Here is a 115343-nt window from a genome sequence, read left to right on the forward strand (position 1 = left end):
GAGTCGGGCAGTACAACGTGAAAATTGGCCCGGAAACGCTATCGCAGCTGCCGCCTGAACAGGTTATTGCCGAAGCCAGGCGTCGACTTGAGGCGAATGAGAAAACGGTGTTCCTGATCGGCGGTGCGAAAGAGGTGCCATACGATGAGATTATTAAAGCGCTTAACCTGTTGCATAGCGCAGGGGTTAAATCGGTTGGCTTGATGACTAAGCCGATCTAATCGCTCGCAATACGCACCCCCGCCAATATGGCGACGGTGGGACAAACGTGTCCCGCGGCCGACGTCATCGAACGGGAACAGGCGAACAGTTTTTGGGAACCGATAGTGTCAAAGGCAACCGAACAAAACGACAAGCTTAAACGAGCGATCATAGTTTCAGTCGCGCTGCACATCGTCTTGATAGCGCTGCTGATCTGGAGTTCGTTTGACGAGCATCTGGATGCTTCTGCCGGCGGCGGCGGGGGCTCTTCTATAGATGCGGTTATGGTCGATCCGGGGGCGGTTGTGAAGAATTATGACCGTCAACAGCAGCAGCAGGCCAGCGCCCGCCGTGCCGCCGAGCAGCGTGAAAAGCAGGCTCAGCAGCAGGCGGAAGAGTTGCGCGAAAAACAGGCCGCCGAGCAGGAACGGCTAAAACAGCTGGAACAGGAGCGTCTGCAGGCGCAGGAAGCGGCTAAAGAGGCCAAAGAGCAGCAGAAACAGGCGGAAGAAGCCGCGGTGAAAGCCGCCGCAGCGGCCAAAGCGAAAGCGGACGCTCAGGCGAAAGAGGCGCAGGAAGCTGCCGCCAAAGCCGCCGCTGATGCAAAAGCGAAGGCCGATGCTCAGGCGAAAGCAGCCGAAGCCGCTGCGGCGAAAGCGGCGGCGGATGCGAAGAAACAGGCAGAAGCAGAAGCCGCGAAAGCGGCCGCGGACGCGCAGAAGAAAGCCGAAGCGGATGCAGCGAAGAAAGCTCAGCAGGAAGCCGAGAAGAAAGCGCAGCAGCAGGCAGAGAAAAAAGCGCAGCAAGAAGCGGCGAAACAGGCTGCGGCTGAAAAGGCTGCTGCCGAAAAAGCGGCAGAAAAAGCCGCCGCGCAGAAAGCCGCTGCTGAGAAAGCAGCAGCCGAGAAAGCCGCCGCAGCGGAAAAAGCCGCCGCTGAGAAAGCTGCGGCAGCCAAAGCCGCAGCAGCAGAGAAGGCCGCCGCAGACAAAGCGGCGAAAGCCGCAGCCGCTAAGGCAGCAGCCGCGAAGAAAGCCGCTGCGGCCAAAGAGGCCAACGGCGTGGACGATCTGCTCGGCGACCTGAGCTCCGGTAAGAATGCGCCTAAAACTGGCGGTGGGGCGAAAGGGAGCAATGCATCTGCTGCCGGGAGTGGTAATACTAAAAATAATGGCGCATCAGGAGCTGATATCAGCAATTATGCCGGGCAGATCAAATCTGCTATTGAAAGTAAGTTTTACGACGCAGCGTCTTACTCAGGCAAGACCTGTACCTTGCGTATTAAACTTGCTCCGGATGGCATGTTGCTAAATATACAGTCTGAAGGTGGGGATCCTGCGCTTTGTCAGGCCGCTCTTGCAGCAGCCCGACAGGCTAAGTTCCCAAAACCGCCTAGTCAGGCGGTATATGAAGTATTCAAAAATGCGCCGTTGGACTTCAAACCTCAGTGATATTTTTCCCCGTGCGAGCGGGGAAAAACAATCTATGGTAGTCACAGGGTTTTAGTAGTTTTGTGTATTTGGGTTTGTTAACATTCTGCTAAATTATCGTGGGCTTTCCGCCTGGATAAGGGAGATATGATGAAGCAGGCATTACGAGTAGCATTTGGTTTTTTAATGCTGTGGGCGGCAGTGCTGCACGCAGAAGTACGCATCGAGATTACCCAAGGGGTTGACTCGGCACGTCCAATCGGCGTAGTGCCGTTCCAGTGGGCGGGGCAGGGTGCTGCACCTGAAGATGTGGGCGGTATCGTGGCGGCTGACCTGCGCAACAGCGGCAAGTTTAATCCGCTCGATCGCTCTCGCCTGCCTCAGCAGCCGGGTAGCGCTCAGGAAGTACAGCCTGCGGCATGGTCTGCGCTGGGTATTGACGCCGTTGTGGTGGGTCAGGTGACGCAAAACCCTGACGGCTCCTATAACGTGGCCTACCAGCTGGTTGATACCGGCGGCGCGCCGGGTACCGTGCTTGCACAGAACTCATTTAAAGTGACTAAGCAGTATCTGCGCTATGCCGCGCACGCTGCCAGCGACGCGGTATTTGAAAAGCTGACCGGCATCAAGGGCGCCTTCCGTACCCGTATCGCTTACGTGGTGCAGAAGAACGGCGGCCAGTTCCCGTACGAACTGCGCGTATCCGACTACGATGGTTATAACCAGTTCCTCGTTCACCGTTCCACCCAGCCGCTGATGTCTCCGGCCTGGTCTCCGGATGGTGCGAAACTGGCCTACGTAACCTTTGAAAGCGGTCGTTCTGCGCTGGTTGTGCAGACTCTGGCTAACGGCTCCGTTCGTCAGATTGCTTCGTTCCCGCAGCACAACGGCGCCCCGGCGTTCTCGCCGGACGGCAGCAAACTGGCCTTCGCTCTGTCGAAAACCGGTAGCCTGAACCTGTACGTGATGGACCTCGGATCCGGTCAGATTCGCCAGGTGACCAATGGTCGTAGCAATAACACCGAACCAAGCTGGTTCCCTGATAGCCAGAATCTGGCCTTTACTTCCGACCAGGCGGGACGTCCGCAGGTATATAAAGTCAATATTAATGGCGGCACGCCGCAGCGTATTACCTGGGAAGGTTCACAAAACCAGGATGCTGACGTGAGCGCTGATGGTAAAACTATGGTAATGGTAAGCTCGGCCGGTGGTCAGCAGCACATTGCCAAACAAGATCTGGAAGCGGGTGGTGTGCAGGTTCTGTCATCAACGTTTTTAGATGAAACGCCAAGTCTGGCACCTAACGGCACTATGGTAATCTACAGCTCTTCTCAGGGGATGGGATCCGTGCTGAATCTGGTTTCTACAGATGGGCGTTTCAAAGCGCGTCTTCCGGCAACTGATGGACAGGTAAAATCGCCTGCCTGGTCGCCGTATCTGTGATAATAAATAATTGATTATTAAAGGAATCAAAGAAATGCAACTGAACAAAGTGCTGAAAGGGCTGTTGATCGCTCTGCCGGTTATGGCAATCGCGGCGTGTTCTTCTAACAAGAACGCCAGCAACGACCAGAGCGGTGAAGGCATGCTGGGTGCCGGCACTGGTATGGACGGTAACGCTAACGGCGGCAACATGTCTTCCGAAGAGCAGGCTCGTCTGCAGATGCAACAGCTGCAGCAGAACAATATCGTTTACTTCGATCTGGACAAATACGATATCCGTTCTGACTTCGCTGCAATGCTGGACGCGCACGCTAACTTCCTGCGTAGCAACCCGTCTTACAAAGTGACCGTAGAAGGTCATGCGGATGAGCGCGGTACGCCGGAATACAACATCGCTCTGGGTGAGCGTCGTGCTAACGCCGTTAAGATGTATCTGCAGGGCAAAGGTGTTTCTGCTGACCAGATCTCCATCGTTTCTTACGGTAAAGAAAAACCTGCAGTACTGGGCCACGACGAAGCGGCTTACGCCAAAAACCGTCGCGCCGTACTGGTTTACTAAGAGAATTGCATGAGCAGTAACTTCAGACATCATCTATTGAGTCTGTCGTTACTGGTTGGCATAGCGGCCCCCTGGGCCGCTTTTGCTCAGGCGCCAATCAGTAGTGTCGGCTCAGGCTCGGTCGAAGACCGCGTCACTCAACTCGAGCGTATTTCCAATGCGCACAGCCAGCTTTTAACCCAACTCCAGCAACAACTCTCCGATAATCAGTCCGATATTGATTCCCTGCGCGGCCAAATTCAGGAAAGCCAGTATCAGCTGAATCAGGTTGTTGAACGCCAGAAGCAGATCCTGCTGCAGATCGACGGTCTGAGCAGCGGTGGCGGCGCGACGGGCGCGCAAAGCCCGTCGTCAGCCAGTGAGCAAGGCGCTGCGGCAAGCGCGCCAGCGGCTTCATCAGGCGCTCCGGCGTCGACCGGCGATGCAAACACCGATTACAACGCGGCTATCGCGCTGGTGAAGGATGCTTCCCGCCAGGACGACGCGATGGCGGCTTTCCAGAACTTCGTCAAAAAGTACCCCGATTCAACGTATCAGCCGAACGCCAACTACTGGCTCGGTCAGCTGAATTACAATAAGGGTAAAAAAGACGATGCGGCGTACTATTTCGCTTCCGTGGTGAAAAACTACCCTAAATCTCCGAAAGCGCCCGATGCGATGTTTAAAGTCGGCGTAATCATGCAGGACAAAGGCGATACCGCAAAAGCCAAAGCGGTTTATCAGCAGGTGGTCAGTAAATTTCCTGGTACCGACGGAGCCAAACAAGCGCAAAAACGCCTTAACGCGCTCGGATGATTATGGCATGACCAGAAATCGCATCATTTCTGGTCTTGTCGCATGAATCCTAAGCAGTTAAGCAATCTTTATCTAAATTGTTGTTGCGCTGAATTCTGAAATCAGTAATATATGCCGCCGTTGCCAAGGGATATCGAACAAGCCCAAAGCGACGAAAATAGTGGGTCGTTAGCTCAGTTGGTAGAGCAGTTGACTTTTAATCAATTGGTCGCAGGTTCGAATCCTGCACGACCCACCAATCGTTCTGGTGGAACGCGATAGTAAAACGTGAAGGATAACGTTGCGTCAGCAACGGCACGTAGGGCGAGGCGAAGCCGAGTCATCCTGCACGAGCCACCGTGAAAAGATGTATCCAGCGCAGTATCGGGTGATTAGCTCAGCTGGGAGAGCACCTCCCTTACAAGGAGGGGGTCGGCGGTTCGATCCCGTCATCACCCACCACTCGGGTCGTTAGCTCAGTTGGTAGAGCAGTTGACTTTTAATCAATTGGTCGCAGGTTCGAATCCTGCACGACCCACCAATTTAACATTGTACTCAGATGTTAAACGTGAAGGATAACGTTGCGTCAGCAACGGCCCATAGGGCGAGCGAAAGCGAGTCATCCTGCACGACCCACCAATAATACATTGGTGACGAGTAAAGACAATTCAGGAAGTACCCGAGCGGGTCGTTAGCTCAGTTGGTAGAGCAGTTGACTTTTAATCAATTGGTCGCAGGTTCGAATCCTGCACGACCCACCAATCCTCAGCTGAGGGCGGGTAGTAAGCGTGAAGGATAACGTTGCGTTAGCAACGGCCCGTAGGGCGAGGCAAAGCCGAGTCATCCTGCACGACGCACCATCCTGAATCGTTCCAGTTAGCAGTAAACCCGCAAGGGGTCGTTAGCTCAGTTGGTAGAGCAGTTGACTTTTAATCAATTGGTCGCAGGTTCGAATCCTGCACGACCCACCAATGTAAAAAAGCGCCCTAAAGGCGCTTTTTTGCTATCTGCCATTTCCTCGAAAATCACAACAATCCGCAATACTTTAATGCTGCGTTATTCTACCGTCGCGCTGTGTTTACCGTGGCTACAATTGGCACAGGCCAGTAGCCCGGACAGATGCGCAGCATCGCCTCCGGGAAATGGTCCCTGAGGGAAAAATTCCTCACGACATTTTCTGCACAATCGGCTATCTTGTTTAGCATATAAAACACCATTACCGAATAATGCCGTTTTTCGGGCGTTATTGCGGTTTTAAAGTTAAGCCAGTGAAACGAGACTGCAAGATGAGCGTAATGTTTGATCCGGAAGCGGCAATTTATCCCTTTCCCCCCAAGCCCATGCCGTTAAACCGCGATGAGAAGCACTTCTATCGTGAAAAAATTAAACGCCTGCTGCGTGAACGCGATGCGGCAATGGTGGCCCATTACTACACCGACCCCGAAATTCAGCAACTGGCTGAAGAGACCGGTGGCTGCATCTCCGACTCTCTGGAAATGGCGCGCTTCGGCGCCCGACATTCCGCCTCTACGCTGCTGGTCGCCGGCGTACGGTTTATGGGAGAAACGGCAAAAATCCTCAGCCCGGAAAAAACCATCCTGATGCCCACGCTGCAGGCGGAGTGTTCGTTGGATCTTGGCTGCCCGATCGAGGCGTTCAGCGCTTTTTGCGACGCTCACCCGGACCGCACCGTTGTGGTCTATGCCAATACCTCTGCGGCGGTTAAGGCTCGCGCCGACTGGGTTGTGACCTCCAGTATCGCAGTGGAACTCATTGAGCATCTGGATAGCATGGGGGAAAAAATCCTCTGGGCGCCGGACCGCCATCTGGGCAGCTACGTGCAAAAACAGACCGGCGCCGACGTGCTGTGCTGGCATGGGGCCTGTATTGTTCATGATGAATTCAAAACTCAAGCGCTGGCAAGAATGAAAGCGTTATATCCGCAGGCTGCGGTTCTGGTTCACCCGGAATCACCGCAGGCGATCGTCGATATGGCCGATGCGGTAGGTTCAACCAGCCAGTTAATCAGTGCGGCAAAAACGCTCCCGCACCAGCAGCTGATTGTCGCCACCGACCGGGGGATTTTTTACAAAATGCAGCAGGCGGTGCCGGAAAAAGAGCTGCTGGAAGCCCCTACGGCAGGCGAAGGAGCGACCTGCCGCAGCTGCGCGCACTGTCCGTGGATGGCGATGAATGGCCTGCAGGCCATTGCTGAAGCGCTGGAGAACGGGGGCGCTGAACATGAAATTCATGTTGATGAACAGCTGCGTACCGGGGCGCTGGTTCCGCTAAACAGAATGCTCGATTTTGCGGCTACACTTCGGGGATAGTTCATTACTGCGTCACAGTACGCTCTGGGGATAAGATGGATTTTTTTAGTACGCAGAATATTTTAGTTCACATACCCATTGGCGCCGGGGGCTATGATCTGTCGTGGATTGAAGCCGTCGGTACTATCGCAGGCCTGCTGTGCATCTGGCTGGCGAGCCTGGAGAAGATCGTCAACTATGCCTTTGGGTTAATCAACGTCACGCTGTTTGCCATTATCTTTTTTCAGATCCAGCTGTACGCCAGCCTTCTGCTCCAGGTCTTCTTCTTTGTTGCCAACGTCTACGGCTGGTATGCCTGGTCACGACAGACCAGCGATAACCAGGCTGAGCTGCAAATCCGCTGGCTACCGCTGCCGAAAGCGTTAGGCTGGCTGGCGGCCTGCGTGGTGGCGATTGGCCTGATGACGCTATTTATCGATCCGGTTTTTGCGTACCTGACCAGGATTGCCGTTGCGCTGATGCACGCCCTGGGCCTGCAGGTCGTTATGCCGGCGCTGCAGCCAGACGCATTCCCGTTCTGGGACTCCTGCATGATGGTACTCTCGATTGCGGCGATGATTCTGATGACCCGAAAATACGTTGAAAACTGGCTGCTGTGGGTGATCATCAACGTCATTAGCATCGTTATTTTCGCCCTCCAGGGGGTTTATGCGATGTCGCTAGAATATTTGATTCTGACATTCATCGCCCTCAACGGCAGCCGCATGTGGATTAATAGCGCGCGTGAGCGAGGCTCTCGCGCGTTTTCCCGCTAGTGGTGATGGTGATGGCCATGTCCGGCGTGCGTCATGTTGAGACGGCACTCCGGGCCGCTGCAGGGCTGATACTCCATCTGCACCGTTACGTGTCCAATTTCGTACTTATGCTGTAAGAAATGTTGGATCCGTTCCAGCAGGCCATCGTGATCGTGCGGCGGCACCACCTGCACGTGTAGCGTCATCACCGTTTTTTCGCCGACCAGCCAGGCGTGGACGTGATGTACATCGCGCACCTCCGGTATTGAGCGACGCAGATCGCGCTTTAGTGCCTCAACATCAAGCGAGCGCGGCGCCCCCTCCAGCAGCTCGTTGACGCTCTCCTGCAGCAAACGCCAGGCGCTGCGCAAAACCAGGCACGATACCAGCACGGACAGGATGGGGTCGATAGGCGTCCAGCCGGTCGTAAGGATCACGATAGCGGCAATAATCGCCCCGACCGAGCCGAGTAAATCCCCCAGCACATGCAGAGCGGCGGCCCGCACATTGAGATTACGTTCTTCACTGCCGCGATGCAGGATCCAAAAGGCCAGAATATTGGCCAGCAGGCCGGCAACCGCAATAACCATCATCGTTTTACCGGCCACCGGCTGCGGATGATGAAAGCGCTGAATGGCCTCCCAGACAATGAGGATCGTAATGACCACTAAAGCAATGGCATTGAGAAAAGCCGCCAGCGTGGTCAGCCGCAGCCAGCCAAAGGTATGTTGCGCATTCGGCGGTCGACTGGCGAAACGCACTGCCAGAAAGGCGAACAGCAGCGCTGCCGCGTCCGTCAACATATGCCCGGCATCGGCCAGCAGCGCCAGTGAACCTGAAATGAGTCCGCCTGCGACCTCAACCAACATGAACCCGGCAGTAACGCAGAACGCCAGCAGTAGCCGACGGGCATTTTTATCTTCGGTGGGTTGCGCAGAATTATGCGAGTGTGATTGCCCCATGGTGCCTTCCCTACATTATTATTTTGATGATTACTTTATGACATGATTCCCTTTCTGGGGTGAATAAAATGAAAAAAAGGAGAGCCTTAGCTCTCCTCCCTGGTGTCCGGCACTCAGCTTACTGGGTGGTACCGTCGGTTTTCGTCGCTTCGTCCTGACCGACTTTTTTATCAGTATCCGGACAGCGGCCATCTTTGCACATTGAGTTTTTGTGCACTTCGTCGCTCGACATGCCGTCATGGTTCATGGTCGAGCCGTCAGGGTGGAGCATGGTGCCGTTGGTATCGGTGGAACCGGAGTTGATTTTACCGTTGTCGACGTTGTTTGGCGCCACGTTTTCACGCGCATCGGGGGCGACCTGGCCCGCGTCGGCCGCTGCGTTCGCTTGCCCATTATTCGACTGCGCCCCGGTATCGGCGGCCAGTGCCGCGCCGCTGGCCAGACCAAGGGTTGCTGCGAGGAGAAGACTGGTTAGCTTATTCATTTTCATTGGATGCTCCTGTTATGTCGATTTGTCGAATTACCTCTTCCAACAGTGCATTTGCCGGAGGTTTGACTCGTTGTGGTTAAAGCTTCGGTGATAGCGAGCGGCATTAATATATAATGCTGAATGCTAAAGAAAATTAAGTTCTAACAGTTAAAAATTATAGCTTGTGGCCACTATTCCGCGACTTTATGGCGTTTTTTAGCCTATTTCCAGGAATATTCTGCCGCTACTGTAAAATCACGTTTACACTTTTTGCATGAAGAGATAGATTGGAGGGATTGCATTTCACTGGATAAGTATGGCAACGCTGGAAATAAGATGAATTATCAGAACGACGATTTACGTATTAAAGAGATCAACGAATTATTACCTCCCGTTGCGCTCCTGGAAAAGTTCCCCGCTACCGAAAATGCTGCCAATACCGTTGCGCATGCTCGTAAAGCGATCCATCAGATCCTGAAAGGGAATGACGATCGCCTGCTGGTGGTCATTGGGCCCTGCTCCATTCACGATCCGGCGGCGGCAAAAGAGTATGCTGAACGTCTGCTTAAGCTTCGTGAAGAGCTAAAAGGCGAGCTGGAAATCGTGATGCGCGTTTATTTTGAGAAACCGCGTACCACCGTCGGCTGGAAAGGGCTGATCAACGATCCGCATATGGATAACAGCTTCCGCATCAACGATGGCCTGCGTATCGCGCGCAAGCTGCTGCTTGATATCAACGACAGCGGGCTGCCCGCGGCGGGGGAATTCCTCGATATGATCACGCCGCAGTATCTTGCCGATCTGATGAGCTGGGGCGCGATTGGCGCGCGGACCACGGAGTCGCAGGTGCATCGTGAGCTCTCTTCCGGCTTGTCCTGCCCGGTTGGATTTAAAAACGGCACCGACGGAACCATCAAAGTGGCTATCGACGCCATTAACGCCGCCGGCGCGCCGCACTGTTTCCTGTCGGTGACCAAATGGGGGCATTCGGCAATTGTGAACACCAGCGGTAATAGCGATTGCCATATTATCCTGCGCGGCGGAAAAGAGCCGAACTACAGCGCGCAGCACGTTGCCGAAGTGAAGGTCGGTCTGGCGAAAGCAGGTCTGCCCGCTCAAATTATGATTGATTTCAGCCACGCCAACTCCAGCAAACAGTTTAAAAAGCAGATGGATGTCGGCGCTGACGTATGTCAGCAGGTTGCCGGCGGCGAGCGGTCGATTATGGGCGTGATGATTGAAAGCCACCTGGTGGAAGGCAATCAGAGTCTTGAAAGCGGCGAGCCGCTGACCTACGGTAAAAGTATTACCGATGCCTGCATCGGCTGGGAAGATACCGATACACTTCTTCGCCAGCTGGCCGAGGCGGTAAAAGCGCGTCGCGGTTAAGTCTGCAGCGAGCGGCGCAAAAAAAAGCGTGGATTGCTCCACGCTTTTTTTACATCCTGCGAGGATTACTTCGCTTTGCCCTGGTTGGCAACGGCAGCCGCTTTCGCGGCGATCTCGTCGGCGTTACCCAGATAGTAGTGCTTGATCGGCTTGAAGTTTTCGTCAAACTCATACACCAGCGGTACGCCGGTCGGGATGTTCAGTTCAAGGATCTCTGCTTCGCCCATATTGTCGAGGTATTTCACCAGCGCACGCAGGGAGTTGCCGTGAGCGGCGATAATCACGCGCTCACCGCTTTTCAGACGCGGCAGAATCGTTTCGTTCCAGTATGGCACAACGCGGTCGATGGTCAGCGCCAGACTCTCGGTCGTCGGCAGTTCTGCATCGGTCAGTTTGGCGTAGCGCGGATCGTGGCCCGGATAGCGCTCATCGTCTTTGGTCAGCTCCGGCGGCGTTACCGCAAAGCCGCGACGCCACTGTTTAACCTGTTCGTCACCGTATTTTTCAGCGGTTTCCGCTTTGTTCAGGCCCTGCAGCGCACCGTAGTGGCGTTCGTTCAGTTTCCAGGATTTCTCAACCGGCAGCCAGGCCTGATCCAGTTCATCCAGCACGTTCCACAGGGTGTGGATGGCACGTTTCAGCACAGAGGTATAAGCAAAGTCGAAGCTGAAGCCTTCTTCTTTCAGCAGCTTACCGGCCGCTTTTGCTTCACCAACGCCTTTTTCAGACAGGTCAACGTCATACCAACCGGTGAAACGGTTTTCGTTATTCCATTGGCTTTCGCCGTGACGAACGAGTACCAGCTTAGTTACAGCCATACACTTACTCCTCAATACACGTCATCTTTCGCGCCGCCTCGTCGTTGGCTACTTTCACTCACCCTGGTCACATAGTTCACTATGTTCCCGGGGATTTGCTCATTTGCCGCCTTGATGCGACCCGAAATCTGTAGTGTGTATATTTATTGATTGATAACTATTCTCATTATATTGCCGCGATTTACCTCACGGCAATGCTTATCCCTAACCATAGCGAAAATAGTGGCTCAGTGTAAGGTGCTTGTAAAACAGAGGTTATGTTTTTGTCTGTAAGTGACGTAATTTTCAGCAAAATGATAAAAAGCCCTCCATCGGGAGGGCCAGAGGCTATCGAGCGATAAACTGATATTCCGTCAGGCTGACGTACTCTTCGCCGGGGCGCAGTACACAATCCGGCTGCGGCCATTCCGGATGATTCGGAGAATCTGGAAGGAACTCGCTCTCCAGAGCCAGGCCCTGCCAGTCATCGTACGCCTGCGCTGTGCGCGACGGCGTGCCGCCAAGATAGTTGCCGGAGTAAAACTGCAACGCGGGGGCGGATGTATAAACCGTCATCTGTAGCTTTTCGTCCTGCGACCAGACGTGAGCGGCCGGAGTATCGGCATTCCCCAGCGCCTGTAGCAGGAAGGCATGGTCATAACCTTTTACTTTTTGCTGATCTTCGTCACGCAGGAAGTCGTCCGCCAGGGTTTTCGGCGTGCGGAAATCGAAGCTGGTCAGGGTGACGTTTTGCAGATCTCCCCCCGGAATACCGTCGCTTTCGACGGGCAGATAAACATCGGCAAAAATTTGCAGCTTATGGTTGCGCACGTCGCTCTGCACGCCATCGAGGTTGAAATAGACGTGGTTTGTCAGATTCACCGGGCACGGCTGGTCCACGGTGGCGCGATACTCAATAGCGATCCGGTTATCGTCGGTCAGGCGGTAGTGCGCGGTTGCCGTCAGATTACCGGGATAGCCCTGATCGCCATCGCGGGAGGAGAGAGAAAACAGCGCGTGGCGAGCGTCAGCGCTAACAATTTGCCAGCGGCGCTTATCAAAACCTTCCGGTCCGCCGTGGAGCTGATGGCCAGCCTCGTTGGAGGGCGTCAGATTGATGAGCTGGCCATCCAGGGTAAAGCGGCTGTTGGCAATACGGTTAGCGTAACGGCCTACGGAAGCGCCAAGGTAAGCGGCCTGGCGCGTATAGTCGCCGGGGGTCGCGCAGCCGAGCAGCGCTTCTCGTTCGCTACCGTCCGCCAGGGGCACGCGCGCGGAGAGCAGCGTCGCGCCCCAGTCCATCACGGTGACCGTCATGCCTGCGTCGTTACGCAGGGTAAGAAGATTCCATGGCTGGCCGTCCGGCGCCAGCTCCGTTGTTTGCTTTAGCATTGCCCGGCTCCCTGCGACGGTTTGCAGACGTAGAAGGTCTCTTTAATGCCCGTTTTCGCTTCATACTCTCTGGCAACGGCCTGCTGCACGGTATCAACCAGCTCCTCCGGCACCAGCGCGACGATACAGCCGCCGAAGCCGCCGCCGGTCATGCGAACGCCGCCTTTGTTGCCGATGGTCGCTTTGACGATCTCTACCAGGGTATCAATCTGCGGTACGGTGATTTCAAAATCATCGCGCATGGAGGCGTGAGATTCCGCCATCAGTTCGCCCATCCGCTGCAGGTCGCCTTTTTCCAGCGCCGATGCGGCTTCTACGGTGCGGGCGTTTTCAGTCAGCACGTGGCGAACGCGTTTGGCGACCACCGGATCAAGCTCGTGAGCCACGGCGTTAAACTCTTGCAGCGTGACGTCGCGCAGAGCCGGACGCTGGAAGAAGCGCGCGCCGGTTTCGCACTGCTCGCGACGGGTGTTGTATTCGCTGCCCACCAGGGTGCGCTTAAAGTTACTGTTGATAATCACTACCGCGACGCCTTTCGGCATCGACACCGCTTTCGTCCCTAAGGAGCGGCAGTCGATCAGCAGAGCGTGATCTTTTTTACCAAGCGCGGAGATCAGCTGGTCCATAATGCCGCAGTTGCAGCCGACGAACTGATTTTCCGCTTCCTGGCCGTTCAGGGCAATTTGCGCGCCATCGAGCGGCAGGTGGTACAGCTGCTGGAACACCGTGCCGACGGCGACCTCCAGCGAAGCCGAGGAGCTTAACCCGGCGCCTTGCGGCACGTTACCGCTGATTGTCAGATCCGCGCCGCCGAAAGCATTATTCCGCTGCTGGAGATGCTTCACCACGCCGCGGACATAGTTTGACCACTGCTGGGTATCGTGGCTGGTAATCGGCGAGTCGAGAGAGAATTCATCGGTCTGATTGTCGTAATCGGCGGCAATCACCCGCACGGTACGATCGTCGCGCGGCGCACAGGCGATAACCGTCTGGTAATCGATGGCGCAGGGCAGCACGAACCCATCGTTATAATCGGTATGTTCGCCGATCAGGTTAACGCGGCCTGGGGCCTGGATAACATGGCTGGCCGGGTAGCCAAATTTCTCAGCAAACAGGGCTTGGGTTTTCTCTTTCAGACTCATGGTTATACTCCGGATTCGCGAAAATGGACGTCGCTCACAGCGCGCAGACGCTCGGCGGCCTGCTCGGCCGTCAGGTCACGCTGGGTTTCAGCCAGCATTTCATAGCCGACCATAAATTTACGCACCGTGGCGGAACGCAGCAGCGGCGGGTAAAAATGGGCGTGCAGCTGCCAGTGATTATTCTCTTCATCGTTAAACGGCGCGCCGTGCCAGCCCATGGAGTAGGGGAATGAGCACTGGAACAGGTTGTCGTAACGACTGGTCAGCTTTTTCAGCGCCAGCGCGAGATCGCTGCGCTGGTCGTCGGTTAAATCAGTCAGGCGCTGGACGTGCGCTTTTGGCAGCAGCAGCGTTTCAAAAGGCCACGCGGCCCAATAAGGAACCACGGCGAGCCAGTGGTCAGTGTCAACGATAGTACGACTACCGTCGGCTAATTCGCGCTGCACGTAATCCACCAGCATCGGCGCGCCGTGCTCGGTGAAGTACGCTTTTTGCAGACGATCTTCGCGTTCCGCTTCATTAGGCAGAAAGCTGTTGGCCCACACCTGCCCATGGGGGTGCGGGTTGGAGCAGCCCATTGCCGTCCCTTTATTTTCAAAGACCTGCACCCAGGGGTAGCTCTTTCCAAGGTCGGCGGTCTGCTCCTGCCACGTTTTAACCACGCCTTCCAGCGCCTCAACGCTCAGTTCCGGCAGCGTTTTGCTGTGATCTGGCGAGAAGCAGATGACCCGGCTGGTGCCGCGGGCGCTCTGACAGCGCATCAGCGGATCGTCGCTTTCCGGGGCATCAGGGGTATCGGTCATCAAAGCCGCAAAGTCATTGGTAAAAACAAACGTGCCGGTGTAGTTCGGGTTTTTGTCGCCGGTGACGCGGGTATTGCCCGGGCACAGGAAACAGTCCGGATCGTGCGCGGGCAAGGTCTGCTTTGCCGGCGTTTCCTGCGCCCCCTGCCAGGGGCGCTTGGCGCGATGCGGAGAAACCAGAATCCACTGCCCGGTTAACGGGTTATAACGACGATGTGGATGGTCGACGGGGTTAAATACGCTCATGAAGGTTCCTTAGTCTGGATAACCCTGCGGATGACGGGACTGCCAGTGCCAGGTGTCCTGCGCCATTTCGTCAAGGTTGCGCGTCACGCGCCAGTTCAGCTCGCGGTCGGCCTTTTCAGCGTCCGCCCAGTAGGCCGGGAGGTCGCCTTCGCGGCGCGGCGCGAAGTGGTAGTTAATCGGTTTGCCGCAGGCTTTGCTAAAGGCATTGACCACGTCGAGTACGCTACTGCCGACGCCTGCGCCAAGGTTATAGATATGCACGCCGGCTTTGTCGGCCAGTTTTTCCATCGCCGCGACGTGGCCGTCGGCAAGGTCCATGACGTGGATGTAGTCACGTACGCCGGTGCCGTCTTCGGTTGGGTAGTCGTTGCCAAATACCGCCAGCGATTCACGGCGCCCAACCGCGACCTGCGCGATATACGGCATCAGGTTGTTCGGAATGCCCTGCGGGTCTTCGCCCATATCGCCCGATGGATGGGCGCCGACCGGGTTGAAGTAGCGCAGCAGTGCGATGCTCCAGTCCGGCTGCGCTTTTTGCAGGTCAGTCAGGATCTGCTCAACCATCAGCTTGCTTTTGCCGTACGGGCTCTGCGGAGTACCGGTCGGGAAGCTCTCGACATAAGGAATTTTGGGCTGGTCGCCGTAGACGGTGGCGGAGGAGCTGAAAATAAAGTTTTTCACGCCCGCAGCGCGCATAGCGGAAACGAGTTTTAGCGTTCCGGTTACGTTGTTGTCGTAATATTCAAGCGGTTTGGCGACGGATTCCCCGACGGCTTTCAGGCCGGCAAAATGGATCACCGCTTCAATGGCGTGATCGTGAAGAATTTCCGTCATCAGCGCTTCATTACGAATATCGCCTTCAACAAAGGTGGCGCTTTTGCCGCCGAGACGTTCAATGATTGGCAATACGCTGCGCTTACTGTTGCAGAGATTGTCGAGAATAATCACGTCGTGTCCCTGCAGTAGCAGTTGAACGCAGGTGTGACTTCCAATGTAACCGCTACCACCTGTAACCAGTACTTTCATGATTCGCTCCAATAGGCTTATCGTGTGAGAAGAAGATAGCATACCAAAGAAGGTAAAAGTGTGACACAGGGCAAATTGGTGGAATCGTTTACACTAAAATTTCCAGCCGTAGCTTTTAAGATTTTTTGATTATAGAACAGGGGGTTAATTTATGGTCAGGCTATTATTCTGAAAAAATAAGGGATCCGCAGACCCCTTTACAGGCTTATTTTTCCAGCGGGCCGACCCGGTAGGTGTAACCGTCTCCACTGCTCACAAATGCCAGGCGATGGGTGATGCAGTCGGGAGCGTCTTCTGCATGGTGGGAGACAAACAGCAGCTGCGTCGCCCCTTCGCTAATGAGCACATCAACAAAGCGGCGCACCAGCTGGCGGTTGAGCGGATCCAGCCCCTGCAGCGGTTCATCGAGGATCAGCAGGGTAGGGTGCTTGACCAGCGCGCGGACGATCAGCGCCAGCCGCTGCTGCCCCCAGGAGAGGCTATGGAACGGCGCATCGGCGGTGCGTTTATCAATCCCCAGAATATCCAGCCAGTTCTGCACCAGCTTATGCTGTTTGTCGGAAACGGCCTGATAGATGCCAATCGAATCGAAATAGCCCGAGAGAATCACGTTACGTACGTTGGTGCTGACGCGGTATTCAAGGTGCAGGCTGCTGCTGACGTAACCGATATGCTTCTTAATATCCCAGATCGTTTCCCCGCTGCCGCGGCGGCGGCCAAACAGGGTCAGGTCGTTACTATAGCCCTGGGGATGGTCGCCGGTGACCAGGCTGAGTAGCGTCGATTTACCGGCGCCGTTGGGGCCGACTATCTGCCAGTGTTCGCCGGGATTTACCGTCCAGTTCAGATGATTAATGATGGGGCGGTCATTGTAGGAAACCCTGCCGTCGTTGAGCACGATGAGCGGCGCATCGTCGTCCAGCCCAAGACGCGCGGCCGGGGCGTCGGGCTCCGGCAGCGTCATGCCATCAAGCCTTTCGCTGTGGGCCAGCTGGGCAATGAGCGCCTGCTGCAGCAGGGCCTGCTTTTCGCCGGTTTCGCTCAGAACACACTCCGCCAGCACGCCGGCAAACTGAACGAACTCCGGGATTTCATCGAAACGATTAAGAACCAGCACCAGGGCGATCCCTTCGCCGTTGAGCGTGGCCAGCAGCGCCGCAAGCTGCTGGCGTGAGGCGACATCAAGACCGTCGAACGGCTCATCAAGGATAAGCAGGTCGGGGTCGCCCATCAGCGCCTGGCACAGCAGAGTCTTACGCGTTTCTCCGGTAGAGAGATATTTAAAGCGGCGCTCAAGCAGGTGGCTGATAGCGAACTGTTCTGCAAGGCGGGCGCAGCGGGAGGGGTCTTTAATCTCATCCTGGATAATTTCCGCTGTCGTGCGTCCGGTATCTTCTTCTCCGGGGCTGAGCAAGTCCGTGTTGTTGCGCTGCCACTCATCGCTGACCAGCTTCTGCAGCTGTTCAAAAGAGAGGCGGGTAACGCGTGCGAACGTATTCTCGCGCTGTCCGCTGAGCAGTGTCAGCTCTCCGGATAGCGCCCGCGCAAGGGCCGACTTCCCGCTGCCGTTGCTGCCGACGAAAGCCCAGCTCTCGCCAGCCTGCACGCAGAGTTGTTCAATATTTAACGTTTTGGTGTCGCTCAGGCGAAACGTACCTTGCGAAATTTGCAATGATGACATTGTGTATCCCACTTTTTGCAGCGATTTATTTCAGGGATACGTCTTCACGCCCACAATGTCAATGGCGTTAGCATAACGTGGCGAGAATGATGCGATCGGCATTGAAATATGCTATCGCTTCCGCGCCTTCGGCCAGATCGCGCGTCTGTTCCACCGGCAGGGTGGCGCAAAGGCTTTGACCATCCGGGAGCGCCATCAGTACTTCGCACTGCTCCGGCCCGCGTTCGATGCGGCTGATTCGGCCGGACAGCTGATTATCAGCCTGTACCGCCTGCGCGGCATCCAGGGTGATGCCAACCCACGGCGCCTTCAGCAGCACTAATACTTCCTGGCCTTCATCCAGACCAAGACGATCGGCGCTCTGGGCAGTAATCGCGACTTTGAGACGGGTTTGCCCGTCGGCCAGCAGGACCTCTACGTGCTGCTGAACCTGCTGATGGTCGCGGCCGGTAATCGTGCCGAACCACTGGTTGCGCGCGCTGGTCTGCAGAGAGAATCGCGAAATGGCGGCCAGCAGGCTGTCGAGGGGAAGGGCGTCATCATCGCTCAGGACATCGAACGCTTTCTGCTGAATCTGCGCCAGCAGGTCGTAGAGCTGAATCAGCCGCTGCCCGTAACGGGTGAGGACCGCGCCGCCGCCGCCTTTGCCGCCGGTCGCCCGGTCAACCAGGGTCTGCTCGCTGAGCTGATTCATTTCATTAATGGCATCCCATGCGCTTTTATAGCTGATGCCGGCATTTTTGGCCCCCTGGCTAATGGAGCCTGTCAGGTCAATTTGCTTCAGCAGGGCGATACGACGGGGATCGGCGAACAGGCGCTGCTGTAATTTAAGGGTAAGGAGAATTTCGGCCTGCATAATCATGTCCTGATGAAAAAAAGGTATTGTGACCGATAGCGGTCATCTTGCAAGATGCTTCTGCGGCGGCAGTGCGTGAGGCACCGCACAAATGGGGCGTGTTTTTCCGGCGGAATTCGTTACAATAAAGTATTCGTACTTTCTGGAGCCAACCATGTTAGAGCTATTGAAAAGTCTGGTTTTTGCCGTAGTCATGGTCCCTGTGGTGATGGCTGTCATCCTGGGGTTGATTTACGGGCTGGGCGAAGTGTTTAACCTCTTCTCCGGAGCCGGCCATAAAGACAGCAGGCCGCAAAACCACTGATTTCCCCCGCGCCCGGTTTGACCGGGCGTTTTTATTTTTCCCCCTTCGTTTGATCCTCCGCTCATTACCCCTAATTTTCTCTGGGAAAGTCCTGGCTCTATCGTTATATTGTCAGCTACATAACGAACCTACGGGAGATTCAGATGGCAGGTCAATGGTTACGCTTTTTTGCCGGAACAACGTTAACGCTCTGCGTTGCCGGTCACGCGCTGGCGGATGAGGGCAAAGTGACGGTTTTTGCCGCAGCATCGCTCACTAACGCCATGCAGGATATCGCTAAAGAGTATAAGAAAGAGAAGAACGTTGAGGTTGTCTCTTCATTTGCTTCTTCATCCACGCTGGCGCGCCAGATTGAAGCGGGCGCGCCGGCGGATCTGTTTATCTCCGCCGATCAAAAATGGATGGATTACGCGGCCGGGAAAAAGAGCATTGATTCTGCTTCTCGGACGACCCTTCTCGGTAACAGCCTGGTTGTCGTGGCGCCAAAAGCCAGCGCGCAGGGCGAGATAAACATCAATGATAAAACCGACTGGACCAGCCTGCTGAAAGGCGGCCGCCTGGCCGTTGGCGACCCGGAACACGTGCCTGCTGGCATCTATGCGAAAGAGGCGCTGCAAAAGCTGGGAGCCTGGGAAACCCTGTCGCCGAAGCTGGCGCCGGCAGAGGACGTGCGCGGCGCGCTGGCCCTGGTTGAACGCAGCGAAGCCCCGCTGGGGATCGTGTACGGCTCTGATGCGGTCGCCAGCAAAGGCGTAAAAGTCGTCGGAACCTTCCCGGAAGATTCCCATAAGAAGGTGGAATATCCGCTGGCTATCGTCGACGGGCATAACAGTGCGACGGTCAGCGCGTTTTATGACTATTTAAAAGGGCCGGAAGCTTCCGCCATCTTTAAACGTTACGGATTCACTACCCACTAATGTTCTTAAGCGATCCTGAATGGCAGGCGGTACTGCTGAGCCTGAAAGTCTCCTCCCTGGCGGTGGTAGTTAGCTTACCTTTCGGCATCTTTTTTTCCTGGCTGCTGGTTCGTCGGGATTTTCCCGGCAAAGCGCTGCTCGATAGCGTTATCCACCTGCCGCTGGTGCTGCCGCCGGTGGTGGTGGGCTATCTGTTGCTGATTGCGATGGGGCGCCGCGGCTTTATCGGCAGCTGGCTATATGACTGGTTTGGGCTGAGCTTTGCGTTTAGCTGGCGCGGCGCGGTGCTGGCGGCGGCGGTCATGTCCTTTCCGTTGATGGTGCGGGCCATTCGCCTCGCGCTGGAAGGGGTGGACATCAAGCTTGAGCAGGCGGCGCGTACCCTGGGCGCTGGGCGCTGGCGCGTATTTTTCACTATTACGCTACCGTTGACGCTACCCGGTATTATCGTCGGCACCGTGCTGGCTTTTGCCCGTTCGCTGGGCGAGTTTGGCGCCACTATCACTTTTGTTTCCAATATTCCCGGTGAAACGCGTACCATCCCTTCGGCAATGTATACCCTGATTCAGACTCCCGGCGGCGAGGGCGCAGCCGCGCGTTTATGCTTGATTTCGATTGTGCTGGCGCTGGTATCGCTGCTGATTTCCGAATGGCTGGCCCGCCTCAGCCGTCAGCGGATGGGGAAATAACATGCTTGAACTCGATTTTACCCAGACGCTGGGAACCCACTGTCTGCAAATCCGCGAGACGCTCCCTGCCAGCGGCATTACAGCGGTATTCGGCGTCTCTGGCGCGGGAAAAACCTCGCTGATCAACGCTATTAGCGGCCTGACCCGCCCGCAGCAGGGGCGCATTGTCCTTAACGGCAGAGTGCTAAACGATGTTGAAAAACGTATCTGCCTGGCGCCGGAAAAACGCCGCATTGGCTATGTTTTTCAGGACGCGCGCCTGTTTCCGCACTATAAAGTGCGCGGCAATCTGCAATATGGCATGGCAAAAAATATGGCCGGACAGTTCGATAAGCTGGTCGATCTGCTCGGCATTGCGCCACTGCTTGATCGGCTACCGGGAGGACTCTCCGGCGGAGAAAAACAGCGGGTCGCGATTGGCCGGGCGCTGCTTACCGCGCCGGAGCTGCTGCTGTTAGATGAACCGCTGGCATCGTTGGATATCCCGCGCAAGCGCGAGCTGTTGCCCTATCTGCAGCGGCTGGCGCGCGAAATTAACATCCCGATGCTGTACGTCAGCCACTCTCTTGATGAGATCCAGCACCTGGCGGATAACGTGCTGGTGCTGGAGGCGGGGAAGGTGAAAGCCTTTGGCTGCCTGGAAGAGGTGTGGAGTAGTAGCGTGATGCACCCCTGGCTGCCCGAGGATCAGCAAAGTACCATTCTGAGCGCGATTGTTGCCGCCCAGCATCCGCAGTATACGATGACCGCCCTGGCGATCGGCGACCAGCAGATATGGGTCAACCGGCTTGACAGGCCGCTGGGCGAAACCGCGCGCATCCGCATTCAGGCCTCGGACGTGTCTCTGGTACTGCAGCCCGCTCAGCAAACCAGTATTCGCAATATTTTGCCCGCGGAGGTTATGCAGTGTATTGAAAGCCATGGGCAGGTTGAGGTCCGGCTGGAGATAAGCGGCCGCACGCTGTGGGCGCGCATCAGCCCCTGGGCTCGCGATGATCTGGGCGTTGCCCCGGGCCAGCGGCTGTATGCGCAGATAAAAAGCGTGTCGATAGCCGCCTGATTACAGCAGGTGGCGATAGATGTAGTCGGCGATGCTGGTGGTTTCGTTTTCACCGATCACCACGTTGGCGCGCGCTTTCACTTCCTCTACCGCGTTGCCCATCGCTACGCCGGTGCCGGCGGCCTCCAGCATGCTGAGGTCGTTATAGTTGTCGCCGAAAGCGATAACATCCTGCATTGACAGTCCCCGGGACGCCACCCACTGCGCCAGGCGTTTACCTTTACTGTTGCCTTCCCGGGCAATATCCACCTGATCGTGCCACGACCATTCGCACTCCAGGCCCAGCGTCTGGCCAACGTGCAGGGCAAAGCGCTGCAGTTTGGCGGTATCTTCATCGGTCAGGGCGAATTTCCACACGGCGTTAACTTCGCGCGCCGCCTGCGCCAGAGAGTCGACCTGAGTAAATACCGGGCGCTGCTCGACGGGCAGAGACTGGGCCCAGTTGGCAGTGCGGATGACGTGCCCTGTCGGCTGCTCGTAGAGCATGGCGTCATCAACGTACATCAGGCCGTGAATATCATGCTGGTTCAGCAGCTCCGTCAGGCTCAGGGCTTTATCGACCGGCATCGGATCGGACTCAAGCACCTTTTTTGCATGATAATCATACAAATAAGTACCATTGCAGCAAATTGCAGGTGTATCGAGAGCCAGTGCCTGATAAAAAGGATGGATAGCGACGTGATGTCGTCCGGTGACGACAATGATCTGGTATCCAGCGTCTTTGGCGCGAGCCAGCGCGTCGAGCGAGGCTGGGAGGATGGTCTTTTTGCCGGTTAAGAGCGTGCCGTCTAAATCCAGGGCAATCACGCGTGAGGTCATGTGTTGTTTCCGGTTAATGATGAAAAGTTAGCAGGCTATGATGGTACACCGCTGTGCCATTCCGGCAAACTTTTCAGCATCTACCGCTAAAGAGCCGATACACTTGATCTTTCAGGCTGCCTGGAGGCAATCTGAAAAATGTTGTGTATACGTATTGTATTTTTCAGGGCGCCGTTAGTCTGAAAAATGAAATTTCCACGTGCAGTGAGGAAGGAGTATTCATGAAACAAACCGTTTATACCGCCAGCCCGGAAAGCCAGCAGATTCACGTCTGGGATCTGGATCCTGAGGGGAAACTGACCCTGGTGCAGGTTGTTGATGCCCCGGGGCAGGTGCAGCCGATGGTGGTGAGCCCGAACAAAGAGTATCTCTACGTCGGCGTGCGTCCGGAGTTTCGCGTACTGGCCTACCGCATTGCGCCCGATAATGGCGCCCTGACCTTCGCTGGCGAAGCCGCGCTGCCCGGTAGCCCAACGCACATCTCTACCGATCATCAGGGCCGCTTTGTGTTCAGCGCATCCTATAACGCGGGCTGCGTAAGCGTTACGCCGCTGGTGGACGGCCTGCCGCGGGAAGCGGTGGCGGTGGTGGAAGGGCTGGAAGGCTGCCACTCGGCAAATATTTCCCCGGACAATCGCACCCTGTGGGTTCCGGCGCTGAAACAGGATCGTATCTGCCTGTTTACCCTGAGCGACGACGGTTTCCTGGCTGCCCAGGAACCGGCTGAGGTGACCACCGTTGAAGGCGCTGGCCCGCGTCATATGGTCTTCCATCCGAACCAGCAATACGGCTACTGCGTTAACGAACTGAACAGCTCCGTTGACGTATGGGAGCTGAAGGATCCACACGGCAAAATCGAGTGCGTGCAGACGCTGGACATGATGCCGCCTGATTTCACCGGCGTTCGCTGGGCGGCGGATATTCACCTGACGTCCGATGGCCGTCACCTCTACGCCTGCGATCGCACCGCCAGCGTTATTACCATCTTTAGCGTTTCGGAAGACGGCAGCGTGCTGTCCATCGAGGGCTATCAAAATACCGAAACCCAGCCGCGCGGCTTTAATCTCGATCATAGCGGCAAATTCCTCATCGCTGCCGGTCAGAAATCGCATCATATTGCGGTGTATGAAATCGAAGGCAAGCAGGGGCTGCTGCAGGAAAAAGGGCGCTATGCCGTAGGCCAGGGCCCGATGTGGGTGGTGGTCAACGCTCGTTAAGCCCGCAGGTGTGACCGAAACCTCGCCGCGGCGAGGTTTTTTTACGCCTGGCGCAAGGGCTATTTCACCCGCATACGATACTCAATCATGCCGCTTTTCTCCGCGACCCAGTTGTACAAGCGCTGACCCCGCAGATTGGTTTCATGCGTGTGCCAGTACAGGCTGGCTGAGTGACGCTTCCGCGCCTGTAGCTGTACATACTCAATCAACTGTTTGCCGATATGCTGGCCCCGAACGGCCGGATCAACGAACAAATCTTCCAGATAGCAGTAGTCGCTTTCGGCCCAGGTAGAGCGGTGGAAGAGATAGTGAACGAATCCCACAATCCTGCCTTCGCATTTTGCCACCGCGCAATACATGGGTTCGACAGAATGGAAAAAACGCTTCCAGGTGAGTTGCGTGACGGTGTCCGGGATGTCGACGCGATAAAACGTCTGGTAGCTTTTCCACAGCGGCAGCCACGCGGCAAAGTCAGTTTCAGCTGCGGGTTGGAGGGTAATTTCCGCGAGGTTAACGTCGGTTTTCTGGCTCTTCATGCTTCTTCCTTACTTTTAGAAACCGGATGGTTGTGCGTTATGATAGGAGGCGTTCTGGTTCCTAAAAAGTGACACTTTCTGTATATTTATAGGATCCACTTTTATTACGTTGATGCCGCTGCCGCTCATGCCAAAACCCATTGCCCCTCTGTTCCTGGAACTGTTATTAACGCGCGGCGTGATTAAAGACCAGGTCTATCACGCCCTGCGCCACGCGATTCTGGATGGCCGGTTATCGGCGGGTGCAAAAATACCCTCCAGCCGGGCGCTGGCTGAGATGATGGCGATCTCCCGCAACTCGGTCATTGCCGGGTTTGAGCGCCTGATTGATGAAGGCTATCTGCTGACGCGCAAGGGGGCAGGCACCTTTGTCTGCGACCATATTCCGGATCACGTCATTAGCGAGTACGGGTCGTCGACGGCGCCGGAAACGGCAATAGCCAGCGTTGGGCCGCTGAACCCTGATGTGTCAGCCCTGGTACCCTCATGGACGGAAAGCGAAGATAGCGGAGAGATGGGCGCGGTTTTCGCCGTCGGTATCGGCTGTACCGATCTTTTCCCTCATGCTTTGTGGGGGCGATTGCTGGGGCGCGTCTGGCGGCAATCGCGCCGTGAACTCGCATCGCACGCCTCCTCCTGGGGATTCCTGCCGCTGCGTCAGGCAATCAGCGACTATATACAGGCGACGCGCGGCGTAAATTGCCACGAAGATCGGGTGATTATTGTTAACGGCATTCAGCAAGCGTTGACGATCGCCGCGCAGGCTTTACTGGAAAAGGGCGATGAAGTCTGGCTGGACGATCCCGGATATAACGGCGCTCGCGGCGCATTCGCCGCCAGGGGAGCCGTTGTTCGGGCCGTTCGGGTTGACGATGAGGGCATGGATATTCAGGATGGAATAGACCATTATCCCGGGGCTAAGCTGGTCTATACCGCGCCGTCGCATCAGTTTCCGCTTAGCGGCACGCTGAGTCTGCCGCGGAGGCTTGCTCTGCTGGAGTGGGCGGAAGCTAACCGCGCCTGGATATTCGAAGATGATTACAATAGCGAATTTCGCTATGCCGCCCGCTCTCTGCAGGCGTTGCAGGGGCTGGATAAACATCAGCGGGTCATCTATGCGGGTACATTCTCTAAGATGATGTATCCGGCATTTCGTCTGGGCTTTTTAGTGGTCCCCGAGCATTTGCGCGAACAGTTTGCCATCACCAAATATTATACTGACCTCTGTAGCGGATATCTGGAACAGGCTGTTCTGGCGCGTTTCATCCGCGAGGGGCACTATGCCAGCCACGTTCGTCGGATCCGTAAAGCCTGTTTTGAGCGAAAAAGCGCGCTGGAGGCGGCGATTAAATTCTATTTTCCCGGGCGCATGCTGGTGCATCCTACGGATTCCGGCGTGCATTTAGTCTGCTGGCTGCTGGATGGCTTACGGGCACAGGAGGTGGTGCGGAAGGCGCGCCAGATAGGCTTAGGTGTACAAACTTTTGCGCGCTATTGCCAGCGGCCAATGTCACGTGAGGGAATATTGCTTGGCTTTGCAAACCATCCGCCAGAGGTTTTGGCAGAGGGGATTCGCCGTCTGGCGGCGGTCATATAACCCAATACCGCAGGCTTTATTGAAACAAAAACTATCGCGTTTATTTCTGGCGAGGGCGAGCAAAAATAAATTAAATCTTATTTATAATTAACTCACACCGCTGAGCAGATGAGTCATCTGCTCAGCGGAGGCGAGTGTTAAGAACAATGATATTGCGCATGGATTGTAGATGTATCCACAGCTATATAACGAAACAACCATTCGCTTAGCGATAGGTGACATCCCTGTGAATGACTGCCGGTAAAAAAATCAGATATCATCCATGGTGTAGCTTACGACGATTTCCAGCGTTTTGCGGATAACGTCGGCGGTTACGACATCGCTGGTAGTCTCCAGCGCCGTAATTAACCACAGAATAATCGCTTTATTGTTGAGATGCCCCTCAGACTCCAGGATGCTACTGATAGCCAGTGACATCACCGCTGATTCATCGATCAGCCTGTCGCCTGCGTTGCGGAAATATTCAGAGAGTGCGGTATCGTTCAGGCCTGCGTAAATATCCGGTTGCTGATGCATAGTCTGTCTCATCATATTCTCTACGTTGTGAGTTAAACATTCGACCGTTAGAGGTCAGTGTATTTTATTAGTACCTGGCTGCTGAGGGGAGCCTAATAATGAATTCGGCTTATCCCAATTATGTTTAGCGCCTGAAGTACCCACAGTTTTGTTGTTTCCACGGCGAGCTACCATATTACTGATTTCATCGATAATACGCCCAATTGCATTCCGCCGCTTTTTATCTTGTTCTCCGGCCTGCATGGCCTGGAGTTTACCGATCAGTGCTTGTTTACTAATAGGCCCCTTGCTTTTGAGTAGCGAGAGGACAGCCTCTCCAATCAATACATCGGTTAATGGATCATAATCATTGTGATTCATAACGGTATCTCTGATCATTGTCATCTCCTTGACTGGGAATTTAGTAGCAAGCCGGTAATCCGTGTCAGATACTGGCCCATCCCCTATATTTCCTCATTCAGTAACGACTTAAATCACCAGATAACTGAAGCTACTTTTACCCCTGATGCTCAAACAAGAGACCAATCAACGTTTGATAATGGTTTTCTTCTTCAGGTTCTGAAGCCACTTCAAGGCGACTCAGCAGTTTCGTACACAGGGATTTGCGATTCAGGTTCCGTCCTTCATTCAGGATATCCATAACAATCTGTCCCAACGTTTCCTGCTGAGAAGGCAACGAAGCTTTATTGAAGTAATGGGCAATAGCGTTAGCCGTGTCAGGAATGTAACCGTTCTGCTGCATATGTGCTCCTGTCAGTTCAATTATCAGTAAAGTTGCGATTAAAGTTATACAATGTTTGACAACTTGTACATAGAAAATGGAAAAAATATGTTAATTTTCTTAATATTTTTTATAACTTATTGATTTATATGCTTTTAAAATTGTACAAATCTTAAGGTAAACAGCGAGTGGAGATGTACGGCTTGTACAGGTGTGCAGGATGGTAAGAATGCCAGCGAAAAGAGGATGTTAATGTGATTTATTTGTTAACGAAGCGCGCTGTTTTACAGGACTTATGTGGGTAGACCTGCTACTGTAATATCTCATTAGCATTCATCTCTTCTGTCGGAAATTTCATGCTCACTACCATCATTTATCGCAGCCATATCTGCGACAACGTGTCAATTAAATCGCTCGAAAGCATGGTTGCTGCAGCAAATGTAAAAAATGGTCAGGAAGACGTGTCGGGTATTTTGCTTTTTAACGGCACCCATTTTTTTCAACTATTAGAAGGACCTGAAGAGAAGGTTGAGGAAATTTATCGCCATATCTGCGAAGACCCGCGGCATCATAACCTCGTTGAGCTCCTCAGAGACCATGGGCCAACCCGTCGCTTTGGCAAAATCGGTATGGAACTCTTTGATTTACGAGAGTTTGACCGCGATGAAGTTCTGCAGGCCGTGCTTGACAAAGGAACCTCAAAATATCAGCTCATCTATGACGACAGAGCTCTCCACTTTTTCCGTACCTTCGTCGAAGCCACGGAAAAGGAGAACTATTACGAAATTCCTGCGGCCGAAAGCTGGGACTTTGTGATAGAAGACGAGGCCTGGTATCCTGAAACCCCGCTCGAGCAGGCCGAGTGCAGCTTTGCTTTTCAGCCGGTGATCGATCCGTTTGCCAAAGAGGTCGTCTCCTATGAAGCGCTGCTGCGCACCAACTCCGGTGAATCGCCAGCGGTCTATTTTGACGGACTTTCGCGAGAGGAAATCTACTGGACGGATCTGCACAGTAAGCGCATCGCCTTCGCCATGGCGGGACGTTTGCATCTTCGTGGACGCACCTTGTCGATTAATCTGTTACCCATGACGCTGGTCAATGTTCCCAACGCTGTCGAATTTCTGTTGGCTGAAATTGAAGCCAGTGGTTTGATTCCCGAGCAAATTATTGTGGAATTCACCGAGAGCGAAGCGATTTCTCGCGTTGATGAATTTACCGATTCAGTACGAAAGCTAAAATCTGCGGGAATTCGCGTGGCTATCGATCACTTTGGCGCCGGGTTTGCCGGGCTAGTGCTGCTGGCGCAGTTTCAGCCGGACCGCATTAAGATTAATCGCCAGCTGGTCAAAGATATCCATAAGCACGGCCCGAAACAGGCAATCGTTCAGGCGATTATTAAATGTTGTAATTCCCTTGAAATTGCCATTTCAGCGGTGGGGGTTGAGCGGGCGGAAGAGTGGATGTGGCTGGAATCAGCGGGGATTACGCATTTCCAGGGAAATTTATTTGCCAGCCCGTGCTTCGGGGGCATTCCGCCGGTAGCCTGGCCGGAGAAAAAAATAGCCTGCGAGCTTCTTTAATTTTTTGAACGCTGCTCAGCGCAGCGTTTCGCTTAAAAAGCCGTGTATAACGGCAAAATAAGCCTTGTTTTTTGCTGTGTACATTGGCGTCCGACCTGTTAATTTTAGCTGTACAAGAAAAGTTAATTGTACAACTCGTCTAAATTAGTTAATTTAGTCGGTAAAGTATTATCAGGTTAGAGGGCGCTAATGGCATATTACAGCATCGGTGAAGTTGCCGAACGTTGCGGAATCAACCCTGTTACTTTGCGTGCATGGCAGCGTAGATACGGTCTGCTGAAGCCGCAGAGAAGCGAGGGTGGACACCGCCAGTTTGACGAGGAGGACGTTCAGCGGATTGAGGAAATCAAACGCTGGATCGATCGCGGCGTCTCCGTTGGCAAAGTTAAGGCGCTTCTGGAAGGCCATCAGCCTGAAACGCAAGACGCAGCCGTCCTGCTCCAGGAAGAGATGATGACGCTTCTGCGAGGTGTCCAGCCCTCAAAATTACGCACCCGCATCATGTCCCTCAGCCATGAATATCCCGTAGATAAACTTATTGACCGGCTGTTTGTCCCCGTGCGCAGCAAGCTTAATCTCGACCAGAATACTTCCCTGGCTATCATCAGTATGCTGGATGGCATTTTGATAGATTGCGTGGCGTCCATCCTTGCGGAATCGCGTAAGAAGGTGGGTAAAGAGACGCTGTTAGTAGGATGGGGTAATGAAGATCGCACTCGCCTGTGGCTGGAAGCATGGCGATTGTCCCAGCGCGCCTGGCACGTTAATGTGCTGGCGGAACCGCTCGACTCTCCTCGCCCGGAACTGTTCCCTGGTCAGCACATCTTTGTCTGGACCGGCCGCGCGCTGACCCCTTTGCAGGCAGAATTACTTAGCCACTGGCAAAGTCAGGGCTTTACCATCGAGTTTCACGGAGAGTAAGCGACTTAGAGGGTTAGCAGCGGAACATTCTTAGAGATGTTTTTCCGCCGCTTGTCTTCCTGAAGCATGGCAACATGCGCTGGTAGGTAAACTATCAGAAATTTTGCTGAGTCCAGGCTTTAAATGTTTCGCTGCGGCTAATATTAAAAAAATCAGTGCGACCAGAACAGCCTAGTTTTTTAATTAAGGTCAGGCGAATTTGGTAAATTGTTTTAATATGTAAATTCAGTGACTTCCCAATATTAACCATCGCTTCGCCATCGTTCATCAGGCGAATCACTTCTTTTTCGCGGTTGGTAAAAACAATACTTTCAGCTTCACTGTCAGGTTTTTTACCAAACAACGTCGGGCGAAGAATAAAAGATTTTATCTCAGCGGGCGTTGAGCGCGCAGGAATTCTGTACATCGGAATTTCGCTAAGGAAGTTCAGATCGTTGCCGTCGGTGAGCAGGACAAAACGAACTCTTTTGCGGTCGTAATGATGATTGAGCACCGCATAATAGTTATCGCTGGTGAAAAAGACGTATTTTCCATGAAAACAGCCTGGTGATAATGAATCTAGTACAAGCTGTAATCCTTGACGAAGAAGGTTATTGTTAATCCAAAGATCGTAATGATTAAAAAAGAGACCTTGCTTGTCGTTATTCATTTGTCCTCCGAGGCAGAAGTGTTAATTAAAGAATACTTTAACAAATCACGCTTAGTGATGATTTTTCGCGCGTAACATATGCAGCGTCTGGGTGTATAAGTCAGCGAGTATTTCATTTTTCTCGACATTCAGACGGCGCTGAACCTCAACGATTAAACGTTCATTGCTCACGGCCTCGTTCTCCATTCGCACCATATGTTCGATGTTTTTCAACAACGCAGAGTTAAATATAAATTCTGCTGGAATGGTGTTCTTTATCTGCATGGTTAATCCCGGGTTATTTTAGCCATAATCAACTAACAAAGATGAGTGATAACATCATCTTTGCTATACGGTTTTTTCACCATTTCAGAGAAATGGTGTGCAATTTTTAATTCATAAGAATTCGGTAATGCAGAGTAATCAAAACTTACGTAATAACTATAGTCACGATTTTCAGGATGTACAATTTTTGCAGAAAAATTTTGTACATTTAGTGTGTTTTTTTAACAAATAAATATAACCGTATGATTTTACATGTTTTATTGTGTAATAAAAATGTGAAAAACTTGTACAGGATTGACGCCAGCCCTGAAGAAAGAGCGTCATGACGCCAGGTAATGATTTGCAATGGAAAGGGGGAGCAGGAAAGAGGAGGAGAAAGGGGGAGGCGCTCCCCCTTCGAGTCAGGCGTTACTGTTTCGGTTCAGCGACGACGAAGCTCCCCACGCCGCGGTTGTTGTATTCCCACATGCGATTGAAGTTAGCGTCGTTCAGGTTACGCTGCGGGTTGCCTTTGGCATCCGCCGTTCCGGTATTGCCGCTGAACGGACGATTGGAACCGATCGCATCAGCCCACGGTTTGGCAATGTTAAAACCTTCGTTAATGACGCTGTCGCGAATAACGACCTGGCCATTGGTATTGCCGTCAACGTCTAACGAGCGGCCCAGCTGCGCGACGTTATCGCCGGACGCCGTAAAGCGGCTGTTGATCGCCAGGAAGCCGTAGGTCACGCTTTTCAGGGTGGCAGGGGCGAAAACGTAAGCCTCTTTCTGGGTGCGCGAGTTGACTACGCGGAAGTCGGTATTCTCAAACACGACCGCTCCGCGACCGGAAACGATGTCTACATCGCCTTCTATATAGCTGTTGCTGACCAGCGTACGGGTCTGGCGGTTATCCTGCAGGCGATTTTGCACGCCGCTGTTGGTCACGAAAAAGGTATTCTGGCGGCCAAGGATATTAACATTGTTAATCTGTACCCGATCGCCATCGTTACGCAGCGCCACCGCCTGATGCGTCCCCGCGTCAACGCTGTCGCCAAGGTTGTTGGCGATGGTCAGATTCTGCAGCTGCAGGCCGTTGTTCTGCGACCAGAATACCGCGGAACACATAACGCCAACGGTGGCGGCACGTCGGCTCTGGCAGCTGTCGTACATATACCAGGCCGGTTTACCCGGCATATATTTACCGCCCGGATTGACCTGGTGACGCCAGGAGACCGGATCCATTTCTGAATCAAGCGCTGTGCTGATTTTGACGTCAATCGGCTTCTCGCCGGTGCCGTACAGGGTCAGCGCGCCAGGCGCCGCCGGAACGTATACGGTGCCCGCATATTCGCCCGGCATAATGGCGATAAACTGACGACGGTTGGAGTGGCGGGTAATCGCCGCATCCACCGCGGCCTGAATGGTGGTATGCGTTACGCCCTGCGCGCCCGCGGGACCCACGACAAAATCCGGCTGCGCCGGCAGGCTGATGGCGGATGGGCTCCACGCCGCAGCGTTAGGATCCAGAGACTGGAAATAGCTCGCCGGTAAAAAGTTTTTTGCTTCATCGGCGGTTAAAACAGGACGAGAGGCCGTGCCCGGCGCAGTCTGCGTTGAGGGCTGTTGATCGGCAGGCGTCGAACTACAGGCGGACAACGTCACGCCAAAGGCCAGCGCCAGCGCCAGGCGGGAAACGGAATATGTGTTCATGTTGCTCCGGGCAAGAATAAATTAAGGGGATAAGTCCTTTAAAGCCTGCTGTTTTATACCAACTTAAGCGAAACGGGAAGATGTAGCGCAAAAAAGTTGCTTCCTTTACATATTCAGCGCCGGAAACGGGCCGCTTTTGATCACAAATAAATAACATTTGCCCCGGTCTGAGTTGACATTTCTCGTGGAATCAAAATAAATGTCTATACAACCCATGACAAGTTGACCGCAATGACACAGACTCTTTCCGAACGCGTAATCTGGCGAAACGTCCGCCTTGCTACACTCGACCCTCGATACGCCCGGCCTTATGGCCTGCTTGAGGACCACGTGCTGCTGGTGCGCGATGGCCGTATTGAGGCCATTGTGCCCGAAGGCGATGCGCCAGCCGGCCGAAGTATCGACCTCGGCGGCAGGCTGCTTACGCCGGGGCTGATCGATTGCCATACGCATCTGGTTTTTGGCGGCAGCCGGGCGCAGGAGTGGGAGCAGCGCCTCAACGGCGTTTCCTACCAGACCATTAGCGCAAACGGCGGCGGCATTAACGCGACCGTGCGCGCCACCCGGGAAAGCAGCGAAGCGGAGCTGCTGGCGCTGGCCCGCCAGCGGCTGGCTCGTCTGCTGCGCGAAGGCGTCACCACCCTGGAGATTAAATCCGGCTACGGGCTGGACCTTGAAAACGAGCGCAAAATGCTGCGCGTGATACAACAGCTTGCCGCGACGCATGCCGTGGAGATTTCGCCAACGCTGCTTTCCGCCCACGCCACGCCGCCGGAGTATCAAGGCGACCCGGACGGCTATATCGATCTGGTGTGCCAGACTATTCTCCCGGCGCTGTGGGAAGAGGGGTTATTCGAAAGCGTCGATGCCTTCTGCGAAAACGTCGGCTTTACCCCCGCGCAGACTGAACGGGTTTACAGTACGGCCCAGGCATTAGGTATCCCGGTAAAAGGTCACGTTGAGCAGCTCTCTTCGCTGGGCGGCGCCGAATTAGTGAGCCGCTATAAAGGCCTGTCCGCCGACCATATCGAATACCTGACCCCAGAGGGCGCGGCGGCGATGAGCCGCAGCGGCACCGTGGCGGTCCTTCTGCCCGGCGCGTTCTATTTCCTTAACGAAACCCGCAGGCCGCCGGTTGAACTGCTGCGCGAATATCAGGTTCCGATGGCGGTGGCGACGGACTACAACCCCGGCACCAGCCCCTTCGCCAGCCTGCATCTGGCGATGAATATGGCCTGCGTGAAATTTGGCCTGACGCCGGAGGAGGCGTGGGCAGGCGTAACCCGTCATGCGGCGCAGGCGCTGGGCCGTCAGGCGAGCCACGGCCAGCTGGCGGCGGGCTTCGTTGCCGATTTTGCTATCTGGGATGCGGCGCATCCGGTTGAGATGGTTTATGAGCCGGGGCGCAGTCCGCTCTGGCAGCGCGTGGTGCGAGGAGAGATCGTATGAAGCTATGGCAACCGACGCCCGCCGAGATTTGGCAGGGACGCGACGATAGCTCGGAGGCGGCCAACGCGCTGCGTCTGTTTCAGACTATCGCCCGCGTCGAACGTTTTGAACCGCAGGCGCAGCCCGGTGACATTGCTCTGCTGGGATTCGCCTGCGACGAAGGGGTTCGGCGTAATAAAGGACGAACCGGCGCTGCTAAAGGCCCGGAAATCCTGCGCCGGGCGCTGGCGAATATGGCCAGCCACGACGGCCACGACCGCTGCGTGGATATGGGGAGCGTCAGCGTAGAGGGCGACGCGCTGGAAGCGGCGCAGCAGGCGCTGCGCGAAGCGGTTACGGCCTGCCAACGCGCGGGCAAGCGTACGCTGGTGCTGGGCGGCGGTCACGAGACGGCTTTCGGCCACGGCGCCGGCGTGCTGGACGCGTTTCCCACAGATGAGGTTGGCATTATTAACCTTGATGCGCATCTGGACTTACGTATTGCCGACCGGGCCAGCTCGGGTACGCCGTTTCGTCAGCTGGCGCTGGCCTGTGAAGCGCAGCGGCGCGCTTTTCACTACACCTGTATCGGCGTGAGTTACGCCGCTAATACCCGGGCGCTGCTGGACGAAGCTGCCCGCCGCGAGGTGACGATCATTGACGATTTAGCGGTGCTCTCCGCCTTTGAAGCGCGGGTTATCCCGCAAATCGAGCATCTTATTGCCCGCTACGATCGCCTGTATCTGACTATCGATCTCGACGTGCTGCCCGCGCGTGAAATGCCCGCAGTGTCCGCGCCGGCCGCGCTCGGCGTTCCGCTGGCGACGCTGCTGCGCATCGTCGAGCCGCTGTGCCGCAGCGGTAAGCTCCAGGCGGTTGATCTGGTCGAGTTTAACCCGCAGTACGATATTGATAGCCAGGGAGCCCGCGCGGCAGCGCGTCTGGCGTGGCAAATCGCCCATTGGTGGCAATAGCGATTCAGTATATTCTGGACGTTTCGCTGCCCATTAGCACAAGGAAGCCCGGCCATGTTCTCATCGCAACCTCGTTCCGCGCCTGCGCCATTCTATGAAAAGGTGAAACAGGCTATTAGCGAAAAGATCCACAGCGGCGTCTGGCGGCCGCACGATCGCATCCCCTCGGAGGCGGAGCTGGTGGCGCAGTTTGGCTTTAGCCGTATGACCATTAACCGGGCGCTGCGCGAGCTGACCGATGAAGGCCTGCTGGTGCGATTACAGGGAGTGGGAACGTTCGTTGCGGAGCCAAAAGGGCAGTCGGCGCTGTTTGAAGTGCGCAGCATCGCTGAAGAAATCGCCTCTCGCCATCATCAGCACCGCTGCGAGGTGCTGCTGCTGGAGGAAACTCAGGCCGACCTGATTCAGGCCGCAGCGCTTAACGTAGCCGCCGGAACGCGCATTTTCCATTCGCTGATGGTGCATTTTGAAAATGAGATCCCGGTACAGATTGAGGACCGCTGCGTTAACGCCGCCGTGGTGCCGGACTATCTGCATCAGGACTACACCATCACCACTCCCCACGACTATCTGTCGCTGATCGCCCCCTTAACCGAGGGAGAGCACATTGTTGAGGCGGTGCAGGCTACGGCGGAGGAGTGCGCGCTGCTGCATATTCATGCCCACGACCCGTGTCTGCTGATCCGCCGCCGTACCTGGTCCACCACCCATATTGTCTCCCACGCGCGCCTGCTTTTCCCCGGCAGCCGCTACCGTCTCCAGGGCCATTTTGGCTCCTGAACGCTCTGCGCGTCGGCAAAACGTGATTGCTGACGCAATATAACAAAAATGTATCATTTCTGTTAAATCCTGTCTTGCGCATGCTTGTATAGACAAGTATATGTATTTACGTACACAACGTAAATTGTCAGGAGAACCCCCGATGTCGCAAAGCAAATACCGCCAGCAGGACGTACGTGCACCGCGTGGCACGACGTTAAATGCGAAGAGCTGGCTGACCGAAGCCCCGCTGCGTATGCTCATGAATAACCTCGACCCGGATGTCGCCGAAAACCCGCATGAGCTGGTGGTGTACGGTGGTATTGGACGCGCGGCGCGCAACTGGGAATGCTACGACGCCATCGTGAAGGCGTTGAAAAACCTCGAGAGCGACGAAACATTGCTGGTGCAGTCCGGCAAGCCGGTGGGTGTCTTCAAAACCCATGAAAACTCGCCGCGGGTGCTGATCGCTAACTCCAACCTGGTGCCGCACTGGGCAACCTGGGAACACTTTAACGAGCTGGATGCCAAAGGGCTGGCGATGTACGGCCAGATGACCGCCGGCAGCTGGATCTATATCGGCAGCCAGGGCATCGTGCAGGGCACCTATGAGACCTTTGTTGAGGCCGGTCGCCAGCACTATCAGGGTAGCCTGAAGGGCCGCTGGGTACTGACAGCTGGTCTGGGCGGCATGGGCGGCGCGCAGCCGCTGGCCGCGACCTTAGCGGGTGCCTGCTCGCTGAATATCGAATGCCAGCAGAGCCGCATCGATTTCCGCCTGCGTACCCGCTACGTTGATGAACAGGCGACGTCGCTGGATGACGCGCTGGCGCGCATTAAAAAATACACCGCCGAAGGTCGGGCGATCTCTATCGCGCTATGCGGCAATGCGGCGGAAATCGTGCCGGAAATGGTGAAGCGCGGCGTGCGTCCGGATATGGTGACCGATCAGACCAGCGCCCACGATCCGCTGCACGGCTATCTGCCGAAAGGCTGGACCTGGGAAGAGTATCAGGCTAAAGCCGAGTCTGACCCGCAGGGCACTATCCTGGCGGCAAAACGCTCAATGGCCGACCACGTGCAGGCGATGCTGGCATTCCACGAAATGGGCGTGCCGACGTTTGACTACGGCAATAACATTCGCCAGATGGCTCAGGAGATGGGCGTTGACGACGCGTTTGCTTTCCCGGGCTTCGTTCCCGCCTATATCCGCCCGCTGTTCTGCCGCGGCATCGGTCCGTTCCGCTGGGTTGCCCTGTCCGGCGACCCGCAGGACATCTATAAAACCGACGCGAAAGTGAAAGAGATCGTTAAAGACGATAAGCACCTGCACCACTGGCTGGATATGGCCCGCGAGCGTATCAGCTTTCAGGGACTACCGGCGCGTATCTGCTGGGTAGGACTGGAGTGGCGGCAGAAGCTGGGGCTGGCGTTTAACGAAATGGTGCGCAGCGGCGAAGTCTCCGCGCCGATCGTCATCGGCCGCGACCATCTTGACTCCGGCTCGGTCGCCAGCCCGAACCGCGAAACGGAAGCGATGCGCGATGGTTCCGACGCCGTTTCCGACTGGCCGCTGCTCAACGCTTTACTGAATACCGCCAGCGGCGCGACCTGGGTGTCGCTGCATCACGGCGGTGGGGTAGGGATGGGCTTTTCGCAGCACTCCGGCATGGTTATCGTCTGCGACGGTACCGATGAAGCGGCGGCGCGTATCGCCCGCGTTCTGCACAACGACCCGGCGACCGGCGTCATGCGTCATGCCGATGCGGGTTACGACATCGCTATTGAGTGCGCGATAGAACAAGGTTTGAATCTTCCGATGGTAGCAGCAACGCAGGGGCACGCTAAATGAACGCTTTAACACTGATTCCGGGCCAACTCAGCCTGTCGCAGCTGCGCGACGTCTACAGCCAGCCGCTGAACATTACGCTAGACGAAAGCGCGTTCGCGGCGATTGATGACAGCGTTGCCTGCGTCAACGCGATTCTGGCGGAAGGCCGCACCGCCTACGGTATCAACACCGGTTTTGGCCTGCTGGCGCAAACCCGTATCTCCACCGAAGACCTGGAAAATCTCCAGCGCTCACTGGTATTGTCGCATGCGGCGGGGATCGGCGAACCGCTGGATGACGATCTCGCGCGTCTGATTATGGTGCTGAAAATTAATAGCCTGTCGCGCGGCTTTTCCGGCATTCGCCTGAGCGTGATTCAGGCGCTGATCGGCCTGGTCAACGCCGGGGTAACGCCGTGGATCCCGGCGAAGGGATCGGTCGGCGCGTCCGGCGATCTCGCGCCGCTGGCGCATATGTCCTTAACCCTGCTTGGCGAGGGGAAAGCGCGGGTGCGCGGCGGGGAGTGGCTACCGGCGACGGAAGCGCTGCGTCAGGCGGGGCTTGAGCCGATTACTCTGGCGGCAAAAGAGGGGCTGGCGCTGCTCAACGGCACGCAGGCATCGACGGCGTTTGCCCTGCGCGGGCTGTTCGAAGCCGAAGACCTGTTTGCTTCCGCAGTGGTCTGCGGGGCGTTAACCACCGAGGCGGCGCTTGGATCGCGTCGTCCATTTGATCCGCGTATTCATGAAGCGCGCGGCCAGCGGGGGCAGATTGACGCCGCGGCGCTCTATCGCCACCTATTGACCGATGACAGCGCAATTTCCCAATCACACCATAATTGCACCAAGGTGCAGGACCCGTATTCTCTGCGCTGTCAGCCGCAGGTGATGGGAGCCTGCCTGACCCAGCTTCGCCAGGCGGCGGAAGTGCTGCTGGTTGAAGCCAACGCGGTCTCCGATAACCCGCTGGTATTTGCCAGCGAGAACGACGTTATCTCCGGCGGCAACTTCCACGCCGAACCGGTGGCGATGGCGGCGGATAATATCGCGCTGGCGATTGCCGAAATTGGCTCGCTGTCCGAGCGCCGAATCGCCCTGATGATGGACAGCCATATGTCGCAGCTGCCGCCTTTCCTGGTGAAAAACGGCGGCGTCAACTCCGGCTTTATGATCGCCCAGGTGACGGCGGCGGCGCTGGCCAGCGAAAACAAAGCGCTGTCGCATCCGCACAGCGTGGACAGCCTGCCGACCTCCGCTAACCAGGAAGACCACGTCTCAATGGCGCCAGCCGCCGGTCGCCGCCTGTGGGCGATGGCGGAAAATACCCGCGGCGTGCTGGCCGTAGAGTGGCTGGCTGCCGCGCAGGGTCTGGATATGCGTGAAGGCCTGACCAGCAGTCCGCTGCTGGAAGAGGCGCGCCACCTGCTGCGCGAGCGGGTGACCCACTACACCGAAGACCGCTTCTTCGCTCCGGATATCGAAAACGCCATTGCGCTTCTGGCCGCACGTCATCTTACGCGGCTGCTGCCTGCCGTGCTCTCAGACCAACGCTAAACCATCGCTGTTCTCTGTACCTGCGCCGGGAGGATATCTTCCTTCCGGCCACCCTACACGCATATTTGTCGTCGTATAAAAACTATCAGGACACTTGCATATGCAACAACAAAACAAGCCACACCTGCTGCGCGGGCTGAATGCCCGTCACATTCGTTTTATCGCGCTCGGTTCCGCCATCGGCACCGGGCTGTTCTACGGCTCGGCATCGGCGATCAAGGCCGCAGGCCCGGCGGTACTGCTGGCCTATCTGATTGGCGGCGCGGCGGTGTTTATCGTGATGCGGGCGCTGGGGGAAATGGCGGTACGCAACCCGGTTTCCGGCTCCTTCAGCAGCTACGCGCGACAGTATCTTGGCCCGCTGGCGGGGTTTATTACCGGCTGGACCTACACCTTTGAGATGGTGATCGTCGCCCTCGCGGACGTGACCGCTTTCGGCATCTACATGGGGCTGTGGTATCCCGATGTTCCGCGCTGGATCTGGGTGCTGAGCATTATCTTTTTTATCGGCGCCATGAACCTGTGCAGCGTGCGCGTTTTCGGCGAGATGGAGTTCTGGCTGTCGCTAATCAAAGTGGTGGCGATTATTGCCATGATTGTGGCGGGCGGCAGCATTATTTTCTTCGGATTCGGTAACGCCTTCCCGGCAACCGGGCTGGATAACCTATGGAGTCACGGCGGCTTTGCCCCTAACGGCTGGGAGGGGATCGTGGCTTCGCTCGGAATCGTCATGTTTGCCTTTGGCGGCGTTGAGATCATCGGCGTCACCGCTGCGGAAGCGAAGAATCCGCACAAGGTGATCCCGCAGGCGATCAATACGATTCCGCTGCGTATCGTGCTGTTTTATGTCTGCACCCTGGCGATTCTGATGGCGATTTTCCCGTGGAACAGCTTCGGCGAGCGAGGTAGTCCTTTCGTACTGATATTCGATGGCCTGGGCATTCCGGCAGCGGCCACCATTCTGAATATCATCGTCATCAGCGCCAGCATTTCGGCGATTAACAGCGATATTTTTGGCGCGGGGCGCATGATGTACGGTATGGCGAAAGAGGGGCTGGCGCCGAAGAGCTTCCAGCGCATCGCCAGCAACGGGGTGCCGTGGATGACGGTGGTGGTCATGGGCGTGGCGCTGCTGGCAGCGGTGGTGCTGAATTATCTGATGCCGGAGCAGGTGTTTGTGCTGATTGCCTCGCTGGCGGCCTTCGCGACGGTATGGGTCTGGTTAATGATCCTGCTGGCCCACTTTGCGATGCGTCGCGGTCTGTCCGCTGAGGAGCGTAGCGCTATCGCGTTTCCGGTGCCGTTCTGGCCGGTTGCGCCGCTGCTGACGCTACTGTTTATGGGACTGGTTATTGCGGTGCTGGGGATGGTGGAAGAGACGCGGATTGCGCTGATCGCCGGTTTGGTGTGGCTCGGCCTGCTGACGGCGGTGTGGTTCGCGCGGGTCAGAAAAAACGCCGTGCTGGCGGTGACGGAGTAGTTAATCTTCCCGGAGGCGGCGCGTTACGCCTGTCCGGGCTACGGGTCCGTATGGTTTGCGGATTTTGTAGCCCGGACCGGTGCGCAGTACCGCCTCCGGGATCGTTAGCTAAACAGGGCGGTAATCGACGCGCTGCCGAGGCTGTGGAAATGGACGTTAAAGCCGACCATCGCGCCGCTTGCGCCCTCATCGACTGCAATTTTTTCGACGTCCAGCGCGTGGACGGTAAAGATATAACGATGGGTCTCGCCCTTCGGCGGCGCTGCGCCGCCGTATCCGGTCTGACCGAAATCGGTACGAGTCTGAATCGCCTCTTCGGGCAGTTCGGCCTGGCCGGAACCGGCTCCCTGCGGTAACACGCGGGTATCGGCGGGAAGGTTGGCCACCAGCCAGTGCCACCAGCCGGAACCGGTCGGCGCATCGGGATCGAAACAGGTCACCACAAAGCTTTTAGTGCCGGCCGGCACCTCATCCCACGCCAGGTGCGGTGAAATATTATCGCCATCGTAGCCCATGCCGTTGAAGACATGGCGATTAGGCAGCTTCTCGCCGTCCTGCAAATCATGACTGATTAATTTCATCGTCTCTCCTCGCATTAATTCACTGATTAGCAAAGAAGTGTAGCGCGTGCGCCGCGCCTTTACCGTCTCTTATTCGCTAAAAAATGTTTCATCCTGAACGGCGATGTTAACCGCCCGCGTCAGGCGGCTTAGCTGCTCCGGCGTAATGATGTACGGCGGCATCAGATAGATCAGGCGACCGAACGGACGTATCCACACGCCTTGTTCGACGAAGAAGCGCTGCAGGGCGGCCATATTAACCGGTCGATGCGTCTCAACCACGCCAATCGCCCCTAAGACCCGCACGTCGGCAACCTGTTCAGATTCGCGCGCCGGGGCCAGCTCGGCGTTGAGCTGCACTCCGATCCCCGCCACCTGCTGCTGCCACTCGCCGCTTTCCAGCAGACGCAGACTCTCGGTCGCCACCGCGCAGGCCAGCGGATTGCCCATAAAGGTCGGTCCGTGCATAAAGCAGCCCGCTTCACCGTCGCTGATGGTTTCCGCCACCTGACGCGTGGTGAGGGTGGCGGAGAGCGTCATGGTACCGCCGGTTAGCGCTTTGCCAAGGCACAGAATATCCGCCGTAATCCCCGCGTGCTCGCAGGCAAACAGCTTACCGGTGCGGCCGAACCCGGTGGCAATCTCATCGGCGATCAGCAGGATACCTTCGCGATCGCACATTCTGCGGATCCGCCGGAGCCACTCGGGATGGTACATCCGCATTCCGCCCGCGCCCTGAACAATCGGCTCGAGGATCACCGCGGCGATTTCATGACGATGGGCGGCCATCAGTCGGGCGAACGGCGCCATATCCCGCTCATCCCAGTCGCCGTCGAAGCGGCTCTGCGGCGCCGGGGCGAAGAGGTTATCCGGCAAATAACCTTGCCACAGGCTGTGCATTGAGTTCGTCGGATCGCAGACCGACATCGCGCCGAAGGTATCGCCGTGATAGCCGTTGCGGAAGGTAAGAAAGCGCCGGCGCGGGTCGCCCTTCGCCTGCCAGTACTGTAGCGCCATTTTCATCGCCACTTCGACGGCAACGGAGCCGGAATCGGCGAGGAACACGCACTCAAGGCTTTCCGGGGTCATCGCCACCAGCTGGCGGCACAGGGCCACCGCCGAAGGGTGGGTTATCCCACCAAACATGACGTGCGACATCTGGTCGATCTGCGCTTTCATCGCCGCATTCAGGCGCGGGTGATTGTAGCCATGAATCGCCGCCCACCAGGACGACATGCCGTCAACCAGCTGCTCGCCGCCGGCGAGGGTCAGCTCGCAGCCGTGGGCGGCCACTACCGGATAGACCGGCAGCGGTGAAGTCATTGAAGTGTAAGGGTGCCAGATGTGGCGCCGATCGAAAGCGAGATCGTCCGTTGTCATAATCGACTTGTAAACCATTTTGAAAACATTTAGGTTTACAAGTCTACACTGAACTTACAATGAATCGTACACAAAATATTTCGCGCAGCATCGAGGCGGCAAACGAGAAAACCCCATGAGCAAAGTTCACTATGTGACTGGGGTGCGCGAGTGCAGCCAACAAAGAGGCTGTGTGAAATAGAACGTGTACGACTTTTGGAGAGGCTAATGGCTCACCACCCACGTTGGACAATGTCGCAAGTCACTGAGTTATTTAATAAACCATTTCTGGATCTGCTGTTTGAAGCGCAGCAGGTCCACCGTCAACACTTCGACCCGCGCCAGGTTCAGGTCAGCACGCTGCTGTCGATTAAGACCGGCGCCTGCCCGGAAGATTGCAAATACTGCCCGCAAAGCGCGCGCTATAAAACCGGCCTTGAATCCGAACGCCTGATGGAGGTTGAGCAGGTGCTGGAGTCGGCGCGGCAGGCGAAACAAGCCGGTTCAACCCGCTTCTGTATGGGCGCGGCGTGGAAGAACCCGAACGATCGCGATATGCCGTATCTTGAGCAGATGGTAAAAGGGGTGAAAGCGCTGGGGCTGGAGGCATGTATGACGCTTGGCACGCTGAACGAGAGCCAGGCGCAGCGTCTGGCCGGCGCCGGCCTGGATTACTACAACCACAACCTCGATACCTCGCCGGAGTTCTACGGCAATATTATTACCACCCGCACTTACCAGGAGCGCCTCGATACCCTCGACAAAGTGCGCGATGCCGGAATTAAAGTGTGCTCCGGCGGTATTGTCGGGCTCGGGGAAACGGTCAAAGACCGTGCCGGGCTGCTGCTGCAGCTGGCCAATCTGCCGACGCCGCCGGAAAGCGTGCCGATCAATATGCTGGTAAAGGTCAAAGGCACGCCGCTGGCGGATAATGACGACGTTGATGCCTTTGATTTTATTCGTACTATCGCCATTGCGCGCATCATGATGCCGACCTCGCACGTGCGCCTTTCAGCCGGTCGCGAACAGATGAACGAACAGACCCAGGCGATGTGCTTTATGGCCGGGGCGAACTCGATTTTCTACGGCTGCAAGCTGCTGACCACGCCAAACCCGGAAGAGGATAAAGACCTGCAGCTGTTCCGCAAGCTGGGGATCAACCCGCAGCAGACCGCGGTGCTGGAAGGCGATAACGCCCAACAGCAGCGCCTGGAGCAGGCGTTGATGAGCCCGGATACCGAGGAATATTACAACGCGGCGGCGCTATGAGCTGGCAGCACCGTATCGAACAAGCGCTGGCGGAGCGGCAGGCGGCGGATGCGTTGCGCCGTCGCCTGCCGGTGACCCAGGGCGCAGGACGCTGGCTTATTCGTGAAGGGCAGCGCTGGCTCAATTTTTCCAGCAACGATTATCTGGGCCTCAGTCAGCATCCGGCTATCGTCAAGGCCTGGCAGCAGGGCGCGGAGCGCTACGGCGTCGGCAGCGGCGGTTCCGGCCACGTCAGCGGCTACAGCGAGGCGCACCGCGTGCTGGAGGAGCAACTGGCCGACTGGCTGGGCTATCCGCGCGCGCTGCTGTTTATTTCCGGCTTTGCCGCGAATCAGGCGGTGATTGCCGCTCTCGCGGGCAAAGAGGATCGGATTGTCGCCGATCGTCTCAGCCACGCCTCGTTGCTGGAAGCCGCCAGCCTTAGCCCGGCGCAGCTGCGGCGTTTTCAGCACAATGACTCCCGACATCTGCGGGATCTGCTGGCGAAACCGCTATCCGGTCAGCAGCTGGTGGTGACTGAAGGCATTTTTAGCATGGACGGCGATAGCGCGCCGCTGGCGGAGGTTCAGCAAGCGTCGCGGGAGGCCGGGGCGCTTCTGCTGGTTGACGACGCGCACGGTATCGGCGCGCTCGGCGAAGAGGGGCGAGGCAGCTGTTATAGCCAGCAGGTTCATCCGGATTTGCTGATCGTCACCTTTGGTAAAGCGTTTGGCGTCAGCGGGGCGGCGGTCCTCTGTAGCGAAGCGCTGGCGGATTATCTGCTGCAGTTTGCCCGCCATCTCATTTACAGCACCGCCATGCCCCCGGCGCAGGCAGTGGCGCTCAGCGCCGCGCTGGGGGTGATACGTAGCGACGATGGCCGGCAGCGGCGGGAAAAGCTGGCTGGCCATATTGCAGATTTTCGCCGCGAAATGACCCATTATTCCGGCGAACTGACCCATTCTGACAGCGCGATTCAGCCGCTGATCGTCGGCGATAACGCTCGCGCGCTGCGGCTGGCAGCCTGTCTACGCGAGCGCGGCTGCTGGGCGACGGCAATCCGCCCGCCGACGGTTCCCGTCGGTAGCGCCCGCCTGCGCCTGACGTTGACCGCTGCGCACGATTCCGCCGATATTGCCCGGCTGCTGGAGGTACTGCATGACGGTGGTGAATAAACGCGCGGTAGCGGCGGCGTTTGGCCGCGCGGCGGGACAGTACGCCCGGCATGACGAATTACAGCGGCGTAGCGCCTCTCTGCTGCTGGCGCAGCTCGATATTAAAACCTTCCCCGAGGTGCTGGACGCGGGCTGCGGTCCCGGTAGCATGAGCCGCTTCTGGCTTGATGCGGGGAGTCGGGTGACGGCGCTGGACCTTTCCGTCGACATGCTGGCTGAAGCCCGCCGCGGCGGCTGCGCGCATCGCTACGTCGAAGGCGATATCGAAGCGCTGCCGCTGGCGGACGGCTGCGTCGACCTGGCGTGGAGCAACCTGGCGGTGCAGTGGTGCGACAACCTCGTCACCGCCCTTGACGAACTTTCCCGGGTGGTGCGACCCGGCGGACGCGTGGCGTTCAGCACCCTACTGGCGGGCTCTTTGCCGGAGCTGAACCAGGCCTGGCGCGCTATCGATGAGCAGCCGCACGCCAACCGTTTTCTCAGCGAGCAGGCGGTGCGTGATGCGCTGGCCGGTCGCCGCGCGACCGGCCGCGTCCATGCCATTACGCTGCCGTTTACCGATGCGCTCAGCGCGATGCGCTCGCTGAAAGGCATCGGCGCTACCCATCTGCACCACGGACGCAGCCCTGCGCCGCTCAGCCGCGGTAAGCTGCGGCAGCTTCAGCTCGCCTGGCCGCAGCAGCAGGGACAAAGTCCGCTGACGTACCAACTTTTTACAGGAGTCATCGAACGTGATTAAACGTTTTTTCGTTACCGGTACCGACACCGAAGTGGGGAAAACCGTCGCCAGCTGCGCGCTGCTGCAGGCGGCTAACCGCGCGGGATTTCATAGCGCGGGCTATAAACCGGTGGCCTCCGGCAGCGACCATACGGCGCAGGGATTGCGCAATGAAGATGCGTTGGCCCTGCAGCGCAATAGCCGCGCGGTGCTGAGCTACGAACAGGTTAATCCCTTTACCTTTGCCGAGCCGACCTCGCCGCATATCATTAGCGCCGATGAAGGGAGGCCGATTGACGCCGCCGCGATCTCTGCGGGTCTGCGCGAACTGGAGGAACGGTCTGATTGGGTACTGGTGGAAGGGGCGGGGGGCTGGTTTACGCCGCTGTCAGAAACGCTGACCTTTGCCGATTGGGTACAGGCGGAGCGGCTACCGGTGATTCTCGTCGTCGGGGTCAAGCTGGGGTGCATCAACCACGCGATGCTGACCGCTCAGGCGGTGCAGCAGGCCGGACTGCCGCTGGCGGGATGGATCGCTAACGATATCCAGCCGCCGGGCAAGCGTCACTCTGAATATCTGGCAACGCTAGAGCGCGTACTGCCCGCGCCGCTGCTTGGAGAAATTCCGTGGCTGGCGAATGCGCAGCAGCGCGAGGATCTCGGCCAGTATCTCGATCTCAGCGCGCTGGATCCGGCGTCATCCATTTTGCCAGCAGCGGCGCATCCAACTGCATAACGTCGCCCTGGGCCACGCTGCGTCCGCAGTGCAGGAGACAGAAACGATCCGCCACCCGACGGATAAACGGCAGGTGTTGTTCGGCGATCAGCACCGTCAGGCCAATATCGCGGTTCAACCGTACCAGTAAATCCCCGAGCTTGTGCAAAAAGCGCGGGCCGCCGCCGCGTGAGGGTTCGTCGAGGATCAGCAGGCGCGGGCGGGTTATCAACGCCCTCGCCAGCGCCAGCTGGTACTGGTCGTCGGCGGTCAGGGTAATCCCTTTACTTTGGCGCAGCGCGTAAAGCTCCGGAAAGAGCTCATAAATCTCTCCGGCCATGCCCGATGCGGATTCGCCGCCCGCAGCAAGGGCTATATGCAGATTTTCCTCAACGCTTAGCTGCGAAAAAATACGTTTATCCTGCGGGACGTAGCCTATGCCGATAGCGCTGCGCGACTGGGCGGAGAGCGGCATCAGGTCATAAGGAGCCGCCCCCGCGTCCTGCCAGGTCATACTGCCGCTGGCGACCGGCAGATGCCCGGTAATACAGTTAACCAGCGTGGTTTTACCCATGCCCTGACGCCCCATCACGCAGGTGCATTTCCCCGGCCAGAGTTCAAGGTCAACATTCCATAGCGTGTGCTGGCTTCCGTAATAGTGATTCACGGCACGTAGACTCAACATAGACGTTTTCTCCTTTCCTGAGATATCAGGCGACGAGAAGATGCTGCAAATCTCTTGCCAGGAAAAAGAACTCTCGGTTTTTGCCGTTGAATGCAGGCGGCGGCGTCAGAAAGCGGACGGCGCTTGCACTTTCCCGGTGCCCGCGCGCTGGAATGTGGTGCAAAAAATAATAAAAAATCCAGCTAATCTTTGCCGATAAACAGCAAAAAAAATTCAATAAATTTTTTTCGCAGCGGGTTTTGCCGGTCCGCTCGGTTTTGTTCGGGTGGCTTGGGTCAGGGGCTGCAGACAGTTATCCACTATTCCTGTGGATAACCTTGTGTATTAGAGTTAGAAAACTTGCGGTAAGCTAGAGACTACGCGGCCTGCGGGCGAATTGACGCGAAACCCGTCTTTTATTAAATTTCATTAAATTTCAAATGCTTAAATAAAAGCAATGCCTGTAAGAAAAGTGTCACCGGCTGCCATAAAACATTCATCCACTCGCTTGACAAATGTTAAATGTCAATACTTTCTGGGGATAACCCCACAGAGTGGTGGATTATGCGCAAAAGCGCTATTTATTCGTCTATTCTGACGGCAAAAAGGGCTGATTCGCCCGGATACGATAATAGGATACTGTTTTTATATCCAGTATTTTTTATTGGCAAAAGCTGTGCTGGCGAGTAGAATTAAAGACCTGCCGTTCAACCCTTCTTCAGGTCCTGATAGATGAGTAAACCGTTCAAGCTGCATTCTGCTTTCCGTCCCTCCGGCGACCAGCCGGAAGCCATTCGTCGCCTGGAAGAGGGGCTGGAAGATGGCCTGGCGCATCAAACGCTGCTCGGGGTGACCGGCTCAGGTAAAACTTTTACCATCGCCAACGTCATTGCCGACCTGCAGCGCCCGACGATGGTGCTGGCGCCGAACAAAACGCTGGCGGCGCAGCTATACGGCGAGATGAAAGAGTTCTTCCCGGAGAACGCGGTGGAGTATTTCGTCTCGTACTACGACTACTATCAGCCGGAAGCCTATGTGCCAAGCTCGGACACCTTCATCGAGAAAGATGCTTCGGTAAACGAACATATTGAACAGATGCGTCTGTCGGCAACCAAAGCGCTGCTGGAGCGTCGTGACGTGGTGGTGGTTGCCTCGGTCTCCGCCATCTACGGTCTCGGCGATCCGGACCTCTATCTGAAGATGATGCTGCACCTGACGGTCGGCATGATCATCGACCAGCGCGCCATTTTGCGCCGCCTGGCTGAACTGCAGTATACCCGCAACGATCAGGCCTTCCAGCGGGGTACCTTCCGCGTGCGCGGCGAGGTGATCGATATCTTCCCGGCGGAGTCTGACGACGTCGCGCTGCGCGTAGAGCTGTTCGATGAAGAAGTCGAGCGCCTGTCGCTGTTCGACCCGCTCACCGGCCACATCGAGTCGACGATCCCGCGCTTTACCGTCTACCCGAAAACCCACTACGTCACTCCGCGCGAACGTATTGTCCAGGCGATGGAAGAGATCAAAACCGAGCTGGCGGAGCGGCGTAAGGTGCTGCTGGAAAACAATAAGCTGCTGGAAGAGCAGCGCCTCAGCCAGCGTACTCAGTTCGATCTCGAAATGATGAACGAGCTAGGCTACTGCTCGGGGATTGAAAACTACTCGCGCTATCTGTCAGGGCGCGGGCCGGGCGAGCCGCCGCCGACGCTGTTCGACTACCTGCCGGCTGATGGTCTGCTGGTGATTGATGAATCCCACGTCACGATTCCGCAAATCGGCGGCATGTACCGCGGAGACCGGGCGCGTAAAGAGACGCTGGTGGAGTACGGTTTCCGTCTGCCGTCCGCGCTGGATAACCGTCCGATGAAGTTTGAAGAGTTTGAGGCCCTGGCGCCGCAAACGATCTACGTTTCGGCAACGCCGGGCACCTATGAGCTGGATAAATCCGGCGACGAAGTCGTCGACCAGGTTGTCCGCCCGACCGGGCTACTGGATCCGGTCATCGAAGTGCGCCCGGTAGCCACTCAGGTCGACGACCTGCTGTCGGAAATTCGCCTGCGTACCGCGATCAACGAGCGCGTATTGGTCACCACGCTGACCAAACGGATGGCGGAAGACTTAACCGAATATCTGGAAGAGCACGGCGAGCGGGTGCGCTATCTGCATTCGGATATCGATACCGTCGAGCGTATGGAGATTATCCGCGATCTGCGCCTCGGCGAGTTTGACGTGCTGGTAGGGATCAACCTCCTGCGTGAAGGTCTGGATATGCCGGAAGTCTCGCTGGTGGCGATCCTGGACGCCGATAAAGAAGGCTTCCTGCGCTCTGAACGCTCGCTGATTCAGACCATTGGCCGCGCGGCGCGCAACATCAACGGTAAAGCGATTCTCTATGGCGATAAAATTACGCCGTCAATGGCGAAAGCGATCGGTGAAACCGAACGTCGCCGCGAGAAGCAGCAGGCCTATAACGAAGAGCACGGTATTGTTCCGCAGGGGCTGAATAAGAAAGTGGTCGACATTCTGGCGCTCGGTCAGAATATTGCCAAAACGAAAACTAAGGGGCGCGGCAAGTCTCGCTCGCCGGTTGAGGCGGATGTCGTGGCGCTCACGCCGAAGGCGTTGCAGCAGAAGATCCACGAGCTGGAAGCGCAGATGATGCAGCACGCGCAGAATCTGGAGTTCGAAGAGGCGGCGCAAATTCGCGACCAGCTTCATCAGCTGCGCGATCTGTTTATCGCCGCTTCGTAGCGGAGTTGCCAGATAAATATCGCCCGGGCTTTACCGGTGCTTCAGGGGGGGGACGGGCGGTGTTTTTCGTGGGGCGGGTAAGGCGTTAGCCGCCACCCGAGAGAAAAGCGAGCGCATGAGCCAAAATGAGGCGCAACACGTTTTGTCTATTTATTGCCCCTCTGTCGCGATTTTCCGTGATGCTTAATGTTGGCTTAATATTGTTTGGCGAAACTATCCTCAATCTACTGAGGATAGCGCCATGCAAAAATTAACCTTCCGCGAATATCTGGCAGTCACCTGCGCTTTTGTTATCGTCGTTGCCTTTTTTCATCAATGGGTGCTGACGTTCTGACGGACCGTGTCGGGAAAAAGCACCCACGCGCGAACGCCGGGCCCGGGCTGACGGTTATGTAAAAAGAACTGGGCGTCGTGCAGCTGGGCGATGCGGGTGACGATGCTTAACCCGAGCCCGATACCACCGTAGCGGCTGTCCATGCGGACGAACGCTTTGCTCAATTCACCGCTTTTGGCCTCATCAATGCCCGGACCTTCATCTTCTACCGCCAGAACCGGCGTGGAGCCGGGGGCTATCGACACTTTAATCGTCGAACCCGTCGGGCTGTAACGATGCGCGTTTTCTACCAGATTGCGTAAAATCACCTGCACCAGCGTGGCGTCACCTGACACTATCGCTTCACCCTCTTTGTCGCTGACCACCAGCTTTTGCTGACGCTGTTCCAGCATCGTCTCCAGTTCGCTGCGCAGCGGCTCGATCACATCTTCCTTCAGCCTGACCTGCTGATAGCTGCCGGCGGAGAAAGACTGGCCGACCCGCGCCAGCTGAAGCAGTTGATTAATGCTGTTGGTCATCTGATCGAGGCGCTGGATCAGCGGGGCGACGCTAACGCCATGCACTTTCGCCAGCAGCTCCAGATGCAGACGCAATCCGGCCAGGGGCGTGCGCAGCTCATGGGCGACGTCGGCGGTAAACAGGCGCTCGCGATCGAGCGTTAAGTTAAGGCGGGAGACCAGCTGATTAATCGCGGTAGTGACCGCGGTGACTTCGGGCACCGACTCTTGCAGGGCGATAGGCCGCAGGTTATCCGGGGTACGGCTTTCAAGTTCCTGCTGGAGGCGGGATAGCGGCCTGGTGATTTTTTTCACCGCCAGCAGGGAGATATAGAGCGCCAGGCCGATAATCAGCAGGCTCGGGATCAGCAGACTGGCTACCGCTTCACGAACCTCATGCTCAATATGCTTCTGATTATTATGACCTTCGATGGCGCTGGCCACCAGCAGCTGAATCTGTTCCTGGCTTTCATGCCACAGCCAGAACACGCTGATGAGCTGGCAAACCGCCAGTATCGCGCCAATGGTCAGCAGCAGCCGATGGCGCATGGTCCAGTTTTTACTGACAAACAGAGCCATAGCGTTATTCGGCTCCTGCATTATCGACCAGCATATAGCCGAAGCCGCGGACGGTGCGGATCCGCGATTTACCCACCTTATCGCGTAAATTATGGATATGCACTTCCAGCGTATTAGTGGCCGGTTCGTTGTCCCAGCTGTAGATATCGTTATAAAGAATTTCGCGGTGTACCGGACTGCCCGCCTTCATCATCAGGCGGGAGAGCAGCGCGTACTCTTTCGGGGTTAGATCCAGGGACTGTTCGCCGAGCCAGACCAGCCGCCGGGTGACGTTCAGGCGCAGGTTACCGATAGTCAGCTCGTTATCGCCCTGATTGTTGTGGCGACGCAGCAGGGCGCGGATGCGCGCGTTAAGCTCTTCAAGAGCGAAGGGTTTAACCAGATAGTCATCCGCGCCGGTATCCAGGCCGCTAATACGTTCATCGACGGTATCGCGGGCGGTGAGGATCAGCACCGGCTGGCTAAACTTCTCTCGCCGCATGCGTGCCAGAAAGTGCAGGCCGTCCTCATCGGGCAGCCCGAGGTCAAGCACCACCAGACTGTAGTGGTTGCTGGCCAGCGAGAGCGCGGCTTCGTGGGCGGTAGAGACGCCGTCGCACACGTAGCCCTCGCTTTGCATCGCCAGAATTAATCCTTGTAACAGGAGCGCATCGTCTTCAATGACTAAAATTTTCATCGGCCTGCCTCTCTACATGGCGTTAAAATATCGTCTGTTGCCTGGTACTCGTGAGTGCTGACCCCGAGCAGACCGAGCAGGGTGGAGAAAAGGTTATCCTGCGAATACGTTTGGGTTTTCGCTTTTTGCTGCAAACACTGGCTGGAGACCCCATAGCGCTGTTGATAATCCGCTGACAACCACAGCAGCATGGGCACATGTTTTTGCGTATCCGGCGCTATGGACCACGGCAGCCCGTGCAAATACACCCCATCCTCGCCAAGCGACTCTCCGTGATCTGAGAGATATACCAGGCTGGTGGTAAATTTATCCTGCTTCGACTGCAGTAATTTTATCGCTTTGTCGACCACATAATCGACATACAAAATCGTGTTGTCGTAGGTATTAGTGAGCTGTTGCTGGGTGCAGCTCTGGATCTCATTGGTATCGCAGGTCGGCGTAAACTGTTTAAACTGCGCCGGATAGCGATTGTAGTAGGTCGGCCCGTGGCTGCCGATGGTATGCAGAACGATAATCCCGTCCTGCTGTAGATTATCGATATAGCTATCCAGATTATGGAACAGCACTTCGTCGTAGCACTCGCCGTCGATGCACTGGCCGTTCAGCTTAAGATCGGTGACGTTTTCGTGCGGCACCCGGTCGCAGGCCCCTTTACAGCCGCCGTCGTTGTCATTCCACTGCACTTTAATTCCCGCCCGTTGCAGGATATCCAGCACGCCTTCCTGATGATGCGCCAGCTCTTCATCATAGTGGGCGCGCGGCATATTGGAGAACATGCAGGGGACGGAAACCGCGGTAGCGGTGCCGCAGGAAGTCGTATTAGCGAAATAGATCACGTTATCCTGCTTCAGACGCGGGTTGGTCTCGCGAGAGTAGCCGTTCAGGGAGAAGTTGGCCGCCCGCGATGTTTCACCTAACACTACAATGGTCAGATTTTTCCGCGGCCCGCTGCGCATCTGCGGCTTCTGAACGGCGTCTTCGCCAATTTTGACCAGCGGAAGATTGTCCATTCTGTTATGCGCATACCATGAATTCACCGCCACAATGCTGTTTGACGGGCTCAGGGACTTTACCAGCTCTTTGTTGTTGCGAAACAGCGAAGCGTAATCTTTATAGAAGAGGGCGGCGACCAGAATAATCAGCAGCGCTGAAACCGCGATGCTCACCAGCCGTACGGCAAGACTGCGCCAAAGCGTCTGCGGCTTGCGAATTTTGATCCACCATGCCGCGACGACGGCCAGAATGCCGGAAAGCCCCAGTATCAGCACCATTTTCCCGGAGAGCAGCGCAAAGCTCTCCGCGGGCGTGGTATCGAAAATATTGGTAATCATCGCCCGATCGATAACCACCCCGAAGGTCCAGATAAAATACTGGGCCGAGGCGCTGAGCAAAATAAACAGGCTAACCACGAGGCGGTCGAGCTTCAGGAACGAGGCGAGAGTGGTGATGATATTCATCACGCTGATGGCCACTATCGGCATACTGAGGAATACCAGCCAGTTATGCAGACCGTTAACCGGCAGCAGGGTAAATGCCTGGCGATAGAAAGCAAGATTCAGCGCGAGGCCGATATAGCAGGCGAACAGAAGCAAATAGGCCGTACGGTTGAGTACCGGCCGACGTAAAGAAAATAACGACATAGCGAACGTCCACATGAAGAGATGTCCGCTATCCTGCCGATTCTTTTTTAAGACAACCTTAAGATTTTAAGCCAGCCAGCTTTTGCCGCCACAATTAAGCCGCTTGAGGATTAACCTAACGCCTGAATGGCCTGTTCCAGCGCGTTGCGTAATAGCTGCCGATCGTGGCGATAGGGCACATCGCTGGCGTCCAGCGGCGTCTGAATGATGACCCGCTGTTCAACCCCTGCGGTATCGGCTTTCGGGCCGACAACCAGCGCGTCAATTACTCGTTTGCCGATTTGTTGCTCCATAATGGCGACCCTGTCGGCCAGCGTCAGGCTGGCCGCCGGGCTATGCTCTTTGCCGAGGTTATCGATAAATACCATTGGCGCGGGCGTGCGGCGCAGCGCTTGCGCCAGTTCATCAAGCAGCAAAATCGGCATCAGGCTGGTATAGAAACTGCCGGGGCCAATGAGGATTAAATCGGCTTCGGCGATAGCTTCTAGCGCCTCCCGGGTTGTGGGCACCGGCGGGGAGAGCATAAGCTCGCGCGGTACGCAGGCCAACTGATCGATATTGACTTCGCCGTAAATTTCGTGCCCGTCCTGATCGATAGCCATCAGATCGACCGGCTGTTCCGACATCGGGATCAGAAACGCATCGACCTTCAGTAAATTGCGGATCAAATTGATCGCTTCAAGCGGCCGAACGCTCAGATGATCGAGGGCCTTAAGCATCAGGTTTCCGAGGTTATGCCCGGAAAGTTCGCCGTTACCGCTAAAACGGTATTCAAACATCGCCGAGGCCACGCTGGGTTCAGCAATTAACTGATTAATACAGTTGCGCATATCGCCCCAGGCGATGCCGCCTTCCGCGCGGCGAATACGTCCTGTTGATCCGCCGTTATCGGTTGTAGTCACAATGCCCGTCAGGCGCGAACCCAGCGAAGAAAGCGATGACATTACCCGTCCCAGCCCGTGTCCGCCGCCGAGAGCCACAACGCGATCAAGATCGGCGAAAGTACGATTGCGCATAAAAATCCTTATCTCAATTAATCGGGCTCACAGTAACTGATTTCACCTTAAAAAACGATGTCCGTTCTCTCCGGGCATGAAGGATATTTTAGCGTGGCAATGGCGAGAATATCAGCGTACTGGTGAATTCCCGCCGATTGCCAGGGTGATATTTTTACAGCTTTTGCGCTCCAGATAACCTACTGCGCGGGAAAAATTAAATACTCAACGGATCTGTTACCGCCCGAAGGCAAAGAGGGGAGGGATGAATTACGCTGCTTTCTCACACGCTTAGTCGTAAAAAAGCGAGATAAATCCGTTATATACATCGTTACATAACGAAATGTGGGTATGGCATAACCCTGGTTTCCGCGCTACTATTCGGCGTAACCCACTAACACTCTAGCCTCTGTGCCTGTGTCGAAAGATATGGTGCTTTGGCCGTGACAACTTCGGTTGCCACCAGGGCGCGAAAAGAAATGACCGCGTCTCCCGTATTTGGAAAGGTGTCTATGGCTTCACAGCTTACCGATGCATTTGCGCGGAAGTTTTACTATCTGCGTTTGTCGATTACCGACGTATGCAACTTTCGTTGCACCTACTGTCTCCCCGATGGCTATAAGCCCGGCGCCGTCACTAATAAAGGCTTTCTCAGCGTCGATGAAGTGCGTCGCGTCACGCGGGCTTTCTCCGCTCTGGGAACCGAAAAGGTGCGCCTGACCGGCGGTGAACCCTCTCTGCGACGCGATTTTACCGACATCATCGCCGCCGTGCGGGAAAACCCCTCTATTCGCCAGATTGCGGTCACCACTAACGGCTACCGGCTGGCGCGGGATGTTGAAAGCTGGCGCGATGCCGGACTGACGGCGATTAACGTCAGCGTGGATAGCCTCGACGCCCGTCAGTTTCATGCTATAACCGGCCAGGACAAATTTCGTCAGGTGATGGACGGCATTGATGCCGCATTTGCCGCTGGCTTCGAAAAAGTGAAGGTCAATACCGTGCTGATGCGCGATGTTAACCATCATCAGCTTGATACCTTTCTCGCGTGGATCCAGCCGCGCCGCATTCAGCTACGTTTTATCGAATTGATGGAAACCGGCGAAGGCAGTGAACTGTTCCGCCGCCATCATATATCCGGCATGGTGCTGCGTGATGAATTGCTGCGCCGCGGCTGGATCCATCAGATCCGCCAGCGTAGCGATGGTCCGGCGCAGGTGTTTTGCCACCCCGACTATGCCGGGGAAATCGGCCTGATCATGCCTTATGAAAAAGACTTCTGCGCCACCTGCAACCGTCTGCGCGTCTCTTCCGTAGGAAAACTGCACCTGTGCCTGTTTGGCGAAGGCGGCGTCGATCTGCGCGATCTGCTTGCCGATGAGCAGCAGCAGCCGGCGCTGGAAGCGCGGATTTCCGAAGCGTTAACGCATAAAAAACAGACCCATTTCCTGCATCAGGGCAACACCGGTATTACCCAGAACCTGTCGTATATTGGCGGATAATGCATTTTAAGGAGCGATCTAATGAGTCAGGCCAGCGCTGAGTTTATCCCGACCCGTATTGCTATTCTCACCGTTTCCAGCCGACGCGGCGAAGAGGACGACACCTCCGGCCACTGGCTGCGCGATGCCGCCCAAGAGGCGGGGCACGTCATCGTCGATAAGGCGATTGTTAAAGAGAACCGCTACGCCATTCGCGCCCAGGTATCGGCGTGGATTGCCGGCGATGAGGTGCAGGTGGTGCTGATTACCGGCGGTACCGGCTTTACCGACGGCGACCAGGCGCCGGAAGCGCTGCTGCCGCTGTTTGACCGCGAGGTGGAAGGATTCGGTGAGGTATTCCGCATGCTCTCCTTTGAGGAGATTGGCACCTCGACCCTGCAATCCCGCGCCGTTGCCGGGGTAGCCAACCGCACGCTGATTTTTGCCATGCCTGGTTCAACCAAGGCCTGTCGTACCGCATGGGACAATATCATTGCGCCGCAGCTCGATGCGCGCACGCGCCCTTGCAACTTTATCTCTCATCTTAAGAAGTAGTTTATGTCACAGCTGACCCATATTAACGCCGCCGGCGAAGCGCACATGGTCGATGTCTCAGGGAAAGCGGAGACGGTTCGCGAGGCGCGCGCCGAGGCCTATGTTGAAATGCAGGCGACGACGCTGGCGATGATTATCGACGGCAGTCATCACAAAGGCGACGTCTTCGCCACCGCGCGTATCGCCGGGATTCAGGCGGCCAAACGCACCTGGGAGCTGATCCCGCTTTGTCATCCGCTGATGCTGAGCAAAGTCGAAGTGAATCTGCAGGCGCAGCCCGAGCACAACCGGGTGCGTATCGAATCCCTGTGCCGTTTGACCGGTAAAACCGGCGTCGAGATGGAAGCTCTGACCGCCGCTTCCGTTGCCGCGCTGACCATTTACGATATGTGCAAGGCGGTGCAGAAAGATATGGTGATTGGCCCGGTGCGCCTGCTGGCGAAAAGCGGCGGTAAGTCCGGCGATTTCAGAGTGGAAGCTAGCCATGATTAAAGTTCTTTTTTTTGCCCAGGTGCGCGAACTGCTCGGCACCGACTCCCTGACTCTCGAACCGAACGGGCTGACCACGGTTGAAGCCGTTCGCCAGCAGCTCATCGCCCGCGGCGACCGCTGGGCGCTGGCGCTGGAAGAGGGCAAACTGCTGGCGGCGGTAAATCAGACGCTGACGACCTTTGATCATCCGCTGGCGCCCGGGGATGAAGTGGCATTTTTCCCGCCGGTTACCGGGGGCTAATATGACGCAGACGCGTATTATTGTCAGCCATGACCGCTTTAAAGTCGGCGAGGAATATCCCTGGCTGGCCGAGCGCGATGAAGACGGCGCGGTGGTGACGTTCACCGGTAAAGTCCGCAACCACAACCTTGGCGACAGCGTCAAAGCGCTGACCCTTGAGCACTATCCGGGAATGACGGAAAAATCGCTGGCGGAGATCGTGGAACAGGCGCGCGAGCGCTGGCCGCTGGGCCGGGTGACGGTGATTCATCGTATCGGCGAAATGTGGCCCGGGGAAGAGATTGTCTTTGTCGGCGTCACCAGCGCCCATCGCGGCAGCGCGTTTGCGGCGGGGGAGTTTATTATGGATTACCTGAAGACCCGCGCGCCGTTCTGGAAGCGCGAGGCGACGCCGGAAGGCGAGCGCTGGGTGGATGCGCGAGATAGCGACCGCAAGGCGGCAGAACGCTGGTAGTGTGGTACGCTTAGAAGATAAATTTCGTTAATCAGGAGACAGTCATGGACAGATATCCTCGTTCCGGTACCATCGTCCAGGGGCGCAGCGGGCTACAAACTTATATGGCGCAGGTATACGGCTGGATGACGGTCGGGCTGCTGCTCACGGCGTTTATCGCGTGGTTTGCCGCTAACACCCCGGCGGTGATGATGTTTGTTTTTTCCAGCAAAATTACCTTCTTTGGGCTAATTATCGCCCAGTTGGGGTTGGTGTTCGTGCTCTCGGGCATGGTGCAGCGCCTCAGCGCCGGTATGGCGACGACCCTGTTTATGCTCTATTCGGCGCTAACCGGACTCACCTTATCCAGTATATTCCTCGTCTATACCTACTCATCGATCGCCAGTACCTTCGTGGTTGCCGGCGGGATGTTTGGCGTGATGAGCCTTTACGGCTATACCACTAAACGCGATCTGAGCGGCTTCGGCAATATGCTGTTTATGGCGCTCATCGGTATCGTGCTGGCGTCGCTGGTTAACTTCTGGCTCAAGAGTGAAGCGCTGATGTGGGCGGTGACCTATATCGGGGTGATCGTATTCGTCGGCCTGACCGCCTATGACACCCAGAAGCTGAAAAATATCGGCGAGCAGATTGACGTTCGCGATACGTCGACGCTGCGCAAATACTCGATTCTCGGGGCTCTGACGCTGTATCTGGACTTTATCAACCTGTTCCTGATGCTGCTGCGCATTTTCGGCAACCGTCGTTAATTCGTTCCCGGAGAGCGGCGCGATGCGCTTATCCGGGCTACCAGACCGCAGAAAACGATGAACCTTTAGCTTTGGTCAGAAGCAAAGTTTCCCGGAGGCGATGCTGCGCATCTGTCCGGGCTACCGGATCTCAGACGGTGGTGAACTTGTAGCACGGTCAGCGAAGCGCCACCGGGAAAGTTCATCAACAGAGGAGTGGATAAAATAGCGGCAGATATCCACGATATCTACCAAACCGCGTGAAACTGCAGCCCCGGTCAGCATCCGCGACCGGGGATTTTTTACTTCTCACCCGCCAGCTTGCGCTGGTTTTTCGCCCGCAGATGCTTTGCCCGGCTCTCCAGAATCAGGTAGCCGATGGTCGCCAGCAGCAGCGGCAGGAAGTAGTAAAGCGCGCGATAGGCGAGCAGGGCGGCGATGATCGCGCCGCGCGAAATATCTTCGCCGGAAAGCATGGCGATAAACACCGCCTCAAGCACGCCAATCCCTGCCGGAATATGCACGATAACTCCCGCAATGCTGCTGACCAGCAGCACGCCGAGCACGAGGAAATAGTCCACCTGTGGCCCCAGCAGTAGCCAGATAATCGCCCCCATCGCCATCCAGTTCAGGCTGGAAACCGCCATCTGCAATATCGCGAAGCGCCAGGAGGGCAGAACCAGCCGCTGGCCTTTTATCGTCAGATGGCGCTTTTTAGCAAAGGCGCAGGCCCATAAATAGAACGCGGAAATCAGCAGCAAAATGACGCCGAGAATTTGCAGCGACGACTGACTGATATACCAGCGCTCGGGCACCTTCACCATGCCGGAGCTAAAAATGATGCCGCCGAGCAGAATATAGCCCAGCCAGTTGGTGGTAATGCTCAGCGAAAAAATTCGGGTAATGGTTGCGCCGCTCAGGCCGAGGCGCGAGTAGAGCCGATAGCGCATACCAATCCCACCCACCCAGGTGCTGAGCGTCAGGTTAAAGGCATAGCAAATAAACGACACCAGCATCACCTGGCGTTTAGCCAGCTTGTGGCCGCAGTAGGCGCGTCCCAGCAGGTCGTAGCAGCCATAGATCAGGTAGCTGGCGATAACCAGGCCTATGGCGCTGAGCAGCGCCGTACGGTTGTAATCACGAATCACTTTCCACACTTCCTGCCAGTCGATTTTCTGTGCGTAAACGACCAGCAGCACAACGACGGCGATAAAAAAGAGCACCGTCAGGATTTTTTTCGCCATCCGCCAGCGAGGGTGAGATTTCGCCATCAGGATTTGACCTCCTGGTTTTCCGGGTCCACGCGATCCTGGGTTTCAATTTCTGGCTGAACCGGAGGCTGAACGCGCGACAGCAGGGGCGTATGGGCCGGAAGCCATCCGACCCACGCGGGGAAGTGGCGCAGGAAGTGGAACGCCAGCACGCTAATCCCGAGCCGCCACCAGGTTCGTTTCGACAAAATGCGCTTATCCACTTCGCGGCAGTCGTTGGCGATTAAGCCATTGAGATTATCGCGCAACGTCTGGTTGAATTCGCGGTCGTGTATCACCAGGTTGGCTTCCAGATTGAGTGACAGGCTGAGCGGGTCGAGGTTGCTGGAGCCGACGGTGGCCCAGTGGTCGTCCGCCAGCGCCACTTTGCCGTGCAGCGGACGGCGGCGATATTCAAAAATCTGCACGCCGCCTTTGACCAGGTAGTGGTACAGCAGTCGTGCGCCGAATTTAACAATCGGGATATCCGGTTCGCCCTGGACAATAAGCTTGACGCGTACGCCGCGGCGGGCAGCGTTGCGCATCGCATGCAGCAGCCGATAGCCGGGGAAAAAGTAGGCGTTGGCGATAATCACTTCCCGGCGGGCGGTGGTCAGCATTTTCAGATAGTGGCGTTCGATATCATCGCGATGATCCTGATTATCCCGCCAGATAAACAGCGCCTGAGCCTCGCCGGGATTGCGGTTGACTTCGGGCTTATGCCGACGGCGGCGCCACCAGCGGCGGGTGGCTTCGCTGGTGGGCAGGTTTTCCAGTTCAAACTGCAGAATGTCGAGCACCACCGGCCCTTCAACCTGCACGGCGTAGTCCTGTTTGGCCTCGGGACCGTAATCGGTCATATGCTCGGCGGAGTAGTTAATGCCGCCGACAAAGGCGGTAACGTCGTCGATCACCACGATTTTACGATGCATGCGGCGGAATAAATTGGTGCGCATGCCGAGCAGCCGCGGGCGCGGATCGTAGTAGCGAAAAATCACCCCGGCCGACGTCAGTTCGCCCACAAAGCTTTCGCTCAAATCCGGAGAGCCGTAACCGTCCAGTAGGACTTCTACGCGCACGCCGCGCTGGGCCGCTTTGAGCAACACGGCATGCAGCTGCTTGCCGACGTCATCCTCGAACCAGATAAAGGATTCCAGAATCACCCGCTGCTGCGCGCGATCAATAGCGGCAAATAATGCCGGATAATAGTTATCGCCATTTTCTAATAGCCGAATGCGGTTTCCTTCCTGCCAGCTGCATTTCACAGATGTATCTCCACGCTAAGCGGTGCATGATCGGACAAATGACGCCACTGTTTTAACGCCAGCGCTTTTGGCTGGCTGGCATGGGCGTTTTTTACGTATATGCGGTCGAGGCGCAGCAGAGGGAAGCTGACCGGGAAAGTTCGCGCCGGGCGCCCTCTGGCGCGGGTAAAAATCTCCTCCAGCCCGGCCTGGGCTTTAAGCTGGCGGTTAGCCTGCTGCTGCCAGTCGTTAAAATCACCGGCCACTACCACCGGCTCGCCCGCGGGCAAACCGTTTACCCAGTCCGCCAGCATCGTCAGCTGGGCCTGGCGCTGATGAGAACGCAGACCCAGATGCGCGCAGATCACATGGATAGCGATCCCGCTTTCGGGCGGGACGATGCGGCAATAGAGCAGGCCGCGCTTTTCGCTGTTGCCGACCGAAACATCCAGATTTTGATAATGTTCTATAGGAAAGCGAGAAAGTACCGCGTTGCCGTGATGCCCTTCCGGATAAACCGCATTGCGACCGTAGGCGTAATCGCTCCACATGGTATCGGCAAGAAATTCATAGTGGGTCGTATCCGGCCAGTTTTCGATATGCAGCGGATGAATTTCGTGCGCACCCATCACCTCCTGCAGGCAAACAATGTCGGCGCTGACGCTACGCACCGCTTCGCGCAGCTCGGGTAAAATAAAGCGGCGATTGAAGGCAGTGAACCCTTTATGAGTGTTAATTGTCAGCACGTTTAGCGAAAATCGCGGCATTTGGTTGTCCTTATTTCTCTGGGCAATGTCACTTTCCTGTAGGAAATAGTGTAGTAGAGGTCACAAAAAGATGCGGTGATACGGAATTTTCCGTAAAGTGCGGTACTCTGAGTAGCAGAGAAAAATCCTTCAGGAGAGAAGCCATGAAGTGGCAACAACGTGTACGCGTCGCAACGGGTCTTAGTTGCTGGCAGATTATGTTGCATCTACTGGTCGTGGCAGTACTGGTGATGGGTTGGATGAGCGGCGCGCTGGTGCGCGTCGGATTAGGTTTGTGCGTGCTGTACGGCGTCACGTTACTGTCGATGCTGTTCTTGCAGCGTCACCACGATGAGCGCTGGCGCGACGTCGGTGATTTCCTTGAGGAGCTCACCACCACCTGGTACTTCGGCGCGGCGGTAATCGTGCTGTGGCTGCTGTCGCGCGTGCTGCACAACAACCTGCTGTTAGCCCTCGCCGGGCTGGCCATACTGGCAGGTCCGGCGGTGGTTTCACTGCTGGCGAAAGATAAAAAACTACGCGATCTTTCTTCGGAACATCGCATACGCCGCTGAGCCGGTGGTGGCCGCTATGACCAGTAGCGGCCACAAACTTCCCCACACAATTTCCCGACTCGCATCCTTCAGATAGATCTGCTTGGTGATATCGGTAAAGTGACGTATCGGGTTTACCCACGTCAAATCCTGCAGCCATTGCGGCATATTCTCCACAGGCGAAACGTAGCCCGAGAGCAGAATTGCCGGCATCATAAAGACGAACACGCCGATAAACGCCTGCTGCTGCGTGGAGCACAGTGACGAAATCAGCAGGCCGAATCCTACCAGCGACAGGCCGTAGACAATCATCGTAAAGTAAAACAGCAGCAGCGAGCCGGCAAAGGGGATTTGATAGGCCCAGATACCAATTCCCAGCACGATGGTGGCCTGCAGGGTCGCGACGATTAGCGCCGGCACCGCTTTACCGATAAAGATCTGCCAGGTTGCCAGCGGCGAGACCAGCAGCTGATCGAGCGTACCCTGTTCGCGCTCGCGGGCAACGGAGAGCGAGGTGACGATCATCACGCCGATGGTGGTGATCATGGCGATTAGCGACGGCACGACGAACCATTTGTAATCGAGATTCGGGTTATACCAGTTGCGTACCACCAGCTCGCTGTTGTTTGGTTTGGCTTTGCCTTCCATTAACGCCTGCTGATAGTTTTTGACGATCTGCTGGAGATAGTTCGCGGCGATCTGCGCGCTGTTGGAGTTGCGCCCATCAAGCAACAGCTGGAGAGGGGCGGTCTGCCAGGTATCGAGGTTGCGCGAAAAATCTGCCGGGAATCGCACGACCAGCAGCGCCTTTTGTTCGTCAATGGTCGGTCTTATCTCCTGAGGGCTTTTCAGCAGCAGGACGTGGGTGAAGGCTTTAGCGCGGGCAAAGCGCTGGGTCAGCTCCACGGCGTGCTTGCCGTTGTCTTCGTTATAGATGGCGATGGTGGCGTTAGTCACCTCCAGCGTGGCGGCAAAGGGGAACAGCAGCACCTGAATGAGTACCGGCATGATTAAAATCGCCCGCGTCTGCGGTTCACGCAGCAGCGACTGTAGCTCTTTGCGGATTAACGTCCATAAGCGATGAAACATCTCATATTCTCTCTTTGTGATCCCCGGATTGCGCTGCGCTTATCCGGGCTACCCGTTTGCCAGCCCTTGTACCGGGGGGCGCGCAGGCAAATTAATCCAGACGTCGTTTGGTTTTCAGCCACGTCAGGCCGATAAACATCACCGCCGAGGCGATCAGGAACAGCACGTTCACCAACAGCACCACCGGGATATTGCCCGCCAGAAACAGGCTTTGCAGAGTGCTGACAAAATAGCGCGCCGGGATCACGTAGGTCACGGCGCGAATTATCGCCGGCATGCTGTCTATCTGAAAAATAAATCCGGAGAGCATGATTGACGGCAGGAACGCGGCATTCAGCGCGACCTGCGCGGCGTTAAACTGGTTACGGGTGATGGTGGAAATCAGCAGCCCCATGCCCAGGGTACTCAGCAAAAACAGGCTGGTAATAAAAAACAGAATCACCAGCGAACCGCGGAACGGCACGCCGAGAATAAACACCGCCACCAGCATACACAGCAGCATCGCCAGCATGCCGAGGAAATAGTAGGGGATCAGCTTGCACAGCAGCAGCTCGGCGCGGGTAATTTCGGTCGACAGCAGCGCTTCCATCGTGCCGCGTTCCCACTCGCGGGCCACCACCAGCGACGTCAGGATCGCGCCGACCACCGTCATAATGATGGTAATCGCGCCGGGGATAATAAAATGCTGGCTGATGGCGGCCGGGTTAAACCAGTAGCGCATCTGCACGTCGATCAGCGGCTCGAAGGTTTCACCGCGATCTTCCGCCCGCTGCTGCTGCCAGATTTGCCAGATGCCTTCGACGTAGCCCTGGGCGAAGTTAGCGGTATTGGGTTCGCTGCCGTCGGTGATGAGCTGGATCGGCGCGTCGTCGCCGGGACGGGCCATCTTCTGGTCGAAGTCCACCGGTAGGGTGACCAGGGCGCGAATGCGTCCCGCCTGCATCATCTGCACCAGTTCCTGGCGGTTATCGCTGATGGTGGCGTCAATATAGGGGGAGCCGGTCATGGTATGGACAAAATCCAGCGCCTCTTCGCTCTGCTGCTCCAGCAGCACGCCCACCCGCAGCTTGCTGGAGTCGAGATTAATCCCGTAGCCAAAAATGAACAGCAGCAGCAGGGGGATCACCACCGCAATCAGCCAGCTGCTGGGGTCGCGGACGATCTGCCGCGTCTCTTTCACGCACAGGGCGCGTACGCGCCGCCACGATAGCAGTTTAGCGCTCACCGGCGTTCTCCTTATCCCAGTCATGGATGAGGGTGATAAATGCCTGCTCCATCGTCGGGTCTGGCTGTTTTTCATCCGCCGCCAGCGCCTTCAGATCGTCCGGCGTGCCGCTGGCGATCAATTTGCCGTGATAGACCAGACCGATACGATCGCAATACTCCGCCTCATCCATAAAGTGGGTGGTCACCATCACCGTGACGCCTTTATCGACCATGCTGTTGATATGCAGCCAGAACTCGCGGCGGGTGAGGGGATCGACGCCGGAAGTGGGTTCGTCAAGAAACAGGATATCCGGCTCATGCATCAGCGAGCAGGCCAGCGCCAGGCGTTGTTTATAGCCAAGCGGCAGATCGTCGGCGGCCTGCCTGGCGATGCTTTTCAGGCCGAACGCCTCGCTCATGCTGGCAATTTTGTCGTTCTGCGCCCGTCCGCGCAGGCCGTATACGCCGGAGAAGAAGCGCAGGTTCTGCTCAACGGAAAGGTTACCGTACAGCGAGAACTTCTGCGCCATATAGCCCAGATGCTGACGCGCTTTGCCGGAGCTGACCTTCAGGTCCATCCCCAGAACCAGCGCTTTACCGGAGGTGGGGACCAGCAGGCCGCACATCATCTTAAAAGTGGTAGACTTACCCGCGCCGTTAGGCCCGAGAAGGCCGAAAATCTCCCCACGTTTGACCTGAAAATCGACGTGATCGGTAGCGGCGAAATCGCCGAATTTCTTGGTCAGGGTCTGCGCTTCAATCACCGTGTCCTCATGGGAGCCTTCCACGGTATGGATAATTTTGCCCAGCGGCGATTCGGCGGTACCGGCACCGCCGAGCAGGTCGATAAAGGCGTCTTCAAAACGCGGCGCGGTTTCAGCGACCTCCAGCGGCGGCATATCGGCAGCGTTCTGTACTTCGCTGATGCTGGCCTCTTTTTTAATGATCAGGCGTACCGATTTACCCTGAATGACGCCATCGCTGACCTGCGGCAGCTTCAGGGTGCGCTGGAGCAGGCGGCGGTTATTCTCCCGGGAACTGGAAATCAAAAAACTGCGTCCCGCCATGGTCTGCGTCAGCACTTTTGGCGCTCCCTGGTAAAGCAGCTGGCCCTCGTTCATCAACAGAACGTCCCGGCACTGCTCGGCCTCGTCGAGGTAGGAGGTGCTCCAGAGGATCAGCATCCCGTCGCCCGCCAGCTCGTGTACCATCTGCCACAGCTCGCGGCGTGAGATGGGGTCGACGCCGACGCCGGGCTCATCCAGTAGCAGTACCTTCGGCTCGCCGACGAGGGTACAGGCCAGGCCGAGCTTCTGCTTCATGCCGCCGGAAAGCTTACCCGCCAGCCGGCCGGTAAAGGGGCCGAGAGAGGTAAACTCCAGCAGCCGGGCGAAGGTTTTCTCCCGCGCCTCGCCGGTCACGCTGCGCAGGTCGGCGTAGAGCGTGAGATTTTCCATCACCGTCAGATCTTCATACAGACCGAATTTTTGCGGCATATAGCCGAGCACCGCGTGCAGGGCGCTATCGTCAGCAATCGGGTCGAAGCCGATCACCTTTGCGCTGCCTGCGTCGGGCTTCAGCAGCCCGGCGAGCATGCGCATCAGGGTGGTTTTTCCGGCGCCATCCGGGCCCACCAGACCGGTCACATAGCCGGAGTGAATGGTGCAGTCCAGCGGCGCTACGGCCGGGCGGTCCATCCCGGCAAAGCTCCGGGTCAGGCCGCTCAGCGTAATCACGTCTTCGCTCATTGGCCGTTTCCATGACTGAAAGCGACGGTGACCGGCATCCCCTGACGCAGCGCGTCGTCGGCATCGGTGACCACAATTCGCAGGCGATAAACCAGATCGGTGCGCAGGTCCGGGGTTTCCACGGTTTTCGGCGTGAATTCAGCGGTAGGGGAGACGAAGCCGATTTTGCCGCGATAGGGTTTATCCGGGCGACTATCGGTGTAAAGCAGCACTTCGCGCCCCGGCTGGGCCTGGCCCAGGTTGGTTTCATCGATGTAGGCGCGTACCCATACCGGATGGGTTAACGACAGCGTCATTACGGTACCGCCCGCGCTAAGCATGCTGCCCGGCTCGACGGCGCGGGTCATCAGCGTTCCGTCGGACGGCGAGGTCAACGTGGTATCGTGCAGGTCCAGCTTCGCCTGCGCCAGCGCGGCCTGCGCCTGTTCGAGGCTGGCTCTGGCCTGGGCGATTTCCTGCGGACGGTTCCCCGCGCGATACTGGCGCAGCTTATCCTGCGCGGATTTCAGCGTCGCCTGGGCCTGATCGCGCGAGGAGCGGGCGTTTTCCAGATCGTTCGCGGAGATGGCGCTGCTTTTGCGTAGCCCCAGCTGGCGCTGATAGAAGTTCTGCGCATAGTCGTAAGCCGCCTGCGCCTGGTTGACCGCGGCGGCGGCCTGGGCAATCTCCTCCGAGCGATATCCCGCCATCATCAGGTCGTACTGCGCCTGGGCGGTGGAAACGTTGGCTTGCGCCTGCTGCAGGGCGTTTTCGTAGGGCGCGCGATCAAGCTCGCCCAGCGTCTGCCCGGCTTTTATCGCATCGCCCTCGTCGACGCTGAGCGATGCCAGCCGTCCGCCCACGCGAAAGCTCAGGTTAACGGTGCGAATATCCACGTTGCCATAAAGCGTGAGCTCTTTTTGCTGGCTGCTCTGGTACCACCACCAGCCTCCGCCAATGACAGCGGCCAGCAGGAGAAGCAGCACAACGACGATGAGCGGTTTTTTCATGACTCCAGACCCCTTTGCGATAATCCTTCCAGAACGAAATCTATATGGCAGGTAATAACTTCAAAAATTTGCTCGGTTTTTTGCCGATCGAATTCAGCCCAGCCCGCGCGGCGCAGCACCGTTTCCCGACCAAGACGAAAGGCGAGCACTTCGCCAAGTAGCGCGTGCGTGTGCAGCACCATCTGCGTGCTGTCAGCGTTAAGGCCGGTATAAGCGGCGATTAAACGGGTCAGGTAGCAGTGTAGCGGAGCAATGACCTGATCGTGGATAAGCCGGTAGGCCGCAGTCGGCGATAGCTGTTCGCGGGAGATAAATTTGCTCAAGTTAACCGTATCATCCTGGGTCAGTAGCAAAATCATATTCTGACAGGCGCGCAGAATCAGAGTGCGCATGGCGGCTTTGTCCGGAACAGGCTGAGCGAATAGCGCTTCCGCCGCCTGCGCGTGGGGACGGAAATTGTGCTCGATAAAATCGGCGATCCACTGGGCGCAGGCGAGATAGAGATCGTCCTTAGAACCAAAATAGTAGGCGATCGCAGCGATATTCTGCCCGGCCTGGGCGGCAATATCGCGGGTCGTGGCGTGCAGGCCGTATTCGCCGAACTGGGCGATAGCGGCGGCGATGAGCTGGCTTTTCGCCTGCTCTCCCTTGCTGGTAGTCGGTGTGGTGGTCATCACGCTGAAAGAATTAATCAATCGATTGATTAACTCTAGGCGCAGGTTGCCGCTTTGTCCAGCATCGACGATTAGATATGAAATCCCTCATGACTGAGCTCTTCGGCAACCCAGTTAAAAAAGATCTTCACTTTCTCTTTTTGCTCGTTAGGGTGCGGCAAAACGAAGTGATGGGCGTTAACCGGCATACTCGCGTCGCTGGAAAAAACCGGCTCGAGGTGCCGTTGCCGAACGCTCTGACCGGCCAGCAAATTACTTTCAAGAATAATGCCCATACCCATGCGTGCGGCCTCAATGCTCATATAGGAACGGTCAAAATTAAAAATAAAGCTCTTATTCCAGCCGCGAACCTTGTGCCAGGATAACCAGTTGCTCCAGCCGATCAGCGTGCTGTCGGAGTGGATAAGATCGCAGGCCAGTAAGTCTTCAATAGTCTGAACTTCGCGGCTGGCTAAATAAGTTGATGAGCTATAGGGGAGCATGCGTTCATTTTTTATGGTTTTGACCACCAGAGTCGGCCATTGTGAGAGCCCATGGCGAATATCGATATCAATATTATCGCGGGAGAACTGGATACTTTCATAAGAGCAGGTCAGGCTAATTTTAAGCTCGGGCCAGGCCTGGCGAAATTTGTTCAGGCGGGGCATCAGCCACAGGAGCCCAAAGCTGGGGGCGGAGTGAATGCGTAAATAATCCTGATGGATATCGTTAATCACCTGATTGGTGGCCTGGCCAATAATATTTAACGCTCCGGAAACCTCTTTAAGATATTTTTCACCAATTGCGGTTAACACCATGCCTTTACTGCTGCGGGAAAATATTTTCTTTCCGAGATACTGTTCCAGGCTGGCTATCTGATGGCTGACCGCTGAGGCTGTAATATTGAGATGCTCTGCGGCCAGATTGAGACTGCCGGTATCCGCCACTTCAATAAATGCCTGAATATTGCGTAAGGAGGGCATCGGTAAACTTTTATTTTGCAGCGGCTGATTCATCATTTCTCCAGCAAATAGAAAATGTCTGGTGGTATTATTTTTACTTCGCAAGAAGCTACGCTCGCCCTTATCTCCACAATGGCACATCAGCATAACATAGAGACAAAATAAGTAATGGCGTAATTCGTGATGAAGTTAACAGTTTTAGGGCGAGGGATGCCAGGCAACATAATTCGCAGGAATTTGCGTGCAGTCACGAAGCAAATTTTTCTCACTCATAATTGAGGTTTTTTGAATACCCTTTCTTTTTTGGGTTGTTATATTGCAACCACAGGCCTGATACCAAGGCGCGATGCGGTAAGGTTCGCGACAAAAACATAAAACAATAATGAGGATACCCTATGTCACGTATAGATACTGTTGTCTGTACTGACGCCAGGAAAACAAAATATCGTTTCGTGGTTTTGACGATGATTTTTCTGGTGTATGCCATAAATTACGCTGACAGAACGAATATCGGCGCGGTGCTGCCGTTTATCATTGATGAGTTTCATATCAATAACTTTGAAGCCGGGGCCATCGCCAGCATGTTTTTTTTGGGCTATGCGGTAAGTCAGATCCCGGCAGGATTCTTTATTGCCAAACGCGGTACCCGGGGGTTGGTTTCGCTATCCATTTTCGGCTTTTCCGCTTTTACCTGGCTGATGGGCACCGTGAGCTCCGTTTTTGGTCTGAAAATGGTGCGTCTGGGACTGGGTCTTAGCGAAGGGCCGTGCCCGGTAGGACTGGCTTCAACCATTAACAATTGGTTCCCGCCGAAAGAGAAAGCCACGGCGACGGGCGTTTACATTGCAGCTACCATGTTTGCGCCGATCATCGTTCCGCCGCTGGCGGTGTGGATTGCGGTAACCTGGGGGTGGCGGTGGGTCTTTTTCTCCTTTGCGATACCGGGGATTGTGGCGGCGATAGCGTGGTACCTGTTGGTTAAGTCAAAACCCTCGGAGAGCGGATTTGTTTCACCAGCCGAACTGGAAGAGATCAATGCCGGGCGTGAAACCGATGATAACCTTGTGCGCGAAAATATCTTAATTGCCAATCGTTTTACCTGGCTGGATAAAATTATTCGAGTGAAGAAAATGGCGCCTATCGATACGGCGAAAGGATTATTTACCTCAAAAAATATTCTCGGTGACTGTCTGGCCTATTTTATGATGGTTAGCGTACTGTACGGATTATTAACCTGGATCCCGCTGTATTTAGTCAAAGAGCGCGGTTTTGATGTGATGAGCATGGGCTTTGTGGCAAGTATGCCGTGCATCGGCGGTTTTATTGGCGCGATCGCCGGAGGGTGGATTTCAGATAAAGTATTAGGCCGTCGGCGTAAACCCACCATGATGTTTACCGCTATTTCAACGGTGGTCATGATGTTAATCATGCTGAATATTCCAGCGAGTACCCTGGCGGTCTGTATTGGTTTGTTCTTCGTCGGCTTTTGTTTAAATATCGGCTGGCCGGCTTTTACCGCTTACGGTATGGCCGTTTCGGACAGTAAAACCTATCCGATCGCCTCTTCTATTATTAATAGCGGTGGCAACCTTGGCGGATTTGTTGCCCCGATGGCTGCGGGATTTTTACTGGACCAGACCGGCAGCTTTAATTCTGTATTTACTTATTTTGGTATCTGCGCAGCAATTGGTTTGCTGGTTATTCTCTTTCTCGATGAGCCACAATAACGGAAATATATCCTGTTAATTAATATGACGTAATGTCATGGAGTAAAAATATGTTATTAAAAGATAAAGTCGCCATTATTACTGGCGCGGCCTCCGCACGCGGTTTGGGTTTTGCTACCGCGAAGTTATTTGCCGAAAACGGCGCTAAAGTGGTCATTATCGACCTCAATGGCGAAGCCAGCAAAGCCGCGGCGACGGCATTAGGCGAAGGCCATCTCGGGCTGGCGGCAAACGTCGCCGATGAAGTTCAGGTTCAGGCGGCAATGGAACAGATTCTGGCGAAATATGGTCGGGTAGACGTGCTGGTGAATAACGCCGGTATCACCCAGCCGCTGAAGCTGATGGACATTAAACGTGCCAACTATGACGCGGTATTGGATGTCAGCTTGCGCGGTACGCTGCTGATGTCGCAGGCGGTTATCCCGGCGATGCGGGCGCAAAAATCGGGCAGCATTGTCTGTATCTCGTCGGTTTCCGCCCAGCGCGGCGGCGGTATCTTCGGCGGCCCGCACTACAGTGCGGCAAAGGCCGGAGTGCTTGGCCTGGCGCGAGCGATGGCCCGCGAGCTGGGTCCGGACAACGTCCGCGTCAACTGCATTACCCCGGGGCTGATCCAGACCGATATCACCGCCGGTAAGCTGACCGACGAAATGACGGCCAACATCCTCGCCGGAATCCCGATGAACCGCCTCGGCGATGCGGTTGACATCGCGCGCGCCGCGCTATTCCTCGGCAGCGATCTCTCTTCCTACTCTACCGGTATCACTCTTGACGTAAACGGCGGCATGTTAATCCACTAAGCGAGGCAAGCAGATGAAGATCACCGAAGCACAAAAAGTCGCCGCGGCGGCGTGGCGGATTCGCCGCTATGCCCTGCGCATGGGGGAGGTTCAGGGTCAGGGCTATATCGGCCAGGCATTAGGCTATGCGGATGTGCTGGCCACCGCGTTCAGCCACGCGATGACCTACCGTCCGCAAGAGCCGCAGTGGGAAGGTCGCGACCGCTTCCTGCTCTCTCACGGCCATTACGCCATCGCCTACTATGCGGCGCTGCTGGAGGCGGGAATTATCCCGGAAGAGGAGCTGGAAACCTACGGTTCTGACGACAGCCGCCTGCCGATGTCGGGAATGGCGACCTACACCCCGGGGATGGAGATGTCCGGCGGCTCGCTGGGGCAGGGGCTCTCTATTGCCGTCGGGATGGCGCTGGGGCTGCGGCAAAAAGGGAGCGCATCCTGGGTCTACAACTCCATGTCGGATGGGGAGCTGGATGAAGGTTCCACCTGGGAAGCGGCGATGTCGGCGGCGCATTACGGCCTGACGAACCTGATCAACATCGTTGACGTGAATAAACAGCAGGCGGACGGCGATTCGCGCAAAATTCTCGGCTTTGAGCCGCTGCATGAAAAATGGGCCGCCTTCGGCTGGTACGTGCAGCGCGTCGACGGTAACGATCTGGCGGCGGTGATGGCCGCCTTTGATAACGCGAAAAATCATGCGGGCAACCAGCCGCGGGTCATCTTATGCGACACATTGATGGGTAAAGGGGTCCCGTTCCTCGAAACCCGGGATAAAAACCATTTTATTCGCGTCGATGCCGATGAGTGGCAAAAAGCGATTGCGGTGCTGGACGCCAACAAACCGGAAGGAGTGCTGTAATGAGCCAGAGTAAACCACGTTTAAAAACGTCCGCGATGATCGCTTCTATTGCTGACGAAGGTCAGGCGACGATTCCGGCACCGTTTGGCGTTGCGCTCTCGAAGCTGGCGGCGCAGCGACCAGAAATCGTTGGTATGACCGCGGACCTGTCAAAGTACACCGATCTGCACATTTTCGCGCAGGCTTTCCCGGATCGCTTTTTCCAGATGGGAATGGCGGAACAGCTGCTGATGGGGGCGGCGGGAGGAATGGCGAAAGAGGGATTCATTCCCTTCGCCACCACCTATGCCGCTTTTGCTACCCGCCGCGCCTATGATTTTATTCATCAGGTCATTGCCGAGGAGCATCTCAACGTGAAGATCTGCGCGGCGCTCCCGGGCCTGACCACCGGCTACGGGCCGAGCCATCAGGCAACGGAAGATCTGGCGATCATGCGCGGCATTCCCGGCATGGTCATCGTCGACCCATGCGATGCGCTGGAGATAGAGCAGGCGGTACCGGCGATTGCCGACCATAACGGTCCGGTATATATGCGCCTGCTGCGCGGTAAGGTGCCGCTGGTGCTGGATAAGTACGACTATCAGTTTGAGCTGGGCAAGGCGAAGCTGCTTGAGGATGGCAACGATGTGCTGATTATCTCTTCCGGGCTGATGACCATGCGCGCCCTCGAGGCGGTCGAAAAGCTGCGGGCCGATAATATCAGCGCAGCCGTACTGCACGTGCCAACGATCAAACCACTTGATGAAGAAACGATCATTGCACAGGCCTCGAAGCCCGGTCGCCTGGTGGTTACTGCCGAGAACCATACTTCGGTTGGCGGACTGGGGGAGGCGGTTGCCGCGTTGCTGATGCGCAAAGGCGTGCGCTGCGAGCTGGATACCGTTGGCTTGCCTGACGAATTCCTGCTGGCCGGCGCGCTGCCGACCCTGCACGATCGCTACGGTATTTCCACCGCGAGGATGGTCGAAAAAATTAAGTATCGCCTGCGTTAATTGCTTTCGCCGCCGCGTCCTGCGGCGGCGCTTCTCTGCTTTTGTTCGCGGTTTCCCTGTCGAGGCATTAAACGTGCTATTTCGGGGACGCCTGGCGCGAAGCGCCATCGCCGCTTCTCATCGACAGAACGGGGAGCTGTCGTTTGTGAGACAGAGGATTCTTTTCGGCAGATTTTATGCGGTTCGTCACAAAATCTGCTAGACTGCGCAACTTCATGGCATTGTGGTTTTTGCCATCTCTTTCGCAATAATCTCCCTGAAAACTACGCCTGTGACGGGCCGGGGCGGTTCGGAGTTGTTATGTCTTTTGATTCCCTTGGCCTGAATCCTGAAATCCTGCGCGCCGTCGCTGAGCAGGGCTACGTAGAGCCAACCCCTATTCAGCAGCAGGCTATCCCGGCAGTATTACAGGGCCGCGATCTGATGGCCAGCGCCCAGACGGGTACCGGCAAAACGGCGGGATTTACGCTGCCGCTGCTTCAGCACCTGATCCATAAAGAACCCCACGCCAAAGGTCGTCGCCCGGTGCGCGCCCTGATCCTGACCCCGACGCGCGAGCTGGCGGCACAGATTGGCGAGAACGTCCGGGATTACAGCAAATACCTTAACGTTCGTTCGCTGGTGGTTTTCGGCGGCGTAAGCATTAACCCACAGATGATGAAGCTGCGCAGCGGCGTCGATATTCTGGTGGCAACCCCTGGCCGTCTGCTGGACCTTGAGCATCAGAACGCCGTGAGCCTGGACAAAGTCGAAGTGTTGGTGCTGGATGAAGCCGACCGTATGCTGGATATGGGCTTTATTCACGATATTCGCCGGGTGCTGGCGAAGCTGCCGGCAAAGCGGCAGAACCTGCTGTTCTCCGCAACTTTCTCCGACGACATTAAATCACTGGCGGAAAAGCTGCTGCATAACCCGCTGGAAATCGAAGTCGCCCGCCGTAACACCGCTTCTGAGCAGGTGAGCCAGCTGGTGCATTTTGTCGATAAAAAGCGCAAGCGCGAGCTGCTGTCGCAGATGATCGGCGAAGGCAACTGGCAGCAGGTTCTGGTCTTTACCCGCACCAAACACGGCGCAAACCACCTGGCGGAACAGCTCAATAAAGACGGCATCCGCAGCGCCGCTATTCACGGCAACAAGAGCCAGGGCGCGCGTACCCGAGCGTTGGCTGATTTTAAATCCGGCGGCATCCGCGTGCTGGTCGCAACCGATATCGCCGCGCGCGGTCTGGATATTGAAGAGTTGCCGCACGTGGTGAACTACGAGCTGCCAAACGTGCCGGAAGATTACGTGCACCGTATTGGTCGTACCGGGCGCGCTGCGGCAACGGGCGAAGCGCTGTCGCTGGTCTGCGTAGATGAACATAAGCTGCTGCATGATATTGAACGCTTGCTGAAGAAAGAGATCCCGCGCATCGCCATTGCGGGTTACGAGCCGGATCCGTCGATCAAAGCCGAGCCGATTCAGAACGGTCGCCAGCAGCAGCGCGGCGGCGGTCGTGGCGGTCAGAGCCAGGGCCGGGGCGGCCAGGGACGTGGTGGTCAGGGACAAGGTCGTGCCCAGCAGGCTGCTCCGCGTCGCACCGATGGCGAAGCGCCGAAAGCGCGCACTCAGGACGGTAAGCCTCCTCGCCGTCGCCGCCCGCGCAAACCTGCTGCGGCTGAGTAAAGTTGTTCTGGCTGCGGTGGGGAAATCTACCGCAGCTTGTTCCTTTCAGAACATATCGCGATTAAAATTTAACACTCTCCCGCTAAGTCTGACTTCAATGTTGCCGCTCGCTATTTATCTTTTATGAGATCTTACTTTTGGCAATGAACTATTTTTACGATTTTTGCAATAACTAACAAAGTTATAACCTGCAACTATCAAAAGAATGACAGATACTAATAACATTAAAAAAGAAACCATATATACCCTCAATAATTTACAGACCCTGCGGGTTCATAAAGCAGTATACGGATTAGCGTTTAAGATATAATATATTATGAGTGTAGATATTCTTAATGTGTCTGAAATTAAAGGATTAATTTTAATTTTAATTTTAATTTTAATTTTACGGTCTTTTTGACGATATTTTTCGGAATTCGTTTAGATGATTTTAAACATCTTCATGTTTTTTTGAATGCCCATAAAGTTAAATTGATAGCGATTTTGGTGACTGTGCTGGTATTTTGAAAATTATATTCAGCCCGGATAAAATAACGTTATGACACATTATTCATTAAGTGGATGTCGAGCGTTGGTTGTGGCTGCATAAACCGACTTCAACCTGATTCTGCGAGACCGCTTCCTGTTTGCCGAAAAAGGGATACCTCCCTCCCGGCAAAAATGGCACAATAGTGGCTGTTTATACAGTATTCAGGTTTTCTCATGGCTTTGACCGCAGCGCTGAAAGCGCAAATCGCCGCCTGGTATAAGGCGCTTCAGGAACAAATTCCTGACTTTATTCCCCGGCCTCCGCAGCGGCAGATGATCGCCGATGTGGCGAAGACGCTCGCCGGAGAAGAGGGGCGGCACCTGGCGATTGAAGCGCCGACCGGGGTCGGCAAAACCTTGTCGTATCTGATCCCTGGCATTGCTATTGCCCGCGAAGAGCAAAAAACGCTGGTGGTCAGTACCGCCAACGTTGCGCTGCAGGACCAAATCTACAGTAAAGATCTGCCGCTGCTGCGCAAAATCATCCCCGATCTGCGCTTTACCGCCGCCTTTGGCCGCGGGCGCTACGTCTGCCCGCGTAACCTGGCCGCGCTTGCCAGCACGGAACCGACGCAGCAGGATTTGCTGGCCTTTCTTGATGACGAACTCACGCCTAACAACCAGGCGGAGCAGAAGCTGTGCGCAACGCTGAAAGCGGATCTCGATAGCTACAAATGGGACGGCCTGCGCGATCATACCGACAAAAACGTGGATGATTCTCTGTGGAGCCGCCTGAGCACGGATAAAGCCAGCTGCCTGAATCGAAACTGTCACTATTATCGCGAATGTCCGTTCTTTGTCGCCCGACGGGAAATCCAGGAAGCGGAAGTGGTGGTGGCGAACCATGCGCTGGTGATGGCGGCTATGGAGAGCGAAGCGGTGCTGCCGGAGCCGAAGCATCTACTGCTGGTGCTTGATGAAGGCCACCATCTGCCGGAGGTCGCCCGCGATGCGCTGGAAATGAGCGCTGAAATTACCGCCCCGTGGTATCGCCTGCAGCTGGATTTGTTCACCAAGCTGGTTGCGACCTGCATGGAGCAGTTTCGCCCTAAGACCACGCCGCCGCTGGCGAATCCCGAACGTCTGACTGGACACTGCGAAGAGCTGTTCGAGCTAATCTCCTCGCTGAATAATATTCTCAATCTCTACATGCCGGCCGGCCAGGAGGCGGAGCATCGCTTTCCGATGGGGGAACTGCCGCAGGAAGTCATGGAGATCTGCCAGCGGCTGGCGAAACTCACCGAAACGCTACGCGGCCTGGCGGAGCTGTTCCTTAACGATCTGGGCGAAAAAACCGGCACGCACGATGTGGTGCGTCTGCACCGGGTTCTGCTGCAGATGAACCGCGCGCTGGGGATGTTTGAAAGCCAAAGTAAACTGTGGCGGCTGGCGTCGCTGGCGCAGTCCTCCGGCGCGCCGGTGACTAAATGGGTCACCCGCGATCTGCGCGATGGTCAGATGCATATCTGGTTCCACTGCGTGGGGATCCGCGTCAGCGATCAGCTGGAAAGGCTGCTCTGGCGCAGCGTCCCGCATATCGTCGTCACCTCCGCGACGCTGCGTTCTTTGAACAGCTTCTCTCGCCTGCAGGAGATGAGCGGGCTGAAAGAGAAAGCCGGAGATCGCTTTGTGGCGCTGGATTCGCCCTTCAACCACGTCGAACAGGGTAAAATCGTCATTCCGCAGATGCATTATGAACCGCTTATCGATAACGAAGAGCAGCATATTGCCGAAATGGCCGCCTATTTCCGTGAACAGGTCGAGAGCAAAAAGCATCTCGGCATGCTGGTGCTGTTCGCCAGCGGACGAGCGATGCAGCGTTTTCTCGAGCACGTGACCGATCTGCGCCTGCTGCTGCTGGTTCAGGGCGATAAGCCCCGCTACCAACTGGTGGAGCTGCACCGCAAACGCGTTGAAGGCGGCGAGCGCAGCGTACTGGTTGGGCTGCAATCCTTTGCGGAAGGTCTGGACTTAAAAGGCGAGCTGTTAAGCCAGGTGCATATCCATAAGATAGCTTTCCCGCCGATAGACAGCCCGGTGGTGATCACCGAAGGTGAATGGCTCAAAAGCCTCAACCGCTATCCGTTCGAAGTCCAGAGCCTGCCCAGCGCGTCATTCAACCTGATTCAGCAGGTGGGGCGCCTGATCCGCAGCCATAGCTGCTGGGGAGAGGTGGTGATTTATGATAAACGTCTGTTAACCAAAAATTACGGTAAGCGCCTGTTGAACGCATTACCCGTATTTCCGATAGAGCAGCCTGCCGTCCCTGAGGTTATAGTAAAAACGAAAGCAAAACCGACGCGTCGCAAGCGGCGATAGTGGTGCAATGTCGACGATGTGAGAAGCTCAGAGGAGCCTGCAATGGACTACAGCAAGATTATTAAAGAAGTCGGGCGCGGAAAGAACCACGCCCGCGACCTGGATGTGGAGACAGCCCGCGCGCTCTACTCGCGGATGCTTAACGGCGAGGTGCCTGAGCTTGAGCTCGGCGGCATTCTTATCGCTCTGCGCATTAAAGGCGAAGGCGAAGCGGAGATGAAGGGCTTCTATGAAGCGATGCAGGCGCATACGATTAAGCTGACTCCGCCGGTCGCCAAACCGATGCCCATTGTGATCCCCAGCTATAACGGCGCGCGTAAACAGGCAAACCTGACCCCTCTGCTCGCCGTCCTGCTGCATAAGCTCGGCTTCCCGGTCATCGTCCACGGCGTGAGCCACGATCCGACCCGCGTGGTGACGGAAACGATTTTTGAACTGATGGGTATCCCGGCGACGCTTCACGCGGGTCAGGCCCAGGCGCGATTGGATAGCCATCAGCCGGTTTACGTTCCGGTCGGCGCATTTTGCCCACCGCTGGAAAAACAGCTGGCGATGCGCTGGCGCATGGGCGTGCGCAACAGCGCCCACACGCTGGCCAAGCTGGCGACACCCTTTGCGGAAGAGGCGGCGCTGCGCCTGTCGAGCGTTTCACACCCGGAATACGTCGGCCGGGTAGCGAAATTCTTTGCCGAAATCGGCGGGCGGGCGCTGCTGATGCACGGTACCGAAGGGGAGGTTTACGCCAACCCGCAGCGCTGTCCGCAGATTAGCCTGATTGATGCATCTGGTATGCGGGTGGTAAATGAACGACAGGATAGCGTAGCCGCGCAGGCACTCGCCCTGCCGGAGTCAAAAGATCCTGAAGTCACCGCCCGCTGGATTGAGCGCTGCATCGTCGGGAGCGCACCGCTACCGCAATCATTGCGAATTCAGTTGGCCTGCTGTCTTGTGGCCACCGGCGCCGTTCCGTCTCTTGAACAGGGCCTGGCAAAGGTGGCTGAGCGCTGGTAACCGTAGCGGCAGGCAAAAAAAAGCCCGTCCAGTGGCGTGGACGGGCAAGGCAAGGGTATTAAAGGATCTTACAGGGTTAAAACAGTGGCATTACAGGGTGTGGCTACAGGAAATAGCGGCAAGTAGCGGCGATTATTTGTAGATAACCGCGGTACCGCTAAGTTTGTTGTTGCTGTTAGCTGAGGTGATGCTATAACCGGTCGCGCCGGCAGCCTCTGCTTTTTCAGCCAGTTTAGCTTCCAGTCCATCCAGCGTCGTCGCGCCTTCAGCGGAAACTACACCAATTTTATTCATGCTTTCTGCCTGAGCCGAGGTCACCGGCTGGGCGGCGAATGCGCCAAAAGAGAGAGCGGAAAGGGCGATGGCAGCGGCAGCAAATTTCATGTTTTTCATAGTTAATCTCTCGCAGGTTGTTCTGTTCAGGGGACGATGTTGCGTCGATGTGATAAGTATCACGGTTTTTTACGGGAGATAAAATCGAAGGAAATTAACAGTGTCCATCGAATTTTTTGAATAAGTATTAATTTATTGAATATTAATAAATTATTTTGGCCGGGAAAAGCAAAAGCCGTGAGGATGAAGTTCAGAGGGCTTTAAGGGCACATATTGCCACGCCGCTTGCCAAAAAACGTGCGCGAAAAGATAACGCAATATGCGGTAATGAACGGTAAATATCGGTCAACGAAGCTGGCTATCTTTGGAACCTCTACGATTATATCCTGAAAATGTATTGTTATGTAAATCTTTCTCCTGCTGGCATTTGATGCAGTATTTCACGCCCGCGACCGCGCGCTGACGCGCTTCGGGGATCGGCTCTCCGCATTCTTCACAAAATTTGTTGCTCTCACCCGATGACAGCTCATTTCGCGCCCGTGCAATCGCGTCATTGATAGTGCTATCGATTTGTTCCTGCACCGCGTCGTCATTTGCCCAGCCTGAAGCCATAGTCCACCTCGCTATCTCGTCTTTCTTTAGTATAGGAAATATGGGGGCAAAAAATGACCAGACAAGGAGTCATGTTCACTGCACAGAAAATCCAGGGGTGAGGCAGTGGAGAGAGGGATACTGAAAGGGCGTTTGCGCGCAGGCCTCCGCAGGGGAGGTTAAAGGGATGGTAACAGGCGGATAAAAAGCTGTTTCCCGACCAGCCCGGCGGGGAGCTTGCCGGTCGGGAGAGTCGGAATAAACGTCTAGCGGGCGTCCGGACGCACAAGGTCAAAGCGCAGGCTTTCATCAATGGCGTAATAGGCGCTGGGACCGCCCGCGCGCAGAATCGGCTGAGCCCTGGCGGTCTGGTAAATCCCGTCCTCCAGCAGCGACTCATCAATATGCACTGCCACAACTTCGCCCAGCACCAGCCAGGTATCAACCGCCAGCCCTTCGGCGGTGGTTAACTGGATGCATTGCGACAGGCGACACTCAAAATTGACCGGACTTTCGGCTACCCGGGGGGCGCTGACGAGACGGCTGGCGGCGGAAGTGAGCCCGGCGCGGACAAATTCATCTTCGTGACGCGGGATGCTGGCAGAGGTTTCGTTCATCGCGACCGCCAGGGGGCGGGTGGCGAGGTTCCAGACGAACTCTTTGGTCTCGACGATATTCTGCACGCTATCTTTCCAGCCGCTGCTGGCGAAGCCAATAATCGGCGGCCGATAGTTAAAGCAGTTGAAAAAACTGTACGGCGCAAGATTATGCTGGCCGCTATTATCCACGGAAGCTATCCAGCCGATAGGCCGTGGTCCGATAATTGCGTTAAGCGGGTCGTGCGGCAGCCCGTGTCCTTGCGAAGGTTGGTAGAAGTACATACGACACTCGTGACAAATAAAGAAGATATCCAGACTCACTTATTTACCGCGCCGCCGTCAACGGGTATCTTACGCGGCTGTTCAAAGGAGAATGCCATGAAAGCCCAGAAACCGGGGTTACACCCGCGTAACCGTCACCATCAACGCTACGATCTGCCCGCGCTATGCCAGACCCATCCTGAGCTGCAGGCCTTCATCACCCTTAATCCGGTGGGTGAGCAGACCATCGACTTTGCCAACCCGCTGGCGGTGAAGGCGCTGAATAAAGCGCTGCTGGCGCATTTTTACGCGGTGAAACACTGGGATATTCCCGACGGCTTTCTCTGTCCGCCGGTGCCGGGCAGGGCGGACTACATCCATCACCTCGCCGATCTGCTGGCGCTGGATAGCGGGACGATCCCGGCCAACGCCAGCATTCTCGATATTGGCGTTGGCGCAAACTGCATCTATCCGCTCATTGGCGTGCACGAGTACGGCTGGCGTTTTACGGGTAGCGAAGTGAACGCCGAGGCGTTCGCCAGCGCCCAGGCTATCATCAACGGCAATCCTGGGCTCACTCGCCAGATCCGTCTGCGTCGTCAAAAAGACGCCAACGCGATTCTGACCGGCATTATTCATAAAAATGAGACCTACGACGCGACCCTGTGCAACCCGCCGTTCCATGATTCCGCCGCCAGCGCGCAGGCGGGCGGTGAGCGTAAACGTCGCAACCTGGGACTGGGCGAGGAGAGCGTGCTGAACTTTGGCGGCCAGCAGCAGGAGCTGTGGTGCGAAGGCGGCGAGGTGGCCTTTATTACGCAGATGATTGAAGAGAGCAAGCCGTTTGCTCGTCAGGTTAAATGGTTTACTTCGCTGGTTTCTCGCGGCGACAACCTGCCGCCGCTATATCGCGCTCTGACCGACGTCGGCGCGGTGAAAGTGGTGAAGAAAGAGATGGCCCAGGGGAATAAGCAAAGCCGCTTTATCGCCTGGACCTTTATGGATGAGGCCAAACGTCGCCGCACGCTATAACGTGGGCTCGGCGGGGGCAGGCGGTCCTGCGGGTGCTGGCATCGGCAGAACCTGATAAGTTTGTACCGGCGCCCGCACGCCTGCGAGGTCAAAATGCCTTTTCACCTGCGTATCGAGGGCGAATCTGACCGTCCACTGCTTGAGCGGCAGGGTGGTAAAGGTGACGCGCAGGGTGAAGGCGGTATTGCTTAAGCCTACCACGCCGGTGAAGGATGGCTCGCCAATGATAAGCCCGCGAATCTCTTCCTGCGCCATCACTTCCGCGACCGCATCCTTCAGCGCCTGGTTAGCCTTATCCAGATCTTCATGCCGGTCAACGTCATAGTTGGCCACCACCGAGCCGATTCCGCGTACGAAGTTGGCGAAGGTGGTTATCGAAGACCACGGAATAATATGGTAAGCGCCGGTATCCTGACGGACGCCGACGGAGCGAATCGACATGCGCTCCACCGTCCCGGTGAGCGGTCCGATCGTCACCAGGTCGCCGGTATTCATACCGTTCTCGAACTGAATAAAAATGCCGGTAATAATATCTTTGACCAGGGTCTGCGCGCCAAATGAAATTGCCAGGCCCAGCGCGCCGGCGCCGGCCAGCAGCGGGGCGATATTCACCCCCACTTCCGAAAGCAGGATCATAATGGTAATAGTGCTGATCACCACCGCCAGCGCGTTGCGAAACAGCGTCAGCAGCGTTCGGGCGCGGGCGCTGGGCAGCGGGCGACCGTGAATGTCCGATGCCAGCCGGTTTTCAATCAGGCTGGCGAGCAGCGTCCAGCCAATCGCCGAGAAGAACAGGATCAGCGCGATACGAATCAGCACATCAACCGCTTTTTGCCCGCTGCCGTTATGCATCCACTGCCAGAAATCGAACAGCCCCCATGCGCTGAGCAGCAGCATAATCGCCACGCAGACCGTCAGGATGCGCGCGGCCTTCAGCGATGCGGAGATCCAGCCGTTAAGCCGTTTTTGCAATTCAGGATAGTTACGCTGGGTTTCCGGCGACAAGGTGATGGTTTTCGCAATCCAGCGCGACAGAATACCGGAGACCAGCGCGGCGGCGCCGACGATGGCCAGGCTGCGTAGGGTCGCGCCCATCATAAATTTCAGGCTGTTACCGGGGTCGAACAGCGAGAAGAAAAACAGCACGATGAAATAGGCGCAGGCCAGCCAGTGCCACACCAGAGCAAAGGCGCGGATAAACAGGCTAAAAAAGGCCAGCGATCGGTCGGCAAGATGGATAAGCCCTTGGGTAATTAACTGCTTATTGTGGAATATCAGATACAGGGCCCAGAGCGTAATGCATAGCATAATGACCACATTGGCCAGCGCCCCGAACTGCACGTTGACCTGGTTGGAGATAATTGGCACCGCAACGATCAGCCCGTAGCCAATCAGGCTGCTGAGCGCGCTGAGGCGCAGATTCCAGTATTTTGCCGCTTCATCGCTAAGGTTAAACGGGCGTAGCTCCGGGATGCGTGGGCAGAAAATCAGCCGCAGAATGGCTTTGAAAAACTCGATCAGCGCAAAGGCATTGAGAAACAGACTTTGCTGGAAGGCGATAGTGGGATTATTACCGTTCAGGCGATCGCTTAATAGCTGGCCAACAAACAGCGTCAGGGCCAGCAGAAGCAGGTCGAAAATAAATGCGCCGGCAATCGTGGCCGGCAGCTGTAGCCAGTTGCTGCGGTCGCGGTTTTTATGTCGTCCCCAGTGCCCCATTTTGCGATACAGCGGCAGGGCAGCCAGGCGTACCAGCCACCAGAATGCAAAGACCAGACCACCAAGCAGCAGGAAATGCCAGGCGGCGCTGATGAACGATTGCGAATTAAATGGTTTGTGCGGAGAGCCGGTGATGTTGCGCCATAGCTGAGAGAAGCGCGACGAAAGCTGTTCGCCATATTCACGACTGATCTGAGTGACGTTTTCCAGCACCGTCGTTTCGTCTTTAATTTCCGGCGGCGTCAGCGTCGGGGTACTGTCCGGCGGCGGCGTGGCGGCGGCTTTACGCAGCTGATCGATAAGCTCCTGGCGGGCATCGGCGTTTTCAAGCACGTCGGCCAGCGCGCCGTAGGCCGCTTTTTTCTGCGCCAGATCGGGTTCGCTACTGCTGGAGTGGTCCGTTGTGGTTGCCGGAACGCCGGGCAGCGTCGCGGCCCATAGCGGAGCGGTGAAGAGTAAAGCGAGCAGGAACAAAATCCGCGGCACAGGCACCTCCATTGCATCTCAAACCGTTAAGTATAGAAGACGAGATCCGGAGCGCGAGGTTGGGATGATTCTGGAAAGCGGCTCTCCCGCGAAGGGAGAGCCGGGCAGGGTCAGGCGACGTGCTGTAAAAACTCCTGCAGACGCGGGCTTGGCGGGTTGTTGACCAGCACCTGCGGATCGCCATCTTCGGCAATGCGCCCTTTATCGATAAAGATCAGGCGGGAAGCCACTTTTTCGGCGAAGCCGATTTCATGGGTGACGATGACCATGGTCATGCCTTCTTCAGCCAGATCCTGCATCACTTTCAGTACTTCATGACGCAGTTCGGGATCGAGCGCGGAAGTTGGCTCATCAAAAAGCATCATTTTAGGTTTAACCGCCAGCGCCCGGGCAATAGCTACGCGCTGCTGCTGGCCGCCTGAAAGCTCGGAAGGGTAGTGATGCGCGCGTTCCGCGAGGCCCACTTTCGCCAGCAGATCCTTCGCCAGTTTTTCCGCCGCCGCTTTATTGGCGCCGCGTACGCGCAGCGGGCCAAACATCACATTTTCCAGCGCGGTCAGGTGCGGGAACAGATAAAACTGCTGGAACACCATCCCGGCTTCCTGGCGAATCAGCCGCTCATCAACCTTTGGGTCGTTGACCTTCAGACCATCGACGATCAGCTCGCCGCTGGTAATCTCTTCGAGTTTGTTAATACAGCGCAGCAGGGTCGATTTACCGGAGCCGGACGGCCCGATAATCACCACGACTTCGCCCTGGTTGATCTTCAGATCGATATCATGCAGCACTTTGGTTGGGCCAAAGTGCTTGGAAACGTTTTTAAATTCAATCACAGGATTTTCATCCTTCTTTCAAGACGACGCAGAACAAAGCTCAGCACCAGGGTGATGATCAGATAGATAACCGCAACGGCGCTCCAGATCTCCAGCGCGCGGAAGTTACCGGCAATAATTTCCTGGCCCTGGCGGGTCAGCTCGGCTACGCCGATGACAATAAACAGCGAGGTGTCTTTAATGCTGATAATCCACTGGTTGCCCAGCGGCGGCAGCATACGGCGCAGCGCCAGCGGCAGGATTACGTAGCGAATAGTTTCGCGACGAGAAAGACCCAGGGCGAGGCCGGCTTCCCGGAAGCCTTTGTGAATCGACAGCACCGCGCCGCGGGTAATTTCCGCAATATAGGCGCCAGAGTTGATCATAATGGTGACTACCGCCGCGGAGAACGGGTCGATACGTAAATCGCTAAAGGCCATCGGCAGAGCGAAGTAGATGAACATGACCTGCACCACAATCGGGGTGCCGCGGATGATTTCAATAAAGACCAGCGCAATGTGGTTGGCAATCCAGCCGCCGAAACAGCGGGCGAAACCGGCTACCAGACCGATTATCAGACCGCCGACCAGGCCGAGGACCGAAATCCACAGCGTCATTTTGGCGCCTTCCAGCAAAATGGGGATGGCGGGCCAGATGGCACTCCAGTCAAACTGCATAATATGTTCCTGTTACCGTGTCGAAAACAGAGGAAATTCCTCTGAGAAAACTATTCAGGCCTGCTGACGGGTAGCCCGGAAAGCTCCAGGTCTACCAGACCACAGCAGGCCTGGAAGAGAGCATCGCTAATTATTATTTAGGTTCAGTACCGAACCATTTTTTATAAATTTCGTTATAAGTGCCGTTTTCACGCAGAGTTTTCAGCGCGCCGTTCACTTTTTCACGCAGCTCGTCGCTACCTTTCGGGAAAGCGATACCGTAGTTTTGCGCTTCCAGCGAGTCGCCTACCGCTTTGAACTTACCGTTACCTGCGGTTTTGATGAAGTAAAGGATGTTTGGCGTATCGTGCAGAACTGCATCGGCGCGCCCGGTACCGAGTTCCATATAGGCATTATCGATGTTCGGGAACTGGCGCAGATCTTTGGTTTTGATATTGGCTTTCGCGTAATCTACCGAGCCGGTACCGCCCTTCACGGCAACCACTTTACCGTTCAGGTCTTTGACATCCTTAATTTCGTTATTATTTGCGTTCACCATCACCAGAAGACCGCTTTTGTAGTAGCCGTCAGAGAAGTCGATGGCTTTTTTACGCTCGTCAGTGATAGTGATCCCCGCCAGCGCGAGGTCGATGTTTTTCGTTTGCAGCGCCGGAATAATACCGCTGAAGTCCATTGGCTTCAGGGTGTAGTCAAGCTTCAGCTCTTTTGCGATGGCAGCCCACAGGTCAACGTCGAAACCGACGTACTTATCGCCCTGTTTAAATTCGAACGGAACAAACGCCGTGTCGGTAGCGACAACCAGTTTTTTATCAGCGGCGTGAGAAGAAACCGCAAAAGCCAGGGTCAGTGCAGCCAGTGAAACTTTAAATACAGACTTCATAGCATTTCCTTTTATATCCACGGGACGATCCCCTGCGAGAACGAGTTGCCTTATGAAAAAATCATGCCAGTTTTACAACCTGTTGTTTTATAACAACCAGGATAATTCCTGCTGCACGATTTTGATAAGGGATAACGTTAAACGCACCGATATGGGGCGCTATTTTGGTGCATCATAAGCGCATCGCATAACAAGTGCATTTTTAACGCAAACCCTGATGTTAAAACAATCTTGATGTAACGATTGTGTGAGGTGATTATTACAATTGATTTACTTTGGCGCGTATTTTGACCAATCTCATGCACTAATGTGGTGCGCAGCGGGGGGGGGGTGGGGAAAAGAAATAAAAAAGCCGCCAGCGTGGCTGACGGCAGTTGGCTTACTCGATATTCGCTTCGATGAACCACAGGAACTGATCCAGGTCGCGGGAAGCGGCGGTAAAGATATCAGCGGTATCTTCATCTTTTGCTTCGTCGATGGCTTTACGCACATCGTTGGCGACGATGGCATAGCGGTCGGCCAGCTCTTTCAGGTGGTCCTGGACGCTATGGATATCCAGCGGATAGCTTTTCAGCGGGCTCTTGCTGTTAATGACCTGAGTGGTACCCAGCGCCACGCCGCCAAGCTGGACGGCACGTTCAGCCATGGTATCAAGGTGGTTGACGAGCGCGGTGCGGAAGCCGTCCAGCATCTCATGAACGGCAATGAAGTTTGCACCGCGCATATTCCAGTGAGCCTGTTTAGTAATCAGAGACAGGTCAATGAACTGGATCACCTGGCGATTCAGCAGCTCAACGGTCGCTTTCTTCGCGCTATCTGCGACGTCGTTACGGGTATAGAGCAGATTCGTTGCTTTAGTTTTAACCAGTTTTGCGGTACTCATAATGTCATATCCTCTTGATATTTGTACTCGTCATACTTCAAATTCGAATTATTCGGAGCGTCTCATCCCAATAACTTGCGGAATTAAGTATAGCAACGGATTTGAGCTTTGCAGCGGCGGTAGTCTCTATCGGTCTGATAGCGCAGGGCTGTTGGATTGGCAAAAATCTTTATGAATCAAAGGCCCTGACTGGTTTTCTTGCTCAGGGCCTGTTCTTTAACTGATGTCGACTTTCTGAATTTTTGTCTCCCGGCGCATTGTCAGCGTCGAGCCCATTGATGCCAGAATGATCGCCCCGAGCGCCAGGGTCTGGGTTGCAGTTAGCGTTTCACCAAGAAACACCATGCCGGAAAGCGCGGCCAAAGCGGGCTCCATGCTCATCAGGGTGCCAAAGGTCTTGCTGGGCATGCGGGTGAGGGCCACCATCTCCAGAGAATAGGGCAGAGCAGTGGATAAAATGGCGATCCCAAGGCCTGGTAACAATAGTCCCCACTGAAATAGCGTATCGCTGGCCTGAATCATCCCCATCGGCACGAAGACCACCGCAGCAATCAGCGATCCCATGGCGACCGTGGCAGGACCATGCTCTTCCCCGGCGCGCTGGCCGGTGAGAATGTAGACCGCCCAGCAGGCGCCGGCGCCAAGCGCCAGCAGCGCGCCGATGGGATCGATCTGGGCAACGCTTTGCCCCAGCGGCAGCAGAAACCAGAGTCCAAGCACCGCCAGCGCTACCCAGACGAAATCCAGCGGGCGGCGGGAGCCAAAGAGCGCCACCGCCAGGGGGCCGGTAAATTCCAGCGCGACGGCAACGCCTAGCGGAATGCGCTGAATTGATAAATAGAACAGGTAGTTCATCGCGCCCAGCGACAGGCCATAGAAGAGTAGCGGCAGACGCTGCTCCGGCGCAAAGCGAAGACGCCAGGGTTTGAAAATAACCACCAGGATGAAGGTACCGAGAGCCAGGCGCAGGGCGGTAACGCCGGGCGCGCCGACGAGCGGAAACAGTGATTTGGCCAGCGATGCGCCACTCTGAATGGAAATCATGGCGATTAAAATAACCAGTATCGGCAACCATGCCGGTACTTTACGGGACGAGCCGGGCATCCTTTCTCCTGTCAATTTTGTCAAATGCGGTAAAGGTTCCAGTGTAAATGAATTACCCCGCGCCGGTTGAGCTATTGTTGAAAAAAAGGGGAGTGAAAGCAGTACAATAGCGCGGGGGCGAAGATAAATTCACCAGAAGATTAGGAATAATCTGGATACACGTCGGGTGCTTTATAGGCCTTAATAGGTCTATATTTGTAAAAAAGGTTTGTTTTCCAGTTTGTTATAGAAACGTAGAAACCTTTAGTTACATGAAAAAGTACGTTAGACAATGTAAAGTGAAAAGAGTTTCCCAAAAGTTTTTGTTATATTTAAGACTTAGGACTTATTAGAAACACATTTGAGGTGGTTATGAATAAAATTGCACGTTTTTCAGCACTGGCCGTTGTTCTGGCTGCATCCGTAGGCACCACTGCTTTCGCTGCGACTTCTACCGTTACCGGTGGTTACGCTCAGAGCGACATGCAGGGCGAAGCTAACAAAGCAGGCGGTTTCAACCTGAAGTACCGCTACGAGCAAGACAACAACCCGCTGGGTGTTATCGGTTCTTTCACCTACACCGAGAAAGATCGTTCTGAGTCTGGCGTTTACAAAAAAGGCCAGTACTACGGCATCACCGCAGGTCCGGCTTACCGTCTGAATGACTGGGCAAGCATCTACGGCGTAGTAGGTGTTGGTTACGGTAAATTCCAGAACAACAGCTACCCGAACAAAACTGACATGAGCGACTACGGTTTCTCTTACGGTGCTGGCCTGCAGTTCAACCCGATCGAAAACGTTGCTCTGGACTTCTCCTACGAGCAGTCTCGCATTCGTAACGTTGACGTTGGCACCTGGATCGCTGGCGTAGGTTACCGCTTCTAATCACTTCGGTGATATAAAAAATCCGCCTCCATGGGGCGGATTTTTTTTGCCTGCGACTTACGCGCCATCGTTAATTGACGGTGAACGCGTCGGTCCCCAGATGGGTGTAGTCGACCTTCTTCAGCTGGAAGTTGGTGATGTAGATAGGGCCAGCCTTCTGCTCTGAGATAAAGCGATAGCGCGGGGTGATCTCCTGAGCGCTGATACCGGTCCACTGCGAAAAGAAGCTGAGAAAGTCGTTGGCGGAACGTCGCGCTTTAATGATCTTATGCGCTTTATCATCGCTGGAGATCACCATAAACGGCACCTGGAAATTCTGCTGGTACTTATCGTCGTGTGCCAGATACTGCACCTCTTTCCCGCGCTCCTTAAAGGCCAGACCATGATCGGAAAAATAGGTCATCGAGAAGGTTTCCCCCGAATTCTGTAGCTGAGTATAAAGATTGCTCAACAGCGTATCGGTTTGCGTCATGGTGTAGAGATAGCAGGAGGTCTCTTTCGACTGCACGAAAACGGCGTATTTGCCTTTGGTGCGATCGCAGGCCTGCGGGTGTGAGCCCATCAAATGCAGGACGATTAGCTGTGGCTGGGTACGGCGGGTGGCAAGCACCTGCGCGGTCAGCTTTAATAGCTGCTCATCCTGAGTGTTTTTGTTGGCCTCAAAATCGCCGTTTTTAAGGAACTGAACTTCGTCTGCGCGTTTGGCGATACTGGCAATCGCCGTATCATATTCACCAATTTGCCCCTGATTTGAGAACCACCAGGTCTGAAAACCGGCACGGTTGGCGAGGGTGACAAAGTTATCCTGAAACTGCGGTTTGTCATCGACCACCCGGTTCAGGGTTAATCCGAGGGATTTCTGCGTTGAACCGCTGGCGGCGATATAGTCGTTGAATAAATAGCCTTTGACCGAGCTGGCGAACGGCGTATTGTCCCAGTGGCCGCCAAAGGCACCGAGCGCATCACGGCGCGCGCTCTCTCCGATAACTACCACGTACAGATGATACTTTGGCTTTACCGCCAGCACATGCCAGCTGTCTTTCATATTTGCCAGCTGCGCCATCCGCGCCTGCTCATCCAGTACTTCACTATTATTCACGACCACATCTTTAACGAAGCGGACGGCAGGGTAGCCGGTATCGATGACCTTAAAGACGCCGCCCCAGGCAAGGTTTTGCACCGGTTGCAGAAAGAAAATAGCGATGCAGAACAGCAGTCCCAGCGTATCTGTTTTCCCCCAGCGCGCCGGCGCTTCCGGTTTGCGGCGCACGGCAATCACCCCGAGCGCAAAGATAAACACGGCCAGCAGATAGCTGTACCACGCGAAAATGGTGAGGATTTCGGTGGACTCTTCGATGTTCGTGGCGTGCAGCGCCAGCAGCGTGTTGAAATTCGGCGCGCCGTAGGCCTGGCCAAACGGATAGTACATAGCCGCCAGCAGTGAATAGACGCCAACGACTACTTTTTGCGCGCGCGGAAAGCTCCGCCACAGCAGATGTAGCACGCAGGCAAAAGCAACGGTATAGAGCAGACTAAACTCATAGCCCAACGCCAGGTTAATAAACAGCGATTGTAAAAAGTAGAATCCTGTCCATGGGTTCAGTACCGGCCTGCGGGCGACCAGCGTTTCTTTCAGCGTGACATTCATAGTAAACAATCAAAAAGAGCCATGTGTATCCCCTGGCATCAAGGGGTAAAACCTGCTGGACAGTGCGTGAAGAGGGTCTCTGCGAGCCGCAGTAGTGGCAGGGCTGACAAAAGATAGGGCTTGCAAATGGTAAGGTCAACAGTCCAGAACGGATTGTTTTGGGAGAAAGCTTACAAAACTTGAAAAAAGTCGCTGAAGCGCTGAGTAATCAGCCAGTGTGGCAGGAATTTGTGACAGAAAAATGAAGCGGCGTACCGCGACGCCGCATTAGTTGTTGGGTTTATCCTGCTGCGGTTTGCCGTTGATCAGATCGCACAGCATCCCGACAAGCATTAACCGCACTTTAAAAGGAGAATGGGTAAACACGTTTAAGCACCTCTTGAATTCATTCATATCGACCTCCTGTAACTTCGTCCTTCGCTCCTTGAAGGATGTGTGTATTACATACAGATATAGCACAGGCTATATTTTATAGCTATGGCTAAAACGTTAATTTTTTGTTCTCTGTGCGCGATCCATTACAATGGGGATCCTTTTATATGATGCTTGATGCGTCACAGGAATGAGGAAGCACAATGAACCGTCGCGCAGGTAAGCCAATAACAAAAAAAGTGACGCAGCTAGTGAATGTCGAAGAACACGTTGAGGGATTTCGTCAGGTACGCGAGGCGCATCGTCGGGAGTTGATTGATGACTACGTGGAGCTGATTTCCGATCTGATAATGGAAGTGGGCGAAGCCCGCCAGGTGGATATGGCCGCGCGGCTTGGGGTGTCGCAGCCAACAGTTGCCAAAATGTTAAAAAGACTGGCCAGCGTTGGGCTGATCGAACAGATCCCCTGGCGGGGGATCTTTTTAACGCCTGAAGGCGAGAAGCTGGCGCATGAAAGCCGCGAACGTCACCAGATCGTGGAAAACTTTTTACTGGTGATTGGCGTTAGCCCGGAGATTGCGCGTCGCGACGCCGAAGGTATGGAGCACCACGTCAGCGAAGAGACGCTGGCGATGTTTAAACAGTTTACCCTCAAGCAGGGGTCATCGGGAGAATGAACCTCGTCTTTGTTCAGTCGCTGATCCGCGACCGCTTTCTACACCTGCTGCTGGTTGTCGGCGTTGTTTTAAGCTTCTTTGTACCGTTTGCCCCTGCAGGCTGGCTACACGCCATTGACTGGCATACGATTATCACCCTTAGCGGGCTGATGCTACTGACCAAAGGCATTGAACTGAGCGGCTATTTTGACGTAATAGGGCGCAAAATGGCGCGCCGCTTCGTCACTGAGCGCCAGCTGGCCATATTTATGGTGCTGGCGGCCGCGCTGCTATCCACCTTCTTAACCAACGATGTGGCGCTGTTTATCGTTGTGCCGCTCACGCTGACCCTGAAAAAATGGTGCGCTATTCCGACCAGCCGGTTAATCATTTTCGAAGCGCTGGCGGTGAACGCCGGGTCGTTGTTAACCCCTATCGGTAATCCGCAAAATATCCTGCTATGGGGGCGCTCCGGCCTCTCATTCCCGGCCTTTATCGGCCAGATGCTGCCGCTGGCAGCAGCGATGATGATGACACTGCTGGCGCTGTGCTGGTTCTGTTTCCCCCCCAGGCATCTCAATTATCAGAGCAGCGACAGGGCGCCCTCCTGGCGGCCAAAGCTGGTCTGGAGCTGCCTGGCGTTCTATGTCGTCTTTTTGACCGCCCTGGAGCTAAAACAGGAGCTGTGGGGACTGGCGCTGATCGCGCTGGGTTTCCTGCTGCTCGCGCGGGCGGTGATCGTTAACGTCGACTGGACGCTGCTGCTGGTGTTTATGGCGATGTTTATCGATGTTCACCTCTTGACCCAGCTCCCCGTTCTACAGCATGCGCTCAACGGCGTTGGCCAGCTCTCGGCGGAAGGGTTGTGGCTGACCACGATTGGTCTGTCGCAGTTCATCAGCAACGTTCCGGCAACTATTTTACTGCTCAACTACGTTCCACCATCGGCGCTGCTGGCCTGGGCGGTTAACGTCGGCGGATTTGGCCTGCTGCCGGGCTCCCTGGCCAACCTGATTGCGCTGCGCATGGCTGGCGATCGTCGCATCTGGTGGCGCTTCCATCTCTATTCGCTCCCCATGCTGCTGTGGGCGGCGCTGGTGGGATACGGCCTGCTGCAGCTCTGATATTCAGAGAATTGGGCAAGAAACGGACAGAAACGCCACATTCGCGTTCTCCTTTTCCGGGGTATAACTCTCTTCACGGCAGTGAATCACCCTGATTGAAGGAGAGTCCTATGCGTTATCAAAAATTGGGTCATACCGGCCTTTTTGTCTCTGAGCTGTGCCTGGGCACCATGACCTTCGGTGGTGAAGGCGGCCTGTGGGGAAAAGTGGGGCAGCTGCGCCAGGCGGAGGCAGAGCAGCTGGTGGGCAACGCGCTGGATGCGGGCATTAACTTCATCGACACCGCTGATGTCTATTCAGAAGGACGCTCGGAAGAGATTACCGGCCAGGCGCTAAAGAATCTGAAAGTGCCGCGTGAAAACGTGGTGGTGGCGACTAAAGTATTTGGCGAAACCGGCACTGCAGGCGTGAACTCGCGCGGCAGTTCGCGCTATCACATTATCAGCAGCGTCAAAGAGAGCCTGCGTCGTCTGCAGCTCGATCATATCGATCTCTATCAGCTTCATGGTTTCGATCCTGCGACTCCGATCGAAGAGACGCTGTATGCGCTGGATAATCTGGTGCAGCACGGCCACGTCCGCTATATCGGGGTGTCGAACTGGGCGGCATGGCAAATAGTGAAAGCGCTGGGCATTTCCGAACGCCTTGGGCTGGCGCGCTTTGCCTCTTTGCAGGCTTACTACACGCTTGCCGGGCGCGATCTGGAGCGCGAGCTGGTGCCGATGATGCAGAGCGAAGGGCTGGGCCTGATGGTCTGGAGCCCGCTGGCGGGAGGTCTGCTCAGCGGTAAGTACGATCGCGATGGGCAGTCGGCGAGCGGCGGCCGTCGTCAGGAGTTTGATTTCCCGCCGGTGAACAGAGAGCGGGCTTTTGACTGTATTGATGTGATGCGCGAGATTGCCGAGGCGAAGGGCGTTTCGGTGGCGCAAATCGCGCTGGCCTGGCTGCTACACCAGCCGGCGGTGAGCAGCGTGATTATTGGCGCGAAGCGGGTCGAACAGCTTACCGATAATCTGGCGGCGACCCGCATTGCCCTGAACGAGGATGAACTGTCGCGGCTTGATGCGGTCAGCGCGCTGCCGCGGGAATATCCGGACTGGATGCTGGAGCGTCAGGGCGAATATCGTCGCAATCAGCTCGCACAGCAGTAATTTCTTTTCCTCTAAGCCGGATCGCCCGCGTCGCGATCCGGCTTTTTTTATCCGCGGCGCTCACAAAAAACGATCCTCGACTTTGCCTGCTAATGAAAATTCGTTTATATGACTAGTCATGAAAATTATATGACTAGTCATAGGGGCGAGAGATGAACAGAACACTGCCGGCAGATTTTTTATGGGGTAACTCGGTTTCCAGTATGCAAACCGAAGGGGCGTGGAATGAGGGCGGAAAAGGGATGTCGGTTTACGATATTCGTCAGCCGGCGGAATTTGCTTCCGACTGGAAGGTGGCGACCGACTCCTACCATCGCTATCGGGAAGATTTCGACCTGATGCAGGATTTGGGCATGAACTGTTACCGCTTCCAGATTGCCTGGAGCCGCGTTTGCCCGGAAGGCGACGGTGAGTTCAATGAAGAAGGTATTGCTTTCTATCACCAGTTTATCGACGAGTTAATTGCCCGTGGCATTGAGCCGATGATTTGCCTGTATCACTTCGATATGCCGCTGTCGCTGGCTGAACGCTTTAATGGCTTTACCGACCGTCGGGTGATGGAAGCCTTTATTCGTTACGGGCAGAAAATGATTGACTGCTTTGGCGACAAGGTGAAGTGGTGGCTGACCTTTAATGAGCAGAATCTTTACCATATGCCGGACGCGTTTCTGATTTCAGGCTATATGCGCGGCGAGAAGACCCTGCGCGAGCTGTATCAGATCCAGCATCACGTGATGATGGCCCACGTTCATCTGACGCAGTATCTGCACCAGACTAAGCCGCAGTGTCTGATGGGCGGGATGCTGGCCCATGCGCTGGTCTATCCCGCCACCTGCAAACCGCGCGATATTCTTTGCGCCCAGCAGCTGGACGAATTTTTAAACCAGAACCTGCTGCGCGCCTTTGCCGGGGAGGGCTACAGCCCTGAGGTCATGCACGTGGTCGCCCGCGAAGGCCTGGAGGATATCTACCGAGCAGAGGATCTGACGCTGATGGCGCAGGTTAAAATCGACTATCTGGCCTTTAGCTACTATGCCAGCAAAGCGCTGGATAGCGACCCGATCCCTCCGGGCACGCCGGTCAACTATTACATGCAGTTTGGCGATAAAAAGAATGACTATCTGGAGGCCACCGAGTGGGGCTGGCAGATTGATCCGCTGGGCTTTCGCACCATTATTACCCGCTACTACAACGACTGGCGTCTGCCGGTGTTCCCGATAGAAAACGGCATTGGGGTGATTGAGTCCTGGGACGGCGTAAACCAGGTGGCTGACGACTACCGCATTGCCTATCATCGCGACCATATCAACGCCATGAAAGAGGCGATATTTGACGATGGCGCGCAGGTGATTGGCTACCTGGGCTGGGGGTTGATCGATATCCTCAGTTCGCAGGGCGATATGCGTAAACGCTACGGAGTTGTCTACGTGAACCGGGAAAACCACGACCTCAAGGACCTTAAGCGCGTACCGAAGAAAAGCTATGCCTGGCTGAAACGGGTCATCCATAGTCATGGCGCAGAGATGTAGCGGCGCCTCGCGCGGGCAGATGGTATATTCTGCCCGCCAGCCACAATCAGTCACGTAAAAGGATCGGGGAATGACGGCCAAATATCTGAGTATCGCGCGGGAAATCAAAAAACGTATTATCAGCCGCCAGTATCCCGCCAGCGCGCCGTTACCCGATCAGTTCGCCCTGGCGGCAGAGTTCAGCACCAGCAGGATGACCATTCAACAGGCGATGCGCCAGCTGATTGTCGAAGGCCTTATCTACACCCGTAAGGGGCAGGGGACCTTCGTGCGCAAAAATTTCCTCCAGCTTTCGCAGTGGGAGCTACCCGGCAGCGACTATTTTGGCGCCACCAAAACCTGGGAACATTTAGGGGAAGTCACCAGCCGGGTGATTCGCTTCGAGCTGCGTTTCCCCACGGAAAAAGAGCAAAGCTCGTTGCTGATTGACGCCGATGCCCCGGTCTATGATTTCGTCCGTCTGCGGTTGCTCAATGAGGAGCCCGTGTCGCTGGATCTCACCGTGATGCCCGTTGCGCTGGTGCCCGGCCTGAATAAAACGATTCTGCAAAGCTCGGTGTTTCGCTACGTACAGGAGACGCTGGGGCTTAAAATGATGGGCTCGTATCGGGTGGTGCGGGCGATGAAACCGCAGGCGCTGGACAGAGAACATCTCAACTGCGAAGCGACCGACCCGGTGCTGGAGGTGGAACAGGTGATCTATCTGGAGGATGGTACGCCGCTGGAGTATGCCCATTGCCACTATCGCTACGATCACGGCGGAATCATTCTGGTCAATAACGGTTAAAAAAATGGCGGGCACCGGGCCCGCCACTCTCTGCATTATGCGCGTTTAGTTCAGACGCACCGGCATACCGGAACGGTTCTGAATCGCCTGATCGAGCACGCTCTGGTCTACGTCAGTCTGGCTGGTAATCGCCTGCACTGATTTGGTCAGATTAATCGGCACGATTTCACCGCCCTGGAACTGCTCTTCGGTCGTGGACAGCGGGTTGTGAACTTCAATGAAGCGGCTGCCGTCTGGCTCAGTCGTCGCTTTTACCGGCTCATCGATAAACTCAACGCGGGTGCCGACCGGCACGTTTTCGAACAGGAATTTGATGTCGTCGTTACGCAGACGCACGCAGCCGTGGCTGACGCGCAGGCCGATACCAAAGTTGGCGTTGGTGCCGTGAATGGCGTACAGGCGGCCGATATACAGGGCGTACAGGCCCATCGGGTTATCAGGACCGGCCGGAACAACCGCTGGCAGCGGTTCGCCAGCCGCGCGGTATTCCGCATGCATTTTGGCGGTAGGGGTCCAGGTCGGACCGGCTTTTTTACGCTCAACTTTGGTGACCCAGTTGACCGGCGTGTCTTTACCTAACTGGCCGATACCGATCGGCAACACGATAACGGTGTTGGTGCCTTTCGGGTAGTAGTAGAGGCGCATTTCCGCACTGTTGATGACGATACCTTCATGCACGGTGTCCGGCAGGATCAGCTGCTGCGGGATGTTCAGCACGGTGCCGCCTTTCGGCAGGAAGGTGTCCACGCCCGGGTTGGCTTCCAGCATGTTGGATAAACCCATCTGGTATTCGGCGGCGAAGTATTCCAGCGGCTGCTTGTTGCCTTCCGGAATGGTGATCACCTGGTTCTGACCAATCAGACGGCTGCCGTCGGTGGGCAGAGGATAAGTTACAGCAGAAGCTGTGTTGCAAAAGCCCACGATGGCGAAGGCTGCCGCGAAGAGTGTTGATAATTTCATAATCTTTATGTCGTGGGCGATGTTAATGCCGCACAGGCCTTTGTCAGTTTAAACAGGGAGTCGATGGGAGCGCATTATATGTGCTTTCCGCCAAACAGGTAAATGAGATGTGTACGAAATCACATTTTTTTCCTGTGACCGAGAGTGTAGCCCGTCAACGCTGGCCCTGCCGCCTGAAAACGGGAGGGGATTACCCCTCCAGAAGCCGCGACTGGAGCGCTTCACGCGCCTGCGGCGTAAGCTGATACTCTTTCTCCAGCCAGGCATCGACGCTGGCGTAGCGGTCGTCGATTTGAGAAAGCGCGGCAGCAAGATAAGACTCATGAACCGTCATGATTTCCGCCAGGTTCTGCCGGCCGCGAGCGGTCAGTTCATCGCCGAGGGAATCGAGCATGAAATTCTCGACCTCAGTCAGCATGCCCTGGGTCAGCAGGTACTCTTCCATCACCGTATGGCGATCGCAGCCGAGGGCGAACAGCGTCAATGCGCAGCCAACGCCGGTGCGGTCTTTGCCCACCGCGCAGTGCTGCAGCAGCGCGCCGTCGAAGGGTTCCATCAGCCAACCGGCCAGCTGGCGATAAGCGGCGTTGTTGAACGGCAGCTGGCGATAGAGCTCCAGCATAAACTGCTCGCCGTTAAGGGCGTTGAGCGTGGCGGCGCTGAGCTCGGTGACTTTAGCGTTGACGTCGCGAACGTGAGGATTCGCCGGGGCGTTGAGATAGTGGGCCGTTTCGTTCAGCTTATCGGGGCTACGATGCACTTCTCCCGGATCGCGATAATCTATCACCCGGCTGAGCGGGATAGCGTCCAGGTGGGTTAAGTCAGCGGTCGTCATCATATGCAGCGAGCCGGAGCGGAAAAGCTTCCCCGACCGCACGCGGCGGCCGTCGGCGGTACGCTGGCCGCCCAGGTCACGAAAGTTGATACCGCCCTGCAGCGATAAGAAGGCCGGATGGCGGGAGATTGTGGTCATAGGTTCCTTCCAGATTAGGGTAAAAAATTACGCACTGAGTAGTATAACCGCGCAAGGTGACAACGACCCTAACACAGGCGGCAGTGATGATTTTATAACGGCCCGTGAAAAGTGAAGCATTTGCTGGCATAATGTCTGGTTCATCACACTTCTCATTCTCTATTTTCAGGATAACCCCGTGCTAGTATCCAGCAACGTCACCATGCAGTTCGGCAGTAAGCCGCTGTTCGAAAACATTTCCGTCAAATTTGGCGGCGGCAACCGTTACGGCCTGATTGGCGCCAACGGTAGCGGCAAATCGACCTTTATGAAGATCCTCGGCGGCGATCTTGAGCCGACGCTGGGCAACGTCTCCCTCGATCCGAACGAGCGTATCGGTAAGCTGCGCCAGGATCAGTTTGCGTTTGAAGAGTTCAGCGTGCTGGATACGGTGATTATGGGCCACGGCGAGCTGTGGGAAGTGAAGCAGGAGCGCGATCGCATCTACTCCCTGGCGGAGATGAGCGAAGAGGACGGCTACAAAGTGGCTGACCTTGAAGTGCTATATGGCGAGATGGACGGCTATTCCGCTGAGGCGCGCGCCGGCGAGCTGCTGCTCGGCGTGGGGATCCCGGTTGAACAGCATTACGGTCCGATGAGCGAAGTCGCTCCCGGCTGGAAGCTGCGCGTGCTGCTGGCGCAGGCGCTGTTCTCTAATCCGGACATTTTGCTGCTCGACGAACCGACGAACAACCTGGACATCGACACCATCCGCTGGCTGGAGCAGACGCTCAACGACCGCGATAGCACCATGATCATCATTTCGCACGACCGTCACTTCCTGAATATGGTCTGTACCCACATGGCGGATCTGGATTACGGCGAACTGCGCGTTTATCCTGGCAACTACGATGAATACATGACCGCGGCGACCCAGGCGCGCGAACGTCTGCTGGCTGACAACGCCAAGAAAAAAGCGCAGATCGCCGACCTGCAATCTTTCGTCAGCCGTTTTAGCGCTAACGCCTCTAAATCTCGCCAGGCGACCTCGCGCGCCCGTCAGATTGACAAAATCAAGCTGGACGAAGTGAAAGCCTCCAGCCGCCAGAACCCGTTCATTCGCTTTGAGCAGGATAAGAAGCTGTTCCGTAACGCCCTGGAAGTGGAAGCGCTGGCTAAAGGTTTTGATAACGGCCCGCTGTTTAAAAACTTCAACCTGCTGCTGGAAGTGGGAGAAAAGGTTGCCATTCTGGGCGCCAACGGCGTGGGTAAATCCACGATGCTGAAAACCCTGGTCGGCGATCTGGCGCCGGACAACGGTACCGTTAAATGGTCTGAGAATGCGCAGATTGGCTACTACGCGCAGGATCATGAATATGAATTTGAAAACGATCTGACGGTATTTGAGTGGATGAGCCAGTGGAAACAGGAAAGCGACGATGAGCAGGCGGTGCGCAGCATCCTTGGTCGACTGCTGTTCAGCCAGGACGATATCAAAAAGCCGGCGAAAGTACTCTCCGGGGGCGAAAAAGGCCGTATGCTTTTCGGTAAGCTGATGATGCAAAAACCGAATATTCTGGTGATGGATGAACCCACCAACCACCTGGATATGGAATCGATCGAATCGCTGAACATGGCGCTGGAGATGTATCAGGGCACGCTGATTTTCGTTTCCCACGACCGTGAGTTTGTAAGCTCGCTGGCGACCCGAGTGATTGAAATTACGCCGGAGCGCGTTGTGGACTTCACCGGTAACTACGAAGATTATCTGCGCAGCAAAGGTATCGAATAGTTTTCCTGTTGTTTGTCCCGGATTGCGGCGCTGCTGCGCTTTATCCGGATACCTCCCACAGACGGCGATGAACCTGTAGCCCGGGCAAGGCGCGTTGAGCGCCGCCCCCGGGAGCAGCGTGCAGAATACCCCTTGTAGAGAACAGAGCGGCTGAATTCCCGGAGGCGATGCTGCGCATCTGTACGGGCTACCACACTGCAGACGGCGATGAACCTGTAGCCCGGGCAAGGCGCGTTAAGCGCCGCCCCCGGGAGCAGCGTGCAGAATACCCCTTGTAGAGAACAGAGCGGCTGAATTCCCGGAGGCGATGCTGCGCATCTGTCCGGGCTACCACACTGCAGACGGCGATGAACCTGTAGCCCGGGCAAGGCGCGTTAAGCGCCGCCCCCGGGAGCAGCGCGCAGAATACCCCTTGCAGAGAACAGAGCAGCTGAATTCCCGGAGTCGATGCTGCGCATCTGTCCGGGCTACCGCACTGCAATCGGCGATGAACCTGTAGCCCGGGCAAGGCGCTTTGAGCGCCGCCCCCGGGAGCAGCGCGCAGAATGCCCCTTGCAGAGAACAGAGTGGTTGAATGCCCCGGAGGCGCTGCTGCGCCTTATCCGCACTACACCCGCCACTCGCTCTTTTCTTCACCATTCACCAGCAGCCTGCGGGTTTCCCCTGCAGGTAACGACACCTTCAACGCTTTCCACGCCGGTCGATAATCGCCGCGCGCGTTGACCTTCAGATTGATGCTGGCGCTATCGCAAACCATTTCCCACTCTACCCACAGCGCATGGCCATTCTGGTAACCCCAGCTTTCGCCATCATCCTCAAACAGCAGGCCGCGGCGGGTCCCCACGCCTTTCAGCGGGAACAGTTTCAGCTCACGACGATCGTCTTTTTGCGCATCGACGTGACGGATGCGTTCGCTGAGCGGCAGGCCTGCTCCGGCACGAACCAGCAGCGGCAGCTTTTCCAGCGGCGCATCAAGGACGATCCACTGCCCGCCGGCGAACCACTGGTGGCTATCAAAGTCGTACCAGCCGTCCTGATTAGCCGGCAGCCAGACGCGGCGCTGACGCTCACCGGGCTCGACGACGCTGGCGACCAGCAGATCGCGACCCAACAGGAAGTCGTCGCATTCGGCAAACGTCTGCGGATCGTGCTCGTGATCGAGGAAGGTCGGGCGCAGCATCGGTTCATCGTCGGCGTGAGCCTGCCAGAGCAGGGTATAGAGGTACGGCAGCAGACGATAGCGCAGCTCAATGGCCGCACGGATGGCCGGCGTGATTTCCGGATACATCCACGCTTCATTAACCGTCTGGTCGTCATTCCATGAGTGAATGGTAAAGCGCGGATGCATAACGCCGTTTTGCACCCAGCGAACGAACAGTTCCGGGTCCGGTTTATCGCCAGAGAAGCCGCCAACATCGTGGCCGACGTTGAACAGTCCGGAGAGGCTCATTCCCAGCCCCATCCGGGTGTTGTAGCGCAGCGTATCCCAGTTAGTACGGTTATCACCGCTCCAGGTCTGAACATAGCGCTGCATCCCGGCGCAGCCGGAACGAGAGATAAGATACGGACGTTTGTGCGGCGCAAAGCGCTGCTGAGCCTCCAGCGACGCGCGCATCATCAGCAGCGGCATGACCGGGCGAATATGTTTAATGGCAATCTCCTGGCCAAACCCATAACAGCGGGCTTCGCCGTCCCACACTTCATACTCGTTATTATCGTTCCACGTGGCGTCGATACCCATCTCCAGCAGCTGGGTTGTCACGCCTTCCTGCCACCAGGCGACGGTCTGCGGGTTGGTAAAGTCGAGGTGCGACCCTTCGTCGTCCCAGAAGCTGGAGCGCTCGGGGGCATCGGCCTGTGAATCACGAATAAATAGCCCGCGTTCCGCCACTTCGTTATAGCGCGGATGGTCCTGCAGCAGGCAGGGCTTAATATTGGCGGCGAGCTTCAGCCCGGCATCGTGGAAGGCCTGGCTCATCACCTGCGGCTGCGGCACTTTATCGTAGTTCCAGTTAAAGACATAGCGTTTGCCATTAATCGAGGTATAGCCGGATGAGAGCTGAAACGAATCGCACGGAATGGCGTGTTCATCGCACAGACGGATAAAGTTCATCAGCTGGTTTTGCGCATCCGGCGCGTCGGTGTAATGCATCGTCGAACCGCTATAGCCGAGGCTCCATTTTGGCCCAAACAGCGTTTTACCGGTCAGGCGAACGAAGGCTTTAGTGATATCCAGTACGCGCTTGCCGGTGAACAGATAGTAATCGATGTCGCCAGCTTCCGCCTGCCAGCGGCGATAGGCGGTATGGTAATTATCGATTTCGTTACCGAGATCCAGCCAGCAGCTGCTCAGGTTATCGTAAAACAGGCCGTAGCTGACATCGCTACGCTGCGCGATGGTAAATGGAATATGTTTATACAGCGGGTCGGTGCTCACCGCGTTATACCCCATCGCGTCGAGGTTACGCATCTCATAGCGTTTGCCGGTACGCTGCAGATCGCCCGCCTTCTCACCCAGACCGTAGAAGCGCTCATCTTTACGTCGGCTCAGGTAGTGGGCAACGCCGTCGCCGTGCGCATTCGCCAGATAGGCGCTGGTCGGGCGGTCGTTCGCCAGCGGCTGCCACTCGTCGGCTTCATCGCGATAGCTCCATTCCAGCCACAGCGGCTGGTGGACGATAACGCGCAGCTGTTCGGTGGCGATACAGAGGGTGCCTTCCTGTTCCGTGAGCTGCCAGGCGGGGAGGCTAAAGCCGCTTAGCTCTTCGCGAGGACGGCCTTCCCACGGCACATCCTGTCCGGGAGCGATACTCCAGGTGCGATCCACCGCCAGCTGACCGTGCCGTTTCAGCAGCACGCGGAACATATTCTCTTCCAGAACGTACAGACACAGGGTGTGTTGGCCGTCGACGGTCAGCTCAACGTGGTGCTCCAGCCGTTGGCGTAAAGTCCAGTTTTTCAAAGTCTTCATTTTTTACATCCACTCTCAGGCGCGTTTTGCGCGACGTTCAGCAATAAATGCCACCAGGAATACCGCGCCAATCAGGTCAAAGAACCCCATGGCGATAAACAGCGGGTTGAAGCCGATTTTGTCGGCGGTGACCCCAATTAACAGTGAGAACAGAAAGCTGGCGATCCACGCGGCGGATCCGCGCATGCCGTTCACGGTCGCCATCTGTCCTTTATCGAACGACTCCACCACCAGCGCGCTGAGCATGCAGGAGATAATCTGGTGACCGAAGCCGCCTATTGAAATCAGTACGATGGTGATATAGGGATCGCGGGTGATCGCCACGGTGGCGAGCGAAATCATCAGGAAGGCGCCGGTCACGGAGCTGGCGACCACCGAGTTCACCCGTGAACAGCCGAACCAGCGGGTATACAGTTTGGTCAGATAGCCGCTGGCGACGCTGCCGAGGTCGGCCGCCAGAAACGGTAGCCAGGCGAACATAGCGATTTGCTTTAAATCCATTCCGTGCTCTTTTGCCAGATAGAGCGGTACCCAGAAGCTCAGCACCGCCCAGGCGGGTTCCGCCATAAAGGCCGGAATGGCGATACCGTAGAAGCGCTTGTTTTTTGATACGGTTTTCAGCGCGGTAAAGAAGGGCAGTTTGACCGGCGGTGCTTCATTATCCTGCTGGATCAGCGCCAGCTCAGCTTTCCCGAGGTTAGGGTGCTTCTCCGGATTATGATAAAACGCCCACCACAGCACGACCCACAAGAGCGCCAGCGCGCCGGTGAACATGAAGGCGCCCTGCCAGCCGAACGAGGCGTGCGCAAAGTAGATAATCGGCGGCGCCAGCATGGCGCCGACCGAGAAACCGACGCCAGCCCAGCCAGCCGCTATCGGCCGCTCGGATTTTGGAAACCACTCACCCAGCGTTTTGGCGTTGGCTGGCGTCGCCGCAGCCTCAGCGCCGCCCATAAAAAAGCGCAGGATCGCCAGGTGCAGCCAGCTTCCCGCACCGGCATGGGCAATGCAGGCGACGGCCCACAGAGTGGCGCAAATCATAAAGCCGAGCTTGAGGCCGATTACGTCGATGAGCCAGCCGCAGAGCGGCTGGAAAATGGTATAGGCCAGCTGAAATGCGCCGACTATCCATGAATACTGTTCGGTGGTAATCCCCAACGAGGTTTTTAATTCCGGGGCGATAATCCCCAGCGAGTTGCGCGTAATGTAGTTCACGGTCACGCCCAGCAAAAACAGCACCAGTATCCACCAGCGCAGATTTTTTACTATGCGGCCTGATTTACTCACCGCCATATCATTATTGAGACCTTGGCTCATAGAACTCTCCACGAGACATGTAGTAGGGAAAATTGACCAGCCTGATTCCTGAGTGGTCGCTAAAATTTTCTGTTTCGTTGTTCGATAATGCTGCTGTTCCGCCACGATTGGTTGACTTATTTGATTTGTGGTGGACCAATTCAGGCTAAGGGAGAAAAGAGGTGGACCCTAGCGGCAATTCTGCAAATTTTTTCATGAGCCGATCGCGATCGCAGTAAGAAGCGGGCAATTCCCTTAAAAATATTCATATTCTGAATATGAAAATTTTTTCATCAGCAAATTAGAGCGCGATCACAAAATGGATAAAAAGCTAAAAGTGAGCGAAATAGCGGGCCGCACGGGGCTCTCTGTCAGTACGGTATCGCGAGTGCTGGCAGGGAAAGCGAATACCAGCGCCAGGGCCCGCCAGAGGGTTCTGGAGTGCGCTCGCGAGCTTGGCGTCATGGACGGTATCGCCGCCGGGAGAATGCTGCTCAATAATCTGGTGGTCTTTGCCCCTCAGCGGGCGTTCGATGAGCGTACAGATATTTACTACTATCGCGTTATTCAGAGCATCAATTCGGCGTTGGTGCCCCATGAGGTGCATCTGCGCTATTGCGCGCTGGAGGAGAATGACAGCGATGCCAATTTGTTTTTGCAGCGTATGCATGAAACATCGACCCAGGCCGCCATCTTACTGGGAATCGACGATCCGCATATTCACGATCTGGCGGCGGACCTGGCTAAACCCTGCGTGATGATTAACTGCCACGACGCCGGAATGCGCCTCCCTTCCGTCGCGCCGGATCATCGACTGATCGGTCAATTCGCCGCCCGCTATCTGTTTGAGATGGGGCACCAGGCGATCATGAACGTGATGTGTCTGCGCCGCTATACCATGGAACTGCGTTTACTGGGGATTAAGCAGGCGTGGCGTGCGCGGAATCTGCGCTTTGTCGATAGCATGGATTTAATCGACGTCGCCAATTTCAGCGCCCGGGATACTGAGACAAAAGTGGGCGAGTGGCTGGATCAGCGCTGTGATGGCCCGCTGCCAACGGCGTTTCTGGTAGGCGGTGATTTTATGGCGGCAGGGACGATCGCTGCTCTGCAGAAGCGCGGATTACGCGTGCCGCAGGATATTTCTATCATGAGTATCGACGGCTTTAACCTGGCGGCGATTCAGGATGTGCCGTTAACCGCTGTCCACGTCCCGCGCGATGAATTAGGCGTTGAAGCAGTACATTTGTTGCAGCAGAGGCTGATTCGTCCCGATGCGCCGCACGGCTCACTATTATTGCATGGTACGCTGGCGGTACGTGATTCGGTGCGGCGGATACGTGCCGGTAACCGCCGCACCGCCGTTGAGCCTAAGGGGTTATACGACGATTAATCCGCCATCCCCAGCGCCCGCTTGCCGTGGACATTTAAATCCTCCAGCGTGAAGCGGCCTTCCCAGTCGGTTTCATAATCTTCACGCGGGAAATCTCCCGGCGAAGCGCCGCGCGCCAGCGCGGCTTTAACCTTCTGCGCGTAGGCGAGGTTTTTCTCACACATCGGCGCGGCGGGAATATACATGACGTTGCCCCAGCCTTGCTGATTTTCCACCGGCGCGACTGAGTGGATGACGTCGCAGTGCCACCATACCGAATCGCCCGCATTGAGCGCCGGAATAGAACTTAAGGCTTTGATCAGCAGCGGGTGCCATTTTTCCGAAATCGGCAATACCTTGCCCGGCGCGACGCCGCACAGTTCATCCTCCGGCACATCGTCGAGCAGCGGACGCAGCAGTACGTAAGCCATAGCTTCCGGGATCGGCACGACGTGCAGCAGGCCCTGATCGGGGATCATATCGGAGAGCGCGGTCCAGCCCTGGAAGGTACGGAATACCGAGCATTTGGTGGTATTGTCGACCGTGTACTCTTCGACGTCAGTACGGTGCGCCGCGTCCCACGGGTCGTAAGCATCAACATTGCCGTTAAACACGTCGGCAAACACTTTCTGATAGGCCGGTAGCAGCCAACGTTCCAGGGCGCCGGAATCGGTATGCGCGCCCAGACCTTTCGAGGTGGTTCCCGGCGGGCGGCGGCGAATACGGTCCGGGTAAATAACGCTGATATCCGGGTTAAACCACTGCTTGCCGTCGTGGTTAAACGTCCACAAGCGGTTAAGAAATGACTGCGCGGCGGCCATTTCATCGCTCTGGCGCGCCTGCATCTGCGCCTGGGACCAGTAAATCGGATAGATTTCCGGGCGCGACGCTTCCAGTGAACCGAAAAAAGTATCGCCGGGGCCTTTGTAGACCTCATCGAAATGGTTGCGGTCCAGATACGCGAGCATCGAGTTATCCCATCCCAGCGCCTGTTCGCGGGGAAAATGGCCCTTGATCACCACGCAGCCGCGACGCTTGATGAGCTCGCGCTGGGCTTGCGTAACCCGATCCCGGGCAATATCGGCGAACGGGATTGTCGGCCAGACGTCCTGTCCGCTGGTTTTAAGGGCATCAATCTCTTCCACACGCGCAGCGATTCGCGCCGTCAGACGATCGAACACCGCCTGCACGTCGCCAATTTGCGCCCGCAGCTCTTGCTTGATCTGGCGGATGGCCGCTTTTGGGTCGGCAGGTAAAGTTTCACAGGTACAGGTAATAGCCATAATGACCTCTCATCTTTCATTCGAAAGTATTAAATCTTACATACGATAATTTAAGTTAAAATTAAGTTAATGCAAGTTTAAAATTATGCGGAGATGCACAAAATGGAAAATCGGGGCGGTAAGCCCCGGAGAGGCGTTACTTGTCGAACGGGGTGGCGTGGTCGAGGACGGCCTGAATCACCTTCAGCGCGCCGTCGTGGTTGTTGTCATCGGTAGCATAACGCGATACCGCTTTAATGCTTTCGGCGGCATTGGCCATTGCGAAAGAGTATCTCACCAGCTTCAGCATTTCCGTGTCGTTCGCGCTGTCGCCGATGGCTACGCACGCCTGCGGCGAAATGTTCCAGCGCTTAAGCAAGCGGCTGATACCGTTGGCTTTATGCAGGCCGGGGATGATCAAATCGACGAAGCCAAAACCGCTGGTGACCGGCTTCATAATGCCGTCCAGCGAGACGTGCAGTTTGTCGATAAGCTGCGGAATTTCGCTATCCGGCAGGTTAAGGGAAAACTTAAACAGCTTATCGTCGATGTCATGGTAGCTGCCAATACGCTGCAGACGATGGTAGTGCTTTGACATCAGCGCGACAAAGGCGTCGGGCGCGCGATCGCTGACGTAAGCGCTCTCGAGGCCGCAGGCGACAAAGTTGAGCTGCGGGTCTTTGAGCAGTTCGCCAATCACCACCTGGGATTCATGGCGGGTAAGTTCACCGTGGAACAGCTGTTGACCGTGTTCGAAAACCAGCGCGCCGTTCTCGGCAACAAAGGAGATTTGGTCGCGGATTTCCGGGAAAAAAGAGATCAGCTGATAGTACTGGTTGCCGCTGGCGACCACAAACTCAATACCCTGCTGCTGGAGTTGCGCGAACTGCGCAAGAAAACGCGAGCGATCGTACTGCTTGGCGTCATTGAGAAAAGTTCCGTCCATATCGGTGACGATAACTTTAACGGTCATAACACATGCTCCTGGCTTAACTTCGACCAGTAACATTCTAATTACAATGTGATGGGGAGCACAAATTTATTTCGAATGAAAGTTTGTGTTCACCCTTGTGCAACATAAAACCCCGGATTGCGGCGTAAACGCCTTACCCGGACTACCGGCCCGCAAACGGCTTCGAACCTGTAGCCCGGCTAAGCGCAGCGCAAGCCGGGGGATGTGGCTTACAGCGTATGCTCGGTACGGGCGATAATATCGTCCTGAGCATCCGGCGACAGGGCGGTAAAGAACGCTGAGTATCCGGCCACGCGGACCACTAAATCACGATACTGGTCAGGATGTTTCTTCGCTTCCAGCAGCGTTTCGCGCGACACGATGTTGTACTGAATATGCCAGCCTTTGTGCACCTCGAAGAAGGTGCGCAGCAGCACCATCAGTTTCTGCTTATCCGACTCATTCTCCAGCGTAGCCGGGTTCAGCTTCTGGTTAAGCAGTACGCCGCCAAGAATTGAGCCGGTTGGCAGTTTACCTACCGAGCTGATCACCGCGGTCGGCCCCAGGTGGTCGGTACCGGAAGCCGGACTTGCCCCTTCCGCCAGCGGCGAGTGCGCTTTACGGCCATCCGGCGTCGCCATCGTTTGAGCGCCAAACGGCACGTTGGCGGAGATGGACGAGGTGCCGGCGTAGTAGTTACCGCCGATCGGGCCGCGGCCATAGCGCGGGTTATGATACAGCTTCAGCTCATCAATATAGGTCTGGTAGGCGCGAGCCAGCAGAATATCGACGCTATCTTCATCGTTACCGTATTTCGGCGCGCCGTTGATTAAGCGCTGGCGCAGCTGCTCGTGGGTCAGGCCTTCGAAGTCTTCAGCCAGCGCTTTGGCCAGCTCTTGTTGACCAATGACGCCCTGGTCGAACACCAGTTTCTTCACCGCCGCCAGGCTGTTGCCGAGGTTAGCGATACCGACCTGCAGACCGGATACCCAGTCATATTTCGCGCCGCCCTGCTTGATGCTCTTCGCACGCTCAATGCAGTCATCGACCAGCGCCGAGCAGAGGATATCGTGCACGTTCTCTTCCAGCATGGTATCGACCACGTACTCAATCTCGATAGATTTGCGCGTGTAGTAGCGGATCTGCGTATCCCAGTCGGCCAGGACCTGTTCAAAGTTGTCGAAGTTGCCTTTTGACAGCGCATGTTCCTGCGGCAGGAAAACCTGGCCGCTGGTGGCGTCGCGGCCGCCTTCCAGGGTTGCCAGCATGACGCGGGCGAAGTTGATAAAGCTCATCCCGGTGCAGCGATAGCCCCATTTACCGCCGACGGCGGTTTCAATGCAGCCGATAGCGGCATAGTCGTAGGCATCCTGCGGCTCGATCCCCAGCTTGATAAATTCCGGGATGACGATTTCATCGTTGTTGAACGCCGGCATGCCGAAGCCGCAGCGGATCACCTGCACGCAGGCGTCGAGGAAGTCGTTGCTCATGCCCGCGTGATAGCGCACGCTGAGGTTAGGCTGAGTCGAACGCAGCCGACCGCAGGATTCCAGGATGGCGTAGGAGAGCGGGTTCACCGCATCCTGCGCTTTACCGTCCACCAGATTCTGGCCGCCGATGGTGACGTTCTGATACAACGGGCTCCCGGCGGAAGCCTTAGAGTGCGAGCCGGAGCGAATTTTGTTCACCTCCAGCAGTTTAAGCCAGCAGCAGTGCAGTAGCTCAATGGCGTGTTCGCGATCCAGAGAGTGTGCCAGCTCAACGTCGCGGCGGTAGTAAGGGTAGAGATACTGGTCCATACGGCCGAAAGAGACCGAGTGACCGTTGGACTCGATCTGCAGAATCAGCTGGATGAAATAGCACAGCTGCAGCGCCTGCCAGAAAGTTTTCGGCGGCTCATGGGCGATGATGTCGCAGTTTTCGGCAATCGCCAGCAGCTCGTCGCGGCGGGATTCACGGCTCTCCGTCGCGGCCATGCTGCGCGCCAGCCCGGCATAGCGCTTACAGTGTTCGCTCACCGCTTCCAGCACGATATCAATGGCTTTCAGGAACTGCTCGCCGTGCAGATCTTCCAGTACGGTCAGGTTAATGCGCGAACGGCGCTCGGCGACTTTCGCGCGCATGCCGTCGAGGCCTTTTTCCAGCAGCAGCGGATAGTTGACTGCAAGGTGAGCATCGCCGGAGGTCATATTGCCTTCCGCTTTGATAATGCCGGTGGCCAGCAGCGCTTTTTGCTCATCGGTGAACATGCCGTAGCAGCGGTCCTGTACCGTTTGACCGCGCCACCACGGACACACTTCGTGCAGCACGCGTTTGTTTTCTTCGCTAACGGCAAAACCGGCGCCGGGGCGATCGGCGAGGTCGTCGATCTCTTTTTCGATCCAGCTAACGGTGTATTCCGGGAAGATTGGCGCCGCGCGAACTTCGCTGGCCTGGTTGCCGACGATCAGTTCATCGTGCTTGATCCAGATTGTGCGTTCCGCCAGGTGGTGGGCCAGCGCCAGCGCGCGGCGTACCGGGATCGGCTTATCCAGATGCTGCTGATAGGCTTGGGTATAGTGCAGGGCGCGTTCGGTACAGACCGGCGGCTTGACGATATGCACCAGCGCCATTTTATGCGCCTGTATGCGCGGGCTCAGAGTATCCAGTTTCAACGTTGTCATAAGGTTATCCTCGTAAAGTCGCCGTTAAACCTTTGCTCTGAGCATAGTGCTGCGCGAAGGCGAGCAGCTCGGGTGCAGCAAGCGGTTTATCCGGAGCGGTATAGGGCTGACTGAGTAATTGGTATTTATTCATGCCTAACGTGTGGTAAGGCAGAAAGTGGATCTCGCCAACCTTTAAACGGTCAGCGGCAAAATCGGTAATGGCGGCGATATCGCTTTCGTTGGCGTTAAAGCCCTGGATCAGCGGTACGCGAATGATGATTTTCTTTCCGGCCTGCGCAACGCGCTGCAGGTTATCCAGTACCCGACGGGCGCTGCCGTCCGTCCACTGCTGGAAAATCGCTTCGTTGACGTGCTTGAGATCGGCGAGAAACAGATCGATAAACGGCAAAGCGGGTTCGACGTATTTCCACGGCACGTGCAGGCAGGTTTCGACCGCGGTGTGGATCCCCGCGCGGTGGCTGGCCTCAAACAGCTGTCGGGCCAGCTCGGGATTCATAAACGGCTCGCCGCCGGAAAGCGTGACGCCGCCGCCGCTGCGGTCGTAAAACGGTTTGTCGCGCAGCACCGTGGCCATAATCTCTTCGACGCTTTTCTCTTCGCCGCACACCGTTAACGCCGTCGTCGGGCAGCAGTCGCGCAATTTGCCGATATGCGCATCGGTGAGCTTTTCGCGATGGATAATCAGACCGTCCAGCTTACGGGTAATCACTTCCGGCGCAGCCTGCTGGCAGAGGTCGCAGCCGTCCAGGCAAAGGCGGGCGTCGTACAGCAAATCCGCCGTGCGGGCGCGGCTTTCCGGGTTCTGGCACCAGCGGCAGCCCAGCGAACAGCCTTTGAGGAATACGACAGTGCGGATCCCCGGGCCGTCATGGGTTGAGTAACGCTGAATGTTGAAGATCATGATTCACCCTCTTGTTTGCATATGAAGATTAAATTACTTTCGAATGAAAGTTGTATTGATATAAATCAACAAGCAGAAGGAGGGAGGAAAATGGAGGCTAAAAAGCCGCTGCGGGTCACAAATCATCCGGCGACGGCAGTCGCCGGAAAAGGGCTAAGGCGTGCCACACACCTCACACTGAGGGTTACGCATCAATTTCATTTCGCGGAACTGGCAGCGCATGGCGTCGTACATGACGATTTTTCCCGTCGCCGGGCTGCCGTAGCGGGTCAGCAGCTTTATCGCTTCCATCGCCTGTAGTGAACCAATGGTGCCGACCAGCGGCGCCATCACCCCGGCTTCTACGCAGGTGAGGGCGTTTTCGCCAAACAGACGGCTCAGGCAGCGGTAGCAGGGTTCATCTTCCTGCCAGGTAAAAACGCTGATTTGCCCTTCCATGCGAATTGCCGCGCCGGAGACCAGCGGTGTTTTATGACGAAAACATCCGGCGTTGAGCTGGTTACGGATCGCGACGTTGTCGGTACAGTCGAGCACCAGATCGTGGGCGGCGATTTGCGCCGCCAGCGCCTCGTCTTCCAGCCGCGCGTTGAGCGCCGTGAGCTGAACGTGGGGATTAATCCGCGCCAGCGCGGCGCGGGCGGAGTCGACCTTCGGCTGGCCGATGGTGGCGTCACTGTGCAGAGTCTGGCGCTGAAGGTTGGAGAGCGAAACGGTGTCGAAATCGAGCAGGGTAAGCAGGCCGACGCCTGCCGCCGCCAGATACTGCGCGGCGGCGCAGCCCAGCCCGCCGAGGCCGACAACCAGCACGCGGGAGGCTTTCAGCTGCTCCTGACCGTCAAAATCGAAATCGCGCAGAATAATCTGCCGGTTATAGCGCAGCATCTCCGCATCGCTCAGCTCCACGCTCATTACAGCCCTCCGAACAGATGATTAAAGGGCTCAACGTCCACCCATTCGCCCGCTTCCACGTTGCCGCGCTCGCGCTCCAGCACGATAAAACAGTTGCCGAGGCTGAATGAGCTGAAGATATGCGATCCCTGGTGACCGGTGCTGTTAACCGTCAGTTCGCCGTCCGGACCGCGCTGCAGCACGCCGCGTTGAAAATCGAGTCGTCCGGGCGATTTTTTCAGATGGGTTGCGGCGCGCACGCGCAGACGCATCGGCTGAGCCTGCCCACCGTTGCCGGAGAGCTTCGCCAGCAGCGGCTGGACCAGCTGGTAAAAGGTTAGCGTTGCGGAAACCGGGTTACCCGGCAGACCGCAAAACCAGCTGTGGTTGAGCTTGCCGAAAGCGAAAGGTTTACCCGGTTTAATCGCCAGCTTCCAGAAGCCGATTTCACCCAGTTCTTCGAGAATCGCTTTGGTGTAGTCTGCTTCGCCGACGGAGACGCCGCCGGAGCTAATCACCACGTCTGCCTGTCGATCGGCCTCGATAAAGACTTCCCGCAGCTTAGCTGGATCGTCGGGAATAATGCCGAGGTTAATGACCTCGCAGCCCAGCTCCTGCAGCATCAGGTGTACCGCCAGGCGATTAGTATCGTAAATTTGCCCGTCGGCGAGGGGCTGGCCCGGCAGCTGGAGTTCATCGCCAGTAGAGAAAACCGCCACGCGCACTTTGCGTATCACCTCGACGTCGGCAATCCCCAGCGAGGCCAGAACCGGCAGCTCGGCAACGGTCAGGCGGGTGCCAGCAGGGAAAACGACCGCACCGTGGGCGATATCTTCGCCGAGACGACGGATATTCTGTCCGCTTTTCACCGGCGCGAGGAAGCGGATGCCCCCATCGGTTTGTTCCGTCTGCTCCTGCATCACCACCGCGTCGCAGCCTTCCGGCACCGGTGCGCCGGTCATAATGCGGATACAGGTGCCCGCCGGCCAGTCACCGTTAAAAGGTTGACCGGCGAAGGCCTTGCCGGTGACCGGCAGCGCTGCGCCGTCGGTGAGATCCGCCAGGCGTACCGCATAGCCGTCCATTGCCGAGTTATCAAAACCAGGCACGTTGAGCGGTGAAACGAGATCATGGGCGGTCACGCGCGAAAAGGCCTGCAACAGCGGTACGGTTTCCGTCGCATTCAGCGGCGTAATACGATTGAGCATCTGGGTCAGGGCTGTGTCGAGCGGCATCAGTCCGGCGGTAAAATCCATGGGTTTCTCCTGCGGGCAAACATCGAAAACGCCTATTATACCTTAAATAATTCGCGTTGCAGGCAGGCGGCGACGTAGGGACAAATTCGTCGGGAACGAATTTGAACAGCTGAAGGCTGCCTCTGGTGAGGGACAAGGATGTCCCTCATTACATCCCCGGGAGCTTACTTCAGTAAGTGACTGGGGTGAGCGACAAATCTGTACGGAACAGATTTGAACGCCGTGTAACGGCGGCCCGTCAGGGCGAGGCTCATGGATGAGCCGAGTAACGAAGCCAACGCACATGCAACTTGAAGTATGACGGGTATATGGCAGAAACGAGAGACGGGCTATAACCCACCTGGGTACAAGCTTTACATCACCCTCCGCTCTTTCTATATTCAAAAATTGTATAGGACAGTCAGCACGATAATGATATTTATACACTTTATCGTTAAGGAATGGCGCGATGGGTAAGGCGGTTATAGCAATTCACGGCGGAGCCGGGGCGATTAGCCGCGCGCAGATGACGCCGGAGCGCGAGCGGGAGTACGTGGCAGCGCTGTCGGCGATTGTCGATAGTGGACAAAAAATGCTGGCGGCCGGGGCCAGCGCGCTGGATACGGTAACCGAAGCAGTTCGGCTGCTGGAAGAGTGCCCGCTATTTAATGCTGGTATTGGCTCCGTGTTTACCCGCGATAGTCGCCATGAACTCGATGCCTGCGTCATGGATGGTTACAGCCTACAGGCGGGAGCCGTGGCCGGCGTTCAGCATTTACGCAATCCGGTGCTGGCGGCGCGGCTGGTGCTGGAGCAAAGTCCGCACGTGCTGCTGATTGGCGAAGGGGCGGAAGCGTTTGCCGCTTCCCGCGGTATGGCGCGCGTCGATAACAGCCTGTTTTCTACCCCTGAGCGTTTACTGCAGCTGCGTCAGGCGCAGGAAGGCGACGATATCGTGCTCGATCACCACGCCGCGCCGCTGGATGAGCGGCACAAAATGGGGACCGTCGGCGCGGTAGCCATGGATCTGACGGGCAACCTCGCGGCGGCGACCTCAACCGGCGGGATGACCAATAAGCTACCGGGACGCGTCGGCGACAGCCCGCTGCCGGGAGCGGGCTGCTACGCCAATAACGCCAGCGTCGCCGTGTCCTGTACCGGTACCGGGGAAGTGTTTATGCGGACCCTGGCGGCCTACGATATTTCGGCGCTGATGGAGTATAGCCAGCTCAGCCTGCAGGAGGCCTGCGAAAGGGTAGTGATGGAGAAGCTTCCGGCGCTGGGCGGTAGCGGCGGCCTGATCGCCATCGACAGAGAAGGCAACGTGGCGCTGCCGTTTAACAGCGAAGGCATGTACCGTGCCTGGTGTTATGCGGGCGATACGCCCACGATTGGTATTTATCGCGAATAAGAGGAAAGGGCGTTGCCGCATAGTCAAGAAATCGATGCCGATGATGTTCTGCAGGTGCGCGGCCTGAACGTCGTGTTTAATCAGCAACAGCAGGCTTTTTCCGCCGTCCGCGACCTGTCGTTTACCCTGCGGCGCGGCGAAACGCTGGCGATTGTCGGCGAGTCGGGCTCGGGAAAATCGGTGACCTCGCTGGCCCTGATGCGCCTGCTCGATCGGGCGGTCAGCGAAGTGCGCAGTGATGCGCTACTTCTGCGCCGTCGCAGTCGGCAGGTGATTGAGCTGAGCGAACAGTCTGACGCTGAAATGCGCGGCGTGCGCGGCGCGGATATGGCGATGATCTTCCAGGAGCCGATGACCTCGCTCAATCCGGTCTTCACCATCGGCGAGCAGATTGCCGAATCTATCCGCTTACATCAGGGCCTGAAGCATGATGAGGCCCTGCGCGAAGCGAAAAAAATGCTCGATCAGGTGCGCATTCCGGAAGCGGAAGCCATGCTCTCACGCTATCCGCACCAGCTTTCCGGCGGGATGCGTCAGCGGGTGATGATCGCCATGGCGCTCTCCTGTCGTCCGGCGGTGCTGATTGCCGATGAACCGACGACCGCGCTGGACGTCACTATCCAGGCGCAGATCTTACAGCTGATTGCCGTCCTGCAAAAAGAGATGGCGATGGGCGTTATCTTTATTACCCACGATATGGGGGTGGTCGCCGATATCGCCGACCGCGTGCTGGTGATGTATCGCGGCGAAGCGGTGGAAACCGGCAGCGTGGAAGAGATTTTTCGCGCGCCAAAGCACCCGTATACCCAGGCGCTGCTGGCCGCGGTGCCGCGGCTGGGCGCGATGCGCGGCACTTCGCTGCCGCGTCGCTTCCCGCTGTTAAACCAGAGCCCGTCGTCGGAGGGGCAGAACACCGTTGTGGCCGGAGAACCGATCCTTAAAGTTCGCGATCTGGTGGCGCGCTTCCCGCTGCGTAGCGGAATTCTCAACCGCGTAACCCGTGAGGTGCATGCGGTCGAAAAGGTTAGCTTTGATTTATGGCCCGGCGAAACCCTGAGCCTGGTGGGCGAGTCCGGGTGCGGTAAATCGACGACCGGCCGGGCGCTGCTGCGGCTGGTAGAGACCCAGGGCGGTAGCATTATCTTCAACGGCCAGCGAATTGATATGCTAACGGGCAGTAAGCTTCAGGCGCTGCGCCGCGATATTCAGTTTATTTTTCAGGACCCGTACGCTTCCCT

107 protein-coding genes, 5 tRNA genes and 1 riboswitch (2 of these 113 only partly in view) are annotated in these 115343 nt (G+C 56.3%); of the genes, 57 read left to right on the forward strand and 55 right to left on the reverse strand.

What is annotated here, in order from left to right; all coding sequences use genetic code 11:
- The 12 genes from tolR to pnuC all read left to right on the forward strand — a co-directional run.
- Positions 1-221, forward strand: partial view of a colicin uptake protein TolR gene (gene tolR / locus K2184_RS11260; protein WP_004100333.1) — the 3' portion only. It extends 208 nt beyond the left edge of the window; only the last 221 of its 429 coding nucleotides appear in the window; the start codon falls outside the window, past its left edge; it ends in the stop codon at positions 219-221.
- 105 nt (positions 222-326) lie between these two features.
- Entirely contained in the window at positions 327-1649 is a 1323-nt protein-coding gene (tolA, locus tag K2184_RS11265; RefSeq protein WP_163525753.1) for a cell envelope integrity protein TolA, read from the forward strand.
- 129 nt (positions 1650-1778) lie between these two features.
- A complete protein-coding gene (gene tolB / locus K2184_RS11270) occupies positions 1779-3071 on the forward strand; it encodes a Tol-Pal system beta propeller repeat protein TolB (RefSeq protein ID WP_004100336.1) in 1293 nt (430 codons plus the stop codon).
- A 34-nt stretch (positions 3072-3105) separates the two neighbouring features.
- Entirely contained in the window at positions 3106-3630 is a 525-nt protein-coding gene (gene pal, locus K2184_RS11275) for a peptidoglycan-associated lipoprotein Pal (protein WP_004100337.1), read from the forward strand.
- Positions 3631-3639: 9 nt separating this feature from the next.
- Positions 3640-4425 carry a cell division protein CpoB gene (cpoB, locus tag K2184_RS11280; protein ID WP_004111482.1) on the forward strand — a complete coding sequence of 262 codons (786 nt, stop codon included), beginning with the start codon at positions 3640-3642 and terminating at the stop codon, positions 4423-4425.
- 162 nt (positions 4426-4587) lie between these two features.
- Positions 4588-4663: transfer RNA gene (locus K2184_RS11285), tRNA-Lys, on the forward strand.
- Positions 4664-4790: 127 nt separating this feature from the next.
- Positions 4791-4866 (forward strand) — tRNA-Val (locus K2184_RS11290).
- A 3-nt stretch (positions 4867-4869) separates the two neighbouring features.
- Positions 4870-4945: transfer RNA gene (locus K2184_RS11295), tRNA-Lys, on the forward strand.
- A gap of 144 nt (positions 4946-5089) precedes the next feature.
- Positions 5090-5165, forward strand: a tRNA-Lys gene (locus K2184_RS11300).
- Between the two features lie 134 nt (positions 5166-5299).
- Positions 5300-5375: transfer RNA gene (locus tag K2184_RS11305), tRNA-Lys, on the forward strand.
- A 315-nt stretch (positions 5376-5690) separates the two neighbouring features.
- On the forward strand, positions 5691-6734 hold the full coding sequence (nadA, locus tag K2184_RS11310) for a quinolinate synthase NadA (RefSeq protein ID WP_004100341.1): 1044 nt from the start codon (positions 5691-5693) through the stop codon (positions 6732-6734).
- Between the two features lie 35 nt (positions 6735-6769).
- Positions 6770-7489: a nicotinamide riboside transporter PnuC gene (gene pnuC, locus K2184_RS11315; RefSeq protein ID WP_049127789.1), complete on the forward strand. Its 720-nt coding sequence runs from the start codon at positions 6770-6772 to the stop codon at positions 7487-7489.
- Here pnuC and zitB read toward each other — a convergent pair.
- Positions 7486-8430, reverse strand: a complete 945-nt coding sequence (gene zitB / locus K2184_RS11320) for a CDF family zinc transporter ZitB (RefSeq protein ID WP_049591125.1) — start codon at positions 8428-8430, stop codon at positions 7486-7488. The two genes, pnuC and zitB, sit on opposite strands and share 4 nt — an antisense overlap.
- Positions 8431-8548: 118 nt before the next feature.
- A complete protein-coding gene (locus tag K2184_RS11325) occupies positions 8549-8920 on the reverse strand; it encodes a YbgS-like family protein (protein ID WP_004100346.1) in 372 nt (123 codons plus the stop codon).
- Positions 8921-9235: 315 nt separating this feature from the next.
- On the opposite strand from K2184_RS11325, the gene aroG reads away from it, so the two are divergent.
- Positions 9236-10288 carry a 3-deoxy-7-phosphoheptulonate synthase AroG gene (gene aroG / locus K2184_RS11330; protein WP_004100348.1) on the forward strand — a complete coding sequence of 351 codons (1053 nt, stop codon included), beginning with the start codon at positions 9236-9238 and terminating at the stop codon, positions 10286-10288.
- Positions 10289-10353: 65 nt separating this feature from the next.
- Here the strand turns inward: aroG and gpmA are convergent, their stop codons facing one another.
- From gpmA to modE, 7 genes are all read right to left on the reverse strand, one after another.
- Positions 10354-11106: a 2,3-diphosphoglycerate-dependent phosphoglycerate mutase gene (gpmA, locus tag K2184_RS11335; protein WP_004100351.1), complete on the reverse strand. Its 753-nt coding sequence runs from the start codon at positions 11104-11106 to the stop codon at positions 10354-10356.
- A gap of 327 nt (positions 11107-11433) precedes the next feature.
- On the reverse strand, positions 11434-12477 hold the full coding sequence (galM, locus tag K2184_RS11340; RefSeq protein WP_004100353.1) for a galactose-1-epimerase: 1044 nt from the start codon (positions 12475-12477) through the stop codon (positions 11434-11436).
- Entirely contained in the window at positions 12471-13619 is a 1149-nt protein-coding gene (galK, locus tag K2184_RS11345; RefSeq protein ID WP_017146319.1) for a galactokinase, read from the reverse strand. Before galK ends, galM begins: the two co-directional genes overlap by 7 nt.
- 2 nt (positions 13620-13621) lie before the next feature.
- The gene (gene galT / locus K2184_RS11350; RefSeq protein ID WP_163525659.1) at positions 13622-14668 is read right to left on the reverse strand and encodes a galactose-1-phosphate uridylyltransferase; all 1047 of its coding nucleotides are present in this window, start codon (positions 14666-14668) and stop codon (positions 13622-13624) included.
- A gap of 9 nt (positions 14669-14677) precedes the next feature.
- A complete protein-coding gene (gene galE / locus K2184_RS11355; RefSeq protein ID WP_004100360.1) occupies positions 14678-15694 on the reverse strand; it encodes a UDP-glucose 4-epimerase GalE in 1017 nt (338 codons plus the stop codon).
- Positions 15695-15899: 205 nt separating this feature from the next.
- Positions 15900-17375, reverse strand: a complete 1476-nt coding sequence (gene modF, locus K2184_RS11360) for a molybdate ABC transporter ATP-binding protein ModF (RefSeq protein WP_004100362.1) — start codon at positions 17373-17375, stop codon at positions 15900-15902.
- 67 nt (positions 17376-17442) lie between these two features.
- Positions 17443-18231: a molybdenum-dependent transcriptional regulator gene (gene modE, locus K2184_RS11365; RefSeq protein ID WP_004100364.1), complete on the reverse strand. Its 789-nt coding sequence runs from the start codon at positions 18229-18231 to the stop codon at positions 17443-17445.
- A 154-nt stretch (positions 18232-18385) separates the two neighbouring features.
- Here modE and K2184_RS11370 point away from each other — a divergent pair, with 154 nt between their 5' ends.
- The 4 genes from K2184_RS11370 (at position 18386) to modC (ending at position 21201) form a co-directional block, all read left to right on the forward strand.
- Positions 18386-18535 carry an AcrZ family multidrug efflux pump-associated protein gene (locus K2184_RS11370; protein ID WP_004848993.1) on the forward strand — a complete coding sequence of 50 codons (150 nt, stop codon included), beginning with the start codon at positions 18386-18388 and terminating at the stop codon, positions 18533-18535.
- A gap of 143 nt (positions 18536-18678) precedes the next feature.
- The gene (gene modA / locus K2184_RS11375; RefSeq protein WP_017146316.1) at positions 18679-19452 is read left to right on the forward strand and encodes a molybdate ABC transporter substrate-binding protein; all 774 of its coding nucleotides are present in this window, start codon (positions 18679-18681) and stop codon (positions 19450-19452) included.
- Positions 19452-20141, forward strand: coding sequence for a molybdate ABC transporter permease subunit (modB, locus tag K2184_RS11380; RefSeq protein ID WP_017146315.1), 690 nt, complete (start codon positions 19452-19454; stop codon positions 20139-20141). The genes modA and modB overlap by 1 nt, the downstream gene beginning before the upstream one ends.
- Position 20142: 1 nt before the next feature.
- Positions 20143-21201 carry a molybdenum ABC transporter ATP-binding protein ModC gene (gene modC, locus K2184_RS11385; RefSeq protein ID WP_004100372.1) on the forward strand — a complete coding sequence of 353 codons (1059 nt, stop codon included), beginning with the start codon at positions 20143-20145 and terminating at the stop codon, positions 21199-21201.
- Here the strand turns inward: modC and K2184_RS11390 are convergent, their stop codons facing one another.
- Complete coding sequence (locus tag K2184_RS11390) at positions 21202-22020, reverse strand: pyridoxal phosphatase (protein ID WP_004100374.1); 819 nt, start codon at positions 22018-22020, stop codon at positions 21202-21204.
- 221 nt (positions 22021-22241) lie between these two features.
- On the opposite strand from K2184_RS11390, the gene pgl reads away from it, so the two are divergent.
- Positions 22242-23237: a 6-phosphogluconolactonase gene (pgl, locus tag K2184_RS11395; RefSeq protein ID WP_004100376.1), complete on the forward strand. Its 996-nt coding sequence runs from the start codon at positions 22242-22244 to the stop codon at positions 23235-23237.
- Between the two features lie 59 nt (positions 23238-23296).
- Here the strand turns inward: pgl and K2184_RS11400 are convergent, their stop codons facing one another.
- Entirely contained in the window at positions 23297-23773 is a 477-nt protein-coding gene (locus K2184_RS11400) for a GNAT family N-acetyltransferase (protein ID WP_004100378.1), read from the reverse strand.
- Between the two features lie 127 nt (positions 23774-23900).
- On the opposite strand from K2184_RS11400, the gene K2184_RS11405 reads away from it, so the two are divergent.
- Positions 23901-25370: a PLP-dependent aminotransferase family protein gene (locus K2184_RS11405; RefSeq protein ID WP_163525655.1), complete on the forward strand. Its 1470-nt coding sequence runs from the start codon at positions 23901-23903 to the stop codon at positions 25368-25370.
- 249 nt (positions 25371-25619) lie between these two features.
- Here the strand turns inward: K2184_RS11405 and K2184_RS11410 are convergent, their stop codons facing one another.
- The 3 genes from K2184_RS11410 to ycgZ all read right to left on the reverse strand — a co-directional run bounded on the left by K2184_RS11410 (position 25620) and on the right by ycgZ (position 26628).
- Entirely contained in the window at positions 25620-25886 is a 267-nt protein-coding gene (locus K2184_RS11410) for a biofilm development regulator YmgB/AriR family protein (RefSeq protein ID WP_004100382.1), read from the reverse strand.
- A gap of 54 nt (positions 25887-25940) precedes the next feature.
- Positions 25941-26264, reverse strand: a complete 324-nt coding sequence (locus tag K2184_RS11415; RefSeq protein ID WP_004111510.1) for a hypothetical protein — start codon at positions 26262-26264, stop codon at positions 25941-25943.
- 118 nt (positions 26265-26382) lie between these two features.
- The gene (gene ycgZ / locus K2184_RS11420) at positions 26383-26628 is read right to left on the reverse strand and encodes a regulatory protein YcgZ (RefSeq protein WP_004100386.1); all 246 of its coding nucleotides are present in this window, start codon (positions 26626-26628) and stop codon (positions 26383-26385) included.
- A gap of 335 nt (positions 26629-26963) precedes the next feature.
- Between ycgZ and K2184_RS11425 the strand changes: the two genes are divergently transcribed.
- Together K2184_RS11425 and K2184_RS11430 are read left to right on the forward strand one after the other, a co-directional pair.
- A complete protein-coding gene (locus K2184_RS11425) occupies positions 26964-28187 on the forward strand; it encodes a diguanylate phosphodiesterase (RefSeq protein ID WP_004100387.1) in 1224 nt (407 codons plus the stop codon).
- A gap of 189 nt (positions 28188-28376) precedes the next feature.
- Positions 28377-29108, forward strand: a complete 732-nt coding sequence (locus K2184_RS11430; protein WP_004100389.1) for a MerR family transcriptional regulator — start codon at positions 28377-28379, stop codon at positions 29106-29108.
- 94 nt (positions 29109-29202) lie between these two features.
- Here the strand turns inward: K2184_RS11430 and K2184_RS11435 are convergent, their stop codons facing one another.
- The 3 genes from K2184_RS11435 to K2184_RS11445 all read right to left on the reverse strand — a co-directional run bounded on the left by K2184_RS11435 (position 29203) and on the right by K2184_RS11445 (position 31713).
- On the reverse strand, positions 29203-29757 hold the full coding sequence (locus K2184_RS11435; RefSeq protein ID WP_004100391.1) for a LuxR C-terminal-related transcriptional regulator: 555 nt from the start codon (positions 29755-29757) through the stop codon (positions 29203-29205).
- Positions 29758-29808: 51 nt separating this feature from the next.
- Positions 29809-30021: a hypothetical protein gene (locus K2184_RS11440; protein ID WP_004100392.1), complete on the reverse strand. Its 213-nt coding sequence runs from the start codon at positions 30019-30021 to the stop codon at positions 29809-29811.
- Between the two features lie 408 nt (positions 30022-30429).
- Positions 30430-31713, reverse strand: coding sequence for a putative acyl-CoA thioester hydrolase (locus K2184_RS11445; RefSeq protein WP_134882292.1), 1284 nt, complete (start codon positions 31711-31713; stop codon positions 30430-30432).
- 231 nt (positions 31714-31944) lie between these two features.
- Here K2184_RS11445 and hutI point away from each other — a divergent pair, with 231 nt between their 5' ends.
- The 6 genes from hutI (at position 31945) to K2184_RS11475 (ending at position 39738) form a co-directional block, all read left to right on the forward strand.
- Positions 31945-33162, forward strand: coding sequence for an imidazolonepropionase (gene hutI / locus K2184_RS11450; RefSeq protein ID WP_064370630.1), 1218 nt, complete (start codon positions 31945-31947; stop codon positions 33160-33162).
- Positions 33159-34115: a formimidoylglutamase gene (gene hutG, locus K2184_RS11455; RefSeq protein WP_049593385.1), complete on the forward strand. Its 957-nt coding sequence runs from the start codon at positions 33159-33161 to the stop codon at positions 34113-34115. The genes hutI and hutG overlap by 4 nt, the downstream gene beginning before the upstream one ends.
- A 54-nt stretch (positions 34116-34169) precedes the next feature.
- Positions 34170-34895, forward strand: coding sequence for a histidine utilization repressor (locus K2184_RS11460; RefSeq protein WP_163525653.1), 726 nt, complete (start codon positions 34170-34172; stop codon positions 34893-34895).
- A gap of 142 nt (positions 34896-35037) precedes the next feature.
- Positions 35038-36726 (forward strand): urocanate hydratase, encoded by a 1689-nt coding sequence (hutU, locus tag K2184_RS11465; protein ID WP_004100401.1) that lies wholly within the window; start codon positions 35038-35040, stop codon positions 36724-36726.
- On the forward strand, positions 36723-38258 hold the full coding sequence (gene hutH, locus K2184_RS11470) for a histidine ammonia-lyase (RefSeq protein WP_024273935.1): 1536 nt from the start codon (positions 36723-36725) through the stop codon (positions 38256-38258). Before hutU ends, hutH begins: the two co-directional genes overlap by 4 nt.
- A 100-nt stretch (positions 38259-38358) precedes the next feature.
- Complete coding sequence (locus K2184_RS11475; protein WP_004111531.1) at positions 38359-39738, forward strand: amino acid permease; 1380 nt, start codon at positions 38359-38361, stop codon at positions 39736-39738.
- Positions 39739-39842: 104 nt separating this feature from the next.
- Here K2184_RS11475 and K2184_RS11480 read toward each other — a convergent pair whose 3' ends face one another.
- Both K2184_RS11480 and bioA read right to left on the reverse strand, forming a co-directional pair.
- A complete protein-coding gene (locus tag K2184_RS11480; protein WP_016808907.1) occupies positions 39843-40319 on the reverse strand; it encodes a kinase inhibitor in 477 nt (158 codons plus the stop codon).
- A 69-nt stretch (positions 40320-40388) separates the two neighbouring features.
- Positions 40389-41678 carry an adenosylmethionine--8-amino-7-oxononanoate transaminase gene (bioA, locus tag K2184_RS11485; protein WP_024273937.1) on the reverse strand — a complete coding sequence of 430 codons (1290 nt, stop codon included), beginning with the start codon at positions 41676-41678 and terminating at the stop codon, positions 40389-40391.
- Between the two features lie 207 nt (positions 41679-41885).
- Between bioA and bioB the strand changes: the two genes are divergently transcribed.
- The 4 genes from bioB to bioD are packed head-to-tail and all read left to right on the forward strand — an operon-like array spanning position 41886 to position 45534.
- Positions 41886-42926, forward strand: coding sequence for a biotin synthase BioB (gene bioB / locus K2184_RS11490; RefSeq protein WP_049094976.1), 1041 nt, complete (start codon positions 41886-41888; stop codon positions 42924-42926).
- Positions 42923-44080 carry an 8-amino-7-oxononanoate synthase gene (gene bioF / locus K2184_RS11495; protein ID WP_049094977.1) on the forward strand — a complete coding sequence of 386 codons (1158 nt, stop codon included), beginning with the start codon at positions 42923-42925 and terminating at the stop codon, positions 44078-44080. The genes bioB and bioF overlap by 4 nt, the downstream gene beginning before the upstream one ends.
- The gene (gene bioC / locus K2184_RS11500) at positions 44064-44819 is read left to right on the forward strand and encodes a malonyl-ACP O-methyltransferase BioC (RefSeq protein WP_049094978.1); all 756 of its coding nucleotides are present in this window, start codon (positions 44064-44066) and stop codon (positions 44817-44819) included. The genes bioF and bioC overlap by 17 nt, the downstream gene beginning before the upstream one ends.
- Entirely contained in the window at positions 44812-45534 is a 723-nt protein-coding gene (gene bioD / locus K2184_RS11505) for a dethiobiotin synthase (protein ID WP_049094979.1), read from the forward strand. The genes bioC and bioD overlap by 8 nt, the downstream gene beginning before the upstream one ends.
- Here the strand turns inward: bioD and K2184_RS11510 are convergent.
- Positions 45476-46198, reverse strand: coding sequence for an ABC transporter ATP-binding protein (locus K2184_RS11510; RefSeq protein ID WP_004100417.1), 723 nt, complete (start codon positions 46196-46198; stop codon positions 45476-45478). The two genes, bioD and K2184_RS11510, sit on opposite strands and share 59 nt — an antisense overlap.
- A 711-nt stretch (positions 46199-46909) precedes the next feature.
- Between K2184_RS11510 and uvrB the strand changes: the two genes are divergently transcribed.
- A complete protein-coding gene (gene uvrB, locus K2184_RS11515) occupies positions 46910-48925 on the forward strand; it encodes an excinuclease ABC subunit UvrB (RefSeq protein WP_024273942.1) in 2016 nt (671 codons plus the stop codon).
- 312 nt (positions 48926-49237) lie between these two features.
- On the opposite strand, the gene pmrB is transcribed toward uvrB, so the two are convergent.
- The 4 genes from pmrB to yvcK all read right to left on the reverse strand — a co-directional run bounded on the left by pmrB (position 49238) and on the right by yvcK (position 53667).
- On the reverse strand, positions 49238-50335 hold the full coding sequence (gene pmrB / locus K2184_RS11520; RefSeq protein ID WP_004111547.1) for a two-component system sensor histidine kinase PmrB: 1098 nt from the start codon (positions 50333-50335) through the stop codon (positions 49238-49240).
- A gap of 4 nt (positions 50336-50339) precedes the next feature.
- A complete protein-coding gene (gene pmrA / locus K2184_RS11525) occupies positions 50340-51011 on the reverse strand; it encodes a two-component system response regulator PmrA (RefSeq protein ID WP_004100425.1) in 672 nt (223 codons plus the stop codon).
- Positions 51008-52651 carry a phosphoethanolamine transferase EptA gene (gene eptA, locus K2184_RS11530; RefSeq protein WP_024273943.1) on the reverse strand — a complete coding sequence of 548 codons (1644 nt, stop codon included), beginning with the start codon at positions 52649-52651 and terminating at the stop codon, positions 51008-51010. Before eptA ends, pmrA begins: the two co-directional genes overlap by 4 nt.
- A 110-nt stretch (positions 52652-52761) precedes the next feature.
- Positions 52762-53667: a uridine diphosphate-N-acetylglucosamine-binding protein YvcK gene (gene yvcK / locus K2184_RS11535; protein ID WP_004100435.1), complete on the reverse strand. Its 906-nt coding sequence runs from the start codon at positions 53665-53667 to the stop codon at positions 52762-52764.
- 365 nt (positions 53668-54032) lie between these two features.
- Positions 54033-54171: riboswitch (molybdenum cofactor riboswitch) on the forward strand.
- Between yvcK and moaA the strand changes: the two genes are divergently transcribed.
- The 6 genes from moaA to K2184_RS11565 all read left to right on the forward strand — a co-directional run bounded on the left by moaA (position 54159) and on the right by K2184_RS11565 (position 57618).
- Positions 54159-55148, forward strand: coding sequence for a GTP 3',8-cyclase MoaA (moaA, locus tag K2184_RS11540; RefSeq protein ID WP_004111553.1), 990 nt, complete (start codon positions 54159-54161; stop codon positions 55146-55148). (Overlaps the previous riboswitch by 13 nt.)
- A 21-nt stretch (positions 55149-55169) precedes the next feature.
- Complete coding sequence (gene moaB / locus K2184_RS11545; protein WP_004100439.1) at positions 55170-55682, forward strand: molybdenum cofactor biosynthesis protein B; 513 nt, start codon at positions 55170-55172, stop codon at positions 55680-55682.
- Between the two features lie 3 nt (positions 55683-55685).
- A complete protein-coding gene (gene moaC / locus K2184_RS11550) occupies positions 55686-56174 on the forward strand; it encodes a cyclic pyranopterin monophosphate synthase MoaC (protein ID WP_004100440.1) in 489 nt (162 codons plus the stop codon).
- The gene (moaD, locus tag K2184_RS11555) at positions 56167-56415 is read left to right on the forward strand and encodes a molybdopterin synthase sulfur carrier subunit (protein WP_004100442.1); all 249 of its coding nucleotides are present in this window, start codon (positions 56167-56169) and stop codon (positions 56413-56415) included. The genes moaC and moaD overlap by 8 nt, the downstream gene beginning before the upstream one ends.
- Position 56416: 1 nt before the next feature.
- Positions 56417-56869, forward strand: coding sequence for a molybdopterin synthase catalytic subunit MoaE (gene moaE / locus K2184_RS11560; protein WP_004100447.1), 453 nt, complete (start codon positions 56417-56419; stop codon positions 56867-56869).
- 44 nt (positions 56870-56913) lie between these two features.
- Positions 56914-57618, forward strand: coding sequence for a Bax inhibitor-1/YccA family protein (locus K2184_RS11565; RefSeq protein ID WP_004100449.1), 705 nt, complete (start codon positions 56914-56916; stop codon positions 57616-57618).
- A gap of 281 nt (positions 57619-57899) precedes the next feature.
- Here K2184_RS11565 and K2184_RS11570 read toward each other — a convergent pair whose 3' ends face one another.
- From K2184_RS11570 to K2184_RS11580, 3 genes are read right to left on the reverse strand one after another with little or no spacing between them, the layout of a single operon-like run.
- Positions 57900-58868 carry a lysylphosphatidylglycerol synthase transmembrane domain-containing protein gene (locus K2184_RS11570; protein WP_004100453.1) on the reverse strand — a complete coding sequence of 323 codons (969 nt, stop codon included), beginning with the start codon at positions 58866-58868 and terminating at the stop codon, positions 57900-57902.
- Positions 58868-60112 (reverse strand): cardiolipin synthase ClsB, encoded by a 1245-nt coding sequence (gene clsB, locus K2184_RS11575; RefSeq protein ID WP_004100455.1) that lies wholly within the window; start codon positions 60110-60112, stop codon positions 58868-58870. Before clsB ends, K2184_RS11570 begins: the two co-directional genes overlap by 1 nt.
- Complete coding sequence (locus K2184_RS11580) at positions 60109-60858, reverse strand: endonuclease/exonuclease/phosphatase family protein (RefSeq protein ID WP_004100457.1); 750 nt, start codon at positions 60856-60858, stop codon at positions 60109-60111. Before K2184_RS11580 ends, clsB begins: the two co-directional genes overlap by 4 nt.
- 143 nt (positions 60859-61001) lie before the next feature.
- On the opposite strand from K2184_RS11580, the gene K2184_RS11585 reads away from it, so the two are divergent.
- Positions 61002-61412 (forward strand): YbhQ family protein, encoded by a 411-nt coding sequence (locus tag K2184_RS11585; RefSeq protein ID WP_004100459.1) that lies wholly within the window; start codon positions 61002-61004, stop codon positions 61410-61412.
- On the opposite strand, the gene K2184_RS11590 is transcribed toward K2184_RS11585, so the two are convergent.
- The 6 genes from K2184_RS11590 to K2184_RS11615 all read right to left on the reverse strand — a co-directional run bounded on the left by K2184_RS11590 (position 61374) and on the right by K2184_RS11615 (position 68092).
- Entirely contained in the window at positions 61374-62480 is a 1107-nt protein-coding gene (locus K2184_RS11590) for an ABC transporter permease (RefSeq protein ID WP_024273945.1), read from the reverse strand. The two genes, K2184_RS11585 and K2184_RS11590, sit on opposite strands and share 39 nt — an antisense overlap.
- Before the next feature lie 91 nt (positions 62481-62571).
- Positions 62572-63705, reverse strand: coding sequence for an ABC transporter permease (locus K2184_RS11595; RefSeq protein ID WP_004100462.1), 1134 nt, complete (start codon positions 63703-63705; stop codon positions 62572-62574).
- Entirely contained in the window at positions 63695-65434 is a 1740-nt protein-coding gene (locus K2184_RS11600; protein ID WP_163525649.1) for an ATP-binding cassette domain-containing protein, read from the reverse strand. The genes K2184_RS11595 and K2184_RS11600 overlap by 11 nt, the downstream gene beginning before the upstream one ends.
- Complete coding sequence (gene hlyD / locus K2184_RS11605) at positions 65431-66423, reverse strand: secretion protein HlyD (RefSeq protein ID WP_004100466.1); 993 nt, start codon at positions 66421-66423, stop codon at positions 65431-65433. The genes K2184_RS11600 and hlyD overlap by 4 nt, the downstream gene beginning before the upstream one ends.
- Positions 66420-67097: a transcriptional regulator CecR gene (cecR, locus tag K2184_RS11610; protein WP_004100467.1), complete on the reverse strand. Its 678-nt coding sequence runs from the start codon at positions 67095-67097 to the stop codon at positions 66420-66422. Before cecR ends, hlyD begins: the two co-directional genes overlap by 4 nt.
- Positions 67098-67168: 71 nt before the next feature.
- Positions 67169-68092 (reverse strand): LysR substrate-binding domain-containing protein, encoded by a 924-nt coding sequence (locus tag K2184_RS11615; protein ID WP_016808147.1) that lies wholly within the window; start codon positions 68090-68092, stop codon positions 67169-67171.
- Between the two features lie 341 nt (positions 68093-68433).
- Between K2184_RS11615 and K2184_RS11620 the strand changes: the two genes are divergently transcribed.
- The 5 genes from K2184_RS11620 (at position 68434) to rhlE (ending at position 74081) form a co-directional block, all read left to right on the forward strand.
- A complete protein-coding gene (locus K2184_RS11620; protein WP_016808146.1) occupies positions 68434-69765 on the forward strand; it encodes an MFS transporter in 1332 nt (443 codons plus the stop codon).
- A gap of 50 nt (positions 69766-69815) precedes the next feature.
- Positions 69816-70565 (forward strand): SDR family NAD(P)-dependent oxidoreductase, encoded by a 750-nt coding sequence (locus tag K2184_RS11625; protein WP_004100470.1) that lies wholly within the window; start codon positions 69816-69818, stop codon positions 70563-70565.
- Positions 70566-70578: 13 nt separating this feature from the next.
- Positions 70579-71424 (forward strand): transketolase, encoded by an 846-nt coding sequence (locus tag K2184_RS11630; RefSeq protein WP_004100471.1) that lies wholly within the window; start codon positions 70579-70581, stop codon positions 71422-71424.
- Positions 71424-72416 (forward strand): transketolase family protein, encoded by a 993-nt coding sequence (locus K2184_RS11635; RefSeq protein WP_016808144.1) that lies wholly within the window; start codon positions 71424-71426, stop codon positions 72414-72416. The genes K2184_RS11630 and K2184_RS11635 overlap by 1 nt, the downstream gene beginning before the upstream one ends.
- A 300-nt stretch (positions 72417-72716) precedes the next feature.
- A complete protein-coding gene (gene rhlE, locus K2184_RS11640; RefSeq protein ID WP_163525647.1) occupies positions 72717-74081 on the forward strand; it encodes an ATP-dependent RNA helicase RhlE in 1365 nt (454 codons plus the stop codon).
- Positions 74082-74195: 114 nt separating this feature from the next.
- On the opposite strand, the gene K2184_RS11645 is transcribed toward rhlE, so the two are convergent.
- On the reverse strand, positions 74196-74321 hold the full coding sequence (locus K2184_RS11645; protein WP_142447817.1) for a small membrane protein: 126 nt from the start codon (positions 74319-74321) through the stop codon (positions 74196-74198).
- 462 nt (positions 74322-74783) lie between these two features.
- On the opposite strand from K2184_RS11645, the gene dinG reads away from it, so the two are divergent.
- Positions 74784-76928, forward strand: a complete 2145-nt coding sequence (gene dinG / locus K2184_RS11650; RefSeq protein ID WP_163525646.1) for an ATP-dependent DNA helicase DinG — start codon at positions 74784-74786, stop codon at positions 76926-76928.
- 42 nt (positions 76929-76970) lie between these two features.
- Positions 76971-77939 (forward strand): DNA-binding protein YbiB, encoded by a 969-nt coding sequence (gene ybiB, locus K2184_RS11655; protein WP_004100479.1) that lies wholly within the window; start codon positions 76971-76973, stop codon positions 77937-77939.
- Positions 77940-78071: 132 nt separating this feature from the next.
- Here the strand turns inward: ybiB and ybiJ are convergent, their stop codons facing one another.
- The 3 genes from ybiJ to K2184_RS11670 all read right to left on the reverse strand — a co-directional run bounded on the left by ybiJ (position 78072) and on the right by K2184_RS11670 (position 79744).
- Positions 78072-78332: a DUF1471 family protein YbiJ gene (ybiJ, locus tag K2184_RS11660; RefSeq protein ID WP_004100481.1), complete on the reverse strand. Its 261-nt coding sequence runs from the start codon at positions 78330-78332 to the stop codon at positions 78072-78074.
- Positions 78333-78617: 285 nt separating this feature from the next.
- Complete coding sequence (locus K2184_RS11665; RefSeq protein WP_004100483.1) at positions 78618-78884, reverse strand: DksA/TraR family C4-type zinc finger protein; 267 nt, start codon at positions 78882-78884, stop codon at positions 78618-78620.
- A gap of 245 nt (positions 78885-79129) precedes the next feature.
- Complete coding sequence (locus K2184_RS11670; RefSeq protein WP_016808141.1) at positions 79130-79744, reverse strand: flavin reductase family protein; 615 nt, start codon at positions 79742-79744, stop codon at positions 79130-79132.
- Positions 79745-79840: 96 nt separating this feature from the next.
- Here K2184_RS11670 and rlmF point away from each other — a divergent pair, with 96 nt between their 5' ends.
- Positions 79841-80755: a 23S rRNA (adenine(1618)-N(6))-methyltransferase RlmF gene (rlmF, locus tag K2184_RS11675; protein ID WP_163525644.1), complete on the forward strand. Its 915-nt coding sequence runs from the start codon at positions 79841-79843 to the stop codon at positions 80753-80755.
- Here the strand turns inward: rlmF and ybiO are convergent.
- From ybiO to rhtA, 6 genes are all read right to left on the reverse strand, one after another.
- Positions 80750-82960: a mechanosensitive channel protein gene (gene ybiO, locus K2184_RS11680; RefSeq protein ID WP_016808139.1), complete on the reverse strand. Its 2211-nt coding sequence runs from the start codon at positions 82958-82960 to the stop codon at positions 80750-80752. The two genes, rlmF and ybiO, sit on opposite strands and share 6 nt — an antisense overlap.
- 110 nt (positions 82961-83070) lie before the next feature.
- Positions 83071-83793: a glutamine ABC transporter ATP-binding protein GlnQ gene (gene glnQ / locus K2184_RS11685; RefSeq protein ID WP_049121241.1), complete on the reverse strand. Its 723-nt coding sequence runs from the start codon at positions 83791-83793 to the stop codon at positions 83071-83073.
- Positions 83790-84449: a glutamine ABC transporter permease GlnP gene (glnP, locus tag K2184_RS11690; RefSeq protein WP_004100490.1), complete on the reverse strand. Its 660-nt coding sequence runs from the start codon at positions 84447-84449 to the stop codon at positions 83790-83792. The genes glnQ and glnP overlap by 4 nt, the downstream gene beginning before the upstream one ends.
- 133 nt (positions 84450-84582) lie before the next feature.
- The gene (gene glnH / locus K2184_RS11695; protein WP_004100491.1) at positions 84583-85329 is read right to left on the reverse strand and encodes a glutamine ABC transporter substrate-binding protein GlnH; all 747 of its coding nucleotides are present in this window, start codon (positions 85327-85329) and stop codon (positions 84583-84585) included.
- A 379-nt stretch (positions 85330-85708) separates the two neighbouring features.
- A complete protein-coding gene (gene dps / locus K2184_RS11700; protein WP_004100493.1) occupies positions 85709-86212 on the reverse strand; it encodes a DNA starvation/stationary phase protection protein Dps in 504 nt (167 codons plus the stop codon).
- Positions 86213-86428: 216 nt separating this feature from the next.
- A complete protein-coding gene (gene rhtA / locus K2184_RS11705; RefSeq protein ID WP_004100495.1) occupies positions 86429-87316 on the reverse strand; it encodes a threonine/homoserine exporter RhtA in 888 nt (295 codons plus the stop codon).
- A 351-nt stretch (positions 87317-87667) separates the two neighbouring features.
- On the opposite strand from rhtA, the gene ompX reads away from it, so the two are divergent.
- Positions 87668-88180 carry an outer membrane protein OmpX gene (ompX, locus tag K2184_RS11710; RefSeq protein WP_004100497.1) on the forward strand — a complete coding sequence of 171 codons (513 nt, stop codon included), beginning with the start codon at positions 87668-87670 and terminating at the stop codon, positions 88178-88180.
- Between the two features lie 70 nt (positions 88181-88250).
- Here the strand turns inward: ompX and K2184_RS11715 are convergent, their stop codons facing one another.
- Positions 88251-89828, reverse strand: a complete 1578-nt coding sequence (locus K2184_RS11715) for a phosphoethanolamine transferase (protein ID WP_163525661.1) — start codon at positions 89826-89828, stop codon at positions 88251-88253.
- Positions 89829-90095: 267 nt separating this feature from the next.
- Positions 90096-90221 (reverse strand): manganase accumulation protein MntS, encoded by a 126-nt coding sequence (gene mntS / locus K2184_RS11720; protein ID WP_004100500.1) that lies wholly within the window; start codon positions 90219-90221, stop codon positions 90096-90098.
- A gap of 182 nt (positions 90222-90403) precedes the next feature.
- On the opposite strand from mntS, the gene mntR reads away from it, so the two are divergent.
- The 5 genes from mntR to K2184_RS11745 all read left to right on the forward strand — a co-directional run bounded on the left by mntR (position 90404) and on the right by K2184_RS11745 (position 95447).
- Positions 90404-90877 carry a manganese-binding transcriptional regulator MntR gene (gene mntR / locus K2184_RS11725; RefSeq protein WP_004100501.1) on the forward strand — a complete coding sequence of 158 codons (474 nt, stop codon included), beginning with the start codon at positions 90404-90406 and terminating at the stop codon, positions 90875-90877.
- Positions 90874-91980, forward strand: a complete 1107-nt coding sequence (locus K2184_RS11730; protein WP_105889960.1) for an anion transporter — start codon at positions 90874-90876, stop codon at positions 91978-91980. Before mntR ends, K2184_RS11730 begins: the two co-directional genes overlap by 4 nt.
- Positions 91981-92090: 110 nt before the next feature.
- Complete coding sequence (locus K2184_RS11735) at positions 92091-93131, forward strand: aldo/keto reductase (protein WP_163525642.1); 1041 nt, start codon at positions 92091-92093, stop codon at positions 93129-93131.
- A 152-nt stretch (positions 93132-93283) separates the two neighbouring features.
- A complete protein-coding gene (locus K2184_RS11740) occupies positions 93284-94660 on the forward strand; it encodes a glycoside hydrolase family 1 protein (protein WP_163525640.1) in 1377 nt (458 codons plus the stop codon).
- A 70-nt stretch (positions 94661-94730) separates the two neighbouring features.
- Entirely contained in the window at positions 94731-95447 is a 717-nt protein-coding gene (locus K2184_RS11745) for a GntR family transcriptional regulator (protein WP_004100505.1), read from the forward strand.
- Between the two features lie 45 nt (positions 95448-95492).
- Here K2184_RS11745 and ldtB read toward each other — a convergent pair whose 3' ends face one another.
- Together ldtB and K2184_RS11755 are read right to left on the reverse strand one after the other, a co-directional pair.
- Positions 95493-96407 (reverse strand): L,D-transpeptidase, encoded by a 915-nt coding sequence (gene ldtB, locus K2184_RS11750; protein ID WP_004100506.1) that lies wholly within the window; start codon positions 96405-96407, stop codon positions 95493-95495.
- Between the two features lie 190 nt (positions 96408-96597).
- Complete coding sequence (locus K2184_RS11755; protein WP_004100507.1) at positions 96598-97380, reverse strand: tyrosine-protein phosphatase; 783 nt, start codon at positions 97378-97380, stop codon at positions 96598-96600.
- A gap of 178 nt (positions 97381-97558) precedes the next feature.
- Between K2184_RS11755 and K2184_RS11760 the strand changes: the two genes are divergently transcribed.
- The gene (locus K2184_RS11760) at positions 97559-99151 is read left to right on the forward strand and encodes an ABC-F family ATPase (RefSeq protein WP_016808105.1); all 1593 of its coding nucleotides are present in this window, start codon (positions 97559-97561) and stop codon (positions 99149-99151) included.
- A 607-nt stretch (positions 99152-99758) separates the two neighbouring features.
- Here K2184_RS11760 and K2184_RS11765 read toward each other — a convergent pair.
- Positions 99759-102122: a glycoside hydrolase family 31 protein gene (locus tag K2184_RS11765; protein ID WP_163525162.1), complete on the reverse strand. Its 2364-nt coding sequence runs from the start codon at positions 102120-102122 to the stop codon at positions 99759-99761.
- Positions 102123-102137: 15 nt separating this feature from the next.
- Complete coding sequence (locus tag K2184_RS11770; RefSeq protein WP_004100512.1) at positions 102138-103439, reverse strand: MFS transporter; 1302 nt, start codon at positions 103437-103439, stop codon at positions 102138-102140.
- A 298-nt stretch (positions 103440-103737) separates the two neighbouring features.
- Here K2184_RS11770 and K2184_RS11775 point away from each other — a divergent pair, with 298 nt between their 5' ends.
- Positions 103738-104811, forward strand: coding sequence for a LacI family DNA-binding transcriptional regulator (locus K2184_RS11775; protein WP_047720111.1), 1074 nt, complete (start codon positions 103738-103740; stop codon positions 104809-104811).
- Here the strand turns inward: K2184_RS11775 and K2184_RS11780 are convergent.
- The 6 genes from K2184_RS11780 to moeA form a co-directional block, all read right to left on the reverse strand.
- Entirely contained in the window at positions 104808-106073 is a 1266-nt protein-coding gene (locus K2184_RS11780) for a DUF1479 domain-containing protein (RefSeq protein ID WP_004100516.1), read from the reverse strand. The genes K2184_RS11775 and K2184_RS11780 overlap by 4 nt on opposite strands.
- Positions 106074-106209: 136 nt before the next feature.
- Positions 106210-107025, reverse strand: a complete 816-nt coding sequence (locus K2184_RS11785; RefSeq protein ID WP_004100518.1) for a Cof-type HAD-IIB family hydrolase — start codon at positions 107023-107025, stop codon at positions 106210-106212.
- Between the two features lie 209 nt (positions 107026-107234).
- The gene (locus K2184_RS11790; RefSeq protein ID WP_004100520.1) at positions 107235-109667 is read right to left on the reverse strand and encodes a formate C-acetyltransferase/glycerol dehydratase family glycyl radical enzyme; all 2433 of its coding nucleotides are present in this window, start codon (positions 109665-109667) and stop codon (positions 107235-107237) included.
- A gap of 4 nt (positions 109668-109671) precedes the next feature.
- Positions 109672-110571, reverse strand: coding sequence for a glycyl-radical enzyme activating protein (locus K2184_RS11795; protein WP_004111617.1), 900 nt, complete (start codon positions 110569-110571; stop codon positions 109672-109674).
- 153 nt (positions 110572-110724) lie between these two features.
- The gene (gene moeB / locus K2184_RS11800) at positions 110725-111480 is read right to left on the reverse strand and encodes a molybdopterin-synthase adenylyltransferase MoeB (protein ID WP_004100525.1); all 756 of its coding nucleotides are present in this window, start codon (positions 111478-111480) and stop codon (positions 110725-110727) included.
- Positions 111480-112715: a molybdopterin molybdotransferase MoeA gene (moeA, locus tag K2184_RS11805; protein WP_049591116.1), complete on the reverse strand. Its 1236-nt coding sequence runs from the start codon at positions 112713-112715 to the stop codon at positions 111480-111482. The genes moeB and moeA overlap by 1 nt, the downstream gene beginning before the upstream one ends.
- A gap of 448 nt (positions 112716-113163) precedes the next feature.
- On the opposite strand from moeA, the gene iaaA reads away from it, so the two are divergent.
- Together iaaA and gsiA are read left to right on the forward strand one after the other, a co-directional pair.
- A complete protein-coding gene (gene iaaA, locus K2184_RS11810) occupies positions 113164-114105 on the forward strand; it encodes a beta-aspartyl-peptidase (RefSeq protein WP_023320623.1) in 942 nt (313 codons plus the stop codon).
- Positions 114106-114117: 12 nt separating this feature from the next.
- Positions 114118-115343, forward strand: partial view of a glutathione ABC transporter ATP-binding protein GsiA gene (gsiA, locus tag K2184_RS11815; protein WP_004100530.1) — the 5' portion only. The gene runs 628 nt beyond the window's last position; the window shows 1226 of its 1854 coding nt (coding positions 1-1226); the start codon lies at positions 114118-114120; its stop codon lies off the right edge, out of view.

The organism is Klebsiella sp. K5-306, assembly GCF_051835185.1.
In the GTDB taxonomy this organism is placed as follows: domain Bacteria; phylum Pseudomonadota; class Gammaproteobacteria; order Enterobacterales; family Enterobacteriaceae; genus Klebsiella; species Klebsiella oxytoca.

Coding starts and splice junctions, on each gene's coding strand:
- K2184_RS11790 (WP_004100520.1), bottom strand. CDS start 109,667: ATGACAACGTTGAAACTGGATACTCTGAGCCCGCGCATACAGGCGCAT.
- galM (WP_004100353.1), bottom strand. CDS start 12,477: ATGCTAAAGCAAACAACGGAGCTGGCGCCGGACGGCCAGCCATGGAAT.
- galK (WP_017146319.1), bottom strand. CDS start 13,619: ATGAGTCTGAAAGAGAAAACCCAAGCCCTGTTTGCTGAGAAATTTGGC.
- glnH (WP_004100491.1), bottom strand. CDS start 85,329: ATGAAGTCTGTATTTAAAGTTTCACTGGCTGCACTGACCCTGGCTTTT.
- modF (WP_004100362.1), bottom strand. CDS start 17,375: ATGTCATCATTGCAAATTTCGCAAGGTACGTTTCGCCTGAGCGACACC.
- galT (WP_163525659.1), bottom strand. CDS start 14,668: ATGAGCGTATTTAACCCCGTCGACCATCCACATCGTCGTTATAACCCG.
- ycgZ (WP_004100386.1), bottom strand. CDS start 26,628: ATGCAGCAGAACGGTTACATTCCTGACACGGCTAACGCTATTGCCCAT.
- yvcK (WP_004100435.1), bottom strand. CDS start 53,667: ATGCGCAATCGTACTTTCGCCGATCTTGATCGCGTTGTGGCTCTCGGC.
- bioC (WP_049094978.1), top strand. CDS start 44,064: ATGACGGTGGTGAATAAACGCGCGGTAGCGGCGGCGTTTGGCCGCGCG.
- pnuC (WP_049127789.1), top strand. CDS start 6,770: ATGGATTTTTTTAGTACGCAGAATATTTTAGTTCACATACCCATTGGC.
- K2184_RS11405 (WP_163525655.1), top strand. CDS start 23,901: ATGCCAAAACCCATTGCCCCTCTGTTCCTGGAACTGTTATTAACGCGC.
- K2184_RS11715 (WP_163525661.1), bottom strand. CDS start 89,828: ATGAATGTCACGCTGAAAGAAACGCTGGTCGCCCGCAGGCCGGTACTG.
- rhlE (WP_163525647.1), top strand. CDS start 72,717: ATGTCTTTTGATTCCCTTGGCCTGAATCCTGAAATCCTGCGCGCCGTC.
- nadA (WP_004100341.1), top strand. CDS start 5,691: ATGAGCGTAATGTTTGATCCGGAAGCGGCAATTTATCCCTTTCCCCCC.
- rhtA (WP_004100495.1), bottom strand. CDS start 87,316: ATGCCCGGCTCGTCCCGTAAAGTACCGGCATGGTTGCCGATACTGGTT.
- K2184_RS11460 (WP_163525653.1), top strand. CDS start 34,170: ATGTTCTCATCGCAACCTCGTTCCGCGCCTGCGCCATTCTATGAAAAG.
- aroG (WP_004100348.1), top strand. CDS start 9,236: ATGAATTATCAGAACGACGATTTACGTATTAAAGAGATCAACGAATTA.
- K2184_RS11410 (WP_004100382.1), bottom strand. CDS start 25,886: ATGCATCAGCAACCGGATATTTACGCAGGCCTGAACGATACCGCACTC.
- K2184_RS11475 (WP_004111531.1), top strand. CDS start 38,359: ATGCAACAACAAAACAAGCCACACCTGCTGCGCGGGCTGAATGCCCGT.
- bioF (WP_049094977.1), top strand. CDS start 42,923: ATGAGCTGGCAGCACCGTATCGAACAAGCGCTGGCGGAGCGGCAGGCG.
- pal (WP_004100337.1), top strand. CDS start 3,106: ATGCAACTGAACAAAGTGCTGAAAGGGCTGTTGATCGCTCTGCCGGTT.
- K2184_RS11765 (WP_163525162.1), bottom strand. CDS start 102,122: ATGAAGACTTTGAAAAACTGGACTTTACGCCAACGGCTGGAGCACCAC.
- K2184_RS11620 (WP_016808146.1), top strand. CDS start 68,434: ATGTCACGTATAGATACTGTTGTCTGTACTGACGCCAGGAAAACAAAA.
- eptA (WP_024273943.1), bottom strand. CDS start 52,651: ATGTCGTTATTTTCTTTACGTCGGCCGGTACTCAACCGTACGGCCTAT.
- K2184_RS11775 (WP_047720111.1), top strand. CDS start 103,738: ATGGATAAAAAGCTAAAAGTGAGCGAAATAGCGGGCCGCACGGGGCTC.
- K2184_RS11370 (WP_004848993.1), top strand. CDS start 18,386: ATGTTAGAGCTATTGAAAAGTCTGGTTTTTGCCGTAGTCATGGTCCCT.
- iaaA (WP_023320623.1), top strand. CDS start 113,164: ATGGGTAAGGCGGTTATAGCAATTCACGGCGGAGCCGGGGCGATTAGC.
- pmrA (WP_004100425.1), bottom strand. CDS start 51,011: ATGAAAATTTTAGTCATTGAAGACGATGCGCTCCTGTTACAAGGATTA.
- uvrB (WP_024273942.1), top strand. CDS start 46,910: ATGAGTAAACCGTTCAAGCTGCATTCTGCTTTCCGTCCCTCCGGCGAC.
- K2184_RS11565 (WP_004100449.1), top strand. CDS start 56,914: ATGGACAGATATCCTCGTTCCGGTACCATCGTCCAGGGGCGCAGCGGG.
- K2184_RS11570 (WP_004100453.1), bottom strand. CDS start 58,868: ATGGCGAAATCTCACCCTCGCTGGCGGATGGCGAAAAAAATCCTGACG.
- K2184_RS11785 (WP_004100518.1), bottom strand. CDS start 107,025: ATGACCGTTAAAGTTATCGTCACCGATATGGACGGAACTTTTCTCAAT.
- cecR (WP_004100467.1), bottom strand. CDS start 67,097: ATGACCACCACACCGACTACCAGCAAGGGAGAGCAGGCGAAAAGCCAG.
- modA (WP_017146316.1), top strand. CDS start 18,679: ATGGCAGGTCAATGGTTACGCTTTTTTGCCGGAACAACGTTAACGCTC.
- K2184_RS11415 (WP_004111510.1), bottom strand. CDS start 26,264: ATGATCAGAGATACCGTTATGAATCACAATGATTATGATCCATTAACC.
- K2184_RS11625 (WP_004100470.1), top strand. CDS start 69,816: ATGTTATTAAAAGATAAAGTCGCCATTATTACTGGCGCGGCCTCCGCA.
- K2184_RS11665 (WP_004100483.1), bottom strand. CDS start 78,884: ATGGCTTCAGGCTGGGCAAATGACGACGCGGTGCAGGAACAAATCGAT.
- moeB (WP_004100525.1), bottom strand. CDS start 111,480: ATGAGCGTGGAGCTGAGCGATGCGGAGATGCTGCGCTATAACCGGCAG.
- modC (WP_004100372.1), top strand. CDS start 20,143: ATGCTTGAACTCGATTTTACCCAGACGCTGGGAACCCACTGTCTGCAA.
- K2184_RS11730 (WP_105889960.1), top strand. CDS start 90,874: ATGAACCTCGTCTTTGTTCAGTCGCTGATCCGCGACCGCTTTCTACAC.
- K2184_RS11440 (WP_004100392.1), bottom strand. CDS start 30,021: ATGCAGATAAAGAACACCATTCCAGCAGAATTTATATTTAACTCTGCG.
- dinG (WP_163525646.1), top strand. CDS start 74,784: ATGGCTTTGACCGCAGCGCTGAAAGCGCAAATCGCCGCCTGGTATAAG.
- moaE (WP_004100447.1), top strand. CDS start 56,417: ATGACGCAGACGCGTATTATTGTCAGCCATGACCGCTTTAAAGTCGGC.
- K2184_RS11510 (WP_004100417.1), bottom strand. CDS start 46,198: ATGTTGAGTCTACGTGCCGTGAATCACTATTACGGAAGCCAGCACACG.
- pmrB (WP_004111547.1), bottom strand. CDS start 50,335: ATGGCTCTGTTTGTCAGTAAAAACTGGACCATGCGCCATCGGCTGCTG.
- K2184_RS11795 (WP_004111617.1), bottom strand. CDS start 110,571: ATGATCTTCAACATTCAGCGTTACTCAACCCATGACGGCCCGGGGATC.
- K2184_RS11645 (WP_142447817.1), bottom strand. CDS start 74,321: ATGGTTTCTTTTTTAATGTTATTAGTATCTGTCATTCTTTTGATAGTT.
- K2184_RS11755 (WP_004100507.1), bottom strand. CDS start 97,380: ATGACCACAATCTCCCGCCATCCGGCCTTCTTATCGCTGCAGGGCGGT.
- K2184_RS11425 (WP_004100387.1), top strand. CDS start 26,964: ATGCTCACTACCATCATTTATCGCAGCCATATCTGCGACAACGTGTCA.
- K2184_RS11630 (WP_004100471.1), top strand. CDS start 70,579: ATGAAGATCACCGAAGCACAAAAAGTCGCCGCGGCGGCGTGGCGGATT.
- K2184_RS11400 (WP_004100378.1), bottom strand. CDS start 23,773: ATGAAGAGCCAGAAAACCGACGTTAACCTCGCGGAAATTACCCTCCAA.
- mntR (WP_004100501.1), top strand. CDS start 90,404: ATGAACCGTCGCGCAGGTAAGCCAATAACAAAAAAAGTGACGCAGCTA.
- K2184_RS11770 (WP_004100512.1), bottom strand. CDS start 103,439: ATGAGCCAAGGTCTCAATAATGATATGGCGGTGAGTAAATCAGGCCGC.
- K2184_RS11780 (WP_004100516.1), bottom strand. CDS start 106,073: ATGGCTATTACCTGTACCTGTGAAACTTTACCTGCCGACCCAAAAGCG.
- hutG (WP_049593385.1), top strand. CDS start 33,159: ATGAAGCTATGGCAACCGACGCCCGCCGAGATTTGGCAGGGACGCGAC.
- glnP (WP_004100490.1), bottom strand. CDS start 84,449: ATGCAGTTTGACTGGAGTGCCATCTGGCCCGCCATCCCCATTTTGCTG.
- dps (WP_004100493.1), bottom strand. CDS start 86,212: ATGAGTACCGCAAAACTGGTTAAAACTAAAGCAACGAATCTGCTCTAT.
- moaA (WP_004111553.1), top strand. CDS start 54,159: ATGGCTTCACAGCTTACCGATGCATTTGCGCGGAAGTTTTACTATCTG.
- K2184_RS11745 (WP_004100505.1), top strand. CDS start 94,731: ATGACGGCCAAATATCTGAGTATCGCGCGGGAAATCAAAAAACGTATT.
- ldtB (WP_004100506.1), bottom strand. CDS start 96,407: ATGAAATTATCAACACTCTTCGCGGCAGCCTTCGCCATCGTGGGCTTT.
- pgl (WP_004100376.1), top strand. CDS start 22,242: ATGAAACAAACCGTTTATACCGCCAGCCCGGAAAGCCAGCAGATTCAC.
- cpoB (WP_004111482.1), top strand. CDS start 3,640: ATGAGCAGTAACTTCAGACATCATCTATTGAGTCTGTCGTTACTGGTT.
- bioB (WP_049094976.1), top strand. CDS start 41,886: ATGGCTCACCACCCACGTTGGACAATGTCGCAAGTCACTGAGTTATTT.
- moaB (WP_004100439.1), top strand. CDS start 55,170: ATGAGTCAGGCCAGCGCTGAGTTTATCCCGACCCGTATTGCTATTCTC.
- hlyD (WP_004100466.1), bottom strand. CDS start 66,423: ATGAAAAAACCGCTCATCGTCGTTGTGCTGCTTCTCCTGCTGGCCGCT.
- rlmF (WP_163525644.1), top strand. CDS start 79,841: ATGAAAGCCCAGAAACCGGGGTTACACCCGCGTAACCGTCACCATCAA.
- hutI (WP_064370630.1), top strand. CDS start 31,945: ATGACACAGACTCTTTCCGAACGCGTAATCTGGCGAAACGTCCGCCTT.
- K2184_RS11585 (WP_004100459.1), top strand. CDS start 61,002: ATGAAGTGGCAACAACGTGTACGCGTCGCAACGGGTCTTAGTTGCTGG.
- K2184_RS11430 (WP_004100389.1), top strand. CDS start 28,377: ATGGCATATTACAGCATCGGTGAAGTTGCCGAACGTTGCGGAATCAAC.
- modB (WP_017146315.1), top strand. CDS start 19,452: ATGTTCTTAAGCGATCCTGAATGGCAGGCGGTACTGCTGAGCCTGAAA.
- moaD (WP_004100442.1), top strand. CDS start 56,167: ATGATTAAAGTTCTTTTTTTTGCCCAGGTGCGCGAACTGCTCGGCACC.
- hutH (WP_024273935.1), top strand. CDS start 36,723: ATGAACGCTTTAACACTGATTCCGGGCCAACTCAGCCTGTCGCAGCTG.
- K2184_RS11600 (WP_163525649.1), bottom strand. CDS start 65,434: ATGAGCGAAGACGTGATTACGCTGAGCGGCCTGACCCGGAGCTTTGCC.
- K2184_RS11445 (WP_134882292.1), bottom strand. CDS start 31,713: ATGAACACATATTCCGTTTCCCGCCTGGCGCTGGCGCTGGCCTTTGGC.
- zitB (WP_049591125.1), bottom strand. CDS start 8,430: ATGGGGCAATCACACTCGCATAATTCTGCGCAACCCACCGAAGATAAA.
- K2184_RS11735 (WP_163525642.1), top strand. CDS start 92,091: ATGCGTTATCAAAAATTGGGTCATACCGGCCTTTTTGTCTCTGAGCTG.
- gpmA (WP_004100351.1), bottom strand. CDS start 11,106: ATGGCTGTAACTAAGCTGGTACTCGTTCGTCACGGCGAAAGCCAATGG.
- ompX (WP_004100497.1), top strand. CDS start 87,668: ATGAATAAAATTGCACGTTTTTCAGCACTGGCCGTTGTTCTGGCTGCA.
- moeA (WP_049591116.1), bottom strand. CDS start 112,715: ATGGATTTTACCGCCGGACTGATGCCGCTCGACACAGCCCTGACCCAG.
- hutU (WP_004100401.1), top strand. CDS start 35,038: ATGTCGCAAAGCAAATACCGCCAGCAGGACGTACGTGCACCGCGTGGC.
- bioA (WP_024273937.1), bottom strand. CDS start 41,678: ATGACAACGGACGATCTCGCTTTCGATCGGCGCCACATCTGGCACCCT.
- modE (WP_004100364.1), bottom strand. CDS start 18,231: ATGCAGGCCGAAATTCTCCTTACCCTTAAATTACAGCAGCGCCTGTTC.
- tolB (WP_004100336.1), top strand. CDS start 1,779: ATGAAGCAGGCATTACGAGTAGCATTTGGTTTTTTAATGCTGTGGGCG.
- ybiJ (WP_004100481.1), bottom strand. CDS start 78,332: ATGAAAAACATGAAATTTGCTGCCGCTGCCATCGCCCTTTCCGCTCTC.
- K2184_RS11635 (WP_016808144.1), top strand. CDS start 71,424: ATGAGCCAGAGTAAACCACGTTTAAAAACGTCCGCGATGATCGCTTCT.
- K2184_RS11670 (WP_016808141.1), bottom strand. CDS start 79,744: ATGTACTTCTACCAACCTTCGCAAGGACACGGGCTGCCGCACGACCCG.
- mntS (WP_004100500.1), bottom strand. CDS start 90,221: ATGAATGAATTCAAGAGGTGCTTAAACGTGTTTACCCATTCTCCTTTT.
- moaC (WP_004100440.1), top strand. CDS start 55,686: ATGTCACAGCTGACCCATATTAACGCCGCCGGCGAAGCGCACATGGTC.
- galE (WP_004100360.1), bottom strand. CDS start 15,694: ATGAAAGTACTGGTTACAGGTGGTAGCGGTTACATTGGAAGTCACACC.
- K2184_RS11590 (WP_024273945.1), bottom strand. CDS start 62,480: ATGTTTCATCGCTTATGGACGTTAATCCGCAAAGAGCTACAGTCGCTG.
- K2184_RS11615 (WP_016808147.1), bottom strand. CDS start 68,092: ATGAATCAGCCGCTGCAAAATAAAAGTTTACCGATGCCCTCCTTACGC.
- K2184_RS11435 (WP_004100391.1), bottom strand. CDS start 29,757: ATGAATAACGACAAGCAAGGTCTCTTTTTTAATCATTACGATCTTTGG.
- K2184_RS11390 (WP_004100374.1), bottom strand. CDS start 22,020: ATGACCTCACGCGTGATTGCCCTGGATTTAGACGGCACGCTCTTAACC.
- K2184_RS11580 (WP_004100457.1), bottom strand. CDS start 60,858: ATGCCGCGATTTTCGCTAAACGTGCTGACAATTAACACTCATAAAGGG.
- ybiB (WP_004100479.1), top strand. CDS start 76,971: ATGGACTACAGCAAGATTATTAAAGAAGTCGGGCGCGGAAAGAACCAC.
- K2184_RS11480 (WP_016808907.1), bottom strand. CDS start 40,319: ATGAAATTAATCAGTCATGATTTGCAGGACGGCGAGAAGCTGCCTAAT.
- K2184_RS11740 (WP_163525640.1), top strand. CDS start 93,284: ATGAACAGAACACTGCCGGCAGATTTTTTATGGGGTAACTCGGTTTCC.
- K2184_RS11325 (WP_004100346.1), bottom strand. CDS start 8,920: ATGAAAATGAATAAGCTAACCAGTCTTCTCCTCGCAGCAACCCTTGGT.